The 115,343-nt window shown below is 42.4% G+C and carries 100 protein-coding genes and 8 pseudogenes (2 of these 108 running past the window's edge); 54 read left to right on the top strand and 54 right to left on the bottom strand.

The window, feature by feature from the left end; all coding sequences use genetic code 11:
* From VTAP4600_RS21900 to VTAP4600_RS21915, 4 genes and pseudogenes are all read left to right on the top strand, one after another.
* Positions 1-974, top strand: the 3' portion of a protein-coding gene (locus VTAP4600_RS21900; protein WP_102524862.1) for a Sapep family Mn(2+)-dependent dipeptidase. 430 nt of this gene lie to the left of the window's left edge; the window shows 974 of its 1,404 coding nt (coding positions 431-1,404); its start codon lies off the left edge, out of view; its stop codon occupies positions 972-974.
* A 9-nt stretch (positions 975-983) separates the two neighbouring features.
* Entirely contained in the window at positions 984-2,597 is a 1,614-nt protein-coding gene (locus tag VTAP4600_RS21905; RefSeq protein WP_102524863.1) for a PTS transporter subunit EIIC, read from the top strand.
* Between the two features lie 89 nt (positions 2,598-2,686).
* Positions 2,687-4,112: pseudogene (locus VTAP4600_RS26635) on the top strand (alginate export family protein).
* 118 nt (positions 4,113-4,230) lie between these two features.
* Positions 4,231-5,007: a hypothetical protein gene (locus tag VTAP4600_RS21915; protein ID WP_102524864.1), complete on the top strand. Its 777-nt coding sequence runs from the start codon at positions 4,231-4,233 to the stop codon at positions 5,005-5,007.
* Between the two features lie 320 nt (positions 5,008-5,327).
* Here the strand turns inward: VTAP4600_RS21915 and VTAP4600_RS26445 are convergent, their stop codons facing one another.
* From VTAP4600_RS26445 to VTAP4600_RS21950, 7 genes are read right to left on the bottom strand one after another with little or no spacing between them, the layout of a single operon-like run.
* On the bottom strand, positions 5,328-5,651 hold the full coding sequence (locus VTAP4600_RS26445) for a glucose-6-phosphate isomerase family protein (RefSeq protein ID WP_231897933.1): 324 nt from the start codon (positions 5,649-5,651) through the stop codon (positions 5,328-5,330).
* Positions 5,642-6,799: an AGE family epimerase/isomerase gene (locus tag VTAP4600_RS21925; RefSeq protein ID WP_102524865.1), complete on the bottom strand. Its 1,158-nt coding sequence runs from the start codon at positions 6,797-6,799 to the stop codon at positions 5,642-5,644. Before VTAP4600_RS21925 ends, VTAP4600_RS26445 begins: the two co-directional genes overlap by 10 nt.
* A 52-nt stretch (positions 6,800-6,851) precedes the next feature.
* Positions 6,852-7,694 (bottom strand): PTS system mannose/fructose/sorbose family transporter subunit IID, encoded by an 843-nt coding sequence (locus VTAP4600_RS21930; RefSeq protein WP_102524866.1) that lies wholly within the window; start codon positions 7,692-7,694, stop codon positions 6,852-6,854.
* Complete coding sequence (locus VTAP4600_RS21935; RefSeq protein WP_102524867.1) at positions 7,694-8,497, bottom strand: PTS mannose/fructose/sorbose/N-acetylgalactosamine transporter subunit IIC; 804 nt, start codon at positions 8,495-8,497, stop codon at positions 7,694-7,696. Before VTAP4600_RS21935 ends, VTAP4600_RS21930 begins: the two co-directional genes overlap by 1 nt.
* A gap of 28 nt (positions 8,498-8,525) precedes the next feature.
* Positions 8,526-9,023 carry a PTS sugar transporter subunit IIB gene (locus tag VTAP4600_RS21940; RefSeq protein ID WP_102524868.1) on the bottom strand — a complete coding sequence of 166 codons (498 nt, stop codon included), beginning with the start codon at positions 9,021-9,023 and terminating at the stop codon, positions 8,526-8,528.
* Between the two features lie 9 nt (positions 9,024-9,032).
* Positions 9,033-9,467, bottom strand: a complete 435-nt coding sequence (locus VTAP4600_RS21945; protein WP_102524869.1) for a PTS sugar transporter subunit IIA — start codon at positions 9,465-9,467, stop codon at positions 9,033-9,035.
* Positions 9,468-9,469: 2 nt separating this feature from the next.
* Complete coding sequence (locus VTAP4600_RS21950; protein WP_102524870.1) at positions 9,470-11,230, bottom strand: class I mannose-6-phosphate isomerase; 1,761 nt, start codon at positions 11,228-11,230, stop codon at positions 9,470-9,472.
* Positions 11,231-11,434: 204 nt separating this feature from the next.
* On the opposite strand from VTAP4600_RS21950, the gene VTAP4600_RS21955 reads away from it, so the two are divergent.
* On the top strand, positions 11,435-12,445 hold the full coding sequence (locus VTAP4600_RS21955) for a LacI family DNA-binding transcriptional regulator (RefSeq protein ID WP_102524871.1): 1,011 nt from the start codon (positions 11,435-11,437) through the stop codon (positions 12,443-12,445).
* A gap of 4 nt (positions 12,446-12,449) precedes the next feature.
* On the opposite strand, the gene VTAP4600_RS21960 is transcribed toward VTAP4600_RS21955, so the two are convergent.
* On the bottom strand, positions 12,450-12,854 hold the full coding sequence (locus VTAP4600_RS21960) for a hypothetical protein (RefSeq protein ID WP_102524872.1): 405 nt from the start codon (positions 12,852-12,854) through the stop codon (positions 12,450-12,452).
* A 286-nt stretch (positions 12,855-13,140) separates the two neighbouring features.
* Here VTAP4600_RS21960 and VTAP4600_RS21965 point away from each other — a divergent pair, with 286 nt between their 5' ends.
* Positions 13,141-13,806, top strand: a complete 666-nt coding sequence (locus VTAP4600_RS21965; protein WP_102524873.1) for a DUF2057 family protein — start codon at positions 13,141-13,143, stop codon at positions 13,804-13,806.
* Positions 13,807-14,195: 389 nt separating this feature from the next.
* The gene (gene rarD / locus VTAP4600_RS21970) at positions 14,196-15,104 is read left to right on the top strand and encodes an EamA family transporter RarD (protein WP_102524874.1); all 909 of its coding nucleotides are present in this window, start codon (positions 14,196-14,198) and stop codon (positions 15,102-15,104) included.
* Positions 15,105-15,157: 53 nt separating this feature from the next.
* Here rarD and VTAP4600_RS21975 read toward each other — a convergent pair whose 3' ends face one another.
* Positions 15,158-16,681 carry a phospholipase D family protein gene (locus tag VTAP4600_RS21975; RefSeq protein ID WP_102524875.1) on the bottom strand — a complete coding sequence of 508 codons (1,524 nt, stop codon included), beginning with the start codon at positions 16,679-16,681 and terminating at the stop codon, positions 15,158-15,160.
* Positions 16,682-17,221: 540 nt separating this feature from the next.
* On the opposite strand from VTAP4600_RS21975, the gene VTAP4600_RS21980 reads away from it, so the two are divergent.
* Complete coding sequence (locus VTAP4600_RS21980) at positions 17,222-18,481, top strand: MDR family MFS transporter (protein WP_102524876.1); 1,260 nt, start codon at positions 17,222-17,224, stop codon at positions 18,479-18,481.
* A gap of 91 nt (positions 18,482-18,572) precedes the next feature.
* Here the strand turns inward: VTAP4600_RS21980 and VTAP4600_RS21985 are convergent, their stop codons facing one another.
* The 4 genes from VTAP4600_RS21985 to VTAP4600_RS22000 form a co-directional block, all read right to left on the bottom strand.
* A complete protein-coding gene (locus tag VTAP4600_RS21985; protein WP_102524877.1) occupies positions 18,573-19,733 on the bottom strand; it encodes a hypothetical protein in 1,161 nt (386 codons plus the stop codon).
* Between the two features lie 9 nt (positions 19,734-19,742).
* Positions 19,743-20,537 (bottom strand): outer membrane lipoprotein-sorting protein, encoded by a 795-nt coding sequence (locus tag VTAP4600_RS21990; protein ID WP_102524878.1) that lies wholly within the window; start codon positions 20,535-20,537, stop codon positions 19,743-19,745.
* Positions 20,538-20,602: 65 nt separating this feature from the next.
* Positions 20,603-22,963 (bottom strand): efflux RND transporter permease subunit, encoded by a 2,361-nt coding sequence (locus VTAP4600_RS21995; protein ID WP_102524879.1) that lies wholly within the window; start codon positions 22,961-22,963, stop codon positions 20,603-20,605.
* A 175-nt stretch (positions 22,964-23,138) separates the two neighbouring features.
* A complete protein-coding gene (locus VTAP4600_RS22000) occupies positions 23,139-23,930 on the bottom strand; it encodes a TetR/AcrR family transcriptional regulator (protein ID WP_102524880.1) in 792 nt (263 codons plus the stop codon).
* A 335-nt stretch (positions 23,931-24,265) separates the two neighbouring features.
* Here VTAP4600_RS22000 and VTAP4600_RS22005 point away from each other — a divergent pair, with 335 nt between their 5' ends.
* Entirely contained in the window at positions 24,266-26,743 is a 2,478-nt protein-coding gene (locus tag VTAP4600_RS22005) for a hybrid sensor histidine kinase/response regulator (protein WP_102524881.1), read from the top strand.
* A gap of 95 nt (positions 26,744-26,838) precedes the next feature.
* On the opposite strand, the gene VTAP4600_RS22010 is transcribed toward VTAP4600_RS22005, so the two are convergent.
* On the bottom strand, positions 26,839-27,066 hold the full coding sequence (locus tag VTAP4600_RS22010; RefSeq protein WP_102524882.1) for a hypothetical protein: 228 nt from the start codon (positions 27,064-27,066) through the stop codon (positions 26,839-26,841).
* A gap of 259 nt (positions 27,067-27,325) precedes the next feature.
* Between VTAP4600_RS22010 and VTAP4600_RS22015 the strand changes: the two genes are divergently transcribed.
* Both VTAP4600_RS22015 and VTAP4600_RS22020 read left to right on the top strand, forming a co-directional pair.
* Positions 27,326-28,213: a hypothetical protein gene (locus tag VTAP4600_RS22015; protein WP_102524883.1), complete on the top strand. Its 888-nt coding sequence runs from the start codon at positions 27,326-27,328 to the stop codon at positions 28,211-28,213.
* Positions 28,214-28,706: 493 nt separating this feature from the next.
* On the top strand, positions 28,707-29,636 hold the full coding sequence (locus VTAP4600_RS22020) for a LysR family transcriptional regulator (RefSeq protein ID WP_102525492.1): 930 nt from the start codon (positions 28,707-28,709) through the stop codon (positions 29,634-29,636).
* Positions 29,637-29,746: 110 nt separating this feature from the next.
* On the opposite strand, the gene VTAP4600_RS22025 is transcribed toward VTAP4600_RS22020, so the two are convergent.
* The 5 genes from VTAP4600_RS22025 to VTAP4600_RS25835 form a co-directional block, all read right to left on the bottom strand.
* Positions 29,747-30,607, bottom strand: a complete 861-nt coding sequence (locus tag VTAP4600_RS22025) for a YjjW family glycine radical enzyme activase (protein ID WP_231898005.1) — start codon at positions 30,605-30,607, stop codon at positions 29,747-29,749.
* 57 nt (positions 30,608-30,664) lie between these two features.
* Complete coding sequence (locus tag VTAP4600_RS22030) at positions 30,665-32,230, bottom strand: YjjI family glycine radical enzyme (protein WP_102524885.1); 1,566 nt, start codon at positions 32,228-32,230, stop codon at positions 30,665-30,667.
* A gap of 265 nt (positions 32,231-32,495) precedes the next feature.
* Positions 32,496-33,107: an outer membrane protein gene (locus tag VTAP4600_RS22035; protein WP_102524886.1), complete on the bottom strand. Its 612-nt coding sequence runs from the start codon at positions 33,105-33,107 to the stop codon at positions 32,496-32,498.
* 102 nt (positions 33,108-33,209) lie between these two features.
* On the bottom strand, positions 33,210-34,916 hold the full coding sequence (locus VTAP4600_RS22040; RefSeq protein WP_172443206.1) for an SgrR family transcriptional regulator: 1,707 nt from the start codon (positions 34,914-34,916) through the stop codon (positions 33,210-33,212).
* Between the two features lie 267 nt (positions 34,917-35,183).
* Positions 35,184-35,327 (bottom strand): glycyl radical enzyme domain-containing protein, encoded by a 144-nt coding sequence (locus tag VTAP4600_RS25835; RefSeq protein WP_145958623.1) that lies wholly within the window; start codon positions 35,325-35,327, stop codon positions 35,184-35,186.
* A 215-nt stretch (positions 35,328-35,542) separates the two neighbouring features.
* Between VTAP4600_RS25835 and VTAP4600_RS22045 the strand changes: the two genes are divergently transcribed.
* The 4 genes and pseudogenes from VTAP4600_RS22045 to VTAP4600_RS22060 all read left to right on the top strand — a co-directional run.
* Complete coding sequence (locus VTAP4600_RS22045; protein WP_102524888.1) at positions 35,543-35,944, top strand: MbcA/ParS/Xre antitoxin family protein; 402 nt, start codon at positions 35,543-35,545, stop codon at positions 35,942-35,944.
* Positions 35,941-36,612: an RES family NAD+ phosphorylase gene (locus VTAP4600_RS22050; RefSeq protein WP_102525493.1), complete on the top strand. Its 672-nt coding sequence runs from the start codon at positions 35,941-35,943 to the stop codon at positions 36,610-36,612. Before VTAP4600_RS22045 ends, VTAP4600_RS22050 begins: the two co-directional genes overlap by 4 nt.
* Positions 36,613-37,132: 520 nt before the next feature.
* A complete protein-coding gene (locus VTAP4600_RS22055; RefSeq protein WP_231898007.1) occupies positions 37,133-40,144 on the top strand; it encodes a M6 family metalloprotease domain-containing protein in 3,012 nt (1,003 codons plus the stop codon).
* Between the two features lie 554 nt (positions 40,145-40,698).
* Positions 40,699-41,268: pseudogene (locus VTAP4600_RS22060) on the top strand (LysR family transcriptional regulator); the annotation flags it as partial.
* Between the two features lie 463 nt (positions 41,269-41,731).
* Here VTAP4600_RS22060 and VTAP4600_RS22065 read toward each other — a convergent pair.
* Positions 41,732-41,923, bottom strand: coding sequence for a hypothetical protein (locus VTAP4600_RS22065; protein WP_102524889.1), 192 nt, complete (start codon positions 41,921-41,923; stop codon positions 41,732-41,734).
* 137 nt (positions 41,924-42,060) lie between these two features.
* On the opposite strand from VTAP4600_RS22065, the gene VTAP4600_RS22070 reads away from it, so the two are divergent.
* From VTAP4600_RS22070 to VTAP4600_RS22080, 3 genes are read left to right on the top strand one after another with little or no spacing between them, the layout of a single operon-like run.
* On the top strand, positions 42,061-43,359 hold the full coding sequence (locus VTAP4600_RS22070; protein WP_102524890.1) for a replication initiation factor domain-containing protein: 1,299 nt from the start codon (positions 42,061-42,063) through the stop codon (positions 43,357-43,359).
* Positions 43,360-43,363: 4 nt separating this feature from the next.
* Positions 43,364-43,594, top strand: a complete 231-nt coding sequence (locus VTAP4600_RS22075) for an RNA-binding protein (RefSeq protein ID WP_102524891.1) — start codon at positions 43,364-43,366, stop codon at positions 43,592-43,594.
* The gene (locus VTAP4600_RS22080; RefSeq protein WP_102524892.1) at positions 43,581-44,192 is read left to right on the top strand and encodes a DNA-binding protein; all 612 of its coding nucleotides are present in this window, start codon (positions 43,581-43,583) and stop codon (positions 44,190-44,192) included. Before VTAP4600_RS22075 ends, VTAP4600_RS22080 begins: the two co-directional genes overlap by 14 nt.
* A gap of 817 nt (positions 44,193-45,009) precedes the next feature.
* Here VTAP4600_RS22080 and VTAP4600_RS22085 read toward each other — a convergent pair.
* A complete protein-coding gene (locus VTAP4600_RS22085; RefSeq protein ID WP_102524893.1) occupies positions 45,010-45,510 on the bottom strand; it encodes a helix-turn-helix domain-containing protein in 501 nt (166 codons plus the stop codon).
* Between the two features lie 28 nt (positions 45,511-45,538).
* Here VTAP4600_RS22085 and VTAP4600_RS22090 point away from each other — a divergent pair, with 28 nt between their 5' ends.
* The 4 genes from VTAP4600_RS22090 (at position 45,539) to VTAP4600_RS22105 (ending at position 47,632) form a co-directional block, all read left to right on the top strand.
* Positions 45,539-46,681, top strand: coding sequence for a phage/plasmid replication protein, II/X family (locus VTAP4600_RS22090; protein ID WP_102524894.1), 1,143 nt, complete (start codon positions 45,539-45,541; stop codon positions 46,679-46,681).
* 10 nt (positions 46,682-46,691) lie between these two features.
* Positions 46,692-46,973, top strand: coding sequence for a single-stranded DNA-binding protein (locus tag VTAP4600_RS22095; protein WP_102524895.1), 282 nt, complete (start codon positions 46,692-46,694; stop codon positions 46,971-46,973).
* On the top strand, positions 46,970-47,323 hold the full coding sequence (locus VTAP4600_RS22100; RefSeq protein ID WP_102524896.1) for a hypothetical protein: 354 nt from the start codon (positions 46,970-46,972) through the stop codon (positions 47,321-47,323). Before VTAP4600_RS22095 ends, VTAP4600_RS22100 begins: the two co-directional genes overlap by 4 nt.
* Positions 47,324-47,392: 69 nt before the next feature.
* Positions 47,393-47,632 carry an RstC protein gene (locus VTAP4600_RS22105; protein ID WP_102524897.1) on the top strand — a complete coding sequence of 80 codons (240 nt, stop codon included), beginning with the start codon at positions 47,393-47,395 and terminating at the stop codon, positions 47,630-47,632.
* Positions 47,633-47,975: 343 nt separating this feature from the next.
* On the opposite strand, the gene VTAP4600_RS22115 is transcribed toward VTAP4600_RS22105, so the two are convergent.
* Positions 47,976-48,437, bottom strand: a complete 462-nt coding sequence (locus tag VTAP4600_RS22115) for an A24 family peptidase (RefSeq protein WP_102524898.1) — start codon at positions 48,435-48,437, stop codon at positions 47,976-47,978.
* Positions 48,438-48,649: 212 nt separating this feature from the next.
* Here VTAP4600_RS22115 and VTAP4600_RS22120 point away from each other — a divergent pair, with 212 nt between their 5' ends.
* The 13 genes and pseudogenes from VTAP4600_RS22120 (at position 48,650) to VTAP4600_RS26640 (ending at position 59,830) form a co-directional block, all read left to right on the top strand.
* Positions 48,650-48,859 (top strand): Flp family type IVb pilin, encoded by a 210-nt coding sequence (locus tag VTAP4600_RS22120; RefSeq protein WP_102524899.1) that lies wholly within the window; start codon positions 48,650-48,652, stop codon positions 48,857-48,859.
* A gap of 67 nt (positions 48,860-48,926) precedes the next feature.
* Positions 48,927-49,703, top strand: coding sequence for a pilus assembly protein CpaB (locus VTAP4600_RS22125; RefSeq protein WP_102524900.1), 777 nt, complete (start codon positions 48,927-48,929; stop codon positions 49,701-49,703).
* Position 49,704: 1 nt separating this feature from the next.
* Positions 49,705-51,012 carry a type II and III secretion system protein family protein gene (locus VTAP4600_RS22130; RefSeq protein WP_102524901.1) on the top strand — a complete coding sequence of 436 codons (1,308 nt, stop codon included), beginning with the start codon at positions 49,705-49,707 and terminating at the stop codon, positions 51,010-51,012.
* Positions 51,012-51,473 (top strand): ATPase, encoded by a 462-nt coding sequence (locus VTAP4600_RS22135; RefSeq protein WP_102524902.1) that lies wholly within the window; start codon positions 51,012-51,014, stop codon positions 51,471-51,473. The genes VTAP4600_RS22130 and VTAP4600_RS22135 overlap by 1 nt, the downstream gene beginning before the upstream one ends.
* A gap of 2 nt (positions 51,474-51,475) precedes the next feature.
* Positions 51,476-52,668: pseudogene (locus VTAP4600_RS22140) on the top strand (AAA family ATPase).
* Complete coding sequence (locus VTAP4600_RS22145) at positions 52,665-53,930, top strand: TadA family conjugal transfer-associated ATPase (RefSeq protein WP_102524903.1); 1,266 nt, start codon at positions 52,665-52,667, stop codon at positions 53,928-53,930. The pseudogene VTAP4600_RS22140 and the gene VTAP4600_RS22145 overlap by 4 nt, the downstream one beginning before the upstream one ends.
* Positions 53,927-54,840, top strand: a pseudogene (locus VTAP4600_RS22150) (type II secretion system F family protein). The gene VTAP4600_RS22145 and the pseudogene VTAP4600_RS22150 overlap by 4 nt, the downstream one beginning before the upstream one ends.
* Before the next feature lie 14 nt (positions 54,841-54,854).
* Positions 54,855-55,706 carry a type II secretion system F family protein gene (locus tag VTAP4600_RS22155; protein WP_415239706.1) on the top strand — a complete coding sequence of 284 codons (852 nt, stop codon included), beginning with the start codon at positions 54,855-54,857 and terminating at the stop codon, positions 55,704-55,706.
* Positions 55,706-56,832: pseudogene (locus tag VTAP4600_RS22160) on the top strand (tetratricopeptide repeat protein). The gene VTAP4600_RS22155 and the pseudogene VTAP4600_RS22160 overlap by 1 nt, the downstream one beginning before the upstream one ends.
* 2 nt (positions 56,833-56,834) lie before the next feature.
* Complete coding sequence (locus tag VTAP4600_RS22165; RefSeq protein ID WP_102525495.1) at positions 56,835-57,371, top strand: TadE family protein; 537 nt, start codon at positions 56,835-56,837, stop codon at positions 57,369-57,371.
* Positions 57,361-57,945, top strand: a complete 585-nt coding sequence (gene tadF / locus VTAP4600_RS22170; protein WP_102524905.1) for a tight adherence pilus pseudopilin TadF — start codon at positions 57,361-57,363, stop codon at positions 57,943-57,945. Before VTAP4600_RS22165 ends, tadF (VTAP4600_RS22170) begins: the two co-directional genes overlap by 11 nt.
* A 1-nt stretch (position 57,946) precedes the next feature.
* The gene (locus tag VTAP4600_RS22175) at positions 57,947-59,263 is read left to right on the top strand and encodes a VWA domain-containing protein (protein WP_145958605.1); all 1,317 of its coding nucleotides are present in this window, start codon (positions 57,947-57,949) and stop codon (positions 59,261-59,263) included.
* 1 nt (position 59,264) lies between these two features.
* A pseudogene (locus tag VTAP4600_RS26640) lies at positions 59,265-59,830 on the top strand (OmpA family protein).
* 99 nt (positions 59,831-59,929) lie between these two features.
* Here VTAP4600_RS26640 and tkt read toward each other — a convergent pair.
* Together tkt and tal are read right to left on the bottom strand one after the other, a co-directional pair.
* Positions 59,930-61,921: a transketolase gene (gene tkt / locus VTAP4600_RS22185; RefSeq protein ID WP_102524906.1), complete on the bottom strand. Its 1,992-nt coding sequence runs from the start codon at positions 61,919-61,921 to the stop codon at positions 59,930-59,932.
* An 86-nt stretch (positions 61,922-62,007) separates the two neighbouring features.
* Positions 62,008-62,958: a transaldolase gene (gene tal, locus VTAP4600_RS22190; protein WP_102524907.1), complete on the bottom strand. Its 951-nt coding sequence runs from the start codon at positions 62,956-62,958 to the stop codon at positions 62,008-62,010.
* A 450-nt stretch (positions 62,959-63,408) separates the two neighbouring features.
* On the opposite strand from tal, the gene VTAP4600_RS22195 reads away from it, so the two are divergent.
* Together VTAP4600_RS22195 and VTAP4600_RS22200 are read left to right on the top strand one after the other, a co-directional pair.
* On the top strand, positions 63,409-64,401 hold the full coding sequence (locus VTAP4600_RS22195) for a sugar-binding transcriptional regulator (protein ID WP_102524908.1): 993 nt from the start codon (positions 63,409-63,411) through the stop codon (positions 64,399-64,401).
* Between the two features lie 178 nt (positions 64,402-64,579).
* The gene (locus VTAP4600_RS22200; protein ID WP_102524909.1) at positions 64,580-65,878 is read left to right on the top strand and encodes a glycoside hydrolase family 18 protein; all 1,299 of its coding nucleotides are present in this window, start codon (positions 64,580-64,582) and stop codon (positions 65,876-65,878) included.
* Positions 65,879-65,927: 49 nt separating this feature from the next.
* Here VTAP4600_RS22200 and VTAP4600_RS22205 read toward each other — a convergent pair whose 3' ends face one another.
* From VTAP4600_RS22205 to VTAP4600_RS22220, 4 genes are all read right to left on the bottom strand, one after another.
* Complete coding sequence (locus tag VTAP4600_RS22205; protein ID WP_102524910.1) at positions 65,928-68,216, bottom strand: bifunctional diguanylate cyclase/phosphodiesterase; 2,289 nt, start codon at positions 68,214-68,216, stop codon at positions 65,928-65,930.
* A 107-nt stretch (positions 68,217-68,323) separates the two neighbouring features.
* The gene (locus VTAP4600_RS22210; RefSeq protein ID WP_231897937.1) at positions 68,324-69,163 is read right to left on the bottom strand and encodes a sulfurtransferase; all 840 of its coding nucleotides are present in this window, start codon (positions 69,161-69,163) and stop codon (positions 68,324-68,326) included.
* 59 nt (positions 69,164-69,222) lie between these two features.
* Complete coding sequence (locus VTAP4600_RS22215) at positions 69,223-69,534, bottom strand: hypothetical protein (RefSeq protein ID WP_102524912.1); 312 nt, start codon at positions 69,532-69,534, stop codon at positions 69,223-69,225.
* 86 nt (positions 69,535-69,620) lie between these two features.
* Positions 69,621-70,121 (bottom strand): winged helix-turn-helix domain-containing protein, encoded by a 501-nt coding sequence (locus VTAP4600_RS22220; protein WP_102524913.1) that lies wholly within the window; start codon positions 70,119-70,121, stop codon positions 69,621-69,623.
* Positions 70,122-70,603: 482 nt separating this feature from the next.
* Between VTAP4600_RS22220 and VTAP4600_RS22225 the strand changes: the two genes are divergently transcribed.
* From VTAP4600_RS22225 to VTAP4600_RS22235, 3 genes are all read left to right on the top strand, one after another.
* Complete coding sequence (locus VTAP4600_RS22225) at positions 70,604-71,368, top strand: EAL domain-containing protein (protein WP_102524914.1); 765 nt, start codon at positions 70,604-70,606, stop codon at positions 71,366-71,368.
* A 167-nt stretch (positions 71,369-71,535) separates the two neighbouring features.
* Entirely contained in the window at positions 71,536-72,234 is a 699-nt protein-coding gene (locus VTAP4600_RS22230) for a response regulator (RefSeq protein ID WP_102524915.1), read from the top strand.
* Between the two features lie 66 nt (positions 72,235-72,300).
* On the top strand, positions 72,301-73,695 hold the full coding sequence (locus VTAP4600_RS22235) for an ATP-binding protein (protein ID WP_102524916.1): 1,395 nt from the start codon (positions 72,301-72,303) through the stop codon (positions 73,693-73,695).
* 66 nt (positions 73,696-73,761) lie between these two features.
* Here the strand turns inward: VTAP4600_RS22235 and moeB are convergent, their stop codons facing one another.
* Both moeB and moeA read right to left on the bottom strand, forming a co-directional pair.
* Positions 73,762-74,514, bottom strand: a complete 753-nt coding sequence (moeB, locus tag VTAP4600_RS22240) for a molybdopterin-synthase adenylyltransferase MoeB (protein WP_102524917.1) — start codon at positions 74,512-74,514, stop codon at positions 73,762-73,764.
* A gap of 9 nt (positions 74,515-74,523) precedes the next feature.
* Positions 74,524-75,774, bottom strand: a complete 1,251-nt coding sequence (gene moeA, locus VTAP4600_RS22245; RefSeq protein WP_102524918.1) for a molybdopterin molybdotransferase MoeA — start codon at positions 75,772-75,774, stop codon at positions 74,524-74,526.
* 165 nt (positions 75,775-75,939) lie between these two features.
* On the opposite strand from moeA, the gene folE reads away from it, so the two are divergent.
* On the top strand, positions 75,940-76,593 hold the full coding sequence (gene folE / locus VTAP4600_RS22250; protein WP_102524919.1) for a GTP cyclohydrolase I FolE: 654 nt from the start codon (positions 75,940-75,942) through the stop codon (positions 76,591-76,593).
* A 120-nt stretch (positions 76,594-76,713) separates the two neighbouring features.
* Here the strand turns inward: folE and VTAP4600_RS22255 are convergent, their stop codons facing one another.
* The gene (locus VTAP4600_RS22255; RefSeq protein WP_102524920.1) at positions 76,714-78,081 is read right to left on the bottom strand and encodes a methyl-accepting chemotaxis protein; all 1,368 of its coding nucleotides are present in this window, start codon (positions 78,079-78,081) and stop codon (positions 76,714-76,716) included.
* A gap of 128 nt (positions 78,082-78,209) precedes the next feature.
* Here VTAP4600_RS22255 and VTAP4600_RS22260 point away from each other — a divergent pair, with 128 nt between their 5' ends.
* The gene (locus tag VTAP4600_RS22260) at positions 78,210-79,739 is read left to right on the top strand and encodes a transposase (RefSeq protein WP_102521342.1); all 1,530 of its coding nucleotides are present in this window, start codon (positions 78,210-78,212) and stop codon (positions 79,737-79,739) included.
* Positions 79,740-79,913: 174 nt separating this feature from the next.
* Here the strand turns inward: VTAP4600_RS22260 and VTAP4600_RS22265 are convergent, their stop codons facing one another.
* From VTAP4600_RS22265 to VTAP4600_RS22275, 3 genes are all read right to left on the bottom strand, one after another.
* Positions 79,914-80,312 carry a hypothetical protein gene (locus VTAP4600_RS22265; RefSeq protein WP_102524921.1) on the bottom strand — a complete coding sequence of 133 codons (399 nt, stop codon included), beginning with the start codon at positions 80,310-80,312 and terminating at the stop codon, positions 79,914-79,916.
* Between the two features lie 602 nt (positions 80,313-80,914).
* A complete protein-coding gene (locus VTAP4600_RS22270) occupies positions 80,915-81,388 on the bottom strand; it encodes a BamJ family beta-barrel-assembly machinery protein (RefSeq protein ID WP_102524922.1) in 474 nt (157 codons plus the stop codon).
* Between the two features lie 18 nt (positions 81,389-81,406).
* The gene (locus VTAP4600_RS22275; protein ID WP_102524923.1) at positions 81,407-82,036 is read right to left on the bottom strand and encodes a thiol:disulfide interchange protein DsbA/DsbL; all 630 of its coding nucleotides are present in this window, start codon (positions 82,034-82,036) and stop codon (positions 81,407-81,409) included.
* 234 nt (positions 82,037-82,270) lie between these two features.
* Between VTAP4600_RS22275 and VTAP4600_RS22280 the strand changes: the two genes are divergently transcribed.
* On the top strand, positions 82,271-82,939 hold the full coding sequence (locus tag VTAP4600_RS22280; RefSeq protein ID WP_102525497.1) for an OmpA family protein: 669 nt from the start codon (positions 82,271-82,273) through the stop codon (positions 82,937-82,939).
* A gap of 90 nt (positions 82,940-83,029) precedes the next feature.
* Here the strand turns inward: VTAP4600_RS22280 and VTAP4600_RS22285 are convergent, their stop codons facing one another.
* The 3 genes from VTAP4600_RS22285 to VTAP4600_RS22300 form a co-directional block, all read right to left on the bottom strand.
* Positions 83,030-84,772, bottom strand: coding sequence for a formate--tetrahydrofolate ligase (locus tag VTAP4600_RS22285; RefSeq protein ID WP_102524924.1), 1,743 nt, complete (start codon positions 84,770-84,772; stop codon positions 83,030-83,032).
* A gap of 164 nt (positions 84,773-84,936) precedes the next feature.
* Positions 84,937-86,241: an inosine/guanosine kinase gene (locus VTAP4600_RS22290; RefSeq protein ID WP_102524925.1), complete on the bottom strand. Its 1,305-nt coding sequence runs from the start codon at positions 86,239-86,241 to the stop codon at positions 84,937-84,939.
* A 192-nt stretch (positions 86,242-86,433) separates the two neighbouring features.
* Positions 86,434-86,904, bottom strand: coding sequence for a CreA family protein (locus VTAP4600_RS22300; RefSeq protein ID WP_102524927.1), 471 nt, complete (start codon positions 86,902-86,904; stop codon positions 86,434-86,436).
* Between the two features lie 351 nt (positions 86,905-87,255).
* Between VTAP4600_RS22300 and VTAP4600_RS22305 the strand changes: the two genes are divergently transcribed.
* The 5 genes from VTAP4600_RS22305 (at position 87,256) to VTAP4600_RS22325 (ending at position 91,752) form a co-directional block, all read left to right on the top strand.
* The gene (locus VTAP4600_RS22305) at positions 87,256-87,783 is read left to right on the top strand and encodes a flavodoxin (protein WP_102524928.1); all 528 of its coding nucleotides are present in this window, start codon (positions 87,256-87,258) and stop codon (positions 87,781-87,783) included.
* Between the two features lie 350 nt (positions 87,784-88,133).
* Complete coding sequence (locus tag VTAP4600_RS22310; RefSeq protein WP_102525498.1) at positions 88,134-88,811, top strand: HAD-IA family hydrolase; 678 nt, start codon at positions 88,134-88,136, stop codon at positions 88,809-88,811.
* Positions 88,812-88,972: 161 nt separating this feature from the next.
* The gene (locus VTAP4600_RS22315; RefSeq protein ID WP_102524929.1) at positions 88,973-89,446 is read left to right on the top strand and encodes a TadE family protein; all 474 of its coding nucleotides are present in this window, start codon (positions 88,973-88,975) and stop codon (positions 89,444-89,446) included.
* A complete protein-coding gene (gene tadF / locus VTAP4600_RS22320; protein ID WP_102524930.1) occupies positions 89,436-90,023 on the top strand; it encodes a tight adherence pilus pseudopilin TadF in 588 nt (195 codons plus the stop codon). Before VTAP4600_RS22315 ends, tadF (VTAP4600_RS22320) begins: the two co-directional genes overlap by 11 nt.
* A 1-nt stretch (position 90,024) precedes the next feature.
* Positions 90,025-91,752, top strand: a complete 1,728-nt coding sequence (locus tag VTAP4600_RS22325; protein WP_102524931.1) for a hypothetical protein — start codon at positions 90,025-90,027, stop codon at positions 91,750-91,752.
* 75 nt (positions 91,753-91,827) lie between these two features.
* Here VTAP4600_RS22325 and VTAP4600_RS22330 read toward each other — a convergent pair whose 3' ends face one another.
* Positions 91,828-92,040, bottom strand: coding sequence for a hypothetical protein (locus VTAP4600_RS22330; RefSeq protein ID WP_102524932.1), 213 nt, complete (start codon positions 92,038-92,040; stop codon positions 91,828-91,830).
* A 263-nt stretch (positions 92,041-92,303) separates the two neighbouring features.
* Positions 92,304-93,509: pseudogene (locus VTAP4600_RS22335) on the bottom strand (aromatic amino acid transport family protein).
* 285 nt (positions 93,510-93,794) lie between these two features.
* Between VTAP4600_RS22335 and VTAP4600_RS26560 the strand changes: the two are divergent.
* The 3 genes from VTAP4600_RS26560 (at position 93,795) to VTAP4600_RS22345 (ending at position 95,940) form a co-directional block, all read left to right on the top strand.
* A complete protein-coding gene (locus tag VTAP4600_RS26560; RefSeq protein WP_269459965.1) occupies positions 93,795-93,926 on the top strand; it encodes a hypothetical protein in 132 nt (43 codons plus the stop codon).
* A gap of 75 nt (positions 93,927-94,001) precedes the next feature.
* Positions 94,002-94,601 (top strand): acyl carrier protein phosphodiesterase, encoded by a 600-nt coding sequence (locus VTAP4600_RS22340; protein ID WP_102524933.1) that lies wholly within the window; start codon positions 94,002-94,004, stop codon positions 94,599-94,601.
* An 82-nt stretch (positions 94,602-94,683) separates the two neighbouring features.
* On the top strand, positions 94,684-95,940 hold the full coding sequence (locus VTAP4600_RS22345) for a DEAD/DEAH box helicase (protein WP_102524934.1): 1,257 nt from the start codon (positions 94,684-94,686) through the stop codon (positions 95,938-95,940).
* A 48-nt stretch (positions 95,941-95,988) separates the two neighbouring features.
* On the opposite strand, the gene VTAP4600_RS22350 is transcribed toward VTAP4600_RS22345, so the two are convergent.
* Positions 95,989-96,339 carry a c-type cytochrome gene (locus tag VTAP4600_RS22350; RefSeq protein WP_102524935.1) on the bottom strand — a complete coding sequence of 117 codons (351 nt, stop codon included), beginning with the start codon at positions 96,337-96,339 and terminating at the stop codon, positions 95,989-95,991.
* Positions 96,340-96,407: 68 nt separating this feature from the next.
* Entirely contained in the window at positions 96,408-96,923 is a 516-nt protein-coding gene (locus VTAP4600_RS22355) for an NUDIX hydrolase (protein WP_102524936.1), read from the bottom strand.
* A 321-nt stretch (positions 96,924-97,244) separates the two neighbouring features.
* Between VTAP4600_RS22355 and VTAP4600_RS22360 the strand changes: the two genes are divergently transcribed.
* Entirely contained in the window at positions 97,245-98,906 is a 1,662-nt protein-coding gene (locus VTAP4600_RS22360) for an ATPase RavA domain-containing protein (protein ID WP_102524937.1), read from the top strand.
* 27 nt (positions 98,907-98,933) lie between these two features.
* The gene (gene viaA, locus VTAP4600_RS22365; RefSeq protein ID WP_102524938.1) at positions 98,934-100,382 is read left to right on the top strand and encodes an ATPase RavA stimulator ViaA; all 1,449 of its coding nucleotides are present in this window, start codon (positions 98,934-98,936) and stop codon (positions 100,380-100,382) included.
* Between the two features lie 87 nt (positions 100,383-100,469).
* Here the strand turns inward: viaA and VTAP4600_RS22370 are convergent, their stop codons facing one another.
* Entirely contained in the window at positions 100,470-101,711 is a 1,242-nt protein-coding gene (locus VTAP4600_RS22370) for a leucine-rich repeat-containing protein kinase family protein (protein ID WP_102524939.1), read from the bottom strand.
* 178 nt (positions 101,712-101,889) lie between these two features.
* Between VTAP4600_RS22370 and VTAP4600_RS22375 the strand changes: the two genes are divergently transcribed.
* Positions 101,890-103,179: a DEAD/DEAH box helicase gene (locus VTAP4600_RS22375; RefSeq protein ID WP_102524940.1), complete on the top strand. Its 1,290-nt coding sequence runs from the start codon at positions 101,890-101,892 to the stop codon at positions 103,177-103,179.
* Positions 103,180-103,290: 111 nt separating this feature from the next.
* On the opposite strand, the pseudogene VTAP4600_RS26760 reads toward VTAP4600_RS22375, so the two are convergent.
* The 12 genes and pseudogenes from VTAP4600_RS26760 to VTAP4600_RS22440 all read right to left on the bottom strand — a co-directional run.
* Positions 103,291-104,405 (bottom strand): annotated as a pseudogene (locus VTAP4600_RS26760) (acyltransferase family protein).
* 49 nt (positions 104,406-104,454) lie between these two features.
* On the bottom strand, positions 104,455-104,898 hold the full coding sequence (locus VTAP4600_RS22390; RefSeq protein ID WP_102524943.1) for an arsenate reductase/protein-tyrosine-phosphatase family protein: 444 nt from the start codon (positions 104,896-104,898) through the stop codon (positions 104,455-104,457).
* Positions 104,899-104,951: 53 nt separating this feature from the next.
* Complete coding sequence (locus VTAP4600_RS22395) at positions 104,952-105,959, bottom strand: acyltransferase family protein (RefSeq protein WP_172443207.1); 1,008 nt, start codon at positions 105,957-105,959, stop codon at positions 104,952-104,954.
* Entirely contained in the window at positions 105,946-107,352 is a 1,407-nt protein-coding gene (locus tag VTAP4600_RS22400; RefSeq protein ID WP_102524945.1) for an O-antigen ligase family protein, read from the bottom strand. Before VTAP4600_RS22400 ends, VTAP4600_RS22395 begins: the two co-directional genes overlap by 14 nt.
* A gap of 61 nt (positions 107,353-107,413) precedes the next feature.
* Positions 107,414-108,025, bottom strand: coding sequence for a hypothetical protein (locus VTAP4600_RS22405; RefSeq protein ID WP_102524946.1), 612 nt, complete (start codon positions 108,023-108,025; stop codon positions 107,414-107,416).
* 182 nt (positions 108,026-108,207) lie between these two features.
* Entirely contained in the window at positions 108,208-108,882 is a 675-nt protein-coding gene (locus tag VTAP4600_RS22410; RefSeq protein ID WP_102524947.1) for a hypothetical protein, read from the bottom strand.
* A 7-nt stretch (positions 108,883-108,889) separates the two neighbouring features.
* Positions 108,890-109,642, bottom strand: coding sequence for a WecB/TagA/CpsF family glycosyltransferase (locus VTAP4600_RS22415; protein WP_102524948.1), 753 nt, complete (start codon positions 109,640-109,642; stop codon positions 108,890-108,892).
* Positions 109,639-110,670 (bottom strand): glycosyltransferase family 2 protein, encoded by a 1,032-nt coding sequence (locus VTAP4600_RS22420; RefSeq protein WP_172443208.1) that lies wholly within the window; start codon positions 110,668-110,670, stop codon positions 109,639-109,641. Before VTAP4600_RS22420 ends, VTAP4600_RS22415 begins: the two co-directional genes overlap by 4 nt.
* Before the next feature lie 146 nt (positions 110,671-110,816).
* On the bottom strand, positions 110,817-112,025 hold the full coding sequence (locus VTAP4600_RS22425) for a glycosyltransferase family 4 protein (protein WP_102524950.1): 1,209 nt from the start codon (positions 112,023-112,025) through the stop codon (positions 110,817-110,819).
* Positions 112,022-112,975: a hypothetical protein gene (locus tag VTAP4600_RS22430; RefSeq protein ID WP_102524951.1), complete on the bottom strand. Its 954-nt coding sequence runs from the start codon at positions 112,973-112,975 to the stop codon at positions 112,022-112,024. The genes VTAP4600_RS22425 and VTAP4600_RS22430 overlap by 4 nt, the downstream gene beginning before the upstream one ends.
* Positions 112,976-114,226 carry an O-antigen ligase family protein gene (locus tag VTAP4600_RS22435; protein ID WP_102524952.1) on the bottom strand — a complete coding sequence of 417 codons (1,251 nt, stop codon included), beginning with the start codon at positions 114,224-114,226 and terminating at the stop codon, positions 112,976-112,978.
* 43 nt (positions 114,227-114,269) lie between these two features.
* Positions 114,270-115,343: the 3' portion of a lipopolysaccharide biosynthesis protein gene (locus VTAP4600_RS22440; RefSeq protein ID WP_102524953.1), read on the bottom strand. The gene runs 423 nt beyond the window's last position; only the last 1,074 of its 1,497 coding nucleotides appear in the window; its start codon lies off the right edge, out of view — the gene reads right to left on this strand; it ends in the stop codon at positions 114,270-114,272.

Consider the following 115,343-nt stretch of genomic DNA (forward strand, 5'->3'; position numbering starts at 1 on the left):
AGTTACCTGTAAACAAGCGTGTTCGCTTGATTGTTGGTGGCGCAGAAGAAACAACGTGGGAGTGTGTTGAACATTATTTCAAACACAACCCACAACCGAAATACGGTTTTTCTCCCGATGGCGACTTCCCAATCGTCAACGGCGAAAAAGGGATCATTTATGGTTCATTTATTAAGGATTTCCCATCCGAGATCGATAACCAAGATCCGAGCCTTGTGATTGGCATTTCCAGTGAGCGTGACCGCAGTTCTACCTGTCACAATTTGGAAGTGGAATTAACGGGCAAAAAAGGAGCGCAACTGGCCAATGAAATGACCCATGTTGCGAGTATTTATCAGTCAAAGGAGTGCAATCGCGTCTTGTTTGAGACGCCGTGGGAGAAATCCCGCAACCCGCATCGAGTGAACAACTGTATTGATCAGCTTGTTCACGTGCTGCGAGATGTGGATCACCTAGATCGCCGTACCTATGAGGTTGTAAGTTTGTTAGATACATTGTTTACGAACTCATGGGATGCAAAGAAACTGGGTCTTTATCATGTTGATGACGAGATGGGCAGCACGACTTGCTGTGTGTCTTCACTCAATATGGATCAGCATCAGTACAATTTGGATTTTGATTTTCGGTTTCCTAAAGGATTGACGGTCGAACAGGCTCGTACCCAGCTTCATTTATTTGCACGCCAATTTGGAGTGAGCTTTGTGGAACATCAATACTTACCTCTATCTTACCTCTCACCCGAAGACCCCTTAATCCGAGCGATGGGAAACGCCTATCAATCGGTCACCGGAACTGAAGCAAAGTGCTTTAGTAAGGGCGCAGCATCTTATGCTCGCGCACTTGAACACGGTGTCGCGTTTGGTCCTACTTTCCCAGGAGATGTGACTTTTGTGCATGAGCCGAACGAACAACTCAGCTTAGAGTCACTTATAAAATCTATAACAATTTACGTGAACGTTCTCATATCGCTTTAGGAGTAAATTATGAGAGATAAGGTACAAGCATTCGCCGGGGCAATGATGATCCCAATTATCCTACTGGTTATGGTAGGTCTATTTGTGGGCATCGGCGCCGCCTTTGTAAACTACATTTTACCGGAAGGTACATTCCTTTGGGCTATATTCAAGATTATCGTGGATATGGGCTTTATGGTAATGAATTACCTACCATTCTTCTTTGCTATGGGTTTAGCATTTGGCTTAGCGAAAGCTGAAAAAGGCTGGGCAGCCTTTACAGGTTTCACTATGTTGATGGCCTTTAACGTTGTTATCCGCACCGTCGCGGGGATCAATGGTTGGACGCAAGAAACCATCGAAGTAGAGAATCTCATTACCCAAATGGGTATGGAGAAGCAAACCGCACAAAACTTCAATGCACTTTGGGGTGATGTCGGTGGTATTTTCACTTACAACATGGGCATCTTTAGTGGCCTACTTGTGGGTGCTATTGTCGCTGCTGTGCATAACCGTTACTACAAGACTGAATTACCTAACTTAATCAGCTTCTTTGGCGGCCCGCGCTTTGTTGTGATTATTTTGTTCTTCGTCATGATCCCTGTTGGTGGCATTTCTTACTACGTATGGCCTTACATTGCAGGTGGCTTGCAGTCGATTACCTATGCGATTACAGAGTCTGGTGTGTTTGGTTCGTTCCTCTTTGGTGTGGTGGATAAATCACTATTGCCGTTAGGGCTTCACCACTTAGTTGCGTTCCCGATTGAATACACTCGAGTGGGTGGTGTTCTGGAAGTCGACGGTCAAATGATTGAAGGTGTCCGTAATATTATGTTAGCTCAGGCGAAATCAGCCGATGCGACAGAATACATCGTTCATAACTTCACTACGGGTCGTATTCTTATTCAATTTGGTGGCTTACCAGGAGCGGCACTTGCTATTTACATGACAGCAAAAGCTGAGAATAAGAAGAAAGTGGCGTCGTTATTAGTGCCTGCTGTGTTTACTTGTGCGTTCGTAGGTATTACTGAGCCACTCGAGTACACCTTCCTATTTGTTCAACCGTTGTTATATTTTGCTATCCATGTGCCACTGAACGGCCTTGCATACATTTTGGCTGAGATGACGAATGTGTCAATCTTGGGTAACCAATTGTTGTTCATGGTACCAAACTTGTTCCAGCCGCATAAAGTGCACGCTTGGTCGTTGTTATACCTTGTACCGATTTACTTTGTGGTTTACTTCTTTGCCTTTAAATACGCGATTCTTAAATGGAATGCGAAAACACCAGGGCGTGAAGATGAAACTGAAGGAGAAACGAAACTGTTTACTAAGAAGGACTTCTTAGCAAAAGACGGTAAACAAGCAGGCGCGGCTGCAGGTGGTATTGCAGCAACAGGTTTAACTCTGGGCATCATTGAGGCTCTGGGTGGTGCAGACAACATCGAAAACGTGGCGAACTGTGCAACCCGTTTACGTATTTCACTTCATGATGAATCATTGGCTTCCAACGACCAAACCTGGAAGCAAGACTTGAACGCCATCGGAGTGGTACGTATGAACAAAGGCATTCAAGTTATCTATGGTGCCAACGTGATCACCATTGCGTCCAATGTCAAAGAAGCCTTAGGTTTCGATTCCTAGCTCTACCTTCCAATAATAATAAGATGACCCACTCCATAACACACCGTTATGGAGCTGGGTTCCCTGTACCCAAAATATGGAAAAATACGATGATCTCTAAGAAAAGTTGTACTCTGTCAGTGCTTGCACTGAGTGTATCTGGTGCGTTGTATGCTAACGAAACTCCTCCTAATCCTGAATGGTCAGAACGAAGCCCTATTGTATTCTGGGGGGACAGAGCGAATGAAGACTGGACTTATGTCGATGGTTTGACTGAATCGGAAAAGAGTTTTTCGGAAAAACTGAAACGCATTGATTTTGGCGAATCTGGTGATTGGAAAGTGTCATTTGGCGGCAACTTTAAAGCGTCGTTGGATAACCGTTGGAATCACATGTATGACAGCAGTGATCGTAAAAAAAATGAAGTCCGTACGCGTTTATATCTAAGCTCTGATGTTACTTACCAAGACTGGATGCGTGTGTTTGGTGAAATTCGAACTAATTATACCAATTTGGAAAGCCCTGGTCCCGTTGACGATGGCGGTACTGATGTACATCAATTATTTGCTGAATTTAAGCTTCTTGATGATGGTGAGCAGTTCTTAAGTACACGCCTTGGTCGACAAGAAATTTATTTAAATGACTGGCAAATGATGAACCGTGAGCCTACGCCTGTTCAGTCTAGTTGGAATGCGGCCAGTTTTAAATATCAAGTAAGCGGCATTAACTTTGATGCGTACTATGGTGAAGAAGTGTTCCCGACCAGAACTGATGCCGGTTGGGGCGGCAATTGGGATGACAAAGTAAACGGTAATAAATCGGTTGGTTGGTTTGTTTGCAAATTGGAAAACCGATTTTGGTTCTATGCAAAGCTATTTAATGAGCAATAAACTGACGAACTCGAGCTTCGTTAATGCGCCAAATGGTGATGTTGACATTCAAGTGCTTGGTTTGCACGCTCATAACTTCGTTAGCGAAGGCTTTGGCTACATGGCTGACGGTATTTACCAGTTTGGTGATCATGCTGGGAAAGATATTTCGGCCTACATGGGTTACTTAGATCTTAACTACAACTGGAAAGCCGATTGGAATTACCGTTTAGGTATGAACATGCATTACGCCTCTGGTTCGAGCAAAGACAGCGATAAGGTCAACACCTTTAACCCATTGTGGACAGGTGACCCACTAGGCTTTGCACATGATGGAGCATACGGCAACGCCATGCAGCTTGGTTCTTATACGGTAATCGAATACATGCCAAAACAAAGTGTTATTGCTGGCTTTATGTCGACGTGGCGAGCGAATACTGAAGACGCAATCTACACTCTGAATCAAGACGTTTTGTTTGACTCGAACTCAGATGAAAAATACGCATACACTCAGTTCTACTTGCAGTTTCATAATTACTTAACCACTAATGTGAAAGTAGAAAGTAATTTCTACTATGCATTGGATAGCCAATACACACGTGATGTGGTTGGAGAAGACAGTAGCAATATTGCTCGCGTGGAACTTGCACTTATCTACAACTTCTAATAATTAAATAGTCCCGTCCTAATTTTGCGCCTAGTCTTATAGCTAGGCGCTTTTTTTGTGTTTAACGTTTTAAGTATCAATGTGCTAGTATCGCCGCGAATTTATCTTGTGAGGTCCTATGGTTAAGAGCTTTCAACTGTTGGGTGTAAAAGAAAAGTGCAGCGTACAACGAGCGCAGCAACAACATCAGCAACTGCATCAACTGATCCAACAATCAGACCATGTGCCAGAGCCTTTGCTTAATTTGATCGATAAAGCGTTAGAGCGCATCGAGCAAGGTAAAGGTTCCGACAGCTTATTTGGTGTAGACGAAAAACTGATGCTTAAGATCGTAGCGATGCATCAAAAAGTTAATTTACTTGAACATCAGAATCAGGTGTTGAGGAACCAACTGCGTAACAGCGAGAATAGTGAGTTAACCGCAGAGGAGGAACCAGGTAAATCGACTAAATTAAAATGGGGATTTCTGGTTGCTTTTGTGTTGTTTGGTTTGGTGTTTGTGCTTACAAGCACGGGGGTGTTACGGAACCCTTATTTGCCGGAAAATAAGCCTTTAATTGCTAAACAATTAGAATCAAGCTACACAAGCAATCTAAGCAATATTTCGACCACTAGGTGGAGTCACATGACCTTTAAAGGTCATGGCTACTTAGCGGTTAGAAATGAAATGGGTTCTTTGCTAGTCAAAGAATGTGCAGATACTTGGTATCACTTAACCCGGACAGATAGGGCTTCACCTGGTGTGTGGCAAGAGGCTAAGCTGGTTGGGCAATATCAGAAGTTTCTTATTTACAGTACCAACCCTCCTTTTATCCAAGAGAAAAAACTACTTAGCAATGGTGAAGAGTTTTCAGCGCAAGGTTTAAATGAAATCAGTCATATGGGCTGCCCTTAATCGTTTTCCTTCTTACGACTTTTTGAACACCCCTAAATGAAAAAAGCCAGCAAGGAGCGTGCTGGCTTGGGTGCGCATGGGGGAGGTGCGCCAAAGGCCGTTGAATTACGGTTTTTCAACTAGCCTATAATGGTCTCCGTCTTTGATCACGGAGACATTAAAACCGTTTTGTTTAAGGGCGTCGTAGTTGTGTCCTGCCACGGCTGGCCAAACCGCCATAGCAGACAGGCGGGTTTTACCAGTATTAACGAGGCGGTGTGCCAAATAACCACCAATATGGTGAACACTGCCTGCAAAAACGTTCTCAACACGAACTTCACCTAGCCTTCTCCTTGGCAACCTAAATAGAATTCAGCTTGTTCAATGCGCTGGTGGAAGTGCCCTCGGGTCATATAAAACTCATCGCCGACGGTGCCTGCTTCAAGGTGAGTGACACCAAAATTGAGTTCACCTTCCGCGCTTTGGGCGGGTAACATTTCCACTTGGTAAACCGTTTGTTCACTATCCACAGCTTGATAAGCATCAGTATCACGAAAAACACCTTGTAGATCGGATAGCTTGGTCACTTTAGATTGTTTGTTGATGGTATTAATTTGTCCGGTATTGAAATCAATACTCGGTGGTATCGACAGTGCTATTGGCATGAGATCCCCTTATTGGCAATGCGGTTGAGTTCACTAAATGCGAGAAACAGGTGGTAGAAAGTGCTGGCCGGTGAGTTATGGTGAAGTGCTTGACCATATTGATCCAACTGATCTATCCATAAACCAGACTTAGCGGGTGTTAGATAGAAATCGAAAATGCGCTCTACCGCGTCAATGATGTTATCTCGGTAACTAGGGAGGCGGCTGTCTTCCCATAAGGCAATCTGAGCTTTTAGATATTCTGTTTGGCACCATAATCGCGAAGTAGAACGGAATGGTGTTCCATCGAAAAGCACTTCATCTCTAACCAGTCCATTAGGATTATGACCGTATTGGTTGGCAAATTGCTCTAGTGCCGTAATGTGAGCTGAAACATCGGTACCAGAAAGTTTGCGGTATTGGTGTAAAAGCCATATCCACTCGTAGTGATGGCCAGGGTCAACTTGATGACTAAGAGGGTGCTGGCTACGCCACGTAGCGGTGAAAAACTCGCCTAAATAGCCTTCATTTGAGTGGTTTTTGCGTAGAAAAATGGTTTCAAATAAGCGGTATATGGATTGAGCACGTGTTAGCCAAATAGTGTCGTCGGTTAACTCATAACAAACCATGAGCGCTTCAAATAAATGCATGTGCGGATTTTGACAGCGAAGTTGATTTTCGTTTGTCGACGAGCGGAATCCTGGCGTAAATGGGGCTTGCAGAGAAGATTCAAACCATTGGTAAATTCGTTCGAGTTCCTGCTTACTGTCAGGGTCTAACGTTAGGTGGTAATGCCACGCATACCCCAGCAGAGCAAAAGCGTGCTCATAGGCATTGGCGCTGCTATCGTTTGGCTTTAACTGTTCGTCTAGTGAAAAGACAAATTCACCGCTCTGGTTATAAAAGTGGGGCAGCCCTTTTTGGATGCACTGGTCAACTTGGTTACGTGAGCTAATTAGCCCCTGTAGATGGGCGTGGCTGAATACATAGATTTGTCGTGGTTGAACCCGAAAACGACGTGCGCTCTCTTGATAGGGGTTACCGTCGGCATAAAGCCCTTCATGAAATAGTGCGGATTCAGGTGAAAAGCCTGCTTTTAGCCACGTTGGTAGTGCCTGTTGGGTCAACCACTTTTGGCACCGTTGCGCTTGAGAATGAATGGTATTCATTGTGTCTTCCGTTAAATATAAGAGGGCCGCAGCCCCCTTAATTAAGAGATGATTAGAACAAGCCGACCGCAACACCGAGTGCGGATAGCGCCACTAAAGACAACATGGCTTTGACTGGGCTTAAATTTTTCTTCGCCATGGCATACCACGTCCCAAGTACGACGAGTAGCGGTAGCAGTTTAGGGAAGATGCCGTCAATCATGGCTTGAACATGGATATTCACCCCGTCGCTAGTCACGTATTCTAGTCCTGTACTTAGGTTGACGTAACTTGCTGCTACTCCGCCCATAACAAACACCCCAAGTAATGACAGAGCTTCTCGAATTTTGGTGGATTTATGACTCACCAGCACCTCTACTGAGCCTGCCCCCATTTTGTAGCCCTTCATAAATAGCGCGTACGAGCCAAAAATGACGATGACATTAAATGAAATAATGTAGAACAGCGGCCCAAGAATGTTGCCGCCAGCGGCGAGCGCCATACCAATACTAAGTAAGATTGGGATAAGCATGCCCGGGATCATCGAATCGCCAATGCCGGCAACCGGTCCCATTAGGCCGACTTTTAAGGTGTTAATGGTTTCGCCATCAACCGGTTCGCCATTGGCCTTTTTCTCTTCCAGCCCGACAGCCATACCAGATATGATGGCGCCCAGTTGTGGCTCAGTGTTATAAAACGATGCGTGACGTTTCATCGCTTCTTGGCGTTTATTCTTATTTGGGTAGAGTTTTTTAAGTGCGGGCATCATGCCAAGGCAAAAGCCAAAGGATTCCAAACGCTCAAAGCTCATTGAGGAAAGGTTATACATCATCCATGCGCGCCAACACTTAGTCAGGTCTTTTTTATCCAACGCAATTTGGCTGTTTTCGATGCTGTTTTGAGTTGTATTAGTCATTAGAATTCGTCCTCATCGTCGTCCATTACTTGAGCCGATGCGGCAGGCGCTGGCTGCGGATCTGGTTTGTAGTTGTAGTGGAGCAGTGCCAGTAGAGCCCCTACCATAACTAGGCCAACCATATTGAGCTTAAGGAACACGATGCCAACAAACCCAACGAGGAAGTAGATCAGCATAGTGGACTCTTTGATGATTTGTTTAAGCAAGATAGCGATACCAACGGCAGGCAAAATACCTCCGAGTACCGTCATTGTATTGATCACCAAGTCGGGCAAACTGGCCATAAAGCCTTCGATGTATTGATTACCAAAGTAGACCGCGATAAAAGTTGGAATAAAGCGCATTAAGAAGTTGGTGATTTGCGGATAAATGGCGGTGTTCATGTAAACGCCTTTATCATCGCCATCTTCGATGGATAAGTCCGCTCGGTGGTTCCAATAGGAGTTGAGTACCATCATAAAGTTAAAAATGATGGTGCCCGCGATACCGATGGTGGCAGCAATGGCGACGGCCACTTCGACCCCTTGCCCTGACATTACGCCAAGGGCGACGGCAGGATAAGCGACAAAGTTTAGGTCTGCGGGCATTGCACCGCCAGGGGTTACCATCGCGATATATACTGCCTGAACAGCAACCCCGACCATGATACCCGTTTGCAGATCGCCCAATATCAATCCGACTAACATACCGGATACCAGTGGGCGGGTGAGGGTGTACCATCCTCCTGTTAGGCCAAGTAGCCAAGGGGTGGATAGTGCACCGAGATAGCAGAGTATCCCGATTAAGACAGCTTCAAAAAACATAATATAGTCCTTTAGTTCACGTCATTTTTTATTTGTTTAATTTGGCTTGTGCATCTTGCCAGGTGTAGGAACTGGCGTCGGGCACGAGTCGGAAGTCGATTTGATGACCAAGTGTTGTTAAATAATCGAACGCGGCGATCTCTTCTGGATTTACGCATTGATTACTGCCAATGGTGACGGTGTTGGCGCGGGCACTCATTGGCCCAACGTTAATGTTGTTATTTAAGTTTTGGAGGTCGATCCCTGCTTTGCAGATGTTCTCCAATGTCACTGGCGACTTGGCAATCACGAAGTATTTCTTCTCGCTGGCAATCACTTTTGGCAACTTGGCAATGGCGGTTTGGGTGTCAAATAGCCATACTTTTACATCAGTGACGGCGCCTTTCATTACTTGAGATAGCAAGGGGTCAGCGGCAACCGCGTCGTCAATCGCGACGATACCGTCACAAGGACGTTCTTTAGCCCAACGGGTCATTAATTGACCGTGGATCACTCGGTCGTCTATTCGTACAAATGAAATAGCCATGTTTGCTCCTTAAAAATCGTCGTCTTGTTCCACTGTCGTCGGTCTTTTTGCCATTACGATGGTGCCAAGCGCTTCTTGTTGTAGGGTATGGGCAACCGAGGTTGGGTTGTTCTCTTCGGTTAAGTCGGCTGCCATTAATAGGGTGGGGAAGTTAATCCCAGTTAATATGGTTACTGGGACAGACAATCTGTCATCGAAAGCATAGGTGCAGGCTACGTTATAGGGAGTGCCGCATTCGAGATCGCACAGAACCACGATGCCGTTCAAATTTTGCTGCTGAAGCGCAAGCATGTGGGTAGCAAAATCTTGTTTAAACTGTTCAATACCACCAACTTCGGTGAGAGAGAGGCTGGAAGTATTGGGTAGCTCACCAAACACCATTTTCGCGCTGGTAATCAGGGCGTCGGCTAGTGGGCCGTGAGTCGCTATAACAAAGTGAATCATGATTAACCTCTCACGTAAGCTTTGATTGTGGCGAGCGTTTTTTGGTCGCTCTGCTCGCAAGGTTGAATTTGGTATTCATCGACGTTGGCTGGAATGATAAACGTTTCAGCGTAATGGACGACAAATGGGGCAAACTGGTGAGTTGGGCTGCTTACTATGGCTTCGCGCCCTTCCACTAAGTTAAGTACATTTACTTTGCCTCCGGTTCTATGCAAAACAGGTTTGCTAAACCAATGACGGCGAGTTTCGATGAACTCTCGCTCATGTAGACCCGTGCGCTCTTCTTTCCAGCCATCCCCTTCACTTAGTGGCGTTACAGCATTGACTAGGTTGTCAGTGACCCATTGTGTATCGCGATCCCACTGAATCACTTCCTTACCATGATCCAAATGAACGGGGCGTGGCTGCCCGTCTAATCCGATTCGGTCCCAATCCCATAACTTAAAGGTGAATATGTAAGGAGTGGCGCTGATCTCTAGCACCATTGAGTTTGCGCCAGAGCAGTGAATGGTGCCCGCAGGGATCAAAAAGTGGTCGTGTTTCTTAGCCGGGAACTGATTAATAAACCGTTCATCGTCAAAAGACTTCTCGCCTCGTTGGGCTGCGTGTAAGTCGGCCATCATATCGTCTGGGTCAATGCCTGTTTTTGTCCCCAGATAAACGCTTGCATCGTCACCGACATCCAGCATGTAGTAGCTTTCATCTTGGGTATAGTGCATGCCGAATTCCTGTTGGATGTATTCGGTTAGTGGGTGAACTTGTAAGCTTAAGTGCTGACCTTGCATGGTATCGAGAAAGTCGAAACGAATAGGGAATTCAGCGCCAAATCTCGCATGAACTTCTTCTCCTAGAAGCGCTTTTGGTTCGAGCATGACGAGGTTTTGTGATGGGATCTCGATGATGATGTCGTTGTATTTAAGCAGTAAACTGTTCTCTTCTGGTACGCAATCAAAACACCAAGCATAGTTTTGTTTACTTGGGTCAAGATCGCACACCTCTTTCATCCATTGGCCGCCCCAAACTCCCGGGTCGAAAAAAGGAACCAGACGAAATGGTTGTTCGGTGGTCTGTTTTAACCCCGAGATCAGTGCCTGTCCGGTTAATAGCTTGGGTGTATTGATGTTGTTGGTGTCGAGTAGGAAATCAGCCTGAGGCAACAATTTGCTTTTGTAGCGGTCGAATACGCGCCATTCGATAAAGAAAGAACGTTTGTAACGGCGCAGCAGATCTTCATCGAAGTTATTAACGCCCCAGTTGCCTAGCTCGCCGCGACGAAAGCGCTGTTGAATCTCCCAGCGGGCTAGATCGGCGTAAATCAACGTATCGGCATTAGCAAAAAGAGACGCTCCGTGGCCGTAAACCACAACCAAGCCAGACTCAATTCGTTCTATTTGTTGCTGTAGGTCGCAAAGTTTGTCCCTATCAAAGAATTCATCTAATTTATGGGGAGCAATAACACCGAATACTCGGTCGTCGGTGATGTGGCGTTCTAGCATGTCGAAGATGCGTTCTTCGCTGTATTTAGCTTGATCGGTAAAGAAAAGGTGTTTGCCACCTAAAGGGGTGATTAGGTGTGTCAGTAGATCATCGTGATTAACCCCATGGTAGGTATCAATCACTAAAACATGCTTGCTGCCCGGTTCAATGCGCTTTTGAATCTCACGGGTAATCTCTGGCCAATTTTGCCAAGCGTGGTGATCAAATCCCGTGACAGTGACGTGGGGAAACTTGTCGTAATTCGGGCTTTCAGATAGATACGTCATAAATCATCCTTCGTTTATTTTCTGTTGATATATTAATCAGCAAAGATGAATAACGGCAAATAGGTTAACGTGGTTAACCCGTCAATTAAGCCCGACAGAAGTGCAATCTGATGATAAACGTCGGTTAGATCACAGCATGAAACGGTCAAAAAAGCTCCAATTAAGGTTAATCGATTAACCTAGGTGTTAACCACAGGAGATGTGATGGGTAAGGCGACGATTGCCGATGTTGCGAAGTATTGCCAAGTGTCGACCGCAACGGTGTCGATGGTGTTGACTAATAAGGGACGAATTTCGGAGGCAACTCGCGCAAAAGTACTTAAAGCGGTAGATGAGCTTGGTTATATCTATAATCAAGCCGCCGCGAACTTGCGCCATAAACGCAGTAATCTCGTGGGGTTACTTATTCCTGATATTACGAATCCATTCTATGCTGAGCTTATTGCCGGATTAAGCCATTGGCTGGAAGAAAATGACTCATTGTTGTTTCTTGCCAATGCGGAAGAGAATGTCGCAAGACAAGACAAATTTATTGAATCTTTGATAAGCCAGAACGCAGGAGGGCTGGTGTTATGCCCTGCAAAAGACACCGATGTTAGTTTTCTTAATACCGTGAGAGGACGGGGGTTTCCTATCGTACTTGCAGTGCGTCCGGTAGGAGAAGATCAGTTTGACTATGTCGGTACGAACAATTTCATGGGGTTACAGGCAGCGACGGAGCACTTAATCAACCTTGGCCACCGAAATATTGCATTTATTGGTGGCTTAGAAGGCTCACAAACCCGTTCTCATCGCCTTGGGGGGTACATGTCTAAGTTACTTGAGCATGGTATCTCTCCCCAAGAAAAATACATATTAAGTTGCGGTGCAAGCCGGCCTGAAGGGGCAGCTGCAACCAAAAAGATGCTTAACCTAAATCCGGAAATTACCGCTGTGATTGGATACCAAGATATTGTCGCTTTTGGTGTCATGCGGGCGATAAAAGACATGGGGCTGAAGGTTGGAAAAGACATTGCCGTCGTTGGGTTTGATGATGTGCCTGAAGCGACAGACACAATCCCTAGTTTAACGACGATTTCTGTTTCAGCACGTCAAATTGGTCGAGCGGCAGGTGAGATCCTTTTGACGCGGATGAAAGGAGGAGATAAGCCTATTAAAAGTCTTATTTTCCCACCCAAGCTGATTGTACGCAGTTCCTGTGGCTCAAATGAGTGATGGGCTACCGTACATAACCTGCAATTGCGCTCACGTACCAGTGGTGCAGTTTGCCATCGGGTAATTCTAGCCAGAGATCATTCTTATATTGAGTGATCTTGCCATTGACCGTAATTGTTAAGGTATGCTCTTCATTGCCCGTCAAACGTACAAACGGGTCGGTGGTGATCAAGAAAGGGTCAATGTCACTGATTTTAGTGTCATCTGTGGTCACATAATAATGGTACATCGGGTCGACTTCAGGATCGGTCGAGATACTTCTAAATCCGACCATTTTGAACGGTGCATCTGAAAATGGCGCATCGAGAACTTGTTTTTCAAGTGTTGATTGGGCTGGCATCAACAGCCAAGCTGCAAATGCAACAGTACAAAATAGGGCGATAAAAAAAATGGATTTGAGAGCTTTCATGATCTGATGGTCTGATATTAAAGACGGGCGTCGATAATACCACGCAAAAGAGCGCTATCCATTATAATTAGTGTTGGTAGTTTGCTTCGCGTCTCATCTGTGCCCGGCGTGTGTGAAGGTCGAAAACTCTGTTATGCCGTGTTTGTTTACCCGTATGCTGAAGAAACCATCATAATTGTCATTTTTTGATGAATTTTAATTCTATTGAGTGGTTACGTATTGCAAATTTGTTCATTCAGGTGCAGCCTTTCCAAAAAACATTCTATGACTGAATAGGAACCAACGAATGAAATGGACAAAAACGATTGTCGGCTTAGCGGCATTGACCTGTGCAAATATCGCAATGGCTGATGTCAAATTGGTGTTTCCAGATACGGTAGATATCATTGTTGCTAACGAATACGGTGTAAATATGAAGTCGGGTGGTTTGTTCTCGTCGACTAAGAGCGTCACATTGCCTGATGGCGTAAATCAAATCGTATTCCGTTTCACTCCGTATTTTGAGCAAGGCAACGACCGAGTTAAAGTACCAAGTGAGCCAATTGTCGCGAAGTTCAATGCCCACGATGCAGAATTAGAATTCCAACTCCCTAAGTACCGTGATGCTCGTCAGGCGGAAGCAAACATCGACACGATGAAATGGGCTTTGGTAGACGAAAGTGGCGCATCGATTCAAATTGTTGAAGATAAGCTGATCAAGCATGGCTTCCAGATGAGCCGTGATTTACAGCGTGAAATTCAAGACTATAACCGCCAAGGTAAAGGCGTTGCTGTGATCGCAACTGCAACGGCCACATCAGCAGCCGCGTCGGCCGATACACGAGCGATGAAAAGCGGTACTGAAAGCGGAGCAAGCGATGACTCTACGGCAGAAGAAATGCTGCATTTTTGGTACGATAAAGCCGACGCAGAAACTCAAGCTCGATTCAAAGATTATGTGAATCAAAAATAGCAACACGACAAAACTCTGAGTTTTGATAATGATAAAACCAAAATTGGATGATGTTCAGTTTTGGTTTTTTGCCATCTCCCTTCCAAAAAAACAATTTCACTTCTTAAATTTATATAAAATCACGCGCATAATGTAGGGTGATTCAACCCTAAAGAGCGGTTAAACCCACGAAAAATAAGAATAAATATTATGATCAATGATGTGATTGGCTAATTTTTTTTGAAATGTCGATTATCTAACATTATGTTATTAATAGTAAAATATAAAAAATCCGCGTATATCGACCATTTGAAACTAACCTCGATGGTTATACTGTAAAATTTCTTTACAAGTGGTAACTTCTAGATAGAATATCGATGATATTCATACCGTAAATTAGAGACAAATCAATGAAACCGACACGTTATGGTGACGTGATGGCGGCGATCTCCTTTTTAATTTGGGGACTTTTGCCGCTCTATTATCATTTTCTCCCAAATGCAGCCACGGATGAGTTGCTGGCATTGAGGCTTATTGCTTCAGTCCCTGTTGGGCTATTGATAATAGTGGTAATTCAAGGACGTTTACCTAACTGGTCTGCCATTCTTTCTGACAAACGATCTCTGCTGTTTTCGTTTCTTGCCAGTGCCATGATGAGTATATCGTGGTATAGCTTTACTTGGGCTTTGACCAATGAGCAAGTGATGGAAGCGAGTCTTGGCTTTTTTATAAGCCCTTTGGTGTTCGTTGCTTTGGGTGTCGTGGCGCTAAAAGAAAAGCTCAGTACGGGTAAGAAACTAGGGGTGTTCTTTGCTGCGTTGGGCATTAGTTACCAAGTGTATCAGTATGGACATGCTCCCTATATAGCAATATCGATGGCCGTTTTTTTCGCGCTGTATGGGTTATGCAAAAAGTACATTCGTTATAGTTGGAGTACCGCATTGTTCATGGAAGCTTTGCTGCTTACTCCGGTCGCACTTGGCTACATGATTTATAAGTCATATACCGTGGGTAGTGTTGCTCTTACATCTAACTATGATGTGTTCTTACTTTACTTAGGAGCCGCTCCTATCACTTTATTGCCTTTGGTGTTTTATTCATTGGCAATCAAGTACACCAGCCTCACTAATGTTGGGTTAATGCAATATATTGAGCCTAGTTTGCAGTTTGTCTTGGCGGTATTGTTATTTGGTGAATTGTTTGATGAAGTAAAAGTGGTGAGCTTTGGTCTCATATGGTTTGGTTTGGCCATGACTTTAATTGAAACGCTTTGTGTTCGTTATAAACGGCGATCATTGCGAAAGGCGAATCAAGAATAATGTGAGTTAATAATAGGGGCACTTATCGTGCTCCTATTTGGTTATTAGCCTGCTTACAAATGATCTTCAATGGGCATGATGCCACTAAACCATGCTCCTATTTTCCTAAACACGCTGGCATCAGGTTCGCTGGTGTATGTCACGCCATTTTGGTGATCCACCCAAATGATGTCGCCATCTTTGGTTTGAATGTCAAAGGCGGCTCGGCGCAGTAAGTGAGGCATTTCTTGCCATACTTTGCTTGAGTATTTCGGCTGGTGGATAATAACGCCCATTTCGGTGTTCAAAACCGCGGATCTTGGATCCCAATTCATTGAACCGACAAACAAGTCTTTTTTATCTATTACAAAAGCTTTCGCATGAAGACTGGTACGCGAACTGCCAGTAAAGCTCCATTTCTTTGTGATGTGAGCGTTAGCCTTCATCTCCCATAGTTCGACCCCCCCTTCGACTAATTGTTGTCGATATTTGGCATACCAGCCATGTACCGCGAAAACGTCATTGGAAGCCAAAGAATTGGTAACGACGACAATGTGTTTGCCATTTTTCACCGCATCGATCATTTTATCTGTGCCTTCCTGAGTGGGAACAAAATAGGGCGATATAATGAGAAGAGAGTGTTCAGCTTGTTCTAGCAAAACTGAAATGCTGTCGATTAGATCACTTTGCTGCGTCTCAATTTTACTGGGTAGATCATACAAGACTTCGGCCTCACCCCAATAGAAATGCAATTCACCATTGATGAAGCGATGATAAATGGGCAGTTTTTTGAAATCGTATCGCCCGTGAGAGAACTTTTCTGCAAGATCCACTTCAACCGCCCAAGTTTCGATTTGCTGTTTTGTAATGGCGGTGGTTTCATCGGTTAACCATTCAATTGGGATAGCATAATCGTCATTCCAATAGAGATCGAATTGTTCACCAATTTGCGTGACGGTATTGCCTACCAGTAAGAGGTCAAGGTCGCCAAACTCGACACCCGCCGACACCGAGAAGTACTCGTTACCAATGTTGCGACCGCCAATGATGCTAGCGGCGCCATCGACTGACAACGACTTGTTGTGCATGCGACGATTCAGCCGATCAAAATCGCTTAAAAGTGCCAACCCTCGAGCGGTACGATATTGGTGAGGATTAAACAGCCGAACTTCGATATTTGGATGGTGGCTGAATTGAGCCAGTTCGGAATCGCTGCGGTTTTGCATGTCATCTAATAATACTCGTACTCGCACTCCTCGCTCAGCCGCTTCGAACAACCGCCAAGAAAGGAGTTGGCTTGTTTCGTCGTCGCGATAAATATAGTACTGAAGGTCTATGGTCTCCTGGGCAGCTTCAATCAGCGCTATTCTAGCGAGTAACGCATCATGACCAAGGTTTAAAGGCACAAATCCGGTGAGTGTTTCACGTTGTTCATTAGGTATTGCTAGGTATGAGTCTAACGAAGTGCCGACGATGTAGCCTTTGTGATGGGAGGAGACTTTATCATAGCGTTGTGGATCGATTGTCGCCGAGCATCCTGCCAATGAAGCAAAAGACAGCGCAACAATCAGCAGCAAACGGTATGAGTGAGAAAACATGATAAAGACGAACCCTAATTAGCGCATACGGTGTGATGGCCGCATATTATGCACAAAGCCATGTTGTCTCGCTATTTTAAATTGATGAAAGAGGTAAACAAGATAGCCATCGCCGCAATCGTTTTTTAGCTTAGTACATGATTTTATGCCTTAAAGCAGGCTCTTATAGCTTAGTGCAGTTTTTCTATCTGTGGAAACGATTATCCAAATTGGCGTTAGAAATGTTGTGGGTAATAAAACATCATCAATGAGATGAAATGGACGCTTTGAGCAATTGTATTCTCAGTTGTTTGTTTTTCATGGTTATCTATAGGGTATGTTGTGCTATGAACTGGTGGAGATGTGGTGTTTATCTACATAATAGCCTTTTTAAACAATAATATAGTGCCAATTTTTGTTGTTTAGTGTGATTTAAGGTAATCGTATTCTAAATGCATCTAAATATCATTTTAGTTTGTATAATTCGGTCGTTGAAGTTATTGTAGATATTAAATGTGTTGCATTTTTAACCACGCATTGGAACCTTAGTAAGGAGCATTAATGACAGACGATGGAAGTTTATTTCAATGGCAAAGAGTGGGGCACTTTAACCTCCCTATTTGGACGGTTTTATCGGGAACCTTGTTAGCTCGAACCAGTTATTTTATGGCGTGGCCGTTTCTCATCGTATTTCTTTATCAGGATTATGGCGCAAGTGAAATAGAAGTAGGGGCGATGCTCGCGGCCTCGGCGCTTGTTGGCGCATTTACTGGGCTGTATTCCGGTTATCTCTCGGATAAGTTTGGTCGTAAATGGGTTATGGTGACTGGCAGTACCATTGCAGCGTTTGCGTATGCAGGCATTGGGTTTGCAGACCAAATTTGGCAATTCTTTGTGTTGATATTATTGACGGGTTTTATGCGGCCGATGATAGAAGCACCCTCAAAGGCTGTGATCAGTGATAATTTGTCCAATTTAAAAGACAGAGAGTTGGCGATGAATATTCGTTACTTTTTGATTAACTTAGGCGGTGCGATTGGGCCATTAATTGGTATTACCTTGGCGCTGGAGCAACCTCAGTCTTTATTTGTCGCTACTGGAATCGTCTATGTTGTTTATGGTGTGTGGTTACTCATTGGTATTGAGCCTAAACTATCTCAGAAAGAAGACGGTAAACCTCAGATTGATAAAAGCTCGGTTCCCAATTTTTCTGCGATTGTGCGAGTGATCAGCAAAGACACCATTTTTGTGAAATTGATGGTGGCAAACTTCTTGATGATGTTTGTTTATGCTCAGGTCGAATCGTCCATTCCTCAAGTCATTGTACGCTCATCCATACAAGATGCGGGTCAACTCATCGCCAGTTTGGTGTTGGTGAATACGTTAACGATCATCATATTCCAGTTCCCAATGCTGAAGTTGATGGAGCATCTACCACTCTTTGTTCGTACCCGAATTGGCATGGCTCTGATGGGGCTTTCTCAAGTGGGCTTTTTACTGACTCCGGTAGATTCAGTGATTGGCTGGGGGTTAGCGTGTTTTGTTTTAAGCATGGGCGAGGTGATCGCGTTTCCAACCTTGAATGTGCAAATAGACCGCTTAGCGCCACCTCATTTAAGAGGCTCTTATTTTGGTGCTGCAGCGTTATACAGCTTAGGTTTTGCCGTTGCCCCGCTTGTTGGTGGCATGGTACTAGGGACGTTAAGCTCTAACTGGCTGTTTGGTCTGTGTATTGTTCTGTGTGGCGTCATGATGGTGCTTTATCGCCGAGTTGAGCAAAGTGACGAGCTCGCCAATAGGCCAATGGAAGCTGAGGCATAAGCATAGAGCTTAGAGCTTTATTGATAAAAAGGCATCCATTCGTATGATTGGATGCCTTTTTTATTAATAGGAGGCTAACGTAAGTAACTCGCTAAAAATAGTACTCTAGCGCGGCTTCTACAAAATCATCTTGTCTACCAAAATAGAGTAAATCTGTCGGGGTATCATTTTGAAGTAACCACGCATCAATTCGCCATTTCCAATTGTTATTGAATCGGCTTGATGCTTCTACGCGACCGTTGTACACGTCACTGTTGTCGAGATCCTGAGTTAGCCCAACTAAGATTTCTGTGCCCTGTATGTCATTGGCAACCCATCGAGTACCGATGAATATATCATTTTGGCCTATCGTCTGAGCGTTGTTACCACGGGAGTCGTAGAGGTATTCACTGATTAGGCCAATATCCCAACTACTATCCCATACGCCAATCATGGTGTATTCAAACCCAGTAACAAGACCTGTATGTGTATCTCGGCTGTCTCTATATATGCTCTCCAGTTTCCATAGCCAATCGCCTACGATGCCTTGGAGATCCAAACCCACTTGCGACATTTGAGCGTAATAAGGCGTAATGCCGTTGCTACCCAGTAAGTAATAAGGGTCTCGGTTTGTGCCGTTAAAATAGCTAAGGCCGATATCCCAATCTCCCAGCATTTGTGTGTAGCGTAGTGCATAGTCAACGTGCTCTGCTTCACGAGAAGATTCGTATTGAGCGCTTTTTCTGACGGGCGTCGGCGGTCTTAATCTACCATCGGAACCGGCGAAAGTACGCTCGCGAAAGTAGGGTAAAACCAGCGCATCCAGCGTTCCCCATTGGCTTGGATAGGTAAAGTGAACCATGGGTTGTCCCAGTTTTTGTTCACCATCAAGGGACTCAACCGAATCAGACTGGTTGACTACATCAACCAAATGCGCAGACTCAGTGACGCCCCAGAAAACCTTACTGATGCCGATACGAACTTCCGCAGTGTCGAACAAATGCAAATATTGCGCTTCACGAATATCGGCATGTGTGCGCTCGCCGTCCATGCTATCTAGCCGAGCAAAGGGAGTAAAACTCCAGGCACCATTGTCGGTCTGCCAATACCACTCTGGCTGGGCAGTGATGGATGACTGAGATTTACCCTGGTCATCCAATCCAGATTGAAAGAACTGCCTATGCTCGACACTGATTTTCCCCGAGACTTCAGCATACAAAGTGGGTGATGCAGTTACCGCTAAGGCGAACCACAGAATCGATGTTTGTTTCATGGCCAATCCTTAGCGAATGCGTTTAAGGGCATTTTTATTGAAATCACTTTCTTTAAGCCCTGTTTTGAATTCCATATCTTGAGTGGTTAGTGTCGTTTTCTTACCGGACTGATGGTTAACCATTTCCATCTTGTGGGCGCGCCAGTATTGGCCTTGATATTGTTCATACTGTGCAAAGGTTAGCGTTTTTAGTAGTGACCCCTTTCGGTCATAGAATTCGACCTTGAGTGGGCGGTACTCAGCTTGTTCTAACCAAACCAATTGCTTGGTATAACCTGAGTTCTTATCGGTAGGGATTTGCTCCATAACAAAGGTGCTGTAGCCGTTATACTCTTCGTCTTTTAAGTAGTTAAAGGTGTATTTTTCTAGCTCAAAGGAGCTTAAGTCCTCATAGGCAAACTCACTGCCCATAAATGGGCCTGATTTGTTGCGAGAAGAGATGCGCTTGACTCGTTTCAGCGCTGGGAGATATAGCCACTGATCGTCTGCTTGTTGTATGTGCGAGTGGTTAAGAAAAGCGGTGCCTTTTACATCCCTTGGTTGGTCAAATATGGTTAAGCCTTTATCACCGTCTTGTTCTACCTCCAATGACTTCATTCGCATTAGTCTTGTGCTACTTTCTCCGTGAGCGTTGCTCAGTTCCATATTCATTGTTGCTGTTGAATCTTGCCAGCCGGTATCTCTTGCTTTTCGTTCCATAGCGATTTCAAGCCCACGAGACGCGTCGGCGAAAACACTGACACTAAATAATGTCGCGGTAATCAATAGAGTAGAGCGGGCAATGGTGTTAAATGATGTATTCATGGTTAGTCCTTTAAATTGAGTCGTTGTTTGACAGGGCTAAGTCCGTCCTTAGCCCTGTCGTTTTTTTATGCCTGCTGCGGGCTTGGGTTGTTTGCTTGATTGATGGCATCGTTTGTTTGGGATTCTGGCTGGGTATCTTTGTCAAACAACATCAACAAAGTAGGCAGGAAGATGAAGTCCACCACTAGCGCCAAGAAGATGACTAGAGCACTAAGTTGGCCCATATCGGCGTTAAGCCTGAACGACGACAAACCTAATATTGCGAAGCCTGCGACAAGCACTATGGTCGTAATGACCAATGCTCTTCCCACCGTGTGGAACGCATACCTAACGGCTTGTTCTGCGTTGTTTCCCTCTTTTCGAGCTCGTTGGTATTTGCTAAGGAAGTGAACGGCGTCGTCGACCACAATGCCTAACGTTAAGGTAACCACCACAGAAAGACCTAGGTTGATCTCCCCTGAATACAGCGCCCAAATACCAAAGCCAATAACGGCCGGAGCCATGTTGGGCACGATGCTGATTAGCCCCAACTTGAACGAACGCAGAGCAAAGATCATGAGGCCGGAAATGAGTATTAAGGTGATGGGTAACGTAGCAAGCATGCTAGCCATATTGGCTTCACCGATGTGAGCAAACATGAGTGAGGGGCTAGACGCTTGAATTTGATACTGGGGTGCATTGTCGGCAAACCATTGATGGATACGTTGTTCAATATCGACCAGTTGCTTGCTGCCTAAGTTCTGAGTCGTTAGCATCATGCGAACCGAAGACTTATCAATGTTGATCTGATTATTGAGATCGAGCCCGTAGGGTAATGACATCTCATACATTAATAAGTATTGCGCGGCGAGCTCTCGGTTGAGTGGCAACTGGTAATAGGTTGGATCATCACCGTGCATGTTTTGGTTTAGGCGCTTGTATACATCGGAAAGGGACGCAACGTGATCCGTTTCGGGTTGTGCACGTAGCCAATCGGTGAATTCACCAAGCACCGTCAAGAATTTCGGGTCAGCGATGCCTTGAGATTCTCCAGTTTTAACCGCAATTGCGATGTTGGTCATTCCACTGATGCGCTCTTCCATAAAGTCAGCGGCTTGTCTAAAGCTGTTACTGGTATCAAAGTACTTTACTGAGTCGTCGTTAATCTGGTTGAGAGGTAACAATGAGGCGGAAATGGCAATCACTAGTGCTGAAATAGGCAAAAGTGCTTTTCGCTTGGCGACAACAAAATCCCCCAGTCGATCCATATAATTGGGTTTTTGCTCAGCTTGAAGTGTTACTCGAATTGGAAGCACTTTCAGCAATGCGGGAAGTAAAGTAAAAGATAAAATGCAGGCGATCATAACGCCAAGAGCGGCCAAGTTACCGAAGTCCCTCAATACCGGAGAGTCAGACATATTCATCATCAAAAAACCGATGGCAGTCGTCACGGAAGTAATCAAAATCGGCATGAAGTTGACCCAAATACTATGAGCTATGGCTTCTTGCTTGCCTTTTCCTTGCAGCATTTCGTGGCGCATCGTCGCAATGACGTGCACACAGTCTGCAACGGCGAGCGTTAATACCAAGGTTGGGATGTTTACGGTTGCAGTGCTTAGGAACATACCCGCCCAACCAGAAAGTCCCATTGTTGCCGCGACAGAACCTATGATGACCAGAAGAGTGGCGATAACGCTAAAGATCGAACGCAACATTATGGTCAGAAAGAACAATATGACAAGCAACATAGCGGGAACTAACGTTGAACTGTCTTGTTGAGCTGATTCCATAAAAGCGTTGTTTAATGCAACAATACCTGCCGTGTGAAATTCAATACTAGGGTAGGCGAGTTGGTATTTTGCCAATAAGTCATTGGAAAAATGAACCACTTCAAGCAGTTCTGCGGTCTCGTCGATTTTAGGTATCTGTAGCGTTACATTGATTACGGTGACGTCACCGCGTTCTGAAACAACAGACTGTTTAAGGACTGGTTCATTGACAGCAATATCGCGGACTTTGTCTATTCTCTTTGCCGTGTGTTGATATTCTGAATAGAGTAAATCTTCGACAAGTAAGTCATCTTCAAATGCTTCAGTGTGCTGATAATTAGCCAATGAATCGACACGACTAGAGTACGGGATCTGCCACGCATCTGTTGTAAATGCTTGAATCATAGTTAATGTTTCAGGGCTGAATATATTATTGTCTTTTGGCGCAACAATAAAGGCCAGGTTATCTGTTTTATTAAACGTCGCTTGGATTTCTTCAAACGCTTGCAGCTGGGGGTTCGTCCCATCAAAGAAGATGTTGTAGTCTCCCCTGAAATACAGGTTTTTTCCTCCGACTATGGCAACGATCAGGGTTAACGTTGTCATGAATAGTACCCAGCGCGTATGGCTGATGGGGCTCTTAAGTAAACGGGTAAAGAAGTTCGGTTGTTTGTTCATCACACTCTCCGTTTGTGACGTTTCGTCATCAATATGCCATTAAAAACCAGCGAGGCTGGCTAATGTCACCTAAATTATCGGAATAACTCCAATTTGGAGTCAGACTCGATGATATTTTTGACGAATCGTCACGAGGAGGCATTTAAAAACCCGAAATACGGGCTTAAAATGGTGCTTAACGTAAACCTTTAGAGGCTAAAAAGGCGACTTCTTCCGGAAATAATTCCTGTTCGACTCTTTGCCAAGTTTTGCGGTAATCCCATTCGCTTGAAAGTGGTTTCCAGTTGAGGCCATCTAATAAGATGCTTGCGTTATGTAACACTGAATAAGGGTCTTGAAGCCTATCGATACAGTAGCTTTCCGATGCATTTTTTGCCAAAGCATTGGAGCCAAAAGCGACAGACCAGTTTGCGAACACGATGGCATCGGCACTCAGCCCTGAAGAATATTGTAAGTCGCCCGTTTCTACGGCATGTTGCACGAGTAGATCGGCGCTTTTTATGACTTCTTCTTCAAGTTTATTGAGTTCCTGTACTCGTTTAGGCGATGCTTTATCCAGTACCCAAGGGGTTTTGGCTGTCATCGCACAGTCAGAAAGTACCGGTTCCATTTGCACATATAAGCGATAAGCTACATGCATGGCCATGACTTTCTCTCGTGAGGTTCCTTCAAATGCGCTACTGCGTATAAACATAGCTGCTTCCTTCTTTAACGAAAGAATGCATAACGCTAATACCACATCTTCTTTGCTACAAAAATGGTTATAGATAGTCCCCTTAGAATAAGGGCTTATCGCGGTTAACTTATCCATTGTGAAGTTTGCAAAGCCTTGCTCTTCAACCAGCGTTTTTGCTAGGTTAATGAGTTCGATTTCACGATTCACAATTGATTGCTGTTTCTTGCTAAGAGTTTCGTTGCAAGAAAACAAACCACCTTTTTCACCTTTGCTGCAACCTAAACCAAACATGGGTCTTTCACCGTATCCTTATTACTATCCCTTTCTCAATTGTAACACGTTCCTCATTTGTGTATAGAAAACCATTTTATGACAACTCGTCAAAAATGACATATCGTCATAATAGTTCATTTAGCACCCAAATCAAGATGTTTTTTACCATCAGGCTGGCTTATGGATCTTTTTATAGAATGAATACACTTAACTCCGAAGAGTTAATTAGGCGGATACAAGTTGCAAAACTGTGATAATTGCCCGTAATTGGGCTTATAACTTACTTTTTAAACAGCCACTTATACCTAAAACTGACCTACACTTGAGAGCAGTATGAATTAAAGGTAGCGAATATGGTGAAGTCTAATAATGGGAGGTTGTCTGGATCGATACGTCGGCAAATGCAATTCTCTAGTCTACTGGTTGTTATCCTCTTAGCTATCTTTGTCGTAATCAATAACAGCTATTACCAGCGTGAAGCTGATCTGGGAAAGTTATTAGTTAGCATTTCTCAATCTGAAACCCACATGCTCAATATTCGTCGTTCCGAGAAAGATTTTTTGAGTAGGATAGACGAAAAATACATCGAACAGGTCGCGAACAATGTTGTGATGCTGAACGAAAGTGTTATCAATATCGATGAGTACTTAAAGCAGTACGATTTCGTTTGGTCACATTCAATGATCGACTTGATGAGTGGTATTGCGAGTTACCAAACTCTATTTAGACGCCTATCTAAACTGACGTATAGCATTCACGGCAAAGATGACAGCGGGTTAATAGGAGAAACTCAACGCGCATGGTTTGATTTACAAAGAAGCGCTATTGAGAGCAAAGATGAAGAATTACTTCACCTAATAACGACAACGCAACAGTCGAGTTATGTGTTCTTTCGTTTTTTTCGGATTAAAGATCTGGCGATACTCAACGAGAATGTTTCGACGCTTGTAGAATATGTAACGGTTCATGAAACTTCGTCCATCGCAAGTGTCTTCCAGTTTCGAGACAAGTTAGAGCGATTGCAAAGGGCTTATGAAGAATTTGGATATAACCAGGAGCAAGGAGTCCATGGAGATCTGCGAGGGATAATTCATGGGGTTGAAAGACAACTGACGGTATTATACACCGAGATCCCAGAGCAAATTAAAACAGAAATGGAGTCGCTGGCTATTAGAGCAAATATACTCTTGAGCGTTTTTATTATTCTGCTCGCTGGGGTGTTGAGCTACGTTACCATTTCTGTTTCGCGCTTGGAAAAGGGTTTATACGCATCTCGTGAAGAAGCGAAGTCAGCTAACAGAGCGAAAAGTACTTTCCTCGCGAATATGTCGCACGAAATACGTACCCCGCTAAACGGCATTATCGGCATGTCGGAAATTCTGACGGATACTCAGTTATCGATAACACAGCGAGATTATTTACATACCATTGAAACCTCCTCTCAGCATCTTCATGCACTGATCAACGATATTCTTGATCTCTCTAAAATAGAGTCGGGTAACCTGGAAATTTCACCGGTTCCAACGGATGTACGTGAACTCGTCTACGATTCAACGTCGATGTTGTTGGCAAGAGCAAAACTGAAGTCGTTGGAAATCCACATTCAGGTTGATAAGAGCATCCCCTATAGACTGGCAATTGATGAGCATCGTTTACGCCAAATTCTCGTAAACTTGCTGTCCAATGCCGTTAAGTTTACTTCTACCGGTAGCGTCACGGTTTCGGTCAAGGTTACACCGACTCGGGGTCAGAAGTGCTCATTGCTTTTTTCTGTTAAAGATTCGGGTATAGGGATAGATAAGGCCAAATTAGAGCGAATCTTTGATCCTTTTAGCCAGGAAGATGACTCAATAACGAGAAAGTTCGGTGGTACAGGTTTAGGGCTTAGTATTAGTTACCAACTGGTCGACATGATGGGGGGAGAGCTAAACGTTAAATCTGCCAAAGGAGTAGGAAGTGATTTCTATTTTAACTTGGAGGCTCCGGTTCAATCTTATCACCCTGAGCCGTTACCCAACTTAAATGTCGCGCTGTTGGGTTCTAATTCAACCGTTGAAAACGATCTGTCAGGGTGCTTGGAATACTATCAATGTCAGAGTATTCGGTTGTATCACAGTGCAGCCACTATTTCTGAACCATGCGACACGGTCATTTATAACCCAACTAATTCAGAAGAAATGGATGCCCAGTTGGCGATACTGACCGCGATGGTGCCCAAGCCCAAAATATTGGTAGTTCAAAAAATAAACTCATTTGAGTTAAGTGACTCATTGGCCGATAACCTAGTGGACGGTGTTATTCAGTACCCTTTGCTTGGCCGTAGGTTATACAGCGCTTTAACCCAGAGTTCGGAAAATAAGAAGCGTAGTCAAGCTAAACAAATGTTAGCAGCCCATAAGTCTGAATCTGGACAAAGCATACCAGAGAACGAATCTCTATCTGACAGTCAGCAGGCGTCGAAAGGGGTGATATTGGTAGTAGAAGATAATACGGTGAATCAAAAAGTGGTGTCTTTGTTGCTAACGAAAGCGGGTTTTACTTTTGAAATAGCGAACGATGGATTGGAAGCTGTGGAACTGATACAACAAAATAAAGTGTACGACGTGATCTTGATGGATTGTATGATGCCGGAAATGGACGGATTTACCGCAACGATTAATATCCGAAAATTTGAAGCGGAAAATGGCCAAACACCAATGCCGATTTTGGCGCTAACCGCCAGCGTGCTAGAAGAAGACCTTAATAAGTGTTTAGAAGTTGGAATGAACGACTATTTACCTAAACCTATCAACAAGAAACAGTTGATGGCTGCAATAGATAAGTATATTTGATAAGAGCTTTTAATGGTGTAAGCCAGAACCACAGATCAGGTGTAATACTTTAATCAAATAAGCCTGAGCGCTGTGGTTCGGTTGAATCATTCTTGCTATTTCATGTTCATGTCCCAGCTGTCGCTCACCCAGCCGCCGACATTTTCATCGAAGTGGCAACCACTAAAGCGTTGATTGCGCTCTGCGTGTGCTTCTTGTTCTGGTTTATGATCAATGAGGTGTTGAATGTAGCTCGTCATGGGATCATTTGAATGCAGCCGTTGGTTCCGGGTTGCGACTTCTTTTATCAATTGTAATCGGTACGCAGAGCTTGCTCTTTTCATGTTCAATGATCTCCCTTGTTTGACACACCTAATAGAAAAATTTAGGAGTGATATAAGGTCTAGTCAAATGCGTTTTTATAGCGTTTTGATGTATCGATATTCGGAAAAGTAATTACCAAAATACAGTGAGCTCCTGGCTAAATGTTAGTCGACTTGCGTTGTTGCTGTTTCGTTGTCTCGTACACGCCGCTAAGGTAGGATGTGCCTCCTATCTCGTGACTTCTCGTGCATAAATACCCTAACAGGAACCGAACAGAATATGACATCAACTCAGTTTTCTTCCGATCAATTATTCACTCATAATTTATTCAAACATCGTATTTTTCTGTCATTCATGGTCATAGTAATCTCGGCTTTGGCCCTTACTAACATGGCCGATGACTATGCCGAGCAGCAGCTAAATCACTCGATGGTTGCCGCCGGAGTCAGCTTCGCGACGGCAAGAACGCTCGATGCAGGTATTTCTCTGGTGAAAAGTACCGAAGTATCGGCTGGGGTTGCCTCTGTCAAAGTTGGAGCTTTGCTCAGCCCTATCAGCGATTTGATCGACAAATTTTGCTGGGTTATGACTCTCGCATTTGGCTCTTTGGCACTGCAAAAAATATTAGTCACAATTTTAGCGTCTTCGTTAGCAAACAGTGTACTAATACTGAGCTCATTGGCGATGTTAATTACGCTTTGGCACAAGCGTGCTCAACCAAACGTCGGTCATGTGTTTGCGGTGTTTAAAGTCGTTGTTTTGGTACGTTTTCTATTGGTGGTGACGGTATCGCTTAACTTGGCCGTTGATGCTTTTTTTCTGGAAGAACACACCCAAGAAAGCTCAAATCAGATCCAAGTAGTTGCAAGCACCGTCGATTTTCTCGGAGATGCAAGTGAGACAAATGCGAGTCATTTAAATGGTGATGAGGTAGAGCAAAGTTATTTTGAGGCAATGAAACAAAAATGGGACAGCGTGTCGAATGGCGTAACCAACCAAAAAGAAAAAATCTTAAACATCAAACAAGATGTTGAAACATCAATCGCTGGTTTTATTAACTTGATGGTACTTTTCATTCTGAAAACGGTGTTGCTGCCTTTGTTATTTCTCTACGCGTTGAAGAACTTGTTTTTAACTTTGTTTAGAGTGGAAAACCTAGCCAAATAGAATGCATAGTCGGTTCGACTGTTTTAAGTCGAAATCAGATCTGCATCACTTTTTTGTCTGACAACTTAGTCTAACTTATTACTATACCTTTTGAGAAACAAGGAGCGTGGCCCGAGTGATAATTCGCGGGAAATGTACAGGTAGCATAGTCTTGATTCAAAAAGAAACCCCATGAAATACAGTATGGAGGAATATGCAACATTTACAGGTAAACGAACATTGTTAAATAGAAAACGATACAGTAAAAGTACATGTTACAGTAATAGAACAATTTACAGTAATAGAACAATTAGTTAAAAGCGCTCACGAAACTGTTGAGCGCTTTTTGTTTTTATACGGCAAATCGTTTCTGCTCAGATGTTGTCCTGACTGTCTGGTTTTTTTTAGCTCGTCTTTTTAAGGCAAACTTCTACATTCTATTATTGAAATAATCACTTGAGTGTTATGCTCTCGCCGCCCTTTTTATCAGCGACTTACCTCTTACCCGTTTATTATGGATTTAATCAAACTTTCTCGAATTAGCATGAAGCACCTCGTGACGTTACATGTCATGCTCGATACTTTGAGTGTCACTAGCAGTGCAGAACGCTTGTGTGTTAGCCCTTCATCCGTTAGTAAAATATTGGCACAATTGCGAACTAGCCTTGGTGATGAATTGTTTTATCGTCATGGCAACCGTTTAGTGGCAACGCCACTAGCTCGCAGGTTAGGGCCAACCGTTCATCAAATGCTCAGTGACATGAATCAATTATTGACTCAAGAAAGCTTTGACCCGGCCAAGCATAAAGGGCGTTTCTCGTTAGCTATGCGTGAAAGTACTTTTGAGTTATTGGCCGCAAAGCTGACGGCAAAGGTATTGCAAGCAGCGCCGAACGTTAGGTTGGAGATTTGGTCCAAGGAAAGCTTGGGCTTTGATGGGCTGGCAAACGGTAAGCTTGATTTTATCTTATTGCCCCACGACTTAAGCCAGCCGCCTAAGTTGACCAACAATTTGGTTTGGCAGAGCATATTGCATGATGAGATGGTGTGCTTGATGAACCCTAGGCACCCGTTGGCGGCGCAAGATCTAACCGTAGATGGGTATCTCTCTTTTGATCATATCGGCATATTTGATACAGACCTGAGTGTGCCTTTTTTTGAGTTACAACTGGCTCAAAAGCACCAAAATAGGCGTGTTGTCATATCCGTTGCGGATTTTGGCAGTGCGGCTCTGATGTGCCATCAAACAGATTTGTTGTTTACGTGCTCTAAAAGATGGGCTCAGCGGGCGATGCAGGCGAACGGACTGGTTGCTAAGCCGTTACCGTTTGACTATGGTGAGGTCGCGTATAGCTTGGTTTGGCATCAACCCAGCTTGAATGACCCTGCGCTGCGCTGGCTACATGAGCAAATCATGAATCTGGATATCAATGAAGCCAACTAACGCTGCTTTCTATGACAAACCGATGTTAAAGGACGTGCAGTAACGGAGATGTTCACAACTAGAATTCGATGGAAGGCTTACCTTTAGGTCGAAGCGAGTTGTGATAGAGGTTAGATATAGACAGACGGAATGACAAGGTCTTTGATTCCTTGTTGTTTGAACTTCGTCACTAGGCTTTGCATGTCACTTTGAGCACAGTTCAGCCAGCTTTTAGCTTGCCCAACAACCGCATGATTGCTGTATGCATTGATTTTAATTCTGGGTAATGGGCTTAAGGTTTTCAAGTATTGGCTTAGTGCGCTGGCATGTAGTTCGAAGTCTGATTTTCCCGGCACATGGAGCAAACGTATTTCATGGAGCTTATTGTGTTCGTTTAACAAAGTTATCGACTGGAATACTCGATGGTTATTGCGGTTGGTTAGCCATAAGTGAGTTTCTGGTTGCCATGACTTTATGTCGATCATCGCACCATCCATGACTGGAATTAACGCTTGCCACCCATTAACGCCTAAGCTGCCATTGCTGTCTACAAAACAGGTTAAGTGTTTGAGTTGTTTGTCGCCTTTAATGGCTCGGAAGAACTCGATGATGAACTTGAGTTGTAAGGTGGACTCGCCGCCTGTCATGGTGATGCCGGATAAAAATAGATGGTTTTGCCGAACAACCTCAAGCAATTCGTCAACGCTGTATCGCTCAGTTTTAGGGCTAGATTGAAAGCGGCAAGTTGCAATGCATTGGTCACATTGAATGCAACGCGCTTCGTTCCAAGTAATGGTTGGTTTCTTTAAGGGCTTCGTTTCGTGTTTTACCCAACTAATCGCATTGGTCGGGCAGGTGTCCATGCATTCCCCGCAATGATTACAGTGATTAATGGTGCTAGGGTTATGACAAGTTTTGCAGTCGTAATTACATCCTTGTAAGAATATGACCAGCCAGTTTCCCGGCCCGTCTACACAAGAGAACGGCAGTATTTTACTTACTACCGCTTCTGTTGTTCGCCGTGCAGTATTTGTTGCGGGCATACCTGCTTAGCTCACTCTGTTTACAGTAAGCGAGTGGTGCCCTTTGAGTGCTTGATAAGGTGTATGTTCATTGCTTATCACTCTTGGTGCTCGATTCAATATTCCCGTATTTTGCGCCGCTTCTGCTGCTAAACCAGTCGTGTTCACTCTGGAACCCTTCTCTTTAAATGCCTTGATATCTGACAATTTGACCATGTAACCGGTAACGCGAACCAAGTCGTTAGAATGGACGTTGGCCGTGAACTCTCGCATGCCAAGCGCTAAGCTGCCTTTGCAAATTTGATACATGGCTTCAGGGTTATCTTTGACGGTTTCATCGATGGTTAGGATGTCGCTGATCCCTGATGTGTAATACTGGTGGTGAGGTGCAACTGCTTTTAGGTGAGTAATAGGGTCCGGTTCTTGGCCGTAACGGATACGTACCCCTGGAGTGACTTCGTGATCTAAGCTGATCCCCCCTTGTGCATGTAGCAGCGCTCTACCGTTATAACCGTGAGTGACTGGGGTGTTTATTACAATATCACTCAATGCAGCAGAAATGCGATAGCTGAGCTGGTTGGCTACTTCGTTGCTGCCATACGTCACCTTAATGCCTTCTTTTTCAAGCAGCAGCTCAACCGCTTCTGCCATACCGTAAATACCAAACATAGGTGCAAATCGTTTTTCTTCAACGAGTGACTCGTGCACTAAGAAGCTGCTAAAAAAATTGGATTGTTCATGCAGGAATTGAGTTCTGGCCTCGATCAGCTGAAATGCTAAGTGACTAAAATGCGGTAAAGACTTTTCAAAAAACTGGCTAATGCTCTCAGAGGACTGCGCTACTTTTTTTAGGTTCATTCGTACCAACGTATTAGCACCCCCCGCTAAAGGCAGAGAGTTGTAACAGCTCACGATACCAAAGCCTTTATCATCAAATGCCTTTGCATGAATAGGGAAGTTGGCGATATGAGGTTTGCCCGTTAGGCAAATATTGTTATTGGCTACACGGAGGAGATCATCTGGTGTTTGCTCAGGGTCGTACATAAACGTTAGATTCGGAGCAATTTGCTTCAACTCAGCATCTATCGCTAAGATAGTTCTACAAATAATGTTATCGGTTGGGCCTATGTTTACATGCATAAATGCGTCCGGGAGAGTGCGATCCAGCATTATCCAAAACAATTTTAGTTTTTTGTAAATCTGGTTTGCATCTAAGTCATTTACATAAGGCAGTAGTACGTCATCCAGTTGACCCAGATAAACAGGAATATTGGTTACGGAAGGTACGTGGTGATAGAGAATGGTCAGCGCATTGAGTGCTTCGTCTAAATCACGAGCAGGTTCTAGCTCTAAATATTCAGACCCTTGTTGAAGAAATTTGGCGTAGTCTGGCAATACGTAACGAGGTTTGAATGGTGCATTGCCTTCAAACATATCGCAGATGATGCCCGCATCCATAGCGGCTCTTACGTATTTAGACAGCGGGACGTAGGGCATGGCCGCATCGGCTTCCTGCGCAAGATGGTTGCTTTTTTGTTTGGCAGAAAGCGTAGGGTTTGTTGCAATATCGAGTAGTGATTTTGGTAGCGTCATGGTTATTATCCATATAACTTTTATGGATAAGAGAGTACAAGGTATAGTGTATTTCCAAAAGTGAAAAACAAAGAAAGCGCTTTGTCGTTTATGGAAAACCGTATGGGAGGGTTGGGTGGTAACGACAACTTGTGATTGGTACAAGTTATGCGAATACGGCAACAAGAGTAAAAAGGCCCGTCAGAAAAGTCATCGGGGCGTTCAAATAGAAGAATTAAACTCAATTACATTGGTCTAATGAAGGCTCGAATGCCTAGCTTTGTGACTAGAATCGATAGTTAATGCCAGCGTAGACTTGCTTAATATCTAATCCTAGATCTACCTTCTCATTGACAATTTCGGTCATATCATAAACAGGTTTGGTATATTCCCAGTTAAGGCGTACTGAAAGATTGTTCGTAAAAAGATATTCCGCCCCTAGACCAAAAGCTGTGGAGAATGTACTGACATCGACGGCCATAGAGCCGTTGTCGTTAGAGCCAGTAGCATTGACAAAACTGTATCCTACACCCGCCTTAGCGAAGATATTAAATTTATCGTAAAGCGGGAACATAACTTTTGGTTGAAGGCTAATGTATTTTATTGAATTGATAGAGGCTTTGTTACCATCGCCGAGATCCACTCTAATTGTGCCAATATTGCCTGCAACCACTTCTGTGCCAAAGTATCGGCTAAAGTTATAGCCAGCGTAAGCTCGTATAGCCATTGAATTTTGGTCTAGAGCCAATTTTCTGCTTTCCTCTAGAGTACTAACCTCTACGTCACCAAAGGATGCTTGCCCTGCGCCGAAACCGACATAGCCTTCAGCAACAGCTGAACCAGATATAATGCTCATTGCCACTGTTGCCAATTTGAGGATGTTTTTGTCTAATTTCATATTACCGCTTCTCCGTTAAATATGTGCTTCAAGAACGGATGGTATTATGGTGATAAAGATCACATTTAACAGGAACAGCTTTGCATGAGTTTTTCCCTATTTCTATAAAAAATAATGCGGGGTTGTTTGGAATAGCCTTGTGTGTGATGTGATAATTTCTTTGCTTTCTTGTACCCATAACTTTTCAAAGGAATTGTATCCCCTTGAATTGAAATAAACGCCATTTAGGTCGGTGTTGCTATTTTGAAAGTTAATACCGAGAAAAAGTGGAGTATAAAGGTGCTTTTCGGTTAATTTTTGTTCAATTTCTAGCATTTTTTTATCAGGGGAATTGGATTCTGCTGCATTGCTTATGTTGTGGAGGTAGCTTTTAAACTGATCATCGTTATATAGAAAGCGAGGGCATGAGGAGGTAATAAGCCATTCATAGTAACCGTAACTTTTGGGTTGTTCTATTACTTCTTCAATTAATAAAAGGTCTGCGTGATCTTTTACCGAACGGGGGTTACTGACGTCTTTAAGCTCAATTGATTGAACTTCTACCCCAGTTAATTGAATTTGTTGTTTAACCCAGCGGGAAAGTTGAAGAAGATAATCCATTGTCCATTTTGGCTCTGCAATAACAACCTGTCCGTTTAGGCGTGGAGGTTCCACACTGTTAAATTTAGATTGGTTTTCTGTCAATGACATGCCATTTACGGGTGTACCAAGGGTAAAACTGCTTCTAGAGTCCGATAGATATTGCAGTAGTACTTTCAGTGAGTCATGTGTTATTTGACTTTTTATTCGGTGCTGGCCACAGATATAAGAAAAGCTGTTGATCTGCTGGTTTCCATGCGTCGTTGAAGCTTGTGGCTTGCGGTCAGATGGCTGGCTTTGTTTGTGATCAAGAGTCAGCCTATTTAGGATGGCTGTTTGCCCAAAATAGCTGCCGTGTTTTTCTAAAACAATTTTATTCTTAGCCCAATCGTTAACTTTAAAGGGGCCTGTACCTACATTAACACGATATCCAGAACTGAATTTTTTCTCTTCCGGAAGAGCAATACCCGAGCAGGGTACGGTTAATGCGTAAGGGAATAGTGGATTGGGCTGATTTAGCTCGATTAAAATAGAGTTGTTACAACCTAGCGTCATTTGTTTTATTTGGCTGAATAGATACTGCACCGGCCCTTTTACCTGCCGAGTATTATCCAAACTAGCAATAACATCTAACGTACTTAGCCGCTGCCCAGTGTGCGTATTGATGTCTCTTCTGATCCAAAGTTGTAGCACTTTACCGTCAAATGCCCAGTCGTGTGCGAGTCTTGGTTGTAGGGAACTATTAGCGTTTTTGGCTAATAATGTATCGTAAATGCTGCGAATGATTTGTAGCTCTGAGTGACGAAAAGCAGTTAGCGGATTTAGAGTGTTGATTTTGGGGTAATCGGTGATAAACAGGCTTTCATAGGGGCTCCCTGAATGGTTATTAGCTTCAGTTGCCAATGAAAGTGCTTCGAGTGCTGTTTGTTGATATCGTTCTAGTAATTTAACGATCAAGTGTGTTCTGTTCGCAGAGAGCTCTTCCTGCATAGTTTGCATAAGAGCGTCACGTAGTGAGACATTTAGGCTGAGGGAACTGGTTTTGCTTCGGCCAACTGAGGGAGACCATGTAACCCAATTTATTTCTGTTAATTTACGCATGATATTTGAGATATTTCTGCGAGAGCACATCAATATTTCTTCTAGCAAATCAAGTGTAGTCTCGTGTGGGGTATTAATGCTGTATTTTGAGGTGAGTAGCTTAATTCGGCGTAGGTTTAATTCGTTCATGATGTGACAGTAGTACGGGTTGTGGGCGCAAGAAGCTATCATTTGTAATATTTTGTTGCAATAGCATAGGTTATAAGTCTTATATGGCTTCTGTTCATTTATAAATACACTTAATCAGAAGAGTGATTTTATCAGTTGAATTTACAGAGAAAAGCTCCGTCAGTGAGAAAGTACGGGGCGAAATAAATATAGAAACTATCAGCAGGACTAGGTAACGCCAGTTGATAGCCTATTAAGCAATCAGTTCTTGTGCTGTTTTATCAATCTTTACATTTGTACAACCAAACACTTTGAATGGCTCGCCAGCTGGACTGGTTCGCTAAACGGTGTCATGCCGATGATCTTGCCATCCAGTTTACCCAGATAAACAGGAATATTCGTTACGGAAGGTACGCGGTGATAAATAATGATTAGAGCACCAGATCACGACTTCCGGCCTGATGTCATGTTGAAAGCTGCTATTCGATTTAAGAGTGAGCAGATAGGGTTTGATTGCAGGCCTTGCTGAAGGAAAGTCGTAACAGCGTAATGGTTATGGCAATTCTATGAATCAGCTTTTTTGAGTACAATTTACACAAGTGTATATGTGGACTATTATAGTGATATCATCCTCACGAGGACTTGTCATGAGTTTAGCAAGCGAGCGTAAGATTACTTCAAAGGCTATGTCAGTAGCCGGATTCAGAACTGCTGACAATATACTATCGATTTGGGGCTGTTCTGCGCAACAATGCCAGAATGTAATGAAGGTCTCAAAATCGTCTTACCACAAGTTTAAGGCCACTCCCGAATCAGCAAACCTTAGTGATGATCAGTTAGAACGGGTGAGCTACATTCTGAATATTCATCAAGCATTGCGTATCGTGTTCAGTAATCCATCAAATGTGAGTGGGTTTATGAACATGAAAAACAACAACGATTTCTTTGCTGGTCGAACTCCTCTAGAGATCATTAACTCAGGCACCTTTGGCGATCTCTACGAAGTAGCCAAGCGTATCGATGCTCTCAGAGGTGGTTTATGGGCATGAGTGATCGTACTCTGCAAGGTTACCGCCTAATTAACACGAAGTACCCACCTATCGCATTATTTGACGATGTTGCCAGTTCTGAGGATTTCGAGGTTTTATATGCACTGCAAGCATTAACTAATCCCCGGTTAAAGGATGAAGTCGGGGATTTAGCGTTAATTGACTCAAAAGAAATTCCGTATAACTGCACTCGAAATAGGAGTTATGCGGTTGCGCCGTTTACTCATATAAACCCAAAGGGAGGTCGATTTAATGATGGTTTCTTCGGAGCTCTATATATTGCTTCCAATGAAGAAACTGCAGCCATGGAAGTAAAGCATCACCAGCAAAGGTATTGGATGAATGTTGAGGGGTTGGAATATGATAGGTTTCTATTTCGCGGTCTAAAGGTTACCTCGTCGCCTGACTCGCTACATGTTGTCACTCATGATGACAACGACATTCTCGACCCTAATATCTATAGCGCTTCTCAGCAATTGGCCCGTGATGTTAAAAAGAGAGGTATACAAGGAGTGCAGTATCCTTCGGTAAGATCGGACAAGGGAACCTGTTGGGCGCTATTCACTCCAAAACCTGTATTGGACATTGTGCAATGCTATTTACTTGAAATGATATGGGACGGCTCAAGTGTCTCTGAAGTGAATAAAGTGAGTAAAGTAAATTTATAATGCCAACCCAACCTAGGCCTACATCAATCGGGTGCGGACTCGTTTTCGATTTCTAGCTCCTTAGGCTAGTCGTCGTTTAGCTTAGCGTTTTCAATCGCGATATCTTCTGATTTAATTCTAGAGGAAATGTTTGACTCAGCGTCAAAAATCACTGATGTGGATCAGTAGAGGATCGGTCGCAATATTAAACAGTTTATTAGGTAAGGTCATGGATTTTTTCCATATCATTTTATAGGTAATAGCTTATCGTAGGATAGTCTTTCTAAAAAATACAAATAAATCTGGCGAGGATGCCTGATAGATGTAGGTTATCAGGCCGGAATGCTATTAAATAGTAAAAGTTAGAAATTAACAATTATAGGCTCATAAAGATAACTTATATGATATGAAACATAAGTTTTATTTATACTCTCAGTAAAAAAGTTAATTGGTCGGTATAAAGCATCATTGATAAAGTCCTTTTTTTCAACTAATGAATTTCTTATTAATTTAGGTCATTCAGATAATGAGACTTTTCCCAATGAGGTTCAATAAAGTAAGTATAATAATCGTGTTGCTCATCACGGCATTTTCAGTACAATCCACTACGTTGCCAGCTCCGGTATGGCATACCATGCATTTAAGTGATGGTAGTACTAGAGAGCTAAGACTGATGGGTTCACAAGATATGTTTTGGTATCAGGACCGAGATGGTAATTTATATATTCAGCACTCGAATAAACAATGGTATTTTGCTAAATATCAAATGGAAAAAGAGTCTGTTATTTCAACCGGTATATTAGCATTAGGCGATTCAATAATACCGGCAGAGTCGAATTCTAACAATAATCCAATTAAACCGTTGCACCTAGAAGTATCATATCATCGTCCTATTGGAAATAAAAAACAACAGAAGTCGTTAATGCGCAGTGAGTTTCCGTGGATGGGAGTACCTAAGAGCGAATTCACTGAACAGCCTTTATTGGTGGTACAGGTGAGTTTTTCTGATGAAGTGATAGAGAATGATTTTCAATCGATAATATTTTCAGAAAATCAACAAAGTGTCCAAGACTATTTTCTGAAAAACAGTTATGGAAACTATAAGGTTATACCTGCTATTGAGAATCAAGGGACCATCAATGATGGTGTTATAGATGTAACGTTAGATGTAGTTCACCCCAACTGCCATTCAAAATCAGATAACACGTGTCAGAGTAAGCTAAACAATGTGTTTACTAAAGCATATGAAGAACTGGATAGCGACTTTGATCTATCCCTTTATGATATTGATAATGATGGAAGTATTGAACCCCAAGAACTTTCAGTAATGTTCATATTTGCAGGGAATGATAAATCCAGTGGTACGAATAAAGTACCGACTATTTGGCCTCATAAATATGGTCATAAGTCAGTGATGATAGATGGTAAACGGATCAGCGCTTATTGTTTATTTGCTGATTACCAACATGACCATCAGTCAACGATGGGCGTAATCGCCCATGAACTGGGCCATCTGATGCTGGGGTTGCCAGATCTTTATTCATATAAGCATCACGGTTCGATAGGACAATGGGGATTGATGGGAGGTGGTAGCTGGGCGAAGAAACCAGATGATCAATATTCAGGACAAACTCCCGTTAACATGTTGGCATGGAGTAAGGAAGCGTCAGGTTTTATTGAACCACAGATTTTGTCTGGAAGTGGCCAAATCGAAGTGAAAACTAAAAAAGGAGAAAGTGTCATTTATCTCGATCCTTACCTAAAACAGTTTGGACCTAGAGCTTACGTTGAAAATAGACGTAAAACTGGATACGACGAAGCATTGCGTGGAGAAGGGTTATTGGTTACCGCTGTCAATATTGATAATCAATTTAATAGTTCAGGGCCCATGCAGGTACAGATCCTCCAAGCGGATGGTGATGGACTACTAGAAAGTGGCCGCTCATCGGGGGATTCAGGAGACGTTTTTCCTGGAAGAGATGCAGTCACACTGCTATCTGATACCTCAACACCTTCTCTTACGAGCGTAACCAATGGACGAAATACTCACATCACTTTGTCCGACATAAATAGTGATACTCAGAGAGCGAGCTTTTCGTTACTTGTTCCAAATACCGACCGTAAATCGTCTTGGGTAACGACGTTTGGACGAACTTATCCAAGCTACCAGTCTAATACAAATGTGCTGGGTTTCACCATTGATGTGGCAAAAGAGAATATGGAGTTAGTGGGAGTACAGTTTTATGCAAAGAGCACAACGGTAGCGCTGCCTATGTTCTACCGACTAATTGCGTATCCATATCAGTCTCGTTTTGGCCAAGCGCTTATCAATGAGGATGAAGCGCGGTTACTATCTCGTGGAGTCGCACCTCAAGGTGGCGGACAAATGGTGTTTGACAGCCCTATTGAGCTTGAACAGGGAACTCAGTTGTTAGTTCTTGAAGTTGAGAATGGAACTCCGGAGTATTCAACACAATTTCTAGATGCATACCTAGGTGACGGTAGGCGAAAAGAACAGTTTTTTGGTCATTTATCTGAGTATAAAACGAATGGGTTAAGACGTGGGTTTAGCCGGAATTTTCCGTTTGCCGTTCTATTCGAACAGCCAATAAAAAATGTGGTTGCTGCGATTGATGATGTTATTGAAACAAGTGAAGACACGGCAGTTCGACTCAATTTAAAAAACAATGATACTAATATTGTCGATAGTAATAGTCAGTCAATCGAACTAGGTAAACGGCCAATAAAAGGCACAATAAAGGATGGCTTCTACTATCCTTCGCCAAACATTTTTGGTCAGGACGATTTTACTTATCGGTTGGTTGACCAAGAAGGAAATGTGACAGAATATGCGAACGTAAGGATTGATATTAGCCCCGTTAATGATCCACCGATATTTGTTATTGATGAGAAGACTGTGGTATCTAAAGCTGGGCAAAAAGTAACATTCTTGATATCAAGCATTACAGATGTCGATTCGGAATGGCATCAAATCAGATGGTCATTAAGTGAAGGACGTCCAGTTATTTTGAATGGCGCTAATACTAAAACGTTAAGTATAACGGTTCCGAACGACGCACAAAATGGTGAGAAGTATAAAGTGGCTGTTGAAGTGACAGATCAACAGGGAGCGAAGGTGACACAGTATGTTACGGTATTGGTTGAGCAAAAGAAAATTAAACGATTAGACACTCAAACATTGTCGATTACAGACGGAGATCAGGTAACCATAACGCCACGTACTGGCGGAACAATCCACCATTTGAAAGTACTCGAATCTCCAAAACAAGGGATTGTTAACGTTGTCGGTAATCATTTAGTTTATCGCGCATTGTCCGGATATAAGAACGTACAGCGTAGCTCTATTAAGTATTACGTAATACTAGACAATGGCGATGAATTGGAAGGAAATATAGAAATTAAAATCTTGCCTAAGAAAACACTAAAGACAACGTCGAAAGAAGATGATTCCTCAGGAGGAAGTACGTCTTTGATAATCGTCGTCATGCTGTGCCTATTTGGAAGGTTATGTAAACACATAAAGTCTAATTAACATCGAGAAAGAGCTATGTAAATAGCTCTTTTTTTTCGCCATTTCCTTTTGAGCCATTTTAAAACTTACACCCGATATATCTATTATTACACCATGTGATACTAAACATGTTTTGTGTGAATCTAATTGCTTATATGTGTTGCATTGCTTCCATAGTTAAAATAATTAATGCTAATGTACTATCATCAAATTTGAGACAGTAGCTGATTTTATGAACTATTTCTGTATGGAATTTTAGCGGGAAAGACGTTTTATTAGGATAAATTAGCTGCTTCGTTATAATTATGTTGTCAGTCATTAGCAGCAAGGGATACATTTGTAGTGACTTCCGGTAACTGCGCACTTGATTCGCTATGTCGATTGTAAGTAATAATGATGATTTGTTAATTGATTGCTTTCGGTAGAGTCTGTGTATTGATTGAAGTGCATATAAACATTATTTATGAGTGCATAAGTATTGTTTTTTTGTATCTGAATGACACTATTGTTATTTTGAGGTTGTTTATGCATAAGAATAATTAATAAGAGTACACAACATCGGGGTAGTTCGCACCATGAAAACCGTCAATAGATCCATCGACGTCAAGTATCTTAGAACATTTTCACATGTTGCCAAGCACAAAAGTTTTACGGCTGCAGCCGAGTCTCTATTTATGACACAGCCTGCGGTATCTCAACATATAAAAAAAATTGAAAGTACGATAGGGGCAAGTATTTTTGATAGAAAGGAGGGATTTCTTCTCACAAAGCATGGAAAGGTATTGTTGGAATACGCCGCTGAAACAATGTCGATGTACGAACGGTTATTTGAAGATCTAGAAAAAGTAGAATTACGAGACCAGTTTAATATTGCAATAGCAGAGTCTTTTTGTACCGAGATGGTTGAAAGGGTGATCAATGAGTTTCGCTTACTAAATAACATTGATTTATCCATCAATAGCTTTGCAAGCTATACATCGTTAGACGCGAGTCGTTATGATCTCATATTTTCTATGGACAGAATGTCACAAGAGAATGGAAAATCTTATCAGCTGAATACTGTTCATTACGTTATAGCACACTCAAAAATGTTAGACCCTTATGGCTGTTACCCTCAGCGAGTTGTCTTTTGTAATACACTTTCTATACACTGATTTATGTTTAAAGCGTGGCCGTCAGTACCATTGCGAAGCACTGACGGCAGCCGTCAGGCTCTTTTAATATAAATCGTACAATGCGCATTAAGAGACTCTCATCATCTCGATACTTAGCGCTACTGCATATATGACTATCTTTCATGGTGTGCCTCTGGCCGTCCGTCCCTAACAGCACAAAAGCGGGTATGTTATTTCGATAACATACCCGGTCAAAGAAAAATAGCCTCCTTTCTGCAAAGCTGCTTTGCTTTATAGCCTGAAAGCATGGCGAGGAAGAGGAGGGCGAAGACTGAGCAACGACGATAACGAGCGATGCGAGGTCAGAGCCCCCGTCTAGTATTACGGGGGTACTTTCCACCGAACTATCCATTTCGACAACTATTCGCAAGTGTAACGCGCCAGTGTTTGAGCGCTAGCGAGTCTTACTCCAGTTCCCTCCAGTTCCACCGTGTTAACTTTTTGAGGCTGTTTTTTTATGGATCATGTCGCTTTTTGCTTCTGTTAGATATTCATCAAATAGGAAATTTGCAATATCTGTCCATCTTACAGATTCTTTAGTTTCATAGCTTACATCGATTGCAACTCTTTCAAGTTTCATTTTTGTTGATTCACTAACTCTTAGTGATGTGTATTTTTTGGTCATATGAATACCGTTTCGTGATGTTATCTATGTATTTTAGTATGCAAAGATACTTAATTCATGGAAATGCTTGCATACATGCATATTTAGCGGTTATCTTCCTATTAAAATAACATTGTATGCATGGCTACGGGCGTTTTATGGGAAATATATCAACAAAAAGTTTTGCTTGTTCGGACTGTGGGCAAGTGTACGAATCACCAACGGCCTGTTGCTGTCCGTTTTGCCGTTCTGGTGTGGTTCGTCAGTTCCCTGTTGATGCTGAGCAAATTCATGCTCGACGTTCTTACGCGCATTACTCCAAGCCCAATGCCTACCGCTCAAAAATTGAAGCTAAGAATCCTGAACTGATTCCGACCTATCCCGATATGTCCAACTCTATCGAGGGTTACGCTTCTTCTCCGGTGATTATCGATTGGTTAGCGTTCACGGTGAAGCTGGCTGATTTTCGTCACTGCTCCAAGGGTGGGGACTTCTCTGGCATTCCTTTTCCTACTCCGCCTATTTTGCCTACGATTTGTGCCCGTTCTGCTGCGGATGTGGAGTCAGTTCAAAACTTCCATCACTCGATGTACGGCGAATATCTGGAGCAAGTTGTTCGTATTTTCATTCAACGAATCCTTGGTTTTGCTTTCGGTCCATTAACGGGTCGTGTGTTCAATTTCTATGATGATTCCTTCCTGTTGTTCTCCGAAGACGGTGAAGAGTTATTAGGTCGCGTGGGGATTGGCGGAAATCGAGACACAATTCATTTTTCCATATCAGGGGCGGGGTGTAAGCATCTGTTTTCTAATCGTTCCCGTGAGTTTGTTCATCACTGGTTAGCTAACGTTCTTGGTGTGAGCTTGCTTTCGCGCATTGATTTGGCTGCGGATGATTTTGACGGTGTTTGGACGTGTGAAGCGGCTGAAAAAGCGTTACTCGATGGGGGGTTTTCTCGCGCTCGTGGTCGCAGTCCTGTCATGGATAATGGTGACCGTGTTGATTTCAAAGATGGCAAAAAGATATTTCTTCGTGAGGCTCGTTTCTTTGGCTCTCGTCAGTCCCTGGTCTATTGGCGTGTGTACAACAAAAAGCTTGAGCGTGGTATCGATAAAGACGGCTTTACTTGGTATCGGTCTGAAGTTGAACTCAAAAAGTTTACCGTTGATGTTTTGCTCAATCCAGTTGGGTATTTTGTTGGCTTGAATAGTTACGCTGCGTCGATTCTTCCTATATCGGTTGAGCCTGTTAAGGCCATGACCTCATTAAAAAAGCGGGTTGCTTGTGATTTGATTTCGGCTTGTCGTCACGCAAAAAAGCAGTATGGCCGCTTAGTTAATTCGTTACTCATCTTCTACAAGGGCGATTTGCAAAAAGTAGTGTCTAGCCTTGTTCGGGATGACAGTTCTCTTTCTTTTCCATCAGCTCACCAAACGCTGATTAATTCCTTGGAGTAATACTATGTCCCATTCAGCTATCCAACATTACAATCCAGAATCGGATTCTGGTGTATCGCATTTTACACCGATTCAACTGCTTCAACTAACAAGGCCAAGTTATAAGACGGCTTTTGTTAAGCGTGGTGATGAGACTCATCTTCTTGTCTATTTGAATGACGACCAAGGCTTGCCATTTGTGCGCATTCCTTGTGATGTATTACTTGGAGCGGCTAAGGCTTATGAATCGTGTTGAATTTATTCCATACTCTTTCGAGGATTTTCAGCGGGTTGGTAGAAATGGGGCGATTCGTGCAGGTTACCAGCCTTACTCTCATGCTGAGGATAGTTTTCTTATGGAGAATTACCAGCAAATTCCTATTGCTGAGGTTTCTGGTGCTTTGGGGCGTTCTAGGGGGTCTATAATTGCTCGCGTTAAGAAGCTTGCTCGTGATGGTTTTATGTCTTATAAGCCGACTTATCTTAAAACACGTTATACAGCTCAAGAAGATAAGTTTATTATTGCTAATCAAGCTTCTATGTCTTTTCGTGAGGTCGCAACTGCATTGGGGCGCAATCTTGGTTCGGTTAAATATAGAGCCAGTAGGTTGGGGGTTTCTTACGCTAAAATTTCCGATTCGCATCATAGGACGAAATATACAGCTGATGATGTTGAATTGATGCGGCAATTGCGGGATTACGGTTTAAGCTTTGTTGAAATTGGGGATAAATTTGGTGTCGCAGCCTCGCAGGCTCGTAGAATCTGTAATTTTGAATTGAGACTTTATCAAGATAGGTCTGACTTTCTGTTATCTTTGCAATGCCAGCTTTCTGCTATTGATTCTAATAATTGAGTAATCATTTTCTATTTTTGATTGCTCAAAATTCAATATTGATTTGAGGTGCTCTCCATACTTTTTGGGGGCGCCTTTTTTATTGTCCGAAAATCAGTAGTTGTGTTAATGGATAAATTTAATATCAGCATTCCTCTATGCGCTTTTAAAGCTTAGTTAGGCTTTGTTGGGTGGTTCTGCCTTACTGACTCCCTTAAGTCTCTTAGTGCGCATTATATACACTGATTTATGTTTAAAGCGTGGCCGTCAGTACCATTGCGAAGCACTGGCGGCAGCCGTTAGGCTCTTTTAATATAAATCGTACAATGCGCATTAAGAACCGAATTAGTGAATGGATGACATACTTTCCGCACAGACCCGATAGGGATAAGGGCATTACGCAAGACTATTATGGTCGTTCTGGCCAGACTGCCCGATACGCGCAAAGCGCCCCCAAGTTAAGACACCGCGATAAACTTCCTTTCTCATTGCTAGAACCACCCTTGCAGAGCCTCACAGCACCAAAGGGGCGTTTTGCTACTGCAACCCTACGATTTTACCAACAATACAGACTCGACGACTGACGACGAACAAGGACGGCGAAAACTGAGCAAGGACGGTGAGAAGGAAATAGGAGAGGCCATTTATATTTGGGAAGGGGCCCCGTTTCGACGGGGAAGGGCTCCAAATTAAATGGCGTTTACTTTTCTATTCGCGATCATTTGTTTCTGAACCCGACCGTTTTTTGAATGTTTTTGGCTTGGTCAAAATTTCACCAAATTGAGTTGGGGTTACTGTTACACCCCAACTAACTCCTGAATTCAGGAATTCCTCGTCGTTAATCGATGTCTTTTTTTGCCATTTCTTGTGTTCTTCCAGCGAAATGTCTAAATCCAAAAATTTTTCCATCTTCATTTTCAATGATGTCTTGCATACTTTTAGCTATGCAATATTTATCGATGATTTCCAATAGAATGTTTTTATCTCGTTCTGGGAGTTTTTGCATTCTTTCTAAAGCAATTGTCAATAGACCATCTAGGTTGGTTTTTTCCGTATCAGATAGTAGTGCGTTTGGCGTGCATTCCAATGCATTCATTAGTGCATATATAGTGCTAAGCTTGGGGTCTGTATCGCCTCGCTCTACTTTGGATATTTGCCCCAATCTTATTCCGCAATTATTAGCCAATTGACCTTGCGTCCAGTTTTTATCTCGCCTTATTCGCTTTAAATTTTCACCTATAGACACAATATTCCCTCCAATTGTTCTTGTAGGGTTAATTATAACCCTATACATTAACCCTATCGGATAAATTGATTCTTTAGGGTTAATTTTATTCACACTACAGGGCTATTGACAGGGTTTCCATTTGTTCTTTATTGACCAACTTTTCATGCAACAAGATCACCATGAGGGGAACTTACCTCTCGTGGGTCGTCATGTCATTGAACGAGTGGAATTAGAAACAGGTGAAAAGCTACCACCGTCAGTAAATCAAAAAGTTCTAGAGGGTTCATTCAGTACTAAGCTGACCATTCGATGTGACGGTACTCGTGTTCGTGTCGAGGGGAATCCATCTCGCTGGCAACGAGTAGATAACCTTTTTGGCCTAGAGAAATTGGATGATTGTGTTGCTGTTTATAACCATGTATTAGCTTCTTGTGGCTTACCGCCTTTCACTAAAAATACACGATTTAAGCACCGTCAATCCGCAGATAACAAAGCATCATCTTTGATTGGTAACGGCGCTGAAATCACACTGATTGACTGGACTCGAAATCATGCAGTAGGCAAGGGCATGGAACAGTCTTTTATTCGTGGTCTTTCTTCTATGCAGATAGGCCGAGGTCGAAAACCAAAGCTTTATCCGGATGGCAATACATGCAATTGGTCTGAAGGGTCAAATTGGCAAATGGATAAGCTATATAGAAAAGCCGTTGAATTACAACGAAACTTATTAAAAGCACAAAAAAGAAAAGGAGGTGTAGCACCAGAGGTTTTGGAGTATGTCACCAGATTAATTGAATATTGCGAATCATTCGGCGTTGTACGTGAAGAACACAGCCTAAGACAACTATTATTGAAACGACACAACCTACAGTTCTACGGCAACGTAACCGAACAAGATTTCTACCACCACCTACAAGACATCGAGAACGCCATGAAAACCATACAAATATCACACGACGAACACCAATCCATTGCTCACCAGCTTTTAGCTGCTGGCTCTGTTGATACCTTGCGTAAAGCAAATGTAACTATGAGTTATTTTACCATGTGGCAATACGGTACTGACTTAAGAGACATCTTGTCACTTTCCAATTTTTACGTACACAAAGCCCGACTTAAAACGATAGGCATTGATATTGGACAGAAATTCGATGTGAGCCGCATGTGCCCAACACTCAAACGCTCTGAAATCATTGAAGTTAAACCACTTGAAATACCGCCTTGGTACAAAATGCCAGTAGTCGCAGAAACCAACATTTTACCTTTCAAAGCATACGCATAGGGCTATCACCATGTTAAAAATAGAAATTTTTAAAGAAGACATTAAATCAACACCAAGAACCATGCCGGGCAAAGATGGAAAACCACCGCGCACGATTTACGAGCAAGACGCGTATGTATTTTTAGAAGGTCGGTTTCCGACATTGACCAAGGTTCAATTAGAAGAAGGTCAGCCACCATATCAAGCGGGGCTTTATACGTTTCATGCTTCGTCATACATCGTCAATCACTTCAATACGGTTGAATTGAAAAAATACGGTAAAATGATTGTCCCAATGGAGCCTGAACTATGAGTATTCCAACCCCTGAGCAAATCAAAAAAGACGCTAGATTACCTGAAAATGCTAACTTTCATGGCTGGTTAATTCACAACCCTGAATGTGATGATTTTCTTTTCAAGTACAAAGACGGTGCTCATGTCATCAGTAAGAAGTGGTGTCGATTGCCAGACGCAGCGATTCGCTTTAATCGTTATACGAGAGCGCTTAAAGTTTTGCAGAATTTAGAACTGGATAATCTAGCGATTATTGTTGCCGCTTTCGACCTTGGTAGTCAGATTATTGTGATTGGCCCTGATGTGTTTCAAGAGCGAATGTCTTTACCATCCGACAATCCATTTAGAGCGGGTCACCTTAACCGCTAAATAGCAAAGCCCGTATCTGCATCAACAGTTACGGGCTTTTTACCACAACCAACTAAACTGGAGTTGATTATGACCGTTAAAGAATACACGTTAACTGACCTAGAAGTGAAGATTAATGAGATTTCAAATATCTCGGTATTTTTAGGTACAGGTTGCTGTCCAAAAGAGATTGCTTTCAATTTACAAGATCATATGCATGATGAAATTGTGAATTTACAAGGTATGCTGAGCTTCATGCGTATTTACCCACAAATCAAAGCCCAAGAACGAGCAGAATCAAAACTCAAAACTGATGAATCAAAAGTCTAATTTGATTCCTTTCATGGCTTTAGTGCGCATTATTAGTCTTATGTTCAAGAATTGCTAAATGACTACAACATTGACCCCTCGCACGTATCTAGTTGGGTTAGTACCAATTCATCGCGATTATTGAAAAATGAACTAGAAACGAATGGAACGATTTTAATTTTTCCTGAATGGTCGGTTAGACATAATGATTGTCAAAAAATAACATTACGTCAGAAAGTTAATATGTACGTGTGGTGTAGTGATGAAATATCACAAGAGTTGGAAATACTAGGGATTAAGGAAAGGATACAAGAAATATTTGAGATAAATAGTATTGATCATTGTAAGAATGACCAAATTTTATTTAGCTAAATAAGTAAATAGACATAGTACTAAACAAAAAACAACTTGAAGCAATAGGTATTCCATAAGGAATGCCTTTTGTTAAGGCGCATTTCTCATTCCATCTGCTTAAAATAAACATTATTATCAGTTGAATCCCCCCAAACATCCCTATAGTGACCAACGTTAATGTAACTAAGCTAGGGTGTATTCCCAGTATTAACGAACATAGTAGCTTAACGTCTCCGGCCCCGAAAACACCTAAGAACCAAAGTACAATTAAAATAATGAAAGTTATAAACATAATTGTAATGGAGTAGGATAAATGGCCGTTTATTAGCGCGATCGCTACGTTTGTAACCAGTGCCACTTTGCATAATCTATTGGGGGTTATTCTATACTTTCCATCATAAATACAAACCAAAATAAAGATCACAAAATTTAGTGATATAAGTAAGGTTTCGAAAAAATATTCTATATTCATACAAGTACTTTATCCATAGAGATAGTGAAGATCAATACAATAGTCAGTAGAGTTTTTTATAGGAGTATAAATATATTTTATGATGCTTGTGATAAGTTGATGTTATACGATCATAATAATTATTGATTGGAATGGGAGTTAGTATTCAGGTAACTTTTGGCACGCACAATCAATATTAAGCCATTAGGCAAAAGGAACTTTAGAGGATTATTATGTACTATCAAACTTTAGCAAAGCTAGCTGAACTTAAAATGAAATTTGAAGATGACGTTCGTGGTGTTACCGCTGTTGAATATGCAATTATTGCTGTTGTTATGTCTGCGTTAGTTCTTGCTGCATTTCAAACGGATGCGTTAAAAAATGCTATTACAGGTGCACTTACCGCTGTTACAAAAAACCTAACCGACGCTACTGGTAGCTAATCTAGATCCGTCTGATTAATAACATAAGGGGCTGTTGCCCCTATTTTATCCGTATTTTAGGTTTACTATGAATCGAGTAGTTATTCTTCTTCTTGTCGCTTTTTCCATTTTCTCGACACTCATATATATAAATATGAATTATATCTCACATGAAGACGAGTCATCAGAATATGTTGTCGATCAGGAACCAACGTTTGCAGTTTATGTTACCAGTATAAAGGTTGAACGATCGCAAACAGTTGAAGCATTTTTATTCTCTGAAAAGCAGCTAAATCAATCCGATTTAAGTGGTTTTCAATACACTCCACCTGAAGAGCTGGTAGTGAAACCAGGGGCAATTTTTAAAAAAGATCTGGTGGCTGGGACATTATTAACACAAGGAATGATTTCGAATCCGGGTGATAGGGATTATATCCTCTTGTCATTAAAAAAAGGTGAGCTACCTTATTTTTATGAAGTTAATGGTATCGGAGTTGTTCAGATCTCGGCGTTAAACACCGGTGAAAAAGTTAGCTTTGTTTCAACCACTTCTTCTACATCTAATTTATTGGAAACTGGATATGGTGATATCGGTGATCTAATCAGCAAAGTAATCATTAGTGGTGCACGAGTTCTTCAAGTAATAAAAGGCAGTGAAGATAGCGACGCAGAAGATGCCGAAGATAAAACATACAGCTTAGTTATCGCTTTGAAGATGCGAGATGTACTAAAGCTTGAGATGGCTCAGAAAATTGGTGATGTGAATATTATTCCATCTGAAATAGAAAATCGTTATTTATCTATCCGAAGCAGCGACTTATTAGAAAATCAGTTTGGTGTTCGGGAATTACGTGGAAAAGAATAACATGAATTCAAAGAAAAACCGACTAGCATTATTTCTATGTGGGATTTTGTCGTGTCCATTACTTGCCTCTGAACTCATGAATTTGGATCAGGGTGCGGCAAAGACAATAAATTTAAAAAGACAAATATCAACAGTATTTGTCGCTAATCAACAGATAGCGGATTATAAAATCATTGATGATAATAAAGTTGTCGTTTACGGCGTCGGTCAAGGAACAACCTCTGTGATCGTTTATGATCGAGGTGGCAATGAAATCTACAATGCAGAATTAGTGGTAAATAAAAGCCTCAGATTATTGAAGCAGACTTTAATCGCCCGTTTCCCTGATGAAAATGTAACAGTGTCAAATGTTGGTGACCAAGTGGTATTAGACGGCATTGTTGGTAGCGAGGAAATCAAACAAAAGATTTATCGCCTTGTTGGGGAAATGCTTCAAAAAGACCGTCGTCGTAATACCTATGAGCTAAAAGATGCGGACGGTGAGGCGATTGATGAACTTAATTACACAACACAGTACACCTACGAGCAAGTAATCAATAACTTAAAGGTTCTGACCACTGAACAGATTAATGTAAAGCTTACCGTTGCCGAAGTTTCAAGCACCTTTCTTACTGAGCTTGGGGTTACTTACAGCGACAGTGGAGAACCAGGTACTTTTGTTAACAAGTTACTAGATTTTACTGCGCAAGATATCGTAGCTGTCATTTCCGCAAGTGGTGACGATAAAATCGGGCGAGTATTGGCAGAGCCAAATTTGTCTGTTATCTCAGGTGAACAAGCGAGCTTTCTTGCTGGTGGCGAAATACCGATAGCAGTACGAGATGAAGACGGCATCACCATTACTTATAAAGAGTATGGCGTCAAATTAGCCATGGTCGCTAAAGTGACAGACACAGAAAATATTCGACTTACCTTGCTCCCTGAAGTCAGTTCTATTGATGAATCGAATAAAACAACGACCGGTCTCATTTCTGTTCCTTCATTAAGAACTCGTCGGGCTCAAACAACCGTCCATTTAAAAGATGGGCAAAGCTTCGTTCTAGCAGGTCTATTGACCTCAGAAGAACGGGAGTCGTTAACTAAGATCCCAGTCTTAGGTGCTTTATTTAGCCACACATCAACCAATCGATCTAAAACGGAATTGATTATTGTTGCAACAGTCAACCTGGTTGATCCCGTAGAACCTGAACAAGTTAAGTTACCGAGCTTTAGACGTACGAGTGATCTGGAGAGATTGCTCAAACTGGATCTATCTGAACTTAATGAACCGGAATTGGAAAATACAATCAGTAAAGGAGGGTTTAATTAATGAGATGGATGCTTGTTTTCTTATTCACATTATTTAATGTCGGATGCTCTCAAGTCGATGCAACAAACTCAAGTGTTATCGATCAATTAGAAGAGCGTTTAGAATTTGATAAAACGGAGGGGGCTGATGCGGTATCCCGGTCAGTGGAATTTATCCGTGAACTAAACAAAAGAGAGTCAAAATCTACATTTCTCGTGCAATACAAACCAAATTCAAGTGAATTTGTAGCCAAGCTCCGCGATAGGTTCAAATCAATTGGCATAAGTAAAGATAGATACAAAATAGAACTGGCCAAAGACGGGCAAGGGAAAAATATTTTCATTATTGGGCGATACGTACGTATTCAAAGTAGCGATTGTGGCGTCATAACGTTCTCGCATCGAGAAGAATATCAATTCGGGTGTAGCGTGGAGCACAATCGAAATATCAGTTTAGTCAACCCAATAAAGAAGGCTCAATAGCTATGGACTTAGATATCCTATTTCGCAACTCGTCTTCTAAAATGAAATCGACTACTGAGTCTACAGATCTAATCGTCTCTGATGATATGGCACTCACAGAATCAATTAATGACTTGTATGCGATAGAGGGATTCGCGAAACCAATTGATGTTTCAGATATCGACTCTGATAGTTCGTGGAATCATTCAGGTGTGAAGTTGAATCAGGTAATACTTGATCTTAGGAGTGCTTCGGATGTTGTCGACCAAGTATCAGAGATTTCGACTCGGTTAGATGTGGATATCTCATTACTTGTTCTATGTGATGTTGATTCAATAAAATTACGTAACCAAGTGCATTCATTAGGTGCAACATACGTACTGTGGGACCCAGAATTAGATGCCTTACTTGCGGCCATACGATCATCGCAGGGCGGTGAAAATACGGTCAAAAAACCCGAGTAGCAAAGCGAATTTTGGTGCTCGGAACAAAAGGTGGAATCGGAGTTTCATGTATCAGCTCTGTGTTGGCCCATTCCTTATCTGAACAAGCGAACTTAAAGACACTTTTAGTTGATCATGACTCTGGTGCGATGAACAGTGATATCTATATTGGTGTGAAAGGGCTTAAAGCAAAACACAATAGCATTGATTTAAATCAGATAGATATTGATAGCGCTATTGCGAAAACATACGTGCATAGTGCGCAAGAAAAACTGGATTACCTTGTACTAGAGAAAAATATTGCCTGTTTGTCCGATCATGCATCAACATTGTATAATATATCAAGTCAACTGGTTGATAAGTATAACTTTATAATCGATTCAGCACCGCTTTCGTGTTACGAAGAAATGCACGACCAAGAATTATCAGACAAATATCATCGTATCTTCATCGTGTGCGAGCCCTCTGTATCGTCGCTTCGTTCTTACAATTCATTGAAGAAAAAAATTGGCAAATGCGAACATCAAATAATTTTTAATCTTAATAGGCCGGCGAAAGATTTTATGGTGACGTTAGCGAATGCCAAAGAACGAATACGAGTAAAAGATAGTTTCGATTTTATGTATGAGCCGTCGTTAGAAAAAATGCTGGTTCAACGAGGGATTAGTGAGCTGTTGAAATCAAAATCGTCACCTGCTGTTTTAAGCATGGTAGCGACGCTCACTGGTAAAAAAATTAAAACTAAATCACGTTTTAGATTGTTTAGAAAATGAATCAGTTAAAAGAAATATATATTCAGCTTCGTGACGAGATATTCGATGCATTGGACGCTGCGACCTTGGTTGAGATTAGTAATCAAGAATTGGAGGAGCAGCTTAAAGACTCTGTCAATATACTGATCGACAAAAAACAACTTCAAGTAAGCTCTTTAAAACGAGTTGATCTTGTTAAAGCACTATTGGATGAATTGAAAGGCTTAGGGCCCCTGCAAACGTTAGTCGATAATGATGACATATCGGACATTATGATTAACGGGCCATCTGATATTTTTGTTGAGATTAACGGAAAGGTCGAGCAGTCCCCAATTCAGTTTGTAAATGAAAAACAACTGAACACGATAGCCAAGCGAATAGCATCGAATGTTGGTCGTCGGATTGATGAATCAAAGCCGCTTTGTGATGCGCGACTGATGGACGGAAGTCGTGTCAATATCGTCATACCTCCGCTAGCGATTGATGGCACGTCTATATCGATCCGTAAGTTTAAAGAACAAAAGATTAAATTAGAAAACCTAGCTGAGTTTGGGGCCATGTCAGTAGAAATGGCAAAGTTGCTTTCAATCGCGAGTCATTGCAAATGCAATATCTTGATTTCTGGAGGAACGGGGTCAGGAAAAACCACCTTATTGAACGCACTTTCAGGCTTTATAGGTGAAACTGAACGTATCGTCACCATTGAAGATGCCGCCGAATTACAACTACAAAAACCTCATATCGTTAGGCTCGAGACTCGACAAGCGAGTGTTGAAGGGACAGGAGAGATTACCGCAAGAGATTTGGTCATTAACGCATTACGTATGCGTCCGGACCGTATCATTGTTGGAGAGTGTCGTGGCGGGGAAGCGTTTGAGATGCTGCAAGCCATGAACACCGGTCATGATGGGTCAATGTCTACTTTGCACGCTAATACCCCTCGAGATGCCATTGCTCGTACGGAAAGCATGGTCATGATGGCTACAGCGAGCTTACCGATATCAGCGATAAGAAGAACAATTGTAAGTGCAGTTGATCTCATCGTTCAGGTAAAACGTCTGCACGATGGCAGTCGTAAAGTGATGTATATCTCCGAGATCATCGGTATGGAAGGGGATAGCGTTGTAATGGAAGACATATTCCGTTACGAGGCCAGCTCTGACTTCAAAGACGGAAAAATTGACGGCGAATTTAGAAGCCCTGGTTTGTCTACGAGGTCCGTAATTTACGAACGTGCAAAGTTCTTCGGCCTTGAACAAACGGTTAGGGAGATTTTCGCATGATGATGATACTCATTGGCTCTTGGGGGGCTTTACTGCTCTATTTTCTCTATAACCGTTCAAGCCAGAATAAAAAATTGAACAAGCTCATTGCGATGGAAGCCGAATTCGAAGGCGTAAAGGGGGTTCGCTCTGTTATCGACTCCCAACAATTCGAAAAAAATTATAAGGCGCGTATTCGCAAGAGCTACAAGAAAGTGATTAAGGTTTTTCAACCCAATATTTCACTGAAATTGATTCTGTTCTTGTCTATAACGTCTTCAGCTATCTACGCGATAAATGAGTTTTTTTTACAGCAAGACTATTTGGTTTGTTTACTGATATTGGAACCTATCCTCTTTTTTGTCTTCTATGTGAAATTGCAAAAAAGACAAATAGATCGTTTTAAAAACAACTTCCCTGATGCATTGAATATTCTTAGTGGCGCAATTTCATCAGGTCAGAGTATTATTCATGCATTTGAATATGTAGGCAATCAACTTGATAATGACGTTGGTAAAGAATTCAAATTTATGGCCGAACGATTGTTGATTGGCGAAGATCCAGATGACGTACTTGAAAGAAGTAGCACAACATTTCCATATTTAGAATATTTTTTCTTTGCTTCAACAATACGAATAAATCTAAATCGGGGGGGCAATTAAAAGATGTTATTAATAAAATTAACCGATTGATGTTCGACTCGCGAGCCGTTGAAAAGAAAAAGAACGCGCTAACATCGGAGGCACGTGCATCTGCAAAAATTATAGCTTGTTTGCCGATTATATTTCTCGTGATCTTGAAGTTCACCAGTCCAGAGAATTACAGTTTTGTTATGTTTGAAGCGGCAGGTAAGCCTATTTTTTATTATGTATTAGTAAGCGAATTTGTCGGGTTTTTCTGTATTTGGCTGATCTTACGAGGGGTTGAATAATGAGCTATCAATCTATGTTCATCTGGTTGGTAGTATTCTGCATATCAATAGGTTTGGCTATGGTTATACTTCATTTTTGGGACAATACGAGAGCAAATATCGCGACCCGAAAGATAATTGGTTCTACGCGAGAGGAGAAAAAGAGAATTGACTTTTTCAAGACTATCCTCGTAAGAGTCAGTTTTAATAAAGACGAGACCAAGCGAAAGTTAGTGTCTGCAGGTTTATATAGCGACTTTCTCGCCGATATCTACTATTTGGTCAAAATAATCCCGTTTTGTATTTGCCTATTTTTAATTGGATTGGGTTACTTTAAAGGCGAAATGAGCATCATGGTAGCATTATTATACCTAATGGGTGCTTTATTAACCTTTATCGTTGCTCCAGATGCTTATGTATCAAGCAGAGGAAAATCAAATATAAAACACATAAGTTCAAGGCTGCCATTTCTACTTGACCTAATGAATGTTTGTGTACATACCGGAATGACCATTGAGTCAAGTTTAGAGTACTTGGCCAAGGAGCTTCAATCGGTTGATGCCAACCTAGCTTATGTTGTAAGGGTCACAGTGGAACGTTCACGTTTAGTTGGGTTGGAAAAAGCACTCGAAGAGTTCTATGAGTTAGTCCCAACAAGTGAATCTCAGAGTTTTGTAATGACAATAGTTCAAAGTCTCCAGTTTGGTTCTTCAGTCGGCCCTGTATTGTCGACTCTAGCAACCGATATTCGAGAACTTAATATGATGGATCTTGAAGAGAGAATCGGCAAAATGGGTGCAAAAATGTCAATACCTCTTATCGCCTTCATCATGGTTCCAATTGTTGTTTTAATTGCCGCTCCTGGTATTTTGAGGATGTTAATGTGATAAATAAGTACATAATCTCGGTATTAATCCTGTTGGTTCTTTCTGGGTGTGCTTCCGTAAATACGGAGCTTGAAACCAAAGAAAAATTACTATTAAGCTCCGGTGCCCTCATAAGTTAATAGAGTTCTATAAGGGAAATATACAGCTAGAGCCAATGTATAGAGTAAAGCTCGTCAATGTATATTTGGATTTGAAGGATATTAGGTCTGCAGAACTATATAGAAGCACTTACAGTGAAGACGATCTAAGCGAACCTGATTACATTTTAACTAATGCTCGACTGTATTATCAAAAAAAGAATTTTGAAGGGTCTCTGGAAGAGTTAGAAAAATACCGAGATGAAGGTGGTGAAGAATACCAATACCAACTGTTATCTGGAAAAATATTTGCACAACAAAAACGCTTTAAACGAGCAATAGAATATTTTGAGGAAAGTAGAAAGCAAGGTGCGTCAGATAGGGAAGCTGGAAATAATATTGCAGTGGTAAAGATGATGCAGTCAGATTTTTTAGGGGCGACAGATATACTCTACGACCTCTATCTTTTGAACCCGAGCGATCAGAAGGTTAGCTCGAATTTGATTTTGTCATCAGTTAAATCTCAGCGGCCTGACATTGCATTAGAAGTACTGAAATATAAATACAGTGAAGAACAAGCTCATCAGCAACTGTCTGCGTTAATGAAATCAGTAGCGAAAAGTAAAGGGAATAAAGTCGTGACTCAATCAGCGATAGAATTGGAACGCCAGATTGCAAGGGGCAATGCGAATTCAGGTAACTATGTAGCACCTACTTCTAAGGTGAGTAACTTGCCTGAATCAACAGAATTTCAACAATCCAGGTATAGTGCGGATGGCTCTGTATTAGATCCGAGTAAATTGAAACCGAACGCAAAACCTATTTATCGGGTTCAAGTCTTAGCAACTTATACTGCGATTCCGTCTGACTTTTTAAATTACCTTAAAACAAATTATGGTTCTGTGTATTCATACACTCATGGACTATGGAAGCGTTACTGTATCGGTGACTTTCATGATTTAGATGAAGCAAAAGAGTTTCTAAATAGTATTGATATTAAGGGTGCATTTGTTGTTGATTACACCAAGAAAAGGTACGTCCGACTATGATTATGAACAAACTCAATAGTAAGCAAAAAGGGTCGCTAACGGTTGAAGTTGCAATGGGCATACCTATCTTCTTAGCGATTGTTTTCGGTTGGGTCGGAATATGCATTTTGACTTTTTCAATGAGCATGACAGATCACGCTTTGACTACCGCAGTAATGCGTACAAAAAAGGCGGGAGATACAAGTAATAATGAATCGATTAATTATAATCAAATGATTAGAGACGAATTGAATCAGGCTGGTGGTGCGTTATGGAGTAACGTTGTTAAACATGGAAGTGTGAATATTAACGTCAATTACTTTCGTAATTATGATGACTTTCTAAAATGTACTGATAGTTATGCGTCCGCTGAACAATGCCCAAATAAAAAAGATCAACCCAAAAATATGGCACTGGCCGTTTATGAGCTGGAATATACCTATGATCCCATCGTATCCATATGGTTCCCTGATATGTCAATTAAGCGTGAGGTCATCACCATTCAAGAATATGAAAGATGTTCATTTAAGATTGGCCAGGGGGCGGGTTGTGCGAGTTAAACAAAAAGGGTCCTTTGCGGTTGAGTTAGCGATGGTATTAGTTTTTGCTTCTGGGATATTTTTGGTTGTTGTTAACTATATGATCGCAATTAATAAAAAGGGGCAACTTGATAGGGCGACCTATTCTTTAACGACTATCCTATCTGAACGAAAGCAATTATTTGATGCCGATATGAATATTTGTGCGGGTAATTGCAGGAAAACTGAGAACACGGCGTTTGTTATTGCTTCAGCTTCAATGAAACGAATGATCCCCAACTTTGACAAAACTAAGTTTGGTATGCGCATTGATGAAATCAGATTAGAAGAAGATCTTTCGGCGGGGGGGAAAGTTAATTATCGCAGGGTACATAAGACGCTGACAAAAGGGAATATCCATGGGTGTGAATTTCCTAACATGAGTGATGTTACAAAGGACAAAGCGATTGATATGTTGCCGGTAACATCGAAAGGAAGACGCCTCCCTCTTTATCAAGTTTCATTGTGCTATGAAATACCAACGAATTTACTGGGTGTAGCCTCTGGTGAGGTTTTCCGCTTGGTCAGTTCTTCTTATTCATTTGCGAGGGTATAAGATGAAGTCGTTAACGAGGAGTCGGGGAGTTGCTGGCATCCTATTTGTTGGATTGTTGCCAATGATGGTGATTTTCATGGCCTTTTCAATGCAAATGTCGCAACAAATGCTTGCTCATACGCGGTTATTGGAAGCAGCAGAAGTTGCAAGTCTCGCTCTTATCGCTAGCCCTAAAGATGACGAAGAAAAGAACGTTAAGTATGCTCGAGAACTCGTAGATAGATATATTGTTGATAACACCGATGATGTTGATGTCGAAGTATATACAAGTAAGTGTGAGTACAAAGATGGTTGTGTTCAAGCCAGTGGAGAGCTAGCGCCTTTTAGTGACTTTGTTGTGAGTGCTACGGCGAAGCATTCCTCTTGGATCGCTTATGAAGAGATGAATCTCGAGCCAGAATTCTATGTCAGCGGTAAATCGACTACTCGAAAATATCTTCCTCAGCCGGTTGACGTATATTTTATTGCTGACTTTAGCGGGTCGATGGGGGACCCGTGGAAAAACGGAAAATCAAAATTAGATATTGTCAAAGAAACCATTAAGAAAGTCGTTGATGACATTGACGAATTCAATACTGAAGATAAAAGTCGAGTAGCGTTACTTGGCTATAATCCGTTACATGTTAAGCAAACTAATCAGGTTGTGAGAATCAACTCTTACGGGTATTACGGGTCATGGCGTCAGAAGTATGCTTATAACTATGCTCGTAGTACAGTCGTTGAAACGGTGAGAAGAATGTTTGCTGCTCCTAGATTATATAGCGAGATTATTAAACCTAGAGTTGGCATGAATATTAGAGAGATTGAACGTATTTATAAACATAACGAGGACTTTTCAAGCTATTACAAATTTTATGACATCCCATTGACGGAGGACTACGGTAACTTTAAAGCGCAATTAGCGAGTGTTAATTTGCAAGCGAAAGGAGGGACCTCTTCTTGGAATGGAATAATTGCAGCAGCCCAAGAGGCAAACAAAGCCAAGAACTTGAACCCTGAGCAAGTGTTCATTGTATTGTCTGACGGCAGTGATAATGATCAAGAATATCTGCAAAAATTGGTCGATCAAGGTTTGTGTAAAAAACTTCGCTCTACAATTTCGGCTAAGCGTAATCGTTATCAAAGTAACGCTCCTTCTGAGGCGGAAAAAACCAAAGTCACTATGGGAGTCATTGGTATTAACTACCGAGTTAAAACAAGTGATGGTTTTGGAGATTGTTTTGGTCGAAATAATATTTACCACGCAAAAGATGGTGAAGATGTATACAAGTACATTCTAAATCTAATTAACGAAGAAACAGGAAAACTAAAGGAATAACATGAGATATCTAGTAATTTTATCTACACTGCTATTGTCTCCAGTAGGCTATGCAAATTGCCTAGGAAGTGTTGATGAGTATGTCACGTCTAAAACGTTGGTGTCATCCCATACCGTAACGACTCAGGTTGTTGGTAAATTGATCGAACGGGACGAAGAATCAAAAAATAGAATCATCAATAAAGAAAGCGAAGTAGTTCAATTCCAAACAAAAGATGACGTATGTTTTTATGATAAAGCAACACAGTCATTAGTTCTTAATTACGCAACCAATATACACAAGTTGGATGGAACCATAAACAAGTACTTAAGCAATATTTAAGTCTAGTGAGTGGTAAATCCAAAATTTATATTGAAGGTCATGCGGACAGTCTAGGAAGTGATAGCTATAACAAAGAGCTGTCTTCAAGACGAGCAAATAAAGTGGCGAGTTACCTAAAAAAGGACCTTAAGCAAGGTAACCGCATTGTTGAATACGCATATGGTGAAAGTGAGCCAATTTGTCCAGTTGCAGACAACGAAGAAACAGGTTGTAACCGAAGGGTGGTTATTACCGTCAAGTCATAGGCTAAGTATAGTTTTAGGTTTTGACTACAAATGAAGTGAAAAAGGGGCCAGTAATTATTACTGGCCCCTTTTATTTATGTTAATGGTTAGAGTTAACCGTTAACTTAGAAGTTCTTTTGCCGTTTTAACAACGTTTTCAGTTGTAAAGCCAAACATTTTGAACAACTCACCAGCCGGTGCTGATTCGCCAAACGTTGTCATACCTATGATCTTGCCACCGAAACCAACGTACTTGTACCAGAAGTCAGCAATGCCGGCTTCAATTGCGATACGCGCTGTTACATCTGCTGGTAGTACAGATTCGCGGTACTCGGCATCTTGCTTATCAAATGCATCAGTAGCAGGCATAGAAACGACGCGCACTTTTTTGCCTTCCGCAGTTAGCTGCGCGTAAGCTTCGGTTGCCAGTTCTACTTCAGAACCCGTTGCGATAAGAATAAGCTCTGGCTTGCCAGCGCAATCTTTAAGGATGTAACCACCTTTCGCAATGTTTGCTACTTGCTCTGCATCACGATCTTGTTGGGCAAGATTCTGACGAGAGAAAATAAGTGCCGTTGGGCCATCTTTACGCTCAATAGCCAGTTTCCATGCTACTGCAGATTCAACTTGGTCACATGGACGCCATGTGCTCATGTTTGGCGTCAGGCGTAGTGATGCGATTTGCTCAACGGGTTGGTGAGTAGGGCCATCTTCGCCAAGGCCGATAGAATCATGCGTGTACACTTGGATGTTCTGAATCTTCATCAGAGCCGCCATACGCATCGCGTTACGAGCGTATTCCATGAACATTAGGAATGTAGCGCCGTATGGTACAAAACCACCGTGTAAGGCAATACCGTTCATGATCGCGGTCATACCGAATTCACGTACACCGTAGTGGATGTAGTTACCAGAGAAGTCTTCGCCAGTAAGAGATTTAGAACCAGACCACATGGTTAGGTTAGATGGCGCAAGGTCAGCAGAGCCGCCCATGAATTCTGGCAGCATTTCACCAAATGCTTCTAGCGCATTTTGAGACGCTTTACGTGATGCGATGTTCGCAGGGTTCGCTTGAAGATCGGCAATGATCGCTGATGCTTTTGCTTCCCATTGTGCTGGCAAGTCGCCGTTTACGCGTCGTTTGTATTCTGCTGCGAGTTCTGGATATGCTGCTTCATAAGCTGCAAATTTCTCGTCCCACGCTGCTTCCTTAGCTGCGCCTGCTTCTTTCGCAGACCACTGCGCGTAGACATCTTGCGGAATTTCAAACGCACCGTGCTCCCAACCTAATTCTTTACGTGTTGCTGCAATTTCATCAGCGCCAAGTGGAGCACCGTGACAATCGTGTGTACCAGACTTGTTTGGTGAACCAAAACCAATCACTGTTTTAGTACAAATTAGAGTAGGGCGTGGGTCCGCTTTTGCTGCAATAATGGCTGCATTGATTGCGTCCGCATCGTGGCCGTCTACCGCTGGAATAACATGCCAACCGTAAGCTTCAAAACGCTTAGGAGTGTCGTCTGAGAACCAGCCTTCTACTTCACCGTCAATTGAAATGCCATTGTCATCCCAGAAAGCAACTAACTTGCCAAGACCCAAAGTACCAGCAAGGGAACATGCTTCGTGTGAGATACCTTCCATCAAACAACCATCACCCATGAATGCATAAGTGAAGTGATCGACAACGTCGTGGCCTTCTTTGTTGAACTGAGCAGCAAGCGCTTTTTCAGCCATTGCCATGCCAACGGCGTTGGTGATGCCTTGGCCTAGTGGGCCAGTTGTTGTTTCGATGCCTGGCGCGTAGCCATACTCAGGGTGCCCAGGAGTTTTAGAATGCAATTGACGGAAATTTTTCAGATCATCAATCGATAGCTCATAACCCGCAAGGTGCAGCAATGAGTAAATCAGCATAGAGCCGTGGCCGTTAGAAAGAATGAAACGGTCGCGATCAGCCCACTCTGGGTTAGACGGGTTATGGTTTAGGTGAGAGCGCCAAAGTACTTCAGCGATATCAGCCATACCCATAGGTGCGCCCGGGTGGCCAGAGTTTGCTTGTTGTACGCCGTCCATGCTTAGCGCACGAATTGCATTAGCTAAATGTTTACGATCCATAATGGTTTCCAGATTAGTTTTAAATTTGGTGAAGAGGCTACAGAGCTGTAACCTCTTGAATGTATTCGTGTTGGCGTTAGGTAGGGCTACAGCTTCTCAGCAATCATCACTTCAAGCTTGCCTTGGTCGACAGCGAAGTTACGGATACCTTCAGCCAGTTTTTCAACGGCCATTGGATCTTGGTTGTGATCCCATAGGAATTCAGCGTGAGTCATTGGTGCTGGGCGAGTTTGAGCACCGTTTGAATCGATAAGCTTCTCAACAACATCACCTTCTGCGGCTTCTAGCTCTGCAAGAAGTTGTGGAGCGATGGTTAGGCGGTCACAACCAGCCAGTTCCAAAATCTCGCCGATGTTACGGAAGCTAGCACCCATTACGACTGTTTTGTAACCGTGGGCTTTGTAGTAATCGTAGATACCCGTTACTGAAACAACACCTGGATCTTCTTGTGCTTCAAAATCACGACCTTCTTTCGCTTTGTACCAATCCATGATTCGGCCAACGAAAGGCGAGATTAGGAAGACACCAGCTTCAGCACAAGCACGTGCTTGAGCAAAAGAGAATAGCAGCGTCAGGTTACAGTTGATGCCTTCTTTTTCTAGGATCTCTGCTGCGCGAATGCCTTCCCATGTAGAAGCCAGCTTGATTAGGATACGGTCGTTAGTGATGCCAGCATCGTTGTACATTTTGATAAGCTGACGCGCTTTCGTAACACTGCCTTCCATATCGTAAGAAAGACGAGCGTCAACTTCAGTTGAGATACGACCAGGAATGGTTTTTAGAATTTCTTTACCAATGTTTACCGCAAGCATGTCGCAAGTATCTTGAACTTGTTGTGCTTTATCTTCGCTTTGTGATTTTGCGTACTCGATAGATTGATCAATCAAAGGCGCGTAATCCGCAATTTGTGCCGCTTTTAGGATGAGAGAAGGGTTGGTTGTTGCATCTTCTGGTTGGTATTTACGAATGGCTTCGATATCGCCAGTATCCGCGACTACAGTGGTCAGTTTACGAAGTTGCTCTAACTTATTGCTCATGATGGTTATCCTATTTATTGGCTTTCTTTTATAAGGAAGAAAGCTTTGGCATTTGCAAGCGGGTTAATTTTTCGTTCGGTTGGCATCAGGTTTAAAGATGGCAACAGAACAAATTTATTTCACTGGAGCATTTGTTTCGAACATATGCTCACTTGGTGAGTAAATGATGTATTCATATTTAACCTATTTACGTATTAAGTCAATCCATAGAACTATCATATAGTGACCAAAATCATGCTTTTTGTCGGCCTTTTTTTTAAGTGCATGGAACTAAACGTTTGCCTAATGTTTGTAAGGGCTAGAGAAGCACGATGAACGTCAAAAAATAGTGTGAGAATTTGTAATGGCAGTGAGCGAAAGTTGCAATGACTTGGCCGTGTGACATATGATTAGCACCTGAGCAATTGTGCGAACTAATTTAAGTGTTTAGTTGTATATTGGGGTGAGGATATGGCAGCAAATAGCAGTAACCAAGATGTCTCTGTTGAAAATACAGACCTATTAACCGAGATTTCCGTCGCGTATTACCAAGACGGGGCAACTCAAGAAGAGATCTCGCGTAAGTTCTCTATCTCAAGAGCCAAAGTCGGCCGCATGTTAAAACAAGCCAGAGATGAAGGCATTGTTGAAATTACGGTGAAATACCACCCAGTATTCAGTGCCAAAATTGAGCAGCGCCTAATTGAACGCTTCGGTGTAAAGAGAGCGTTGGTTGCACTCGATCAGCCAAACGAAGAGTCTCAGCGTTTACAAGTTGCTGGTCTCGTGTCTAATTACTTAGCAAGCACTCTCAAAAACGGCATGGTAGTAACCGTTGGGCAAGGCAGAAATGTATCCGCCGTAGCGCATCACACGGGTGTGATTACCCCACGTGAGTGTAAGTTTGTTTGTGGTATTGGTGGCATACACCCAAGAGGTGGTATGTTCAACGCCGATCATATTTGCCGCCAATTAGCAAAAAAATACGGGGGCAGTTCAGAAACCTTATATGCGCCAGCGTATGCTGAAAATAAAGATCAAAAAATGGCATTTATGCAAAACTCTACGGTTAAGCAAACGCTAGATCTAGCCCGAAAAGCTGACGTCGCCTTAGTGGGTATCGGTGACATGAGTGAAAACAGCTACATGGTTGATCTTGGTTGGTTCAGTGCTGATGAAGTCGTTCAGTCTCGTCTCAATCAAGGTGTAGTTGGAGACTTTGCTGGTTATGATTTTTTCGATATCGCGGGTGAGACTGCTAACACGGTCATGAGCGACCGAGTAATTGGTTTAGCCATAGAAGAATTTAGACCGATCAATGAGGTCATTGCGATTGCAGCAGAAAACAGCAAACCCTTGGCGTTGTTGGGCGCACTACGAACGGGAGTCGTTGATGTAATAGCTACCAGCGTAAGTAATGCTTTAACCGTATTGAACCTTGATGAGCAGATGACGAAGTTGTAGTAAGGGCTTGAAATCATAACCTTAGCTTTGCGAGTCACAACAAAATGAATATGTAATAAATGCAATAACTTGAAGGAAAACTATAAATTTCTTTGTCTATATCACCAATTTATTAATTCAGAACGTGAACAAATTTCTCTGCGGTTACTTTGTAGACACATAACCAAGGAGAAGCATCATGAGAAAAGCGTTAATTACCGCAGCCGTCGTCGGAGCCATTAGTGCTCCTGCGACGGCCGCTGAAAAAGTGGTCGCTGGTTACTTTGCCGACTGGCAATACGAAAACCAAGAAAACCCTTATACCGTTCAAGATATTCCCGCAGACAATCTCACTCACATTATTTACGCATTTTTAAGCATGTGTGGCCCACATAAAGGGGCATCTGAGCAAGTTCAAAAGCAGGTAGACGCTCAATGTGAGGGCAAGGCTCCGTATACTGCCATCGTTGTTGATACAAAGTCGGCGCTGGTGCACGACTTTGGCAAGGTTAATGTTGATGTCCCGTACAAAGGCCATTTCGCACAACTAGCTCAGCTGAAACAAGATCACCCTAAAATAAAAGTGCTGCCTTCGTTTGGCGGATGGACGATGTCGGAACCATTTCATGCAATGGCAAAAGACGATGCAGCGATCCGTCACTTTTCTAAAACAGCGGTAGAGTTGATTGCTCAATACGACTTCTTCGATGGTATAGATTTGGATTGGGAGTACCCTGGCGGTGGAGGGCTGACGACATCACCTTGGAACCCTGACACCAAAGTGAATGACGAACAAAAAGCATCAGAACGAGAAGCCTTCACTTTATTAGTAAAAACCTTACGTAATGATCTCGACGTATTATCCAAAAAAACAGCGCGTGACTATGAACTCTCGACTGCGGTCGGCGTTGGACCTAAAGCGGCTCAAATTGACTGGAAAAATGCGGCTCCTTATCTAACTAATATGTTCGCAATGACCTATGACTTTCTAGGAGGCTGGGGAAGTCAAACCGGTCACTTAACGAATTTGCACGCGACAGAGCGCAGTTGGTGGGGGATGGGAGCGGATGTGTTCATCAACCAGATGATAGAGCAGGGTATCCCTAGTGAGAAACTGGTGCTGGGAGCGGCATTTTACGGACGTGGCTGGCAAGGCACCGAGAACTTTAATGGTCAGTTACCAACATCGGATCTCGTTTCTAAGCAGGGCGCACAATTTGGAACCGGAGAGAATGGTTACTTTATGTTCTGGGATCTAATGAGAAACTATGGGGAAAGCCAAGGCTACCAATACAAATACGATAAACAAGCGCATGCCCCTTTTCTGTGGAACGAGGACAAAAAGGTATTCATTTCATTTGAAGATGCACAATCGATTAAAGCTAAAGTGAAATGGGCTAAAGATGCGAATCTTGGGGGAATATTTTCCTGGGAATTATCAGGAGATCCTAGTGGTGAGTTAACGGAAACCATGTATAAAGAGATGACTCGAGACTAGTCGAACTGGCTATGCATTTTGAATAGAAACAGCGCATGAGGCGCTGTTTCTATTCAGTGGCAACTAATTCTTGTGGGCGCTTTGTGGCAAGAAACGGTTTCAATTCCTTATATCCCATCGGACGGGCGTAATAATAGCCTTGAAAAAGATCACAACCGCACTCTCGTAATATCATTTCCTGTTCTTTGCTTTCAACGCCTTCAGCGAGAACTTCGCGATCAAAATTCTTAGCGATGGAAATAATATTCTGAGCCATTTTGTAAGACTTCTCGTCAATGTCTATATTATCAACAAAGCTCTTATCAATTTTGATTTCATCAAAGGGCAACTCACCTAAAATACTCAATGAAGAGTAGCCGGTACCAAAATCGTCCAATGAAATGCGCATTCCCAGCTTTTTCAGGTTGGCAAACAACGGGCGCATGACTTCTTTGTCTTCAATAAAGAGGTTTTCTGTAATTTCGAGCGTTATGTATCGCTGGTTATAACGACTTTTTTGAATCGTTAGTAACAACTTATCGAGAAAATCGCCCTGAGTAATTTGTTTGACTGAAATATTGATAGCAGTTTGAAAGCTATACCCCAATTCGCGCTGCAAGGCTTCCATGTCGGTCAGCGTCATTTCCATTATCAACTGACCCAGTTTGGGCATTAATCCAAAGTTTTCCGCTATCGGTATAAATTGATCTGGCGGAATAAAACCGAACTCGCAGTCAGTCCAACGCACCAATGCCTCTACGCCATGTAGTTGCCCATTGCTGTCTATTTGAGGCTGATATGCCATTGAGAGTTTTTTGTCATTAATGGCACTGCGTAACCTTTGTTCCAATTTAATTTCTTGTAAATAGCAGGTTTGCATCTCTTCATCAAAAAAGCTGATGTTCTTACCCTGGCTCTTCGCTTGGTACATGGCGATATCCGCACTTCGTTGTAATTCATCAAGATGAAGGCCTTGTTTTGGATATTGAGAGATACCAATACTGCAACTTAGAATAAAGCTGTAGTCGTCGACCGTAAAAGGTTGAGATAACTTGTTAAGGATACTACGAGACAATCTCTCGAGTTCATATTTGTCCACTGTTGGGGTAACGATCAAAAATTCATCACCACTTTCCCTGACCAATAGCGCATCGCTAGTTAGTTGGTTTTTTAGCCGCTCTACGATCAAGACCAGGATCTTATCGCCAATTCTATGGCCTGCGCTGTCATTAATGCGCTTGAATTGATTGATGTCTAGATAAAGCAAAGACGCAGGTTTCATAGAGTGCTTGAACCATTTTCGTGCATGGGCTCGTAAATAGTGCTGGTTAGGCAGTGCTGTTAGTGCGTCATGATGGGCTTGATACAATAGCTCTTTGCGACGTTCTTTCTCATGTTGGTCAATCGAGCGAATAAAGAAATAAAATACTGATAGCAGCAAAATATAAATAACAACGTAGATGATGATGCTCAGCAGATACTCTATTGCAATATGGTCAAGCGATACGATGGATACCGCCCACACGTCGTAGCGCGATAAATATTTGACGGTATAGGATGAAGGTGTGGTTTGGTCAAATACATTGCCAGACACAGGCTTGATAGACCCTTTAAGTTGAGTCAGTGTTAAGTTATTAGCAGAGCTGATGCAACGCAATATACTAAGAAAGTGAACGGCGTCTAGAGGTTCTTCATAGTTAACTGGGTTAGTATCTGAGGCGATCATATATTGAATGAAGAAATCGCTTCTTATTAGCCCAATTTGATGATCTTCACCATTGTGCAACTCAATATCAAATAGAGTGGTGCCGTCAAGTTCAAGGCCTGCTGTCATTACGGCTATCACGTGGCCATCTTCATCTCTGATGGCTTTCCGGATAGGCAAAATTAACTGGTTGATGTCGGGCTTGTAATATGAACGACCGATGACCATGCTGTAGCTGGTGAGAGCTTTGCTAAAAGAATGCTTTGTTTTGGCTTGCTCGAGTAAATTCGGTTGCTGTTCTAGGTTAAGGTTAGAACTCACTAATTTAATGGTGCCATCAGGGTCGGCAAGGCCAAAGGCCGCAATATTTGAGTTGATAGACAATAGGCTGTTGAGCCAGTCTTGAGTTTCAGCTTGGTTTTTAAACGTATTACCAAATATGAGGCGTTCTGCCAGCATATCGAGAATCATTTCTTGATTATCTAACAGGGTTTGAGAACCGTTAGAAAAGAGTTGGACGGAGTTATACTGTTCTTCTAAATGGCTTTTTTCTACCTGATCAAATTGCAAATAGAGAATAAACGCAAATAAAAGTGAACTAGTCAGTACTAGAAACTTATAGAGCGTCCAAATATTCCGTTTAAGATTAGCCATTACTGCCTTGTATTTTGGATTCTTTTTAAAGCAAAAAAGCCGAAGATCATATCAAGAATGACTACAATGTCACGATAAAGATTTAACTTCGTATTTATTATGAGAGACTAATTCAATTCTATTGGCAGCTCAGCTCTTAAACCCCATTCAGACCATGACCCATCATAGACGCGAAGGTCTAGATTGGTTGATTCATGAGCGGCAAGTGCAAGTATTGAAGCGGTAACCCCTGAGCCACAGCTGAACATAATTTGTTGATGATTCGATGTTACAAATCTACTCATTATTTCATCAAGTTCATGTGCAGGTTTGAGTTGGTCGCCATTGAGTAACGAAGCAAAAGGCAGACTTTTCGATGTTGGTATGTGACCAGAGCGTAAACCCGCACGCGGCTCTGGGACTAAGCCAAAGAATCGAGCGTGAGATCGGGCATCGAGAATCAGAGTCTCCGGATCGTCAATGGCATGAATTACATCATTTGAATTGGCGTACCAACTCGGTCGATATGCAGCTTGAAAATTGCCTTTGGATGCAGCACCAGTTAAATTTGCTTGAGTACGATAACCTTGGTTAATCCAAGACTTAATACCGCCATTCAATACGAATACGTTATCAAACCCCATCACTCGAAACATCCACCACGCTCTTGGTGACCCATAAGTACCCGCATCATCGTAAACGACGACCGTTGAATCGGTGTTGATACCCATTTCGCGCACCAGTGTTTGGAATCTTTCTGGGCTCGGTAACATATGGGGCAGGCTTGATGATTGATCACATACGACAGAATCATAGTCAAATCGAATGGCAGTAGGAATAAATCCAGCAGATGCAGGTTGCGGTGCGCCAGGGATCATTTTCGCAAAGCTTGCGTCTAATACCACGACATCCGAGCGATGAATGTTTTCTGAAAGCCATTGAGCTGAAACGAGTGCGCTTGTCATCATTAAGTCCATTTGAATATCAAGAGGCATTAATGTAAGACAAAAAAGGGTTAAATATCAAGTCATGAACACTCAATTAGTTGATAAGTTACTTCCTTTGATAGCAAGGTTGTAATCGGTTGCATTGTTGCTGTATCTCCAATGCGACAGAGATTATTTTTGCCAATGGCTATGCGAATAATCGTATCCGCTTTTGTATCGAGAGATAGGAGCAGATAATGACGTTGGCCATCTAAAGACTGGGTTAAAATGCGATCTTTAACGATCGCGAATATAGGTTCGCCTACTTTATTTTGTGTCGGTGAGTAGGACAGTAAGGTCAAAATACCAACGCCTAATAACAAAAGTGAGCCGGCAATGTAGAGTTTAGTCATTCAGTGTCTACCTAAATATTGATGACGAAGATGGGTTGTCGTGAAAAATGGAGCCACGTCGCGTTGAGATCTCGCGTCGTTGTTTGTCAGCGATACAACAAGATAGCAATAACTAAACATATAGAAAGAAACATCATCGAATAATGGCTCGCTATAGGAAAACTGCTTAAAGGGATCTTTTGAGAGTTCGAAATCTTTTCTCCAGCGGTAGGCAAAAAGCCATCTTGTTGACTGATGTTTTCCACATCGCCCCGCCAACGATATCCCTCTCCTTGAGCAGTGACTAAGCAGTTTTTGAGTTCTGGGTCTACTTGCTTAAGTTTAGTCCTTAGTTGAGATACAACCACGTTTAGACTGTTTTCACCAACGTGGCGCTCTCGCCAAATGTACTTAAGCATATCTTGGCGATATACGATATTAGGGTAATTTGATAATAGGTGGATCATCAAAGCATTTTCATTTTTGTTCAAAATGATGCTGTTTTCATTATTTAGCTCAACACTGGCCAGGGTCATATCATCGGAGTCGTAGTGGTAACGCTTGTTTAGCTTAAATCTTTGCTTAGTTATGTTCATTTCTTTAATCATAATTTTAGGCCATATACAATGTTAAACTAGGTGCATTGTATGATCTTTTTTTTAATAATGGAAAGAGCATCCGATAAAATATTGGATTTATTGATTTTATTTCAAATTCTAATGAATTGTGAATTGCTCTTCTAAACAATAACGGTGCCACATCTATTCAATTCAAATGGGTTGTCATCTTTTTATATGTTTTTTCAGTCACTTGTCGCCTTAAACATTCTTAATATTATTATTTCCTATATGGCTCATTGTGAGCTTAAAATTTAATTAAATATACAGAAAATAAGATGATTTAATTTTCTTTTAGTAGTGTATTTTATGCCGAAATGTAGGATTCACCTCGGTTGGTTTGCTATCAAATCAAGAGTGTGCGTCGAGGTGTTTCGTGAATTTAGTTGTTTTTTTACTCTACATTTTGACCTTGTTTCATTTATCTATGACGGCGCTAGTTGTTCTTGGATGGTTTATAGGAAGGCGAAAAAATGATCAGGAAATTTGATCACATCACGTTTAGCGACACATATGGTTGGGTGATTAGTTATAAAGGTGAGTGGTTTTATAGCGTCTATCAGAGTATCCATCGACCAACAGGGCAGACATATGGCTATGAGGCGCTGCTGCGTCAAGTTACCCCCGCGAGTAATAAAACGCATACAAGTGCGTTTACCAATCTATCATCTCAGGAAAGGGATACGCTGGAGTTGTGTTCGTTGCTTATACACCTAAGAAACTTCCCTCGTTATTCTCGTTGTAAGCTATTTGTAAATGCTTCCCCAAAGACGCTGGTAACCATTGCAGAAAACCAAGATATTTTGGATTTTTTTTGCGAGATGATGGAGGCCAATTGCCTTAGAACAGAGCAAGTATGTATTGAAGTGACGGAACAGGAGTTTTGTGGCGATTTATCGAAAGCTTGCGATGTATGTCGAGATTTTGGGTTTGAAATCGCGATTGACGATTATGGCGATGGTGGATCGACAGTAGAAAGAGCAAGGCAGGTTAAGCCTTCTGTTCTTAAAGTTTCAGGGAATTTGCTGACCAAATACATGCAATCAGAACGTGATGAACTCATATCGGCAATTAAGGTGGCGCAAGAACTTAAAAGTATTGTCATTGTAGAAGGCGTTGATTCGTTAGATAAGCTGTTAGCGATGAAAAAACACAACGTTGACTTATTACAGGGCTTCTACTTGGGTTACCCACGAGATCTTATTACACAACGTGAACTTCAACATAGCGCGTACTGAGCCTATTTGTGTCATGGAAAGCTAATTTATCATTTGCTAACAATAGCTTGCTAACAATAGCTTGCTAACAATAGGTTGCTGCCATTTTGCGTACTCAGTTGATTGTTAAATGTCGGTTTTAAATGTATGGTTATTGATATATTCATTACCATAAGGAATGCCTTGCTATGTCTTCAGTTAAGCTTGTTATTGTCGAAGATGATGACAAATTGCGCGAAATGCTTGCGGAGTATTTTCAAACTCAAGGCTTTGAAGTCTTTACAACGGGTGACGGGATCGCGGCGCCAGATTTGATTGAAGACGTTTGCCCCGATCTTGTGTTATTGGATTTGATGCTGCCAGGTAAGGATGGGCTGACAATTTGCAGACAGATCAGGACATGGTTTACTGGTAAAGTCTTAATTTTGACGGCCAGTGATGATGATTTTGATCACGTGGCCGCACTAGAAACAGGCACCGACGACTTTGTAACCAAGCCGATTAAGCCAAGGGTATTGCTGGCACGAATTCGTATGCTATTAAGACGAACGTCCTCATCAGAGATAACCTCGGCGAATGGGCAACTGCAATTTGGCAACTTGGTGTTGAGCCAGTCGAATCGAAGCTGCGTTCTCTCAGGAGAAATTGTGACACTTACCGATAGTGAATTTGATTTGCTTTGGTTATTGGCGCAATCATCAGGAGATATATTGTCGCGTGACGCACTGACTAAAGCACTCAGAGGGATTGATTACGATGGTATCGATCGAAGCGTTGATAATCGAATTGTTGCGCTGAGGAAAAAGTTAGAAGGAAATGCAACCGATCCCAAAGGTATTATCACCGTACGTGGTAAAGGGTACTTGTTTGTAGCTGATGCTTGGTAGCCTCGGTGTATGATCCAAGCACCTAAAACCCGCACTTAATCAAACGACGTATAGCGAAGAAAAATCATGTGGCGAATTTACATAGAATCCCTTATTGGTTTGATCGTGCTTTTTGCTGCCACACTGATGACATACGAAGTGGTGGTCTTTCAGCTGAATACCGACCATGAAGTTGTATTGGAGCATTATCGAGCGCAAGCAATGCGCGATTTAGTCAATGAAACGTCAATGGTCTCAGGGCTTGATAATGCATTGGATATTATTAAACATTTTGCTAATACCACGCATGAAGTGTTTGAGGAGCAAAACCTAAGAGATACTCCTGACTACGTTCAATATTATCTCGCTCAAAACCCAGGAGCGAACACATTTGCAGATCACGATAACGTATGGTGGTTCAAATTAGATAACAGCGAACTGATTTACAGCCTTTATATCAATTCTAATTCACCCTTAATACAAGCGGTTTGGTTTGCCGATGATATTGTATGGGTGTTTTTCTTTGTTGGCTTTGGCCTTTATTGTATGGGATTGATTTGGTTTTTAAGTCGTCGTTTTCGTCGTTTGGAAGAGGTGACGTTGAGGCTTACAAATGGTGACTTTTCGGCTCGAGTGTCGGAAAAAAGTGGCCATCGTGTTGGCAAGCTCAACCGAAATTTTAACCATATGGCGGACAAAATATCCGCTTTGATTACCAGTAATAAGGCTCTAACAAACGCAGTTGCTCATGAGTTACGAACGCCCGTCTTTCGTATTCAATGGCAAGCTGAATTGTTGTTGGAACGGCTAAACGGCGTTAAGAATACATACCATCAAACCAGTAGCAAAAAAGAGATAGACAGTAACGACATAGCGGAAACGGATGCGGTTTTATTAAACCAAAAAAGTATCGATTCGGTTGAAAGTATTATTGAAGATACGGAAGAAATGGAAGCGTTAGTCAATGAGCTTCTTTATTACGCTAAAGCCGAGAGAGCGGATAATCCACTAGATTGCCATGAGATTGTTATCAACGAGTGGTTTTCACAAGAAATACAGAAATGGCAACGGGGGTATCAATTACACATTGAGTACACACCGCTTGAATTCGAAGGCGTGATTAAAGCCGATAGCAATTTGGTTTCGCGAGCGGTTTCTAATTTAACGCGCAACGCGCTTAGATACGCAAACAGCCAGGTGATAATTAAACCGACGTTATTTAATCAACAACTTCATATTGAAGTTCATGATGATGGTTGTGGTGTACCAAAAGAGCATTGGACTATGTTGTTCGAACCCTTCTATCGCGCTGATAAATCAAGAGATAAAAAGCTAGGTGGGCACGGCCTCGGCTTGGCGATTGTTAAACAGATTGCCTTGCGTTATCAGGGCTCTGTGGCAGTTACGGATAGTGAGTTAGGCGGCGCGTGCTTTACGTTGATACTTAATCTTGATGTTTGTGATTGCACCAGCGAACCGTAGAGACAAATAGGCCGATCATAAGATCGGCCTATTTAATTTGTAATCTATACACCATGTCGCGAAGGCCTAGGCCGAACCGCAAACAGGGCAGCCAGTGTTCTTTGCCAATTTCATTTCTCGCCAAGACATACTCATGGCATCTAACATCAGTAATTTGCCAGACAAAGGCGTTCCCATTTTGGAGATAACTTTGATGGCCTCCATCGCTTGTGTCGCACCAACGATACCGACTAACGGTGCCATCACACCGGCTTCCACGCAGGTCAACGCTTGCTGACCAAACAAAGCGCTTAAGCACTGATAGCATGGCGAGTCGTGTTGATAGGTATAAACGCTGATCTGGCCTTCCATACGGATCGCAGCACCGGAAACCAAGGGGGTTTTGGTCGCGAAGCACAATCGGTTTAGCTGATTACGCGTCTCGACATTGTCGCTGCAATCTAATACTACGGAATGGGATTTTATCAGCGGCAGTAATTCGTCATCGTTGAGTCGCTTTGCTATCGTCTTTATAGAGGAATAAGGATTAAGCTTAGATAATGCCTGCGCGGCAGAGTCCACTTTTTTAATTCCTACCGTATCGTCGTTATGCAAAACCTGACGCTGTAGATTGGATACTTCGACCACATCATCATCAATAAGGGTAACGCAGCCTACACCTGCACTCACTAAATATGGGCTTGCAGCACAACCCAGCCCTCCGGCACCTAAGATCAGAACGGAGCTTTGTTTTAAGGCCTCTTGCCCGTCAAAATCAAATTGTTTCAAAATGATTTGACGGTTATAGCGCAACATTTCTTTATCGGATAACAGTTCCAAAATAGAGCCCTAGTAAAGCGTGTTATTAAATAACTGAAGTTGAACCGTTTCGCCTACTTCTACATTACCACGTTCGTTTTCAAGCACGGCAAAACAATTAGCAAGGCTCATAGAACGAAATGCGCCAGAGCTTTGATTGCCGGTACTTTCGATGACAAATTGACCGTTTTCGACCGTATAGATTGCGCGTTGGTAATCGGTGCGGCCTGGTGACTTTTTGAATCGAGAGCGTGTTATGGCAGGAATAAGTGCTGGCTCCTTCCATTGGCTATGCCCGCTTAGTTTTGCAACTAACGGCTGAACCAATACGTACATGGTGAGCATGGCGGAAACGGGGTTGCCAGGTAGTCCACAAAACAAAGCTTTGTCTAGTAGGCCATACGCAAAGGGTTTACCCGGTTTAATGGCCAGCTTCCAGAATCCGATTTCGCCCATTTCTTCTAAAATGTCTTTGGTGTAATCCGCTTCGCCAACGCTGACACCACCTGATGTTACAACAATATCAGCTTGGCTTTGAGCGTCTTCAAATGCCTTTCTGAGTAGGTCAGGGCAGTCAGGAATAATACCGAGATCAACGGCCTCGCAGCCAAATTTTTCAATGAGTTCTTTAATGCCGTATCGGTTGCTGTCGTAAATTTGCCCTTCAAGCAGAGGCTCACCCAAAGATTTGAGTTCGTCGCCAGTAGAAAAGAAGGCTATCTTCACTTGGCGATAGACTTGAACCTTAGCGATGCCTAGTGATGCAATCATTGGAATATCACGAGGCGTTAATCGGTGGCCTTGTTCCAGAACAAGATCACCTTCGCCAATATCATCACCACATGGTCGTATATTCGAGTTAGTTTTTATATCGCACTGGTGGATTTCAATCCCGGCGTCGGTAACGACTGTGTTCTCTTGCATGATGACGGCGTCACAGCCTTTAGGGATCTTTGCGCCAGTCATGATTCGAATACAGGTTCCCGGCGGCCACTTTCCTTCAAACGGTTGGCCCGCAAAAGATTTACCTACTAATGGCAAAGCTTTTACCGGTAAAGCTTTATTCGTATCTAAATCTTCGATGCGAATGGCATACCCGTCCATCGCTGAATTATCAAAAGGAGGCACAAAAATAGGGGAGCGAATAGACTTGGCAAGTACACTGCCACATGCGTCCATTAATGGAACTTCAGATGTGTCTGAAATGGTTTTAACCGTAGAGAGCATTTTCTCCATTGCTTCTTCAATCGGCATTAAACCTGGAGCATCGCAACAACCCATAAATTTTTCCTATATTTCGTCATACTTTGTTAGCGCAACCTTAGCATAGTTAAGGGTTGCGACGCATTAACCCGTATCAAAATATGGGTGTAATTGATCAAAATTCCGAGTATATTTGTCTGCTATTCTATATCGGTCCAACTATTACGCATGGGAGAAGTATGCATGTCGGGTTTAAGCGAATCAGCCAAGTTAGTGAAGTCTGCACTGGCTCAAAATGGGATTGAAACTCCACTGCGCCCAAATAATATTGGTCGAGACGAGAAAAAAGAGAAAATCGAACATCACATGCGAGAGATCTTGAACTTGCTTGAGTTGGATCTGAGTGACGATAGTTTGGAAGAAACACCACGACGCATTGCCAAAATGTACGTTGACGAAGTATTTTCAGGTCTAGATTACGCGAACTTCCCTAAAATCACGGTAATCGAAAACAAAATGTCGTGTAGCGAGATGGTAAGGGTAAAAGACATTACCGTGACCAGTACTTGTGAGCACCACTTAGTGACAATCGACGGCCGTGCGGCTGTTGCTTATATTCCTCGCTCCAAAATAATCGGTTTGTCTAAGATTAACCGCATAGTTCGTTTCTTCGCTCAGCGACCTCAAGTTCAAGAACGAATGACACAACAAGTGTTGGTGGCATTGCAAACGTTATTAGAAACAGATGATGTTGCCATTACTATGGATGCTGTGCACTACTGTGTTAAGTCTCGTGGTGTTATGGATGCAACCAGTGTGACTACGACAACTGCGCTAGGGGGGATTTTTAAATCGAACCCAGCAACAAGGCATGAGTTTCTGCACGGAATACGCTGAGACTCAGTTGCCTTTAAGAAAGGCGACACATTGGCGATAGCAGCGACATATCCGATATAGCAAAAAGGCTCCTATTGAAGGAGCCTTTTTAGTTGGTGTAGCGTTTGGGTTTATGTTGCGTTAAACATTGGTTTTGAATTGCGCTACGGCTTGTTCCATATCTTGCGCTTGAACTTGAACACTGTCGACTTCTTCAAAACATTGTTTGGCTGATACCATGTTGTCATCTGAAATCATTTGAAGCTCAGTGATCGACTCGGCTACCTGGTTCATTACAATGCCTTGCTCTTCAATTGCCGACGCGATGCGTTCTGAATTACTTTGGATGTTGTCCATATCGGTAATGATTTGTGAGAAGTTTTGGTCAAGGGTTTGAGAGAACGCTTTGGTTTCTTCACCTTGACGGTTACAGGTTTCAATATCATCAACAACGGTCGACATCTGGTTTTGTATTGCGTTTACAACCGTCGTAATTTCTTGAGTTGACTCATGAGTACGGCTGGCAAGTGCGCGAACCTCATCCGCCACTACGGCAAAACCGCGACCTTGCTCACCCGCACGAGCGGCTTCAATGGCTGCGTTAAGTGCCAGTAAGTTTGTTTGTTCTGCAATGCCTTGAATCATCTCAACAGCGCCGCCGATTTGCGACACATGTTGATTTAGTGAGCCGATAGAAACTTGGCTGTTTGCAAGCGTGTTTGATAGATCATTAATGTTATCTACGGTGTTACTTACCACTTCGCGCCCACTGCTTGCATGGTTCGCTGCTTGTTGAACCCCTTCGGCTGCAATTGCTGTGCTTTCGGAAATTTCGGCAATGGTCGACACCATTTCTTGTACCGCAGTTGCCATTGTTGTGGTGTGTTCACCTTGTACGTCGAATTGCTCGATAACACCTTGTAATTGTCCGTGCATGCTCTCAGTACTACTAAAGAGTGCCTTAGACTTTAACTGCGAACCTGAAACTAATTCTTCAATGCTTGCCAATAGATCATTGAAATAGCGGCCTAACTCAGCAAGCTCACTTTTTCCGGTAACATCAGTGCGCATTGCGATGTTATTGGTTTTAGAGATGGTTTGAATCGTCGTAAGGAGCTTATTCATCATTGAGTTAATGGAGGTAACTATTTGGAACAGCACCAATGAAATGACTAAGATAATAGCGCCAGTCACTGACCATTGTATGGTAGATAGACGGCTTTCATAGCTTGCAACGCCAGATTGTAATGCGTCAGATGCGGCGGAAAACTGCTCTTCAATTTGGTGCGACGCTGAACGCACATCACCCATTAGACCTTGATTATGTTTAAGCCCAACGAGATGCATTTGTTTGATGACTTGCTCGCCAGCATCGGTGAATTCTTTAAACACGAACCCTTCTAGGGTTTCAGGCTTGAACTCACCTTTCAGTAAACCGTGATGGAAATGATCCAGTGCTAATTCTTTTTCTGGGGTCGAAGAGGTGATCAAGCGTTGATAGACCGACATGTAACGAGGCTGTAGAATTTCTCCTCGCCCGTCTCAATTCTGATCCTGCCGCCATTTCATCACGATATGAACTTGAACGCACTAACTCCTTGTGATCTAATCTAAATTATTCGCCACAAGACACGGTTATGCCCAACTTCAAAACCGATTACTCGAACCAAAACATGTTCGTCCCTATCATCATCGATGAACAACTCATCCCCGGAACTATTGAGTATGCGATTTCCCACATTGTCGATAACCACCTCGACCTCTCGCCCTTTGATGCGCACTACCACAACGACAAAAACGGGGCGGCGGCTTATCCACCCTCCATCATGCTTAAGGTTATTTTTTACGCCTATTCCCTCGGCATGTTAACTAGCCGACGCATAGAAAGAGCCTGCATCAACAATGTCACTTTCATGTGCTTATCGGGCGACGAGCGACCACACTTCACCACTATCGCGGCTTTCATCGCACAAATGAAGGACACCATCGAACCACTGTTCACTCAGGTTCTCATGATATGCGATGAACAAGGCCTAATAGGCCGTAACATGTTTGCTATTGATGGCTGTAAAATTTCATCCAATGCCAGTAAGGAATGGAGTGGCACACACGAAGAGCTTCGCCGTAAAAAAGAAAAACTACAGCGGGCGAGCCAGCGAATTATCGAGCGTCATCAAAGCCAAGATTCGCTCCCAAATGAAGTTATCGAACAAGACCTAAGACAAAAACAAAAGCTTGATAGCAGCGCCGATAAAATAGGTTCATTTCTGGCGAGCACTAAAGACAAATTGGGCAGCAGTAAAAAACCCGTAAAAAGCAACATCACGGACAATGACAGCGCTAAAATGACCACCTCAAAAGGTACGATTCAAGGTTATAACGGCATCGCCATCACGGATGACAAGCACCAAATTATTTTACACAGCCAAGTGTGGGGAAGCGTTGGTGAACAGCAAACATTAAAGCCTGCAGTGCTCGCTTTGAAAGAACAATTAGAGAAGCTACCCAACAGCTCAAAGCGCACCACCAAGTTCACCGCAGACAGCGGATTTCATAGTAAAACCAACCTCAAGTTCCTGTCTGAGACTCCTTATGATTGTTACATAGCAGACACTGGATTTCGCAGCCGTAATCCGCTGTTTCAAAACAGTGAAACCTATCAGACCGAGCAAGCGAAAAAACGAAAGAAACGCTCGAAAACAGGTAAAACCTGTTACTCCATTTCTATGTTCGAGTTCAACCAAGACGACATGACTTGCCGATGCCCTGCAGGAAATATGATGCGGCTGAGCAGCAAGAACGCCGTCATCCGTGGAGAGCGTGGTGCTCAGTTTTGTGGATACCTAAACGACTGCAGACAATGCGTTCATCAACCGCTGTGCATGAGAAAACCGCCTGGCAAGCAAGTCGGTCGACAAGTCTTCTTCATCTACAAAAACACCAAAGACTTTGACCACATGCAAGCCATGAAAGACAAGATTGATAGCCCAGAAGGAAGGCGGCAATACAGTAAACGGCTTGGGTGTGTTGAACCTGTTTTTGGCAACATCACCGTCAACAAACAGATGAATCGATTTACGCTAAGAGGACAAGAGAAAGTGAACGCCCAATGGGCGATGTTCAGCATGCTTCACAACATGGAAAAGCTACGGAATTGCATCATCTAGAGGGTAAAACCTCTAAAATCAGCGAAAAACCCAAATTAACTCTCATCCTGTCGCTCTATCTTTCCTTACCATGATAAAGGCCGCTACCATCGAGCAGTATTTACGCCGTTGCCAGTAGGATTAATGACGATAAAAACATGGGAAATCGGTGAAAAATCGAGAAATTCTACAGCTTCAACGGCCCATTAATCCTTGATCTTCTTTTAGGCCTAACACTTGGTTCCCGGAAACCAAGGCGGCGAACTTGCCTTTATAGACATCGAGGTCGGAACGAAGTCGAGTAGGGTAAGGTATATCGTACTTAGCAAGTACGTTGGAAATGCTTTGGTTGATATCGACAAATAGCGCCGCATTTTCATTGAACTTTGACAGGTATTTCGCGTCTTTTCTTAAAAGAAAGTCTTTTTCATTGCGACGTAAATTGAGCAGCCTCACCTCTAATTCGACGAGCTGAGTTCTAGCTGATGCTAACTCACCAACGGTGTTAGAAAAACTGATAGAGACACCTAAAATAGTGGCAATACCGAGGATTGAAATCAATCCAAGTAGGATAAGACGAGATTTGATATTCATAATTCGCACTTCTTTGAGCTAAATGACAGAAGGTTGAAGCCATACATTAATGTTACAAATAAAATTCAACTTAAATGTTACACTTTTGTTATGGTTGCGAGCTAAGCTAACTCGAAACCTAACCTTCTAAGTGGTACTTATGCGACAAATTTGCGCTTTTGTACCCTAATCAAATCCAACTAACTGAGCAGTGATCTAAACGTCACCTCTATATATCTTAGCTGTTTTTGGTTTAGGTTAAAGTAAAAGTTGTAAATATGTAAACAAATATGACCTTGGTGCCGCAAATACGCCAGAGTGTCGTAGCCGATTGTCATGCCTGATAAAAAGAACTCATCCTGAGAGGCGGCTTTTACACCGTGAAGTAATCTGAGTATTGGAATAAAGGACGATTGATAAGCCTGCTACTCCGTTGTCGGAAGAGTGTAGCATGCGTATAACCCAAATAATAGTTTGATTTAGAACCTTTTTTACTGTCGTTTCTATATGCTAATGATGCCATTTAACCATGATTCATAAATGTTCTAATCACTCAGATGCATAGCAAAAATAAAGCCGCCATACGGCAGCTTTAGATATTTCGATAAGCGGGTGTCTGACAATTAATCGATAGCGAGTAATTCAATATCAAAAATTAACACAGTCGCCGGTGGAATAGGGCCAGAGCCACTTTTTCCATAACCCAGTGTGCTCGGTACGAATAAGCGAACTTTTTGCCCGACGACCATCAGCTGAACGCCTTCTTGCCAGCCTTTAATTACTTGCTTAAGGCCAAATGCAATGGGTTCACCGCGATCGACTGAACTATCGAAAACCGTGCCGTCAATGAGAGTACCGTGATAATGAACCGTTACTTTGCTGTTCAGTGCTGGGTGTTCAGTCCCAGTCCCGTCTTGAAGAACTTGATACTGAAGCCCTGACTCAGTCACGATTATGCCTTCTTTTTTAGCATTCTCAGCTAAAAACTCCTGACCTTGTGCAAAATTAACGTCTGCTGCTTTGTGGTTGGTCCAGGTGCGGTAGATAAAAAAACCAGCCAGAACAAAAATAATCGCTGGAATTAGATACTTAGACACAAGCTATCCTTATAGTCTTTATGGTTGAGAGAGGAGGTAGTTTATCGTATTAGCTATGTCATTGACATCTTTATGCCCAGAGGTGATGAGCTGATACTTACCGTTAATGATAAATGTGGGTACCGAATTGAACTGGCCTTGTTTAGTGACGCTTTCAGCGACAGAAAGTTCTTCAAAGAGGGCCTTTTGTTGAATCCCGTCAAATTGGTATGGGCTTACTAGCCCTCTAGAGTTGAAGATTTCTTCAATAGCTTGCTGTTTCGCAGCGGTATCGACGTGATCTCGGGATTGCACGGCTTCAAACAGCTCATCCATCATTTTATGATCGGGTGTATTGTCTAACTGCATTTGTGCTGCGTAGTAAATAAGTGCGCCGATCTGGGCACTTTCGTTGAATGTGACGTGTACCTTGCTGATCGGCTGCTTGATGCCTTCTTCGATTTGAGGAACCATGCTTTCCATCGTGCGGCAGTGACCACAAGTGAGAGAGAAGACTTCAGTAACAGGGGTGATGATCGACTGTGTTAATGTGGAAGGTAGCAGTTCATACTGCTTGCCTTTTTGTGGTTGCTGATTATTTTCACTGCAAGCTATTAGGAAGAAAGAGCTTACTAACGCAATAAAGATAGAAAATTTATTTTTAGACATATTTCTCAAAGAACCTACATGATTGAAAACCGAATCTACATTAGTTAGAAGAAAAAAAAAGAGATTGGTTCCGTAAGTTAGGGCGAAAGTATTCCAAATGACTAATATATGACCATAACCATCATGTAGTGTGAGTAAATTTGTGCTTTTCTCCTAAAGTTTTAGCGGTTGGGTCGATATAGTTAATAATAGTAATAGCAGCATGTTTTGGGAGCCAGCATTAAAATGTGGGTAATGAGAAAAATTTTGGCCGTCGTATTTCTAGGTGTTCTATTGCAAGGCTGTAGTGCACTGACACCGCCTTCTATGTTGGAAACGGCGCCTAAGACCAGTGCAGATCTTATCTACCCTGATTGGGGAGGGGATGAAATCTCGGCCAATTCAGGGCAGCCGGCTGTTACTTCTAACTTGAACCAAAAGCCAGTTATGCCAATGGCAAAGCCTGCCATGGCTAGCCATGCTTCAACGATGCAGCATACTAACGAAATGCGCTCGTTAATGGCATTTATGGCTGCAAATCGAATTAGTTACCAAGTGATCCCTGGGCAGCATACTGTGGTCAAGCTAGAGCAGCGAATTCATTTTGAAACAGGTTCGGCAGGCATTACTCAATCATCCCGTGTTTGGTTGGGGCAACTGGGTGGCTTTTTAGCACAGAAGCCTAATATCAAAACGGTAATCGATGGGCATACCGACAGTACTGGTGGTAATCAGATCAATGATAGCTTGTCGGATAAACGTGCCATGCAAGTTAAGCTACTGCTTACTAACAACAATGTTGCGGCTAAGAATGTTTACACTCGAGGTTATGGTAAGCATTTACCAAGTTGTTCGAATATTTCAAAGAGTGGTAAAGCATGTAATCGACGAGTAGAGTTGATGTTCATTGAGGCGATTAATTAATCGTTAGAGTGATGCAGGGCGCACAATACAGGGTAAAAAAGACGACTGAGAGTCGTCTTTTTTCTTTGATTAAATGTAAATGAATAAACGCTAGCTTAAGCCAACAATATTACCATCTGCATCAATGTCTAGCCCCATAAAGGCCGGTTTTTCAGGTAAACCTGGCATTGTCATTACATTGCCACACAAAGCGTAAACAAAATTTGCGCCAGCACAAAGCTTGAGTTCGCGAACCTCTACAGTAAAGTCCTTAGGTGCACCTTTTACCGCGCCATCGGTAGAAATAGACATGGGTGTTTTCGCCATACAAAGGGCTAATTTACCAAAGCCATGTTCGTTGTAAGTCGCAAGTTGTTTCTTAGCCAACTCGGACAGCTCAACCATTTTTGCGCCATAACCGACTTCCGCCACTGTCATCAACTTTTCTTCCAAGCTTTGATCCAGAGTATAAAGTGGTTTAAATGCACTTGGTTTTGCGCAAGCGACTTCTACTGCTTTCGCTAACTCAATGGCGCCTTCACCACCTTTTGAAAAAGCTTCGCTAATGGCGACTTCTGCGCCAAGCTCTTTAACCCAAGTTTTTAGTAACTCAAGTTCTTGAACGCTGTCTTGAGGGAAGCGGTTAATCGCCACTACCGCAGGTACGCCGTATTTAGATACGTTATTGATGTGCCATTCTAAGTTAGCAAAACCCGCTTTTAAAGCCGCTTCATCATCATTAAATAGGCTGTCTGGAAGCGCTTGACCAGGTTTGAAATTATACAATCCTGAATTTGCCTTAAGGCCACGGAGTGTAGCAACAACAACCGCACAATCTGGCCCAAAACCCGCCATGTTAGCTTTGATGTTACAGGCTTTCTCGAAACCCATATCAGAGCCGAAACCACCTTCGGTTATTGTGTAGTCGGCAAGCTTAGTTGCAATACGATCAGCGATAATTGATGAGTTTCCATGAGCAATATTTGCAAACGGACCAGCATGGATAAGAGTCGGCACTCCTTCCAATGTTTGCATCATGGTTGGCTCGATGGCTTCACGCATTGTTACTGTCATTGCACCAGCAACTTGTAGGTCTTCCGCTGTTACCGGATGACCCTCGAGGTTATAGGCTACAACAATGCGGCCAATACGTTTACGTAAATCTTGTAGATCGCTAGCTAAAGCCAGAATAGCCATGAGCTCTGAAGCGGCAGAAATATCAAAACCGTCTTGGCGTTCGAAGCCATTAATGGTTTTGTTTTCTTGATTTAAGCCGACGGTCACCATACGTAATGCTCGGTCGTTATGATCAACAACACGACGCCAGACAACGTTTTTGTCGTCGATTCTCAGTGCTTTCAGCCCCGTCTTTTCTGCATAAACCTCGTAACCAAGACGTTGCTCATGATAGATACGAGCATCAATTGCCGCAGAAGCGAGGTTATGTGCGGCAGTTACCGCATGAATATCGCCAGTTAAATGCAGGTTAAGCTCTTCCATTGGGGCAACTTGGCTATAACCGCCACCTGCGGCTCCGCCTTTAACACCAAAGACTGGCCCCATAGAAGGTTGACGAATACAGGCCATAACCGATTTGTTGAGTTTCGCAAGGCCCTGAGACAAGCCAATAGTGGTTACTGTTTTACCTTCACCAAGCGGTGTTGGAGTAATGGCCGTTACGACGATAAGCTTACCGGGTTTTTCGTTTTCCAGTCGAGTTAGTGCCTCCAAAGAGACTTTTGCTTTGTGGCGTCCGTGTGGAATAAACTCGCCACTGTTTAGCCCAGCATTGTGTGCCACAGTGTCGATAGAAGAAAGTGGAGTGGAACGACAGATGTCGATATCGCTCAGCATATAAAACCCCCTGAGAGCCAAAAATCAGTTACGTAAACGTTTGCGCATGAAATATACCTAGCATAAAGTCTTTGTAAAGCACTTTTGATAGTAATAAATTACAACTGATTAAATTGTAACTAGCTAGAAACAACAAAGCCAGCAATCGCTGGCTTTGTTATGAACTATCGGTCCCAATACGCTTCTTCTAAGCTGTCTTCGCGTTCGGGTAATGCGCGGGACAATCTCGGTGCGTGTTGAGTTAAGACTTCGTAACTCACTCTGTTTGCGTATTTACAAACTTGAGATAAAGACGAATAACTTAAGTATCGATGATCGTGTTTCGTTGAATCTGGCACGTTAGACTTGTGGTATTTGTTCGCTGCCATATCGTGTAATAAAGACGATAGTGCGGCATCACCAGCACCATTTGTATTCTTTATTTCAAGTGGCCCACCGAGGTATGGGGCGATGTGTGAATAAACCTTAATGGCTTCGTCGCATTCCGCTTTTTTCATAGCGCGACTAAATTCAAATTGGTTAAAGTTCGTAATGCTGCCATCGATCATCGGGAAGTTGGTTTCACGAAGTGCGGCTTTGTCTGTGTGGCCAGCCATGTAAAGGCCATCTGGCCCTGCAGTACACAAGACGAGATCAACCCACTCAAGTGCCTTATCTGCGGCAGCTAAAGGGTCTTTTTCACCAGTGAGGGCTTCGCCTTCTTCTTCATTCATTGCAACGATAGAAATATTCTTTTTCAGATATTCCTGCCACCATTCTGCTTTCCCTTCGATTACGTATTTGGTACCTAAGGTCAGAACCACAGGTACGCCGTTTTCTTTCGCGTAATCAATGGCGCGTTGCACAGCCGCTGGCATTGGATCGGTTGGTTTACCACGCATCAAATAGGAAGAGACAACCAGAGCCGCCGCCTTTTTGAAGATATGCTCAGGTACGCTGTCCGGAGACAGTTGATTCATGTGACCTTCGTTGATGGCAAAAGTACGTTCGCCATCATCGGTAATTAGGGTGTAACAGCGCCCAATCGGGCCTTCGACCGTTTGCAAGTAATTGAGGTCCATACGAGCAGAGGTATTGCACAAGTAGCGGTAGGCGTAAGAACCAACTTCTATGTTTTTACTCATTACACCTAGCAATACGGACTTACTGTCAGCAAGAACGGAGTAATTGTGCAGCGTATTGCCAATGGTATCGCCAGGGTGCTCGTGGGTGATCAAGTTTTGATCTTTGAGCTCTTGATACAAGGCATCAGCTTGGCTTTCTTCAAGCACTAGCGAATGGCCTTTACTCAAGTTGTATTTAGCAAGAAATTCGTCACCCACGCGCGCTTCAATATCGACGATGGTTTGACCCACACCAATAATGGTCGGACGGTGTAGCTTAGGCGCTTGACGGACCTGATTCACCAACGGATCGCGTGAATGAGTAGGAAAATAGTGTTTTGACTTACGTTGACCGGGAAATTTCATGCTAAAAAGAAACGGTTTCAGAAAAACAGGCGCGGATTCTACCACACAATTACTGCAAATTTCATTTTTGTTACAACAAAAAATGAGAGATATATTTATGTGGGATTGGAGAGAGAGGCGAAGTGATTTTGACACAAAAAAGCCTGAACAAAACTCACGTAATTGTTCAGGCTTTTATAACCCAAAATTAGCTTATTTTGTTACTACGACTGGCTCTACATAAGCCTTGGTGCCCCACAACGGTACAGTAGAAAGGCTGTGCTTAAAGCTGCCGTCAGTTTCTTTAGTCGTATAAGACAAGTAGAGCAGGGTTTGATTCTCTGCATCATAGATACGTCTTACTTTCATCGATTTGAAGAAAATACTCTTAGATTTCTTAAAGACCACTTCGCCAGATTTGCTTTTATCAATTGTCGCGATCATCTCAGGAGTGATGTCACCGGTTTGACGACATGAGATGGAGCTATCACTTGGGTCAGCTAGGCTGAAATCCGCTTCAATCGAGGCAATATGGCATGTTACACCCGATATTTTGTCGTCATCCAAGTTTGATATCTTGATGTCTTTCATTGTGAACCATCCGAGTCCTACATCACCAACCTCGTTATCAGAACAGCCAGCGAGAAGGGCTGTGACACCTAAAGCCAAAAGTAACTTTTTCATTGTTATTCCTTTATGTGAAAGTTTGCCAGACAACGTTGTTGATAAATTGTATCAAACAGCTAACTGTATCTGCTATTAATATGACGGCTGAATTGTCAATTGCAAGCCTCAAGCCCTCCTTAAACCTACTGGAATGAGAAAAACCCGATATACTTTCTATACAACGGCAAAAGAATGAAAAGAAATTATGAAATTCTATATATTGTTGTTAGCCTTGATGGTGTGCTTACTGAGCGCATGCAGTACCCCACCTAAACCCATCTGTAATTCTAGGGGGTGTGATATTTGGGGATAATAAACGCTGGATGGTAATACTTCAGCGGTAACGCTCCAACACTAAAAGAACGAATAATGATGAGTGACACAATCAACACCTTGGTAAAAAAGAAAAACGATTGGCTTACATCTCATGTAGCGGTGAAATATCCAACTGCAGAGAGCATCAAAGGTCGTGACTTGTACTTAAAAGCGCAAGAAGATAAGCACTATACCCAAATCGGGCTTTCTGAGTTTAAAGGTAGCCTTTCAGAAACTGAAGACCACGCCGTAGATGAGGTTCACCTTGTTGATTTTCATAGGCTGACGGTCATGTTCGCATTGACTAAAGCTTCCTCATGGCAAGATGAGCAAGAACGTGCTTTTCTACTCGAGTTTTTTGCTCAAATCATGCTGTCTACCGATTACCCATTATATGTTGGTTTCAAAAGTGGTGAAGCGGTAGCGTGTGCGATAACTCACCAACTTGATGATGTGATGTTAGTTTCCGATGTGGTGTTGATTCATTCAGCAGGTAATGACAACCATGCTTTTATTTGTGCATTACTCAACCATCAGAACGTCAATATCGATTCAATCAATCAAATCGTGATTGAAAAATAGTCCGCGACGAGTCACAACCTTACTCCTGAGTATGCTGATTTTTTATATCTCGAAAAGATCAGCTACTGCCCCCAACTCAATCCTCTCTTGCATGGCGGACCTCCTTTTCGTTTCTCAAACGCAGGTAGACTTACGCCACTTAACTTCGTTTTGATAGCAACCAGGTGATATAAATATCAATAGTTTATAAATTGAACGATGGTATTTGTATTCATTGACTGAAGCTTACTTAAGTCACAAAACTGATGACTAAACTCGCGTTGAGTATCACTTTTTGCCGCTGATACTTTGCAATATCTTATCGCTAGACAACACTGAAACTCAATCACTTGGAAATGGTGGCAGAGCGAATGGCAGAAAAAACTCAATGTGTGATCTTTGATTGCGAAGGAACCTTGGTAGACAGTGAAAGCTTATGCTGCCAAGCGTTAGTGGATGTTTTTGCTCAATATGGTTGTACGGTATCTTTAACTGATAGCTTGAAACACTTTCAAGGTGGTAAGCCTGTCGATGTGCTGCAAGAAGCGTGTAATAGATACCATCTAAATGTGTCTTTAGATGAGCTAGAGCCATTGTATCGCGAAAGAAAACACATGCTTTATGAAGCCCAATTAAAAGTGATGCCAGGAGTGAGATCATTGCTCGATGATCTTAAGAAAGCCGATATTGCTGTGTGCATTGCAGGGAACAGTGAGAAAGATAGAATTGAGCACGCTTTGGAACTAACAGGGCTTTCGTCCTATTTTAAACATTCTGTCTTTAGTGCATTCGAAACAAATACATGGAAACCTGATCCAGACTTATTGCGATATGCTGCGCTTAATATGGGGTTGTCTGCGCAAGATTGCATTTACGTTGATGACACGCTAAAAGGCGTTCATGCCGGGATCACTGCAGGAATGCGTACTTATTATTTTCGTCCAAATGAGTCGGAAGTCATTATCGACCATCCCTTAGTCGCTACCATTAGTAGTATGTCTCAGCTTATCCCTGAAATACTATTACCGCACAGCGAAACAACGGCCTAGTTGACGTAAGAAACTGACGGATAAAAGATCAGTTGTTGTTTATAGCGTGAGCTAATCCTGACAATGAATTTACAAATAGCGGTATATTTTTCATTGATCGAATTAAGTTGAATGTCGTATCATCGGCCAGAAATCTAAATTAATGAGATCTGGATCAAAAAATGCGGCCAAACATTTACCAGCGCGGTGTCGTAAGTATCGAGTTTGCACTCGGTTTTATGGCATTGTGGCTCCTTACCATCGCTTTGATGGATTTAGGGTTAAGGAACTACAGTACTTCCGTTGTTAACTTTGCCGTTTCTGAAGCTGCGAGGGACGTTAAAGTTCTTAATCTCGATAGTGAAGAAGCGTTTGCAGAGCACTTTCGACGCATCATTAAAGAAAACAGCTTTTCACTTTGGGGCATTTTGACCAAGCAAGGGAAGCTTGACGTTAACGTCAAACATTTCCCTTCAGTCAAAAGCCTAGCAGATGGCGTTGCGCCAGCGACTAGCCGCTTTTCATCCTCTTATCCTATTGCCAAGTATGAAATTAAATATACATACCAACCCTTATTGGGTTTTAGCTTAGTGCCTGCCACGCCGGTGCGAAGAAGCGTCATCACCATTCAGGAAAGAGCGAGAAATGAAAAATAGTCAATTAAGTGTTCAGCGTGGCGCAATCGCTATTGAACTCGCTTTTGTGTTGGGGGCGTTAGCGATGTGCTTGAGCTTTTCCCAGGATTTGATGCATCGGACTTCCCAGGTTGGCGAGTTGGATAACTTGAGTTACGCGATGGTTAATATCTTAAGCGAGCAAGAGCTGCTCTTTAATCAGAAGCCAGACCAGACCCTAAAGAACCAACAATTTCGTGAACAGAGCCAAATGATTGATAAAATTGTTAAAAATCATTTATCTAGTCAAATTAAAGATTATGATCCGGAGAACTACGCCCTGATCATAGAACGCATGGAATTTGCACCAACAAGCGTTGCGGAAAAAGCGAGAATTGCACGTAATCGATTTGTTGTGTTCGGCAATGAAAAGTTGGTTTCAAAAAAGCCAGATCAATTAGAATTGATGAATTTGTCCCCATTTACTTCCAAGAACCGTTTTGCACCGATGTTTCGTGTGTCCATTTATCACAAGTCAGTTGATATTTTTCAAAGAGCAATGGGCGTTGAAATTAAGACAGCGGTTAACGTTTCTTCTAGTATCAGCGTGAGGCGATAGCATGAAAATACAACTTAAACAGCGTGGTGCTGCGAGTATTTGGTTCGTGCTGATTTTCTCTGCGATTGCGGCTTTTGCCGCGCTTGGGATTGAAGGCACCCGCTACCTAAATTACAAAGCAAGGCTAGGAGATGCGTTAGAAACCTCGGCCATGCTGTTATCTGCAGATCAAGCCGAGCAAGAATTGAAGCTTGACGGTGTGAAAAAAGAGCAACGTAAGCAAGCATCTGAAGAACTGGTCCACAAAACGATCAAGAGTTACTTAAAAGACACGCGAGATATACCAAATACTAAGATAGATATACGTAAACGCGAAAACAATCAGGGTTTTGACTATCACGTTGCAGCAGTGACCTCCCATGACTCCGTCATGCATATGTCGGGTGCTCCTTCATTTGATGAGCAGCAAGACGTTTACAACTTTGCAGCGGCTACTAAAAACAGTGCCGGTGGGGGTGGCGGCGGAGTTGGAGATGTAATTTTGGTATTGGATCATTCCATGTCGATGAATGCGGATACCTGTACACACTTTTTTACCGACTCTATTATTAAACATCAGACAGCAAAATTGTCTGTCGCGCATAAATTTACGCAGTTAATGATAGAACAGGTTCGCAAGCCATTAAGGGTTGGGGAGTCTCATCAACAAGGTGAAGAAGCGGGTCGACTCGCCGTCATACCGTTTGATAACGGCACACATAACCTCACGCAAAGTGAAGCCAATTATCGGGCGGTTAGAGTGTGTGAAAACCATCTAGTGTTTGATAGATATTACAGTGCGATCAATTGGCATGAAGAAGCAAAAAATAACAATGGTAAATCGCTACAGCAGATAATTGACGGAAATTCTTCATTTTCTCAGATGGTTAAGCGTTCTAGTTATACTGAAAAAACGAACAATGGCACGTTGAGTAATTGGATGCCGTTTAACCGTGAACACGTCGACGTACACGCGACGGTCGCTGAGGTGACAAAGTTCAATCGCCATAGAGACAAAAAAGCCGATTTGCCGATAAATGCTTATAATTTGGTTAACTCGCCGAACAATAGAATATGCCGAGGTAGCTTCAAGTCTATTGGATTAGATAACAAGACATTTAACGGTCCGGTTTTAGGCTACGGGCCGGGTAATGGCCTACGTGATGTATTTACTCAAGAGATACGTAAGTTCACATCGGGTGCGGCATTTCAACCGGATATGAAAAAGCAGTCGTCTCAATACTGGGGTGGATTCAGTAACTCATCTCAAGGGGTGATCGCAGGCCTGGCCGAAATAGCGAAACATGAAGGGGATAAACCGTTATCAATGTTTGTCTTGGTTGGGGGGAAAGACTCTGCAAATTCGTCGTTTGACGCTAAGCGAAACGGTGCGATGAGAGGGCACTCGTTCAGCCAAGATGAGCTGACAAGCGATTTGTTAGAAGCCGGGTTATTTAAGAAAACACGAGAGCGTTATCCTCATGTTAGGTTTATTTTGGTAAAGCTGAGTGCACCGCGGCTAGGTTATGAAAGCCATTTTGACAAAGTCATTGAACTTAATCATAGAGCGATAGACGATACAGTAGACATCGGCCGATGTCGTCCAGACCGCTTTGTTGGCGATGACTATAAATTTGATCGTGTAGAGCTGGATAATATGTCGAAACAAATAGGTGAAGCGTTAAAGGACTCGGAGCAAGCTTTTAGTGGGAATACAGAAGTGGGAACGCTGAATAGCCGCAGGCGTTGACACGTAAAGTAACATCGATTTATAGGGAAACGGCCAGTAGGGAGCTCCTTACTGGCCTAACAATGTCAACCCAAGTTAATGAATAGTATCGTTATCTCCCGCTAAGTCTCGATTAAGCTGAGGCTCTTGGTTTTTCTTGTGATCTCGTGACAGGTAGCCACATTTCTCGCAAATAAACATTTTGCCACTTTCTGAAATTAAGTAGTCTTGGCTACCACATTTAGGGCAAGAAGATATTGGCTGCAATACGAAAAAATGTTTGGTTTCTGGAGTGACTTTTAAAGGCATGAATACCCCTTATCTATTATTGGTTAGCCACATACTGGTCAGCGTTGTTCTAGCTTCACTTACTATAGCAATCGCTAATTTTTATTACCAACCAATCACAACTTGATTACATAACAAATCTACGTTCTACAGCCGACTTCAAAGTTTTATTTTCCTCTAATCTCTTAGCTAAATCTGTTGAGCTACATAGATAATTCCGCTTGATAACTACGACGCCCAACAAGATACCGGTGCTAACCATTTTTACCCTTAGGGTAGGAAAGCTAGCCTAGTGCAGGAATCAAGCCGAGTGAAATGGCGATTTGAGTTGCAATGATAATCATACCAAATGCACCTGCTGCAACTAATGGGATCGTGCCACCTTTGACTTGATAGCAATCGTCGTAGGCCAGATTTTTTCGAGCCTTTCCTATCATAGCAATAGGCAGAAATACCGCTAGAACAACCAGAGCTATCGCTGCGTAACCCAGTGCTGTGATGAATCCTTGTGGGTAGAATAGGGCAAAAGCCAAAGGTGGAGTAAAGGTAATAACCGCAATGTTGAATCGATTCGAGCCTAGTTTTTTCTTGCCTAAACTATCACCGAGAAATTCAAACAACCCAAGGCTCACTCCTAAGAAAGAAGTTAACAATGCTAGGTCTGCAAAAATAGAAACCGCATTGGAAAACGCTCCTTGTTGAACGGTTTGAGACAGAGTATTGATGAACAAAGACAGGTCAGAACTGCCTGACAACTCAGATTGACTCAATACGCCTAACGTAGAAATTTGCCATAGGGTGTAGATAAGTAAAGGAATTGAAGACCCAATGACCAACGCTCACTTAACGGCTTTGACATCGAGCTCTAGATATTTGACGACGGCTGGAATGCTGCCATGGAAACCAAACGAAGTAAAAATGACGGGCAATGCGGAAATAATCAAGCCTTGCTGTACAGGCATTGCGACTAAGTTATCAAGATGAATACTCGGCGATAAAAAGAATAACACCGTAGCCATCGCGAGGATTTTAACGGTAAATAGAACCCGGTTTACCTTATCTACAGACTGAGTACCAAAAGTGACCACCAGTGCAATGATGAAAGTAAAAATCAGCGTCGCAAGCTCTTGAGATGTATTTAAGTTAAACCAATTATGAAGCTTTTGGTTGAATTGACTGCCACCACCTGCAATGTAAGCCGCACATAGTGCGTAGAATAAAAACAGCATCGCTGAAGTTGCTAACCACTTCCCTTTGTTACCCAGAAATTGTTGAGCCAAAGTATGTAACGTTGCGTCGTGTTCGGCGTGCTGGTGGAGTTCTAACATTAACAGTGCTGTAAAAGCCATTAACGTCCATATGCACAACATCATGATCATGGAAGTGCCAAAACCAAGCCCAGCAGAAGCTAAAGGCAGTGCCAGCATGCCTGCGCCAATCGTGGTGCTGGCAATAATCAGTGTGCTTCCTAATAGTCTCGAATTATTCATGTATAGTATTCTTTACGGTTGTGGTGGCTTTGTTTCTTTTTTGGCCAATATCTTAACGAATAATGCTAATAAATAAGCCGGAAACAAGACGAATTGTCATTGTTCGGCTACTTTGTCAGAATATTTAATTAGAAACAACCTATTTTGTACATATAAATGAACCCTTAGTGTATCGATTGATTTACAGGTGTTGATGGTTGAAATGTCGATCTAGATCAAATAATGGATGCTAACAAAGTCGGAATTACTAGGAAGTATGTGTGCTATATCGTATAAATGAATTCAATGACAAGCGTACTGGAGAAGTACATGAGTGAAGAACATTGCAAATATGATGGTTTGGAACTGCTTGATGCGATGGAAATCGGCCTTAACCTATCTGATTATGCCGAGGAAGAAAGTGGCGAAGAGCAGTAACAGCAAGCATAATAAACAGTAAACAGCCTCAATGATGAGGCTGTTTCTTTTTGTACTACTGAAAAAGAGGGCAATATGAATTATTTGGCGCATTTACATATTGCTGAACATTGTCAGAGCAGTTTGTTGGGGAATTTACTTGGCGATTTTGTCAAAGGTGATCCGACTCACCAGTTTCCAGATAACATCGTTGCTGGAATTCGCCTACATCGTTTCGTAGACAGCTACACAGATTCTCATGACATTGTTAAGCGGGCAAAACAGTTCTTTCCTGAACAGCAGAAACGCTTTGCAGGTATTGCATTAGATATGTATTGGGATCATTGCTTGGCGAGCCGTTGGAATGAATACCACTCACAGTCACTCGCCGAGTTTTGTCATAAAGCTGAGCAGGTTACGCGCTTAGAAAGTGAACCGATTACGGTAGAATTACCGGCAAAATACCTCGAAATGACCCATCATATGTGGAAAGGGCGCTGGATTGAATCCTATGCCAATATAGAGAATATAGCCTATGCATTAGAGCGGATGGCAGTAAGGCGGCCCAAATTCACCCCACTAGCCGAATGCCACCATGTGTTACGTGCAAGACAACCAGAGTTGCAGAGGTTGTTCTCCTCTTTCTACGATGATTTACTTCGCACCGTCGTGACTTCTAAGAACTTTCAAAAATAACGGCGTCCATGACGTTAATCGCATGCTCGAAAGGTGTTTCTTTGCTACAATCCGCGCTCGAATTTTAGCAAGAGTAAAAAACATGTCTTTCCAGTCTTTGGGTGTTAATCCACCGCTTTGTTCTACCATCGCCAAATTGGGCTTTGTCGATCCAACACCGGTTCAAGAGCAAGCCATTCCAGCGGTGCTTGAAGGTAAAGACGTGTTGGCCGGAGCGCAAACAGGCACAGGCAAAACTGCTGCTTTTGGGTTACCGCTGATCCAACGATTTTTGGAAAAGCCATTTCCGCGTGAATCTCATGGTAAAGACGTTGGCGCATTAATACTTGTACCGACACGTGAGCTTGCTCAACAAGTGTTTGACAGCCTAATGGCTTATGCGAAGGGCACAGACATCAAAGTGGTGACGGCTTATGGTGGCACCAGCATGAAAGTTCAGACCGATAACCTAAAAGGTGGAACCGATTTTTTAATCGCAACGCCTGGTCGTCTGCTTGATCATCTGTTCACGAAAAACATTTCATTGAACAAGACCAAAGCCCTAGTATTGGACGAAGCTGATCGCATGCTCGATATGGGATTCATGCCAGATATTCAGCGTATTTTGCGTCGATTAAACTCTGCACGTCAAACTTTGTTCTTCTCAGCAACATTCGCTGGCAACGTTAAGAAAATTGCCCATAGCTTGCTCAATGATCCAATAGAGATTCAAGTATCACCTGAAAACAAAACCGCAGAGTTGGTTGAGCAGATGGTGTACCCGGTTGATAAAAAGCGCAAAGCAGAGCTACTTGCTTACCTCATTGGTTCAAAAAACTGGCAGCAAGTGCTGGTATTTACCAAGACGAAACAAGGGACAGACGCTTTAGTAAAAGAGCTTAAACTAGATGGCATTAAAGCGGCGTCTATTAATGGCGATAAGAGCCAAGGAGCTCGTCAAAAAGCGCTCGATGATTTCAAGTCGGGTAAAGTTCGAGCTTTAATCGCAACAGATGTAGCAGCGCGTGGCATTGATATTCAGCAACTTGAACAAGTGGTTAACTTTGAACTGCCATTCAAGGCTGAAGATTACGTTCACCGAATTGGTCGTACTGGGCGTGCAGGCTCGCATGGTTTGGCGGTTTCGTTGATGAGCCGAGATGAAGACTACTTGCTTAAAGCCATTGAGAGCTTGCTGGATACGCGTCTTCCTCAAGAGTGGATAAAGGGCTTTGAACCAAGCGCTAACGAACCAGTAGATGACAATAAACCGGTTCGTCGTCAGGGGCGCACAGCAGAGAAAAGAAAAATGAAAGCTAAAATGAAGATCCATGCATCGCGTGGAAAGCCAAAGTGGTAATGGCGCTGTTGGTGAAGTCCCAGTATTAACACTAATAACCAGCAACACCTAGTTCGGTTGAGAAGAATAGTAAGCAGCGATGTCTTTTAAGTCATCGCTGTTTAGTTTCTGGAGCTGAGCTTGCATCATTTCAGCTAAGCCTCCGGTGCGATGGCCACTTTGGTAGGCACCCATGGCGTTCAATAAGTACGTTTCATTCTGTCCGTTAAGGTTTGGATAACTTGGATCGCTGCTGCCTGATGAGCCGTTACTTTGCGCTGTGCTGTCTGCCGGAATATGGCAGAACTGACAACTGGGTGATTTAAACTTGCCTCGTTCAATGGCGCTGTCGTCGGCATTGGCGACAACTGAAAATAACGGACTAAAAGTGAGCACATAGATGGCAAGAAGTTTGTTCATATTTAACGATTAGTTACGAGCTTTCAAACAATATAAGGCCTTCCCTAGGGGGAAGCTCAAGTACAGTTTTAGATAAAGCCGCAAAGTTTCGCTTTACTGATGCAGGCGATGGTTTTTGAATCCGTAATTTTGCCCTCAATGATCAGTTTTTCTACCGATTGCAAAGTCATCGGTACCACTTCGATGATCTCGTCATCGTCGCAATCAAGTCGTTCTGTTTTACTAAGTTGCTTCGCGACAAATAGGTGCTGAATTTCGTCACAAAAACCAGCGAGAGGGGTCACTTGACCGAGCGAGATAAACTCTTTGCCCCTGTAACCTGTCTCTTCTTCCAGCTCTCGCCTTGCACAATATTCGGCACTTTCGTCAATTTCTTTTGTCCCTGCGGGCAGTTCTAACAACCACTTTCCCAGAGATGGGCGAAATTGATTTATCAGCAATATCTGACCATTATCTAATATAGGTAAGATAACAGCCGCACCAGGGTGGACTATCGTCGTATGGGTTATGCGAGTGCCTGTTGGTAGAACCAGGTCTTCTTCGCACAAAGAGATGTTTTTCCACGTATGTATCTGACGGCTCATTATTTGCCTTTCACTGAGAATGCTCACTAAGACGGATGTTTAGGGAACCTATTAGTATTGATATTGCGTCGCAACGTTGGTTTTGTAAAGTAGCACTAGCGGAAACTTGCATAAAGTTGTCATGGTTCAATTATTTACCTATGTTGCATATTGATCGACCAACTTCCCATTTACGCAATCATAGATTGCTGAGCCATCTAGTGTTTTGTGATCTGTTATAAGTTCTTAATAATTAAAGATGATACTTGTAACAAAGTGATAACAAATGTATAAATTTATATTAGAGATAGATTTTATGCCGCTTGGACAGAGGGAATCGGGATGTTAGGAGTTACAACTAGAAATCACGCCGAAAAAGCGCTGCTTTCTGAGCGGATCAATAAGTTAGTGACAGCACTGTCTGATGGTGTTTATGAGCGTGAACATACCATCAAACTGTGTTTATTGGCGGCTCTGTCTGGCGAAAGCGTATTTTTGCTTGGCCCTCCAGGGATTGCTAAGAGCTTGATAGCAAAGCGTTTGATTCAAGCGTTTGATAACAGCAGCTATTTCGAATATTTGATGACGCGCTTTTCGACGCCCGAAGAAGTATTCGGCCCATTAAGTATTCAAGAGCTAAAAGACAACGGAAAATACGTTCGATTAACTCAAGGCTACCTTCCAACGGCTCAAGTCGTTTTCCTTGATGAAATATGGAAAGCCGGGCCCGCTATTCTTAACACCTTACTGACCGTCGTGAATGAAAAGACGTTTAAGAATGGTAATGAAATACAAAAAGTGCCGATGCGTCTTCTGATTTCAGCTTCCAACGAACTTCCTGATGAAGACAGTGGTCTAGAAGCCTTATATGACCGTATGGTCGTACGAATTTTTGTTAATCGAATTCAGGATAAGCAGAACTTTCGCTCAATGCTAACCGTTGGTACTCCACAAGAAGCACAAATACCTCCCGGACTTGCTATTACCGATGAAGAATACTGCTTATGGCAAAAAGAGTTAGAGTCTCTTGAATTAAACGAAACCTGTTTTGAAAAGCTCTATACCCTGAAAACATTGATTGAACAACGAGTCGAAGACAACGGTGGCGAGTCATCTGCTTCTAATTTATATATATCAGATCGTCGCTGGAAAAAGGCAGTAAAATTGCTTAAAGCAAGCGCCTACTTCAACGGTCGAGATTCCATTAATCCGCTTGATTTGTTACTTCTACGCGATTGCTTATGGCACAGCCCTGAGTCGCGTTTGATCGTAAATGAAGTCCTGCAAGATTTTGCTATCAATCACGCGTTTGATCAGAGCAAAATTTCTCATCAAATTGAGTTCTGCCGTGACCAACTAATACAAGTGCAAAGTGAAGTAGAAGCTGAATTTGCAATGACCTTGAGTTTAGAAACCAGCAGCAAACTACTACGTAAAGAAGTGTACAGCTGTGATGTCTCTCAGGCTAAACGCTATAAAGTTGGTCATACTTCTGGTTTAGCGAAGTTAATGTTGCTGCAAAGTAATATGTCTGTTTCTGAGTCTGAGAAAGGAGACAGCCGTTGGGTCTATCTGACGATGGATGAGCTGGAGCGAGCGATTAAAGATGGTGGTGGCGACGTGTATGGCTACGTCAACCAAAATACCAACATGTGCCGGTTACGTTTAGATGTAGACGCAGATAACTGCCTAGTCGTTAAAGACATTGCGAACCGTTCTGTATTAGTTGGCTTAGTTACTCACGAAGGTTTAGACAGCGCCAAATACCAAGACTGGTGTCGACGTGGCGATGAAGCCATCGAAGAATTGAAGCAAGCTGAGCATCACCTCCGCCAAGTAAAATCTAATTTCCACGGTGCGCTGCCACACAGTTTTGTCGAACCTGAACTGCCAACCTTAATGGAATCGACCATTCAAAATATCGGGCTGGAATTAGAAAAAACTGGCTTGGAAAGTGAAAAGTCCCATCGCCGAATAAAAGGCTTGGCGCAGTATTTTGAATAACGTACTTGTCAGTGAGAAGGAGCCCCTATGTTAGGAGCGGATGGATTAAACTTGGCTTTGATGATTGCAGACTCAGGCATGATCGATACCGCGGTAAATGATTTGATGGCTCGCTCTCAGGTCATGCTAATGGCCGATAACAATAAGGGGGTGAAAACCTCTCTTAAGAACCATCTACTGAAGTGGCGCGGTCGGGTTAAGCATAAAATGACTCGAGTATGCGAAACCGAACGTTTCCAAAAAGAACTCGCTCTATACCAACAAGTCGTGCACTGGAGTGAAGAGGAGTTTTTTGAGAAAATTAATGAGGTCGTTAAACAGCTGGAATGGCACTCGTCATTCTATTTACCGGCTCGCCGACTGCTCGAAAAAAACAAAGGGGTTAACAACCCAATGTTTGCCCATTATTTTTGCGACGAGTGGTACAAGAGTTTAAGTGAAGCGCTAAAGCAAGCACAAGTATCAGAACTGGAAGCGGATAAAGAAAAGCTATTGGCCGATCTTTATCAGCGTATCGAGACGATGAAAAGCATGGACGCAGTTACCGAATCGGGAGACGTCGGTAGCATAGGGCGCTTATGGGATATGGCCTCAGCTAAGTTGTCGAAAACGGATTTAGCGGTGATGAAACGTCATGCTGAGTTTTTAAAGAAAAATAAAGAGCTGCAGAAAATCGCCGCCACATTGGGGCGAATGGCCAGTGATGTTGATGACCCTAGCTTGAATAAATCTCCGGCCGAAGAGCTAAAAATGGTCGAAGAACAAAGTGATGAAGCCACCGATGATATCGTGGGCATTCATGAAGGTGATGAACTCAACAAATTGCTACCAAACGAAACCATGTTTTTGGCTTACCCTGAGCTTGAAGTGATTTTTTATAAACACTTAGTCGATAAGCGCTTGTTGAATTACAGAACCAAAGGCAAACGTCGCACTCTACGTAAAGTAAAAGCTCAATCTCCAGAAAATAAGCAGGTCGATAAAGAAAAAGGGCCGTTTATTTTATGTGTTGATGCCTCTGGTTCTATGGAAGGTTTTCCAGAACAATGTGCAAAGGCAATGGCATACGCACTGATGCAAATAGCGTTAGCTGAAGAACGTGATTGTTTTGTTATCATCTTCTCGACAGAACAGATCACCTACGAATTGACCAAGCAAGACGGCTTGCGAGAAGCCAGTGACTTTTTATCCTACAGTTTTCATGGTGGTACAGAAATAGAGCCTGTGATTGAAAACTCGATTGATCTCATGTCGACCGACAGATATCGAAATGGGGATTTAGTCGTCATCTCTGATTTTATTGCGCCTAAGCAACCAGAGCATATTTTGGAAAAGGTGAAGACGTTAAAATCGAAAACCAATCGTTTTCATGCTATTTGCTTGTCTAAATATGGGAACCCAGAATTGATGTCTATGTTTGACCATTGCTGGACCTATACGCCTAACCTTGTCAATCGATTGATGAAGCGCTGGTAACGCCTATTTTGTGAAGTGAAGAATGAGAAAAAGCCTACGTCACTTAGTATTCAATCAAGTGAGCGTAGGCTTTTTTGTATATGCAGATTAAGCGGTTACTTGCTGATGCAATTGAAGGTAACGATCACTATCACGATCGGACGGTTCGCATACCTGCAATAAGTCGTCGATAAAGTGCTGTAAAGCTCGGTATTCAATGGCTTTAACTTTCACTTGTTGTGCTTCGGAAAGCATGTGATACATAGTTGCAGCGCCAAAGTCACCAAAAATGATGTTTGCTTGTGCATCAAATAAGGTGTTGTGGGCGTATAAATCGCCATGGCACACTTGGTTGCTGTGCAGGTGCTCAAATACTTCTTTCATTTGAACCACCATTTTATCGATCTGCTCGATGGACAAGTGGAAGCCGTTAGGAAAGGTGTCTCGCGTACAACTTTGGAGGCTTGGCGGTAATCCTAGGTTAGCAAAATGCGCTGGGATTAAACTCATTATCAGAGCCAAATAGCCGTCTTCTTTTACTTGAGCCAAAGATTGTACAAGGCTTGGGTGATTGCCAACTTTTAAGCACGCTTGCAGTTCGTCTTCTGGATAGCCATCGCTGGTCACTTCACCCTTAAATACCTTTACGGCGATATCACACGGAAGTTGCGCTTGTTCTTCAAGCCATGTCGCTTTTGAAATGACACCAGACGCACCTTGACCAAGTACTTGCTCGAGTTGGTAACTCGTCGAGGCCACCTGTGGAACAGAGTCATTAAGAATGTCTGACCGGCTAAACGGATTTCCCGAAAAAGCCAGCCACGCTAATTTAGGTAAACCAAGCAAGTGGTCTGGGCATTCCGTTAGTTGATTTGCAGAGATTCTGACTAACTCTAAGTTATGCAGGTTCGATAAGTTTGCAGGTAAAGTGGTGAGTTTATTACCGGCAAGTGCCAGTTTTTGCATCCTTGGGCGTTCTCCCAAAGAGTTAGGCAGCATTTCCAATTCGTTATCGGTTAATATAAGCCAACGCAATTGCATGGGTAGCGAAGACTCTGAAACATGCTTAATTTGGTTAGACTTAAAGCCGACCATTTCTAAATTAGGACATTGACCTAACACTTCTGGAAGCGCTTCAAATAAGTTGTTTGAAGCAAAGATTATCTTAAGCTTTCGAAGCTGAATTAGCTCACTTGGCAAGCTAGATAACTGATTATTCGACAGATCGAGCACTTCCAGACTGTCAGCTAAAGACAATATCTCCATAGGAAAGTCGGTGAGGTTTTCAGAAATACTGAGGCGTTGAGTACCGACTAATTCACCGGATTTTAGCTGTGAGACTGTGTGCAAAACGAGTTGTCCATGGTTAAGTTGAGTTAGAGCGGTCGCCAGTCTACAGGAACTTGTATCCTAAAGTCGACGCAATCCAGACCCTAATAAGGTTGTGCGGGTACAATTTTGCTAACTGAATAGGGCAAAATAAGTTAAAATAATCGGTCATTATTTTAGCTTTGAGCCTTTATTATTCATGAGCACTGTTACAACGCCTACCACCTTTACTGAACTGGGCCTTATTTCCCCTTTGTTAGCACGACTAACGGAGCTGGAATACCAACAACCAACGCCTATTCAAGCGCAAGTTATCCCAAGTGTATTGGCTGGTCGAGACTTAATTGCAGGGGCAAATACTGGCTCAGGTAAAACGGCAACGTTTGCTCTGCCTATGTTGCAGCAGTTGCACGAACAAAAACTATCGAATGCTCGCACTGAGAAAGGAAACTACGTTAGTGGTCTAATTTTAGTGCCTACGCGTGAACTCGCGAAACAAGTGGCTGACAGCATTAAATCTTACGCGGTGCATTTTAATGGCGCGATCAAAACCGTTTCTGTATTTGGTGGTGTTTCGGCAAACACACAAATGCTGGCCCTTCGTGGCGGCACCGATATTCTAGTCGCTACCCCAGGCCGACTACTTGATTTGATTTCAAGTAATGCCGTTAAGCTGGACAGAGTAAAAACGTTAGTGCTAGATGAAGCAGACCGTATGTTAAGCCTAGGCTTTACTGAAGAATTATCTGAGTTACTCGCCAAGCTGCCTAAGACGAAACAGACTCTGTTGTTTTCTGCGACTTTTCCTGAGCAAGTACAAGCGCTGACTCAAGAGCTGCTTAACGACCCTGTTGAAGTGCAATTACAAAGCACAGATACCAGCACTTTAGTTCAACGAGTGTTTACGGTTAATAAGGGTGAAAAAACAGCGGTTCTATCCCATCTGATCAACCAACATCAATGGCGTCAGGCGCTTATTTTTGTTAACGCGAAAAACAGCTGTGAACACTTAGCCGACAAACTGCACAAACGTGGGATCATTGCAGAAGTATTCCATGGAGATAAAGGCCAAGGTGCTCGTAGCCGAGTATTTGAAGCATTTAAAGCGGGTGAAATTGATGTTTTAATCGCAACGGACATCGCTGCACGTGGTTTAGACATCGAAAAACTTCCCGTTGTGATTAACTTTGATTTACCGAGAAGCCCTTCAGATTACATGCACCGAATTGGCCGAAGTGGTCGTGCAGGAGAGGTGGGACTGGCGTTATCTTTGATTGATCACGAAGATTACCACCACTTTAAAGTTATCGAGAAGAAAAACAAAGTGCGATTGGAGCGTGAGCAAGTTGCCGGTTTTGAAGTAGATGAAGCGGCGATTGCTGCACTGTTAGAGGCAACAAAACCAATGGCGGCACCAGAAGGTACTGGCAAGAAAAAACGTAAAAAGAAAGCGGCTAATAATGCGGACGTTTGGTTAAGAAATAACTAAATAGAGACCTCGTTACACTAATGTTTAAGTTTAGCACTGGTATGTTTTTATAAAAACATGCCAGTGCTATAAACTCGATTTAGAATATTCTATGGAGTAAGAGTTAACCGCCTACGACTTAATCTGTGATGATGAATGACTTGAAATAATATTCCGTGATTTTATCGAGTTGAAAGGAATGCCATTAAATAAAAACTTAGTGATATTAAATCTCTTGACTATATATTGATGCGTAGTGAATGAAACTACACACGTTATACTGACCATGAAAATATATTCAATATAAATATTTAAACTCACTTCTTTGAATATATAAAAATATTGAACGACAATAAGTGGTTCATGAAGTAAGTAGATAGTATAGTTTGCGTTCGAAAGTACTCTTATTTTGTCTGACTCTACGTTACCAATGAAATTTAATATCGATATAACACACAATACGAGTGGAAACCTTGATAATAACTCAAGGAAGTTCGGCCCAGTTTTCACGTCATACGACAGCACATCAAGAAGCGAAAAATAATATAAAGACATATATATTATGAAATAGAGGGGGGTAAGTCTAATTGATAGTATGGTAAATAGGTTTTTATTTGAGTGTTTTAGCGAAATTCCAATAACAAAATAGGCGTAAAAATACACTAATGGCGATAACGTTACAAATATAAAACGTTTGTTTATTAGGTCATTGAAGTTTGATCTAATGAAAACTGAAATGATTAGGAACGATAGGGCAAACATTAACAGGTTTGTGAGTGTTTTTTTTGAATTGGTTTTAATCGATTTGCATATCGGGCTTGAAATAATAAAATATATAATTAGATTGCCAAGAAACCATAGGTGTCCAAGCCAATCTCCTCTGGTCACGTATTTTAACCCTTGGCTAAATTCAAAGTTGTAGCTAATGTAATTCATACCACTATTTATTGTTATTCCAACAAATAGGAGTGGAGGTAAGATCCGAATTACTCTATCTAAAACAAAGTTGGGTCGATTTTTTTCATGCAGTAAAGCGAAAAAAAGCCAGAAATTAGGTAGAATGCTTCCATTCGAAAAGAGTGAAGAAAATTACATACTAAAGTTATGAATTCAGAGGTCTCATTTGATGTTACCCGCCAGTCCTGTTGGGTAGCGTAGATCATTCCAGTATGGAAAAATATTCCTAGGATCATTAAAATAGCCCGGGCAAAGTCTAGTCCGTGTAATCTATTTGTAGAGTTGCTCATTATAATCCTTTAAATTACGTAATAGAACAAAATAGAGTTCCTTTATTTTTTAGTTCAACTTTGCAGCCCAACTTTGAGCTGAAAAAGAAAGCGATGTATAGCACTGTTTAAAATGATGATATTCCTTTCTATATGGATCTTGAATTGAGCTTTGTCCGATCCATTGACCGATTAGTATTGTTTTACTTCGGAACTGAGGTGTTATTTTTGAAATTTCTTCCGTTATTTCTGGAGACATGGAGAGCACTAAATCGTATTTTTCAGCTAAAGCTTGGTTGTATTGCTGTGCTTGATGGCTCTCGATACTTAAGCCGTGCTCGACAGCGATCAGTTCTGAATGAGTGTTGGCTGGATGCCCCGTAAATTGAAGGGCGTGTACATGAGTCCCTGCAGATGCAATGGTTAAATTAGGTAGATGCTTTTTAAATAAAGCTTCTGCAAGTGGGGAACGGCACACGTTGGCTGTGCATACTATAAGAATGGATTTATACATGATCTCTTACTTGGTTTAAATGGATTATTGGGCCAGTTTGACGATGTGCCAGATTAAACATTGCTTACTGCTGTTGGTTTCGAATCGATTGCTTTTACGGAGCGTCCTAACAATGCAATTTGAGGTACCCTGCTCATGCAGATGAGTCTTTCAGCAATGATAGGGCCAATTAATCCGATGACCATAGACAAAAAGAAAAGTATTTCAGTGTTGAATACCCCGACATTTAGAGACATAACTCTTGTCCCAGCAGTGAAGAATACATGGAAAAGGTAAATTGAATATGAATATGATCCAATCCATGCCAGGATATTAGACTTCCATTTTATTGAAAACAGAGCGATACAAGAAAGATAACCAATGGTGAGTCCAAAAAGAGTACGTTTACTATAGGTCGGGATGAAATTAAAATATAATAAAATTGTGATTAATACCAATATTAGGCCTAGAGCATAACCTGTTGCTGGAGATAAATGGTTTTCAAATTTAAATCTTCGTACTCCCATGCCAAACAAAAAGAAAGGCATCAAATAGATGGCGCCAGATATTGAAAAGTAACTAAAATATAAAGGAGATAGATAGACTATGGAAAAGAAAGCCAAGACCAAGAGGTACTTTACGGGTGTCGAGAATAATTTTAGTTTCTCACATAATACGACGCATAAAAATATCAAGAAAAGTGATTCTACGAACCAATAATGCGCCACAGGCATGATATGAATAAGTCTCCAATTTGTTATCGACGAATTGGAACCAGGCGCAATATATTGAACAGCGGCAAACAATGTGCCTATCGTTAACATTGGAAATATTAACCGGCGTATTTTCTTTGCTAGGAAGTTTCCTGCGCCCGAGGTGAATGGACGAATGGCATAAACCACCCCCGACAAAAAAGTAAAGAGAGGCATCCTTATATAGATTAATGAATCATTGACTTCTTTTAGCAGCCCATCTGAGAGCATCAATCCAACCTGTTGGTTAGAACCTATGATGTGATAGGCCACGAGTAACATACATGCGATGCCACGCAACGTGTTAAGTTCTAATTTACTGCTGCTCATTGATAAACTCATTTTTTTGGCCGACTTTGGTACGCTCATTTGGCAAGATAGAGACTGCGTGGGCTAAAAATAAAATAAATAGAAAGGTGACAGCATTCGCCATGGGTTGGAGGTTAAAGTCAACTGATATGTGAACTAGCATACCTACAATGGACATAGAGCATCCGATTGCTACCCCTTTCATCATTTTGCTGTTTCTTGTTGACTGAACTCTTAGGGACTTGTACATCGCAAACGCGACGGCACATCCCAAAAGTAAAGTGGCAGGCACGCCGGCTTCAACAGCGAATTGAATGAACTCGTTATGGGCGTGATCATAAAATCCTACGTCGGCTTTAGAATAGCCAGGGAACACGGCGTAAAAGCTCGCCATGCCAGTTCCGGTTAAGGGAAAATCTCGAATGATATCCAAGCTCCAAGTAATGACTTGATCCCGGGATTCAGCGTCAAGTGATGTGCTGACAATGCGTTGCTTAACCTCGTTTAACCCAAATAAAATACCGACGATTATGGTGTCGATGGCCAACACACTAAATATGAGCGCGGTGAGTGCTTTTGGCTTTTGTTTATAGATGAACAGTGCCAATAGGCCGACGGTTGTCGTTGCGAAAAAGAAAGCGATATTTCCCATCCGAGAACGTGTCATCACCAAAGCGATAACCATAATAATGATGGCTAGGCGAATGAACATCTTAGGGCTCAATATGCCACTCAATAATCTCTTGACTCTTAATATCCCACCACCAGAATCGCTGGTATGAAGTTGGGTAATGATCAAGCCAACTCCCATGCATAAGCAGAGCATAAGATAATTCGCTAAGTGATTTTTGTAGACAAATGATCCCGTAGCAACTCCCTGTTCCGGGTAGCCAAAGACCAAGCTTTGTTCTAAGCCAAGTAACACAACAATGGCAGCATAAAACGCTTGAAATGTACCGCTGATAACAAGTGCAATCACGGCGTATTTTAGCCTTGAACTGCTATTAACAAGTAAAATGGAATTGAACAGAAACAAGCAATAACAGATTCCTTTTACCAGTGCTGTTTGAGTGTGTGATGAGTCAAGCGAGAAGTAGGCGTGTTGGCTACCTGCTTCGGTATAGATATTCGTGGCGGTCGGAGAGAAGAACTCAACAAAGGCGAAGGGGAGCGGTATCGTTTGAATAAAGACCCAACACTGAAAAATAGCGAAAGGGATCAACAAACTCGAAAATCTAGCTAGGTATTGCCATGGCAAGCGCCCCTTGTAGAAAGCTAGCAAGCCTAATACTTGCACAATTATCCAACTTTCAGCGATGAACCATGCCCATGAACGATTACTACCAAGTGGAATTGGCAACCAAATAAGCAGTGCCAGTAAACTGACAAATAAGAGACGTTCTAATGTTCGCATTTGTTATTTCTACTCTTTACATCTTGTCGCGAAAAATGCCCACCGGGGTGGGCGTAAGTTATTAGTTTGGTGATACAACTCGAATACCACCACCTCCATTTCCGCCAATAGATGGCGTTGCAGGTGGTGCAACCGATGCGATACGCGATATACCTGCAGCTGTTGCCTCTGCAATTCTTGTTGGATCTATTCCCGCCAACAGGGCGGCTGTGGTTATGGTTTCATTCTCTACTTCATTGTCACGTGCCAGTTGTGCAATTTGTTCGGCAAACTCTGGCATCGACTCCATAGCAGCCTGAATTATTTGCTCTGCGTTGTTTAAATCGGCAGAAAGTAGCGATGTGAATTGTGATAATGCTTGTTCTGGATTTAGCTCCTGTAAGGGTAATTCCTGGGCTATTTCAAGAGTTTCATCTTGGAGTTCTAATGTGGGTTGTGGGGTTGTTAGGTTTTCAACTTGCAACATTGCAGTAGGCTGCAGCGTATTAAGGTTTTTGGCCTGTAGCATTTGTGCCGATTGTTCTGTTTTAAGGCTTTCAGCTTCCAATGTTTCTATTCGCTGTGTCACCTTTAAACCGACAGCTATGACTGTCGGTTCTACTTGAACAGTGGTTGCGAAAGCACTGGGTATTGCTGCGAGTGCAAACGCGATCACTGGCGGAATAATGTTCATTATTTCTATCCCTGAGTTGAACAGCAAATGAACGTAATAGCGCAAGTTCATCTGCCCTTTGAAGCTCAACGATGTTGAGCGAGTAACCTCCCTACTGGTTGCGCCAAATCATTGAGGAAGTATTTGCGAAGAGAACGCAAATTAGCTGTGTTCGTTTACTTAATAAATCGATATAGCGAATGTTATTGGCAAGAGGTGACCTGGATATTGTTGAATTTAAATAGGTTACACATTCGTTGAGCCGCCGGACTGTATTGGATCATATGATTGAGTTGAGACTTGTGCCGGTAGTTTTTATTAAACTTAAGTAACTGTATGGCGAGAGCAGCACGAGATTGTGGAAGGAGACTCTCCCAGCGCTCAAATCCATATTTTATCTGCATTAACTGTACTTTTGGATGCACAGGCCCATATTTAGCGGCCAAATCGATTTGTTGTTCGATCTCTTTATGGGGCGATTTTTCTAAGATGAGAATCTTGGCTTTCTCTACGTAAGTAATCGGCCAAGTTGGACGTCTTTGTGTGCTTTGTTCCAGCAACCAATTGCTTTCGATTACAGCCCCTACGCCTAAACTGAAGTTATTCCACTGTTGAAGTAAATGAATTAATTCATAGTGGTGAGCAGAACTTGGTTTGGAGTCAATCAGTTGTTGTGCCAAGACGTTTGCATTACTTAGAGCGTCATGGTGCTGGCTAGAGTTCATGTCATTTATTGTATTGAGGCTAGTTGAAATAGCATTAGCATAGAGTGATGCTGAGAACTGTTCATAGGCTGTATACCATGTCATGGTAGCAATAACAGTAATGAGCGAGACGCCAGTGATATTGGCGAACTTGTATCGAATAAAACTGAACATAACGTGATTACTTGTTTGTGGGAAAATTACGGCGTAACGCTGCAATGAACAAGTGTGAAAAAAACACCGGAATGCCAATCACGTATCGGTTAAACATACGCTTAGGTTCGACAAATAAACGGTAAAGCCACTCCATTCCATTTTCGCGCATAAATTTTGGTGCTCTGGATGTTTTCCCTGCTTGGAAGTCAATGATCGCACCGCCGCAGATGACGAGTGTGGCGGTTGTTTCATTTTCAACAATCAGTCTGGCGACTTTCTCTTGTTTCGGCATCCCCATGGCGAGTAATACGACTTTTAGAGACTCAGGGCAGGCGTTGTCTTGATAATGTGTTAAGTATTCTTGGTTGTCTTTGAAACCGTCTAACAGCGTCACTTTCTGGTTAGGTAATAGCTTTTCTGTTCCTTTTGATAACCAGGGTTCTTGTGTACCGTAAACAAAAAATTGAGTTTGTTTGTTTAAGTTCAACGCTGACGTCATTATTTGAGGGATCAGATCGGTGCCATTTAGGTTTGCTTTTGGCTGGAACCCTGTCATTAAGCTAGCGATTTTTATTCCGATACCATCTCTAAGTAAGTAGGATAGAGCGGAAAAGTCATTAAATAGCTGGTGGTTATCGATGATTAAGTTAAAACCATATTGGTTCAAAAATCCGAGAGAAATCGGCTTATTTGTTCTAAGAAGTTGTTGTATGAATCTACTCACATGATCATTTTCTAGATAATGAACTTGTCCTAAAATGTTATTTACCGTCATCATTGCTCTCCGCGGTCTGTTTTAATCCACTCTTTTTGACGTTTGTAGATGAAGCTTTTGTATAGGCTGAGCTTACTGAATACAAAGCCAAACAATTCCCCTGCGTCTTTACTGGAAATGATCGCTCGGCCATGTGAGTACCAACAGATGAAAAGCCCGACTAGCATTAGGCTGAAAGAGAGTGCGCATAGATAAAAAGGGGCGTAGTGACCTGCTAATGATATTATGGCGGTAAGTACGCAACTAGCACAAACAATCAGCAACCAAAGTACAGTGGGCGGCAACATGGCATCGAGAATTGAAAAAAAAGTGCTAATCTTCTTATTGAATAAAGTGCCGATTGCCATCTTTGAAAGTGAACGGATGGACGAGAGGTGACCGTGCTCCCATCGAGTTCGTTGGTCTTCACTCCCCTTTGTTGAGGTAGGGAAAAAGCTGGTAACTTCGGAAGAGGTATTGAGCCTGATGGATTCGTTGGTTGCCGTTAATTTCAGCCCCAGCTCTAAGTCTTCTACAATGCTGCCCGAAGCGAATGAAACCTGCTTGAATACGCGGCTAGGAAACGCCATACCCGAACCCTGAAGTTGGCAATTAATACCGAGTTGAGTCAATGCATTTGCGCGAATCTGATTTTTGACCAACCATGCGAATTCGGCAACCCTTGTTTTAACACTCCCACCATCGGGCGATTTCATGAGGTAAAGAGCCTGAATGACGCTGTCAGTTTGTTGGCTTGATAACACGAGTTGCGAAAAAGATCCGGGGGAAAAATAACAATCAGCATCAAGCACGACAATCGTCGTGGGAAGGTCATCAGAAATCGCAATGAAACCCGCATCAAGGGCATAACCTTTGCCTTTATGGTGTTCATCGAATCGCTCTATGACGGTTGAACCAAGTTCTCTAGCAATGTTTGCTGTATTGTCATTGCAATTATCCGCTATAACAATCACGTCGTTGAGTGAGCCTAATTCACGCTCAAGCTTCTCTAGTGTAGCGGCGATGATCGAGGCTTCGTTATGCGCAGGCATCAATACTTTGAAGGTATTAAGGGATCCTGTTCGGAGGTTTTTTCTATTAACTAGAGAACCAAAAACTAACTGAAAACTGAATAAAAGACAGGGAATTAGAATAATCAAAAACACGAGAACTTCTAACAATATGATGATGGTTCCCATTACATATAACCTCTAAACAGTTGAGCAAGTTTAGCGGCTTCGAGCGATACGTCATGAGAAGCAGCAACAGAAGAATAAGCGTTTTCTACCATTGCTTCTAGTTGGCCTTGAGGCATATTGGAAAAGTCGATAATGGCGTTAGCTATCGCGTTTACATCGCCTGCAGGAAAGAGTATGCCGTTGTGGTTATGAGTGATGAGCTCTGGAATACCAGCAATATAGGTGGTAAGTACTGGTCGCCCGATAGCCATGGCTTCCATGATGGCAACAGGCAATCCTTCGGCAAAACTGGGCAAAATCATAGCGTCAGACTCCAGCAGATGTTGTTTCACTTGTTCAGAGCTTATCCAGCCAGTAATGGTCACATGATTTTGTAATTGATTGGCTTGAACGTATCGTTCTACTTCCGGGCGCATGTCACCATCACCAGCAAGTATCAGTGAAATATGACTGCCATTATCAATGGCTTGCTTTAGGCCTTTTAATAACAGTAATTGGCCTTTTTGTTCACAAAGGCGCCCGATACACAAGAGTGTTCTATGATCGTTACTTTGTTTTATGCTAGGTGAACCTTGAAGGAAGTTGTCATCTAGGCCACAGCGAACGATTTGGATTTTTTCCCAGTCTGAAAATTCGGCCCAACGGAACAATTGTGAACGGCCAAATGAAGTTATAACCGCAACAAAACTCGCGTGTTTGATCTTTTCTTTTAGGTGTAAACTTAACGGTTTGTCGTACTCTTCTGGGCCATGTACGGTAAAGCTATAAGGTATGCCAGTCAGGATCTTAGCGAGCATGACCACCTCTGTAGAATTAGTTCCGAAATGTGCATGTACGTGTTGACTGTTTTCTGCTTGTGTCAGTTCAGCTAACTTACACGCTTCGATCAAGTAGATAAGGTGGTAAACGAAATTTCGTTCCGACATATAAACCATCTTCATCGCAAGTTTTGTAGCCTGAAATAGGTTTTTAGGGGACTTTTTTAATTGCGTTAACAGACTAGGAAGCAAAGATAATACGCCGCTCTTGAGAAGAAACGTGGTTTTCGTTTGTTCCTTTTTATCGGTTGAATCGACAATATCTGAGTCCCAACCTCGAAGTGACACCCTTTGAACCTCAATGCCTAGATTTTCAAGAGCTAAAATCTCGCGCCTGACGAAAGTGTGGCTGACGTGGGGGTATTGATTGATGAAATACGTTACTTTCATTTTAATGCCTTATTGAGTTGGGCTGAACACTGCTCTTTCAAAGCGGTACGCTTTTTCCATAATTGAGTAACAATAATTCCTACGATAAAAGCGAACACGACATTAACGATAGCGGGACTATTAAAAGGCAATTTTTTCATTAAAGAAAAACTCTGGAAGTGCGTCAGATAAATAAATAGAGATGACATTGCTGTTAGCGTGATTATCGGAATAATCGCCTTCGGAAGAACGATGGTGCGCAGCCAGATAGTGACGATGCTAGTAACAAGAAGAAAAGCAACGTTTTGGTTGAAGTCGAAGATGAAGAACTCGAGACTAATAAAAGATAAAGCCATCGTTGACAGTATTTTTTTATTTCTACTTGTACTCAGAGCGACCAGTGCGCCCCCTAGAAATACGTACATCATAAGGTGGGGCAGGCGATTGAGTAGATCAGAAGTATCCCAAAGGATTCTGCAAACTATCGATATAGCAAAGAAAGCGCAATACAAAACAAACATTGAGCTATAAGGATTGAATTTAAACCAGTAGTAGAAACGATTGGTATAGAAAATAAGTCCAAATATTAAGAGTATTTGCAATAGTATTTCGATGAACCAGAAACTGAGTCCTTCACCGTACATTGGTGCAATAAAATTGGAGATCATCAAAAGGCTAGCAGGATAAAATTGACCCAAATATACGAATAAAAAGCAAGTGTATAGAAATGTAGGGATAACTATTTTTTTGATATACCCAAAATAGACCTCTGTAAATACTTGGGAGTTAAAGGTCGAACGGCTAAGTGCTTTGTATTCTATTTTAGGCATTGTAAAGAGAACAAAATTAAACCCTGACAAAAATATCAGGTAAAGTGAGCCTCCAGGTAAGTTAAGAAACTCCAGATGCCCAGCCACAATAGCAAATATTGATAATGAGCGAAGAAATACAGAAAAATCCATATTGGCCATTTAGTTGTAACCCCGAACGTTTGATGATGTTTTTCTGTTTTTATTAGATATGGGTGGATTAGAGAAATAGAAGAAACCCATAACCAACCAGAAATACCAGTTATATGATAAGTAAAATAAAATATTATCAGAGTAGCCGACAACCAAGTACGATGTAGCAAGGCCAATAATGATGGTCGCCCCTTGTTTGTCGTCGTGGAAGTAGGCGAATAGACGTCTAAATATAGCGATGAAAATGATGAGGTAACCAGCCAGACCCAAAAAACCCATGTCGAATACGAGCTGAACGTAGGTATTGTGCGCATCAAATCCTCTGGATTCTTCCAGTGGGAAAAAATCGAGAAAATAATAGGAGAACGTATCATAGCCATGACCAAATAGCGGTTTGGCTAATATGTAATCCCATGAGGCCGCCCAGACAACCAGCCGCCAAGCATAAGAGTTGAGTGCTTCGCCGTCTTCAAGGCTTTCTATTGAGGTACCGCTAGTAAAAACATCCATTACTCGTTCTTGAACTGCTGGCACCATTAAAGCAACGAAAACCGCAGCGGTAAGATAATAGAGGTATCTACGTTCTGACAGAATGCCGTAAACGGCAATCACGATAGTAAATGCTCCCCACGCGCTACGAGTTTTAGTTAGGATTAGAAAAACCAGCGCGACAACAAACACCAGTTTCGATATTAAGATAAGCCCGTGATCAAATTGCAGTGTTTTTTGCTTGTTGACAAAAAAGCAGAGGCTAGCAATTAACACTAAATAGAAAGCATAAATATTAGGATGTGAGAAGCTACCAAATAAACGGAATCCATCTTTTGTTGTACTCGCTGAGGGATTTAGAAATTCGACAAACGTAAAAGTAAACTGAATGATTGATGATAATATGACGAGTTTGATCACGTAGACTAAGTCTTGTTTGCTTTTTATAAAATATGCAGATAGGCAAAATACCGACATATAAGTCAATACACCAAAAAAAGTACGTAAAGATCGAACTTTGTCTGGTGAACTGATGATAGATACTAGCCCTATGATGATAAATACTCCCCAGACAGAAACAAACGCTCTAGGAATCACCATGCGATTTTTAGCGCAGACATATAGGAAATATGCCACCATCATCAGGTTTAATACCGCTCCGAGTCCAATGCCTCCGACTTTTGTCAAATGCAACACTGGGTCCATTGATGCGCGAAATAGCAGTACATAAAACAGCACTGCAGACAGTTGATAGAGAGTTGAGTTACGCACTAAGTCATATCCTTAGTTGTGGTATTGTAAATATTCCCAATTCTCATGATTCAATCTGCCTCATTTCTTGAGTTGAACTAACCAGAACGCGATAGGCTATAACGAGAACCGCGACAACCAGAGTGATTTCAAGGGCAATGAAATTGACGATATACGGCACATGAGTGGCGCTTAATAGCCAGTTTGAGCATAAGTCAAAGGCTTGAAATACGAGCCAAACTAATAGGGTGGGAGCGGCTAGGCACAAGTAGTAACTTGATAGTGACAGACTAAGTTGCTTTGCCATAATCCATGGTACATACATAGCCCAAATCACCGTATGGGCACAAAGCAATGCGTAAGCGGCGCCTATGTTTCCGTATAGGTTCATTAGTATGGGCATCAAAACTAAAGTCAGAACCAGCTCCCCGATGGAGATGTAAGACATGATCTGATACTTATCCTTGGCAATCAGCATTGATGTGCAGGGCCCTTGCATGTTCACTAAACAAAAGCCAATCGCCAATAGTTGCAGCGACTCGATAGTGATCGGCGGATATTCTCCCAACCACACCCCCAAAAACCACTCAGAATGTTGAAAAATATTGAACAGAATGAGCGCTGATATCGACGAGGTAACCAGGAGACTAACTTTAAACTTGAGTATCACCTCTTGCTGTCTTTGATGAATAAATCGGCTGAAGTAGGGAGTCAGCAAGTAGTTGATCGACGATGTGATTTCAACGTAGATTTCCATCAGGCGTCCGACAATCCTCCAGGTGACCGCGGCACTGGGACCCAAGAGCGCACCAGAAAATAAGACGGCGCTGTTGTTCCGTACATAAAAAGCCATTTGCATGAAGAAATAACGGCTGGCTCGATGAGATATGTATATAGCCGCTTTTTTAGACAGGCTTTCAAGTGAGAGTAGCTCGCGAATTCCATTTTCGTAGGAATAAATGGCTCGACATAACAGTTCAAATAGCGCTGAACAAACAAATATGACAGCGATCATTTCAAGGCTTAGTTCGTAATGGATACTGGTCAAAACCGCTATCATGCGCATGATATTGGTCATCAGTCGTACAGCGTTGATAAACCTCATGTGGAACTTGGCAATAAGAAAGGCCTGAATTGC

The organism is Vibrio tapetis subsp. tapetis (assembly GCF_900233005.1).
GTDB classification, from domain to species: Bacteria; Pseudomonadota; Gammaproteobacteria; order Enterobacterales; family Vibrionaceae; genus Vibrio; species Vibrio tapetis.

Bases quoted from the DNA above. Each gene is read 5' to 3' on its own strand.
- VTAP4600_RS22400 (WP_102524945.1), bottom strand. From the start codon at position 107,352: ATGCGAACATTAGAACGTCTCTTATTTGTCAGTTTACTGGCACTGCTT.
- VTAP4600_RS22045 (WP_102524888.1), top strand. From the start codon at position 35,543: ATGAGTTTAGCAAGCGAGCGTAAGATTACTTCAAAGGCTATGTCAGTA.
- VTAP4600_RS22145 (WP_102524903.1), top strand. From the start codon at position 52,665: ATGAATCAGTTAAAAGAAATATATATTCAGCTTCGTGACGAGATATTC.
- VTAP4600_RS22080 (WP_102524892.1), top strand. From the start codon at position 43,581: ATGAATCGTGTTGAATTTATTCCATACTCTTTCGAGGATTTTCAGCGG.
- VTAP4600_RS26445 (WP_231897933.1), bottom strand. From the start codon at position 5,651: ATGCCAATAGCACTGTCGATACCACCGAGTATTGATTTCAATACCGGA.
- VTAP4600_RS21925 (WP_102524865.1), bottom strand. From the start codon at position 6,799: ATGAATACCATTCATTCTCAAGCGCAACGGTGCCAAAAGTGGTTGACC.
- VTAP4600_RS22230 (WP_102524915.1), top strand. From the start codon at position 71,536: ATGTCTTCAGTTAAGCTTGTTATTGTCGAAGATGATGACAAATTGCGC.
- VTAP4600_RS22215 (WP_102524912.1), bottom strand. From the start codon at position 69,534: ATGACTAAACTCTACATTGCCGGCTCACTTTTGTTATTAGGCGTTGGT.
- tal (WP_102524907.1), bottom strand. From the start codon at position 62,958: ATGAGCAATAAGTTAGAGCAACTTCGTAAACTGACCACTGTAGTCGCG.
- tkt (WP_102524906.1), bottom strand. From the start codon at position 61,921: ATGGATCGTAAACATTTAGCTAATGCAATTCGTGCGCTAAGCATGGAC.
- folE (WP_102524919.1), top strand. From the start codon at position 75,940: ATGTCGGGTTTAAGCGAATCAGCCAAGTTAGTGAAGTCTGCACTGGCT.
- VTAP4600_RS22265 (WP_102524921.1), bottom strand. From the start codon at position 80,312: ATGAATATCAAATCTCGTCTTATCCTACTTGGATTGATTTCAATCCTC.
- VTAP4600_RS22135 (WP_102524902.1), top strand. From the start codon at position 51,012: ATGAGATGGATGCTTGTTTTCTTATTCACATTATTTAATGTCGGATGC.
- VTAP4600_RS22130 (WP_102524901.1), top strand. From the start codon at position 49,705: ATGAATTCAAAGAAAAACCGACTAGCATTATTTCTATGTGGGATTTTG.
- VTAP4600_RS22055 (WP_231898007.1), top strand. From the start codon at position 37,133: ATGAGGTTCAATAAAGTAAGTATAATAATCGTGTTGCTCATCACGGCA.
- moeA (WP_102524918.1), bottom strand. From the start codon at position 75,774: ATGGGTTGTTGCGATGCTCCAGGTTTAATGCCGATTGAAGAAGCAATG.
- VTAP4600_RS22040 (WP_172443206.1), bottom strand. From the start codon at position 34,916: ATGAACGAATTAAACCTACGCCGAATTAAGCTACTCACCTCAAAATAC.
- VTAP4600_RS22300 (WP_102524927.1), bottom strand. From the start codon at position 86,904: ATGAAAAAGTTACTTTTGGCTTTAGGTGTCACAGCCCTTCTCGCTGGC.
- VTAP4600_RS22280 (WP_102525497.1), top strand. From the start codon at position 82,271: ATGAGAAAAATTTTGGCCGTCGTATTTCTAGGTGTTCTATTGCAAGGC.
- VTAP4600_RS22395 (WP_172443207.1), bottom strand. From the start codon at position 105,959: ATGAGCAGCAGTAAATTAGAACTTAACACGTTGCGTGGCATCGCATGT.
- VTAP4600_RS22285 (WP_102524924.1), bottom strand. From the start codon at position 84,772: ATGCTGAGCGATATCGACATCTGTCGTTCCACTCCACTTTCTTCTATC.
- VTAP4600_RS22005 (WP_102524881.1), top strand. From the start codon at position 24,266: ATGGTGAAGTCTAATAATGGGAGGTTGTCTGGATCGATACGTCGGCAA.
- VTAP4600_RS22155 (WP_415239706.1), top strand. From the start codon at position 54,855: ATGTTCATCTGGTTGGTAGTATTCTGCATATCAATAGGTTTGGCTATG.
- VTAP4600_RS22255 (WP_102524920.1), bottom strand. From the start codon at position 78,081: ATGTCGGTCTATCAACGCTTGATCACCTCTTCGACCCCAGAAAAAGAA.
- VTAP4600_RS21995 (WP_102524879.1), bottom strand. From the start codon at position 22,963: ATGAACAAACAACCGAACTTCTTTACCCGTTTACTTAAGAGCCCCATC.
- VTAP4600_RS22405 (WP_102524946.1), bottom strand. From the start codon at position 108,025: ATGAACATTATTCCGCCAGTGATCGCGTTTGCACTCGCAGCAATACCC.
- VTAP4600_RS22315 (WP_102524929.1), top strand. From the start codon at position 88,973: ATGCGGCCAAACATTTACCAGCGCGGTGTCGTAAGTATCGAGTTTGCA.
- VTAP4600_RS21930 (WP_102524866.1), bottom strand. From the start codon at position 7,694: ATGACTAATACAACTCAAAACAGCATCGAAAACAGCCAAATTGCGTTG.
- VTAP4600_RS22020 (WP_102525492.1), top strand. From the start codon at position 28,707: ATGGATTTAATCAAACTTTCTCGAATTAGCATGAAGCACCTCGTGACG.
- VTAP4600_RS22290 (WP_102524925.1), bottom strand. From the start codon at position 86,241: ATGAAATTTCCCGGTCAACGTAAGTCAAAACACTATTTTCCTACTCAT.
- VTAP4600_RS22115 (WP_102524898.1), bottom strand. From the start codon at position 48,437: ATGAATATAGAATATTTTTTCGAAACCTTACTTATATCACTAAATTTT.
- VTAP4600_RS22000 (WP_102524880.1), bottom strand. From the start codon at position 23,930: ATGTTTGGTTTAGGTTGCAGCAAAGGTGAAAAAGGTGGTTTGTTTTCT.
- VTAP4600_RS22015 (WP_102524883.1), top strand. From the start codon at position 27,326: ATGACATCAACTCAGTTTTCTTCCGATCAATTATTCACTCATAATTTA.
- VTAP4600_RS22410 (WP_102524947.1), bottom strand. From the start codon at position 108,882: ATGTTCAGTTTTATTCGATACAAGTTCGCCAATATCACTGGCGTCTCG.
- VTAP4600_RS22220 (WP_102524913.1), bottom strand. From the start codon at position 70,121: ATGATTAAAGAAATGAACATAACTAAGCAAAGATTTAAGCTAAACAAG.
- VTAP4600_RS22205 (WP_102524910.1), bottom strand. From the start codon at position 68,216: ATGGCTAATCTTAAACGGAATATTTGGACGCTCTATAAGTTTCTAGTA.
- VTAP4600_RS22275 (WP_102524923.1), bottom strand. From the start codon at position 82,036: ATGTCTAAAAATAAATTTTCTATCTTTATTGCGTTAGTAAGCTCTTTC.
- VTAP4600_RS26560 (WP_269459965.1), top strand. From the start codon at position 93,795: ATGACAAGCGTACTGGAGAAGTACATGAGTGAAGAACATTGCAAATAT.
- VTAP4600_RS22260 (WP_102521342.1), top strand. From the start codon at position 78,210: ATGCCCAACTTCAAAACCGATTACTCGAACCAAAACATGTTCGTCCCT.
- VTAP4600_RS22425 (WP_102524950.1), bottom strand. From the start codon at position 112,025: ATGAAAGTAACGTATTTCATCAATCAATACCCCCACGTCAGCCACACT.
- VTAP4600_RS22310 (WP_102525498.1), top strand. From the start codon at position 88,134: ATGGCAGAAAAAACTCAATGTGTGATCTTTGATTGCGAAGGAACCTTG.
- VTAP4600_RS22390 (WP_102524943.1), bottom strand. From the start codon at position 104,898: ATGTATAAATCCATTCTTATAGTATGCACAGCCAACGTGTGCCGTTCC.
- VTAP4600_RS22010 (WP_102524882.1), bottom strand. From the start codon at position 27,066: ATGAAAAGAGCAAGCTCTGCGTACCGATTACAATTGATAAAAGAAGTC.
- VTAP4600_RS22100 (WP_102524896.1), top strand. From the start codon at position 46,970: ATGAGTATTCCAACCCCTGAGCAAATCAAAAAAGACGCTAGATTACCT.
- VTAP4600_RS22050 (WP_102525493.1), top strand. From the start codon at position 35,941: ATGAGTGATCGTACTCTGCAAGGTTACCGCCTAATTAACACGAAGTAC.
- VTAP4600_RS22035 (WP_102524886.1), bottom strand. From the start codon at position 33,107: ATGAAATTAGACAAAAACATCCTCAAATTGGCAACAGTGGCAATGAGC.
- VTAP4600_RS22355 (WP_102524936.1), bottom strand. From the start codon at position 96,923: ATGAGCCGTCAGATACATACGTGGAAAAACATCTCTTTGTGCGAAGAA.
- VTAP4600_RS21935 (WP_102524867.1), bottom strand. From the start codon at position 8,497: ATGTTTTTTGAAGCTGTCTTAATCGGGATACTCTGCTATCTCGGTGCA.
- VTAP4600_RS21985 (WP_102524877.1), bottom strand. From the start codon at position 19,733: ATGAAACAAACATCGATTCTGTGGTTCGCCTTAGCGGTAACTGCATCA.
- VTAP4600_RS22070 (WP_102524890.1), top strand. From the start codon at position 42,061: ATGGGAAATATATCAACAAAAAGTTTTGCTTGTTCGGACTGTGGGCAA.
- VTAP4600_RS22305 (WP_102524928.1), top strand. From the start codon at position 87,256: ATGATGAGTGACACAATCAACACCTTGGTAAAAAAGAAAAACGATTGG.
- VTAP4600_RS22210 (WP_231897937.1), bottom strand. From the start codon at position 69,163: ATGATGACAAGCGCACTCGTTTCAGCTCAATGGCTTTCAGAAAACATT.
- VTAP4600_RS21950 (WP_102524870.1), bottom strand. From the start codon at position 11,230: ATGACGTATCTATCTGAAAGCCCGAATTACGACAAGTTTCCCCACGTC.
- VTAP4600_RS22105 (WP_102524897.1), top strand. From the start codon at position 47,393: ATGACCGTTAAAGAATACACGTTAACTGACCTAGAAGTGAAGATTAAT.
- VTAP4600_RS22360 (WP_102524937.1), top strand. From the start codon at position 97,245: ATGTTAGGAGTTACAACTAGAAATCACGCCGAAAAAGCGCTGCTTTCT.
- VTAP4600_RS22120 (WP_102524899.1), top strand. From the start codon at position 48,650: ATGTACTATCAAACTTTAGCAAAGCTAGCTGAACTTAAAATGAAATTT.
- VTAP4600_RS21975 (WP_102524875.1), bottom strand. From the start codon at position 16,681: ATGTTTTCTCACTCATACCGTTTGCTGCTGATTGTTGCGCTGTCTTTT.
- rarD (WP_102524874.1), top strand. From the start codon at position 14,196: ATGAAACCGACACGTTATGGTGACGTGATGGCGGCGATCTCCTTTTTA.
- VTAP4600_RS21965 (WP_102524873.1), top strand. From the start codon at position 13,141: ATGAAATGGACAAAAACGATTGTCGGCTTAGCGGCATTGACCTGTGCA.
- VTAP4600_RS22325 (WP_102524931.1), top strand. From the start codon at position 90,025: ATGAAAATACAACTTAAACAGCGTGGTGCTGCGAGTATTTGGTTCGTG.
- VTAP4600_RS22165 (WP_102525495.1), top strand. From the start codon at position 56,835: ATGAACAAACTCAATAGTAAGCAAAAAGGGTCGCTAACGGTTGAAGTT.
- VTAP4600_RS22075 (WP_102524891.1), top strand. From the start codon at position 43,364: ATGTCCCATTCAGCTATCCAACATTACAATCCAGAATCGGATTCTGGT.
- VTAP4600_RS22200 (WP_102524909.1), top strand. From the start codon at position 64,580: ATGAGAAAAGCGTTAATTACCGCAGCCGTCGTCGGAGCCATTAGTGCT.
- viaA (WP_102524938.1), top strand. From the start codon at position 98,934: ATGTTAGGAGCGGATGGATTAAACTTGGCTTTGATGATTGCAGACTCA.
- VTAP4600_RS22330 (WP_102524932.1), bottom strand. From the start codon at position 92,040: ATGCCTTTAAAAGTCACTCCAGAAACCAAACATTTTTTCGTATTGCAG.
- VTAP4600_RS21980 (WP_102524876.1), top strand. From the start codon at position 17,222: ATGACAGACGATGGAAGTTTATTTCAATGGCAAAGAGTGGGGCACTTT.
- VTAP4600_RS22430 (WP_102524951.1), bottom strand. From the start codon at position 112,975: ATGGCCAATATGGATTTTTCTGTATTTCTTCGCTCATTATCAATATTT.
- VTAP4600_RS22030 (WP_102524885.1), bottom strand. From the start codon at position 32,230: ATGACGCTACCAAAATCACTACTCGATATTGCAACAAACCCTACGCTT.
- VTAP4600_RS21990 (WP_102524878.1), bottom strand. From the start codon at position 20,537: ATGAATACATCATTTAACACCATTGCCCGCTCTACTCTATTGATTACC.
- VTAP4600_RS22415 (WP_102524948.1), bottom strand. From the start codon at position 109,642: ATGATGACGGTAAATAACATTTTAGGACAAGTTCATTATCTAGAAAAT.
- VTAP4600_RS21955 (WP_102524871.1), top strand. From the start codon at position 11,435: ATGGGTAAGGCGACGATTGCCGATGTTGCGAAGTATTGCCAAGTGTCG.
- VTAP4600_RS21915 (WP_102524864.1), top strand. From the start codon at position 4,231: ATGGTTAAGAGCTTTCAACTGTTGGGTGTAAAAGAAAAGTGCAGCGTA.
- VTAP4600_RS21905 (WP_102524863.1), top strand. From the start codon at position 984: ATGAGAGATAAGGTACAAGCATTCGCCGGGGCAATGATGATCCCAATT.
- VTAP4600_RS22225 (WP_102524914.1), top strand. From the start codon at position 70,604: ATGATCAGGAAATTTGATCACATCACGTTTAGCGACACATATGGTTGG.
- VTAP4600_RS22095 (WP_102524895.1), top strand. From the start codon at position 46,692: ATGTTAAAAATAGAAATTTTTAAAGAAGACATTAAATCAACACCAAGA.
- tadF (WP_102524930.1), top strand. From the start codon at position 89,436: ATGAAAAATAGTCAATTAAGTGTTCAGCGTGGCGCAATCGCTATTGAA.
- VTAP4600_RS21960 (WP_102524872.1), bottom strand. From the start codon at position 12,854: ATGAAAGCTCTCAAATCCATTTTTTTTATCGCCCTATTTTGTACTGTT.
- VTAP4600_RS22345 (WP_102524934.1), top strand. From the start codon at position 94,684: ATGTCTTTCCAGTCTTTGGGTGTTAATCCACCGCTTTGTTCTACCATC.
- VTAP4600_RS22125 (WP_102524900.1), top strand. From the start codon at position 48,927: ATGAATCGAGTAGTTATTCTTCTTCTTGTCGCTTTTTCCATTTTCTCG.
- VTAP4600_RS22235 (WP_102524916.1), top strand. From the start codon at position 72,301: ATGTGGCGAATTTACATAGAATCCCTTATTGGTTTGATCGTGCTTTTT.
- VTAP4600_RS21940 (WP_102524868.1), bottom strand. From the start codon at position 9,023: ATGGCTATTTCATTTGTACGAATAGACGACCGAGTGATCCACGGTCAA.
- VTAP4600_RS22375 (WP_102524940.1), top strand. From the start codon at position 101,890: ATGAGCACTGTTACAACGCCTACCACCTTTACTGAACTGGGCCTTATT.
- VTAP4600_RS22175 (WP_145958605.1), top strand. From the start codon at position 57,947: ATGAAGTCGTTAACGAGGAGTCGGGGAGTTGCTGGCATCCTATTTGTT.
- VTAP4600_RS22195 (WP_102524908.1), top strand. From the start codon at position 63,409: ATGGCAGCAAATAGCAGTAACCAAGATGTCTCTGTTGAAAATACAGAC.
- VTAP4600_RS22065 (WP_102524889.1), bottom strand. From the start codon at position 41,923: ATGACCAAAAAATACACATCACTAAGAGTTAGTGAATCAACAAAAATG.
- VTAP4600_RS22420 (WP_172443208.1), bottom strand. From the start codon at position 110,670: ATGCCTGCGCATAACGAAGCCTCGATCATCGCCGCTACACTAGAGAAG.
- VTAP4600_RS21945 (WP_102524869.1), bottom strand. From the start codon at position 9,467: ATGATTCACTTTGTTATAGCGACTCACGGCCCACTAGCCGACGCCCTG.
- VTAP4600_RS22340 (WP_102524933.1), top strand. From the start codon at position 94,002: ATGAATTATTTGGCGCATTTACATATTGCTGAACATTGTCAGAGCAGT.
- VTAP4600_RS22350 (WP_102524935.1), bottom strand. From the start codon at position 96,339: ATGAACAAACTTCTTGCCATCTATGTGCTCACTTTTAGTCCGTTATTT.